Below are 82,680 nucleotides of genomic sequence, written 5' to 3'. Positions count from 1 at the left end.
CATCGTCGACGATCTCGATGCTGACATTGGTCAAAATCGGGAGACCCAGACCGTCGCTCAAACTGATGAGGAATCCATCTCTCTCCTCGCCTGCGGCGAGGTCGGTAATGGGCCTGGTCAGCGTGTAACTAAAACTGAAGGTGCCGGTGGAAGCGTCGAATCCTGTGATCCGAACCGTGCCAAAAGCCGCTTCGAACCCCCCGCCGATCAGGCTCGCAAGCGGGTGCTCCGGGTCGATCTGCAGGTCCAGGCCACCAACGCCCAGGCTCTTCAATTTATCCAGGCCGTCGGGGTCCCGAATCGTGAAGGTTCCATGCACCACATTGCTGCCATCGCCTTCGCTGGAGCCGCCAGGCAGGCCACGCTCGAACACCCGGACGACACCGCCCTCGGCATTGGGGAAATTGACTTCCACAGTTGGAACGTCATTTTGGCCGACGATGGTAATGGTCAGATTTGCGGAGCTCTGGTCGCCATTGCCGTCCTGGATGCTGTAGCCGAAGTCGATATTGACGGTTTCCCCTTCGCCCAGCCCTTCGACTGCCGGCGTACCGTTGGCCAGCTCAAAGTTGTAGCTGCCGTCGGGGTTCAGGGTCACCACACCATACGGGGTGCTCACCAGCAGGCTGCCGTTCGGACCGCTGGATGCGCCGGGGGCTTGCCAGGAAAGGAACTGCGTGGGCAGATCGGGGCCGACGTCATCGTTATCCAACACATTGCCCTGCACGCCTTCGCGGCCCTCTTCGACAGTCTGGGCATCATCTGCGGCGACCGGCACACCGTTGACCGGAGGTACGACGACCTCCGGCTCCTCTGCCGCGATGGCGACATCGGGATTAGGAAACTCTGGAACGGAGCCGATCGGGCCAGTAGGGAAGCCGATATTGGGATCGACCCTGCCTGCGGTCTCTCCCAGCAGCACGAAGGAGTGACCGCCACCGGCGTTACCGGAACCACCGCTACCCGAGCCCGGCCCTGCCGCCGTTGCTTCGGCGGCCTGGGTCGGGTCAACGCCCGCCTCGATGGCGGCCTGCAGCTTCTCGACGTCGGTGAGGTCCTGCTCGCTGGGTGTGGCGGCGGAATCGGCGGCGGCGGGTTGGGTGGCATCTGGGGTGCCGGCCAGCAAGCTGTTGTTCAGTGCCATGCTGCTCTCGCGGCCGAGCACCAGTTCCTGGCCGTTGGCCAAGGCCACTGCCACCGCGCCCTGGGCGCCCGTGACCAGTTGCTCGCCAGCGAATACCCGATCGCCTTCGGTGAGCAAGCGACGCGAACCATCCGCTGCCACTGCGAAGACTTCACCTACGACCTGCCGAACGACCCCGATTGATCCAGCCATGACTCCTTCCTCCCGCACCGCGTGCTGCCAGACGGGCAGCGCCGACACTAGTCAATGAGAGTCACAGCACGTCAAACCAGACATCGGTCCAATGAAGAAGCGTCAGAGAGAAGAGGCTCAAACCCGCACAAAACCACGCAATGTCAATAAAACGTCACGCAGTCCGACGTCGCCCTTCTCCGTCGGATTTACCCCGCCCTGAGTTTCTTGATATGTGCTTGACCACATTTGGCACCCGCAAGTGGGGCCTGAAAGCCCCAAAACATGCGATCTGCTGGCAAAAAGATGTCTTGGATTTCCGACGAGTGCATAAGAATTTTTCCTGATAAACCATGTGAAAAATTCTTCTTAGCCCCTTCGAAAGTTGTTCTTAGCTCTGATGTTACAAGCCTGAAACGGTTTGCCATGGATTTTCGCCAAATTTTCGGCACCAGGAAGCAAGAATCCAACATGGAGAACGACAAAAAATGCGCACTTTCACCCCCCTGTGGTCCAGCATCCTGCTTGCCATGACTGCCACGCAAATCCAGGCCATGACGCTCGCGGACGCAATCCAGAGCACTTTGGACAAGCACCCCGAGCTCCTCGCCAGCGCGCAGGATCGACTGGTTGCCGACGAAGAAGCGAAAGTCGCCAAAGGTGGGTACTTGCCGACCGTCGACCTGATAACCGGTGTAGGCCGGGAGCAGAGCGACAGCCCCTCCACACGAGCGCTCGGCGATCACAACAAGGAAACCCTGAATTTCCGTGATGCCGAACTGCGTCTGCGGCAAATGTTGTTCGATGGTTTCAACACACCCAACGAGGTGGATCGCACCAAGGCCGTGGTCAATTCACGCGCCTACTTCACCCTGGGTACCGCCGAAAGCCTGGCGCTGCGCACCGTCGAGGTGTACCTGGACGTGCTCAAGCGTCGTGAGATGGTGGCACTGGCCAAGAACAACCTGATGGCCCACGAGCGTATCCACGACCAGATCGGTCTGCGCAGCGAGCGCGGTGTGGGCAGCACCGCCGACTTCGACCAGGCCGAAGCGCGCCTGGCACTGGCCAAGAACAACCTTTACACCGAGGAAGTGAACCTGGCCGACGCCGAGGCCAGTTTCTACAGCGCCGTAGGCGTGCCGGCCGACGAACTGGTGACACCGGCCACCATCAAGGGTGAGATGCCTGCCGACCTCGTGGCCGCGCGCCAGGGCGTGATGGAAACCAACCCCCTGCTGAAATCGGCCCAGTCCGATGTGCAGGCCGCCGAGAGCCAGTACGAATCCGCCAAGGCGCCCTTCTACCCGCGCCTGGACGCCGAGCTGGCCACCACAGCTGACGACAACGTGCAAGGCGACGAGGGTCACTACAACACCTGGCGGGCCGGCGTGGTGATGAACTACAACCTGTTCAACGGCATGCGCGACAAGGCCCGGCTGCAAGCCGCTGCCCACCAAATCAACCAGTCCATGGACATCCGCAACAACGCACTGCGGGTGCTGAACGAAAACCTTGCCCTGGCCTGGAACGCCATGGAAAACGCCCGCAAGCAGACCCCCGAGGCACGCGCCTACGCCGACTACACGGCCCGCGTCCGCGAGGCTTACCAGCAGCAGTTCGGCCTCGGCCAGCGCACCCTGCTGGACCTGCTGGACAGCGAGAACGAGCTCTTCACCGCCAACCGCCGCTATGTGGAGGTGCGCTACACCGAAGAGTTCTCCATGTACCGGGTGATTTCGGCCATGGGTGACCTGCTGCGCCGCCAGAAAGTCGTAGTCCCGGCTGAAGCCGTCGCCCTCACCGAGGTGAAGAGCGAAGCCCAGTTGCCGGATATGAAGTGAACCCGTATGGGAGTCCAGGACCATGACCACCATGGAACGGACTGACAGTCCCAGAGATCCGCGACAGGGCCATGATGACCCGTTGCTCGACGGCCTGCTGATCCTGTGCCGGCTGCATGGTCGTGCCGCTAGCCGAGCCAGCCTGAGCAGCGGTCTGCCGTTGCCGGGCCAGCGCCTGTCCGCGGAACTGCTGCCTCGCGCGGCGGCGCGAGCCGGTTTGCAGGGGCGTCTGCTGCGCCGCGAACTGGACGCTATCTCGCCACTCAACCTGCCGCTGCTGCTGCTGCTCAAGGGCGGCCGCAGCGCGGTACTGACCCAGTTCGATGACAAGGGCCGCGCGCTGATCCTGCCCTGCGAAGCCGACGGCGGCGAGCAATGGGTGCCCCGCGACATACTGGCTCTGGAGTACAGCGGCCAGGCCCTGTTCGCTCGCCCGCGCCATGAACTGGAGGATGCCCACGCGCCGCTCGTGCCACGGGTAACCTCCTGGTTCCGCGACACCTTGCGGCTATCCCGCTGGCTCTATGCCGATGCCATGCTGGCAAGTCTGCTGATCAACCTGCTGGGCATGCTGGTGCCGCTGTTCGTGATGCAGACCTACGACCGCGTAGTCCCCAACCAGGCCACCTCGACGCTCTGGGTACTGACCATCGGCCTTATCATTGGCACTGGCTTCGACCTGCTGCTGCGGGTACTGCGCGCCAACCTCCTGGACAACGCCGGCAAGAAGACCGACGTGGTGCTTTCGGCGACGCTGTTCGAACGCATCATCGGCATGTCGATCAAGGCGCGGCCGGCCACCATCGGGGGCTTTGCCCAGAGCATCCACGACTTTCAGGGCCTGCGGGAATTTCTCACTGCGGTGACCCTCACCAGCCTGATCGACCTGCCCTTCTCGGTGCTGATGTTGTTGGTGATCGGCCTGCTCGGCGGTCCGCTCGTGGTGATTCCACTCCTCGCCTTCCCGCTCACCGCGCTCTTCGCCTGGATCATCCAGACGCGCCTGCGCGATACGGTGCAGCGCAGCCTGACCCTGGGCGCAGAACGCCAGGCGCTGCTGATCGAAACCCTCTCGGGCCTGGAAACCCTCAAGGCCTGCGGCGCCGAAAGCGAGCGCCAACATCGCTGGGAACACACCCACGGCGCCCTCACCCGGCTCGACAGCCATGCCCGCTTCCTCTCTGCCCTGGCCACCAATGGCACCCTGTTCATGCAGCAGTTCGCCGGCCTCGCAGTGATCGTTGCCGGGGTCTACAGCATCATCGCCGGCAACCTCAGCGTCGGTGCACTGGTGGCCTGCTACATGCTCAACAGCCGTGTGCTCTCGCCACTCGGGCAGATCGCCGGGTTGATAACCCGCTACCAGCAGGCGCGTCTGACCATGAAATCCACCGACGCCCTGATGACCCTGCCCCAGGAGCGCGAGGCCATCCAGCAGCCGCTGGAACACCAGGTGTTCAAGGGCAACCTGGACGTTTGTCAGGTGGAGTTCCGCTATCCGGGGCAGACCACCCCGGCGCTCAACAAGGTCAGCCTGCACCTGGCCGCCGGAGAACGCGTCGGCATCATCGGCCGCAGCGGCTCGGGCAAGAGTACCCTGGCGCGCCTGATTCTCGGTTTCTACGCGCCAGACGAAGGCCAACTGCTGCTGGATGGCATCGACCTCCGGCAGACCGACATCGGCGACCTGCGCCAGCAGATCGGCTACGTCAGTCACGACCTGCCGTTGCTGGCCGGCAGCCTGCGCGACAACCTGACCCTGGGCGCACGCTACGTCAGCGATGAGCGCATGCTCGAAGTCGCGGAAATGACCGGTGTCGGCGACCTCGCCCGCCAACACCCGCAAGGTTATGACCGGCCGGTGGGCGAGCGCGGCCAACTGCTTTCCAGCGGCCAGCGCCAGGCCGTGCTGCTGGCCCGCGCATTGCTGCTCGACCCGCCACTGCTGGTGCTCGACGAACCCACCAGCGCCATGGACAACAGCAGCGAAGAACAACTGCGGCAGCGCCTGGCGACCTGGTCGGCGGGCAAGACATTGATCCTCATTACCCATCGCAGCTCGATGCTGGCGCTTGTCGATCGCCTGGTGGTACTGGACAACGCCCAGGTGGTCGCCGACGGGCCCAAGGACACCGTCATCGACGCCCTGCGCAAAGGCCGCATCGGCCAGGGCAATGCCTGAGGAGACACGCCATGGCCAGCGCAGAGAATCCCACCCCCTACTTCGGTCGCCGCAACCGCGCCGATACCGCGTTCATGCCGGAAGTGGCCGGCGTCATGCTGGAAGACTCGCCACGGGCCACCCGCATCACGGTCTGGGTGGCTTGTACCCTGCTGCTAGTGGCGCTGATCTGGGCGCACTTCGCAGTGCTGGAGGAAGTGACCACCGGTGAAGGCAAGGCGATCCCCTCCAGCAAGGTGCAGGTGATCCAGAACCTGGAAGGCGGCATCGTCTCGGAAATCCTCGTGCGCGAGGGCCAGGTGGTGGAAAAGGGCGCCGTGCTGCTGCGTCTGGATGACACCCGCTTCCTCTCCAACAAGGGCGAAAGCGAGGCTGACAGGCTGGCCCTGACGGCCCGCGTCGAACGCCTTTCAGCCGAAGCCGAGGGCCGCGAACTGGCCCTGCCCGAAGAGATCATCCGTGAGGCGCCGCAACTGGCCGAGGACGAAACATCGCTGTACCGGGCTCGCGCCCAGCGCCTAGAAAGCGAGCAGCGCATTCTCAACGAACAGCTGAGGCAGAAGAAGCAAGAACTGGCCGAGTTTCGTTCCAAGAGCGGGCAGTACCGCTCCAGCCTGGGGCTGATCCAGCAGGAGCTGAACATGTCCCAGCCCCTGGTGAAGGCCGGCGCCATCTCTCAGGTGGAGATCCTCCGCCTGCAGCGAAGCGCCGTGGAAACCCGTGGCGAACTGGAGGCGACCAACCTGGCCATCCCTCGCGCCGAATCGGCCATGTCCGAGATCGAGCGGAAGATGGAGGAAAGCCAGCTGGCCTTTCGCTCCGACGCCTTCAAGGAGCTCAACGAGGTGCGCACCGAGCTGTCGAAAATAACCTCGACCGGCAAGGCCATCGACGACCGCGTCAGCCGCACCACCGTGGTGTCTCCGGTACGCGGGGTGATCAAGCAGCTCAAGGTGAACACCATCGGCGGCGTGGTGCAGCCCGGCAGCGACCTGGTGGAAGTGGTGCCGCTGGAAGACAGCCTGCTGATCGAAGCGCGCATCCGCCCGCAAGACGTGGCCTTCCTGCACCCCGGCCAGAAAGCCATGGTCAAGTTCACGGCCTATGACTACACCATCTACGGCGGCCTCAAGGCCGGACTGGAGCTGATCAGCGCCGACACCATCCAGGATGAAGAAGGCAAGAGCTACTACCTGATCCAGGTGCGTACCGAGAAAAACCACCTGGGCAAGGACGACCACCCATTGCTGATCATCCCCGGCATGGTCGCCACGGTGGACATCATCACCGGCCAGAAGACCGTGCTGGACTACCTGCTCAAGCCGGTGCTGAAAGCCCGGCAGGAAGCGATGCGCGAGCGGTAAGGCGATTCAGTCCCCCGGGCACTGTGGGGGCGATGTCAATCGCCAGGCAGGACGAAGTCCTGCCCCTTCGACGCCCTGCATTTCCCACTAGCCCTCACCCCCAACCCTCTCCCAAAGGGAGAGGGAGGTTGCTTGTGCGTCCTTTCGGATTTTATTCAACCATCCCCGTGATTCTTCCTGAAAGTCTCCTCCCCCATCGCCTCGATCTGCCCCTGGATCAACGCCTCGAAGGGCCGCAGCAGTTCATCGAAACGATTCGGCGCCTCGAGGATGTCGAGAGCGGCGACGATGGCTTCGAGGGTGGACAAGGCACCCGCCATGGGCGCCTTGCGCAGGCGGTAGCGGGAGGTCAGGCCAGCCGGCAGCGTGATTCGCGGCAGTGCTTCGAGTTCGGGGTTCAGGTAGAGCAACTTGCGCGCCTTGCGCCAGGTGCCGTCGGGCACCACCAGCAGAAGCGGCCGCGGATCGTCACCTGCCACCTCCGCCACAGGACGGGCGTCTTCGCCGGGGAACAATAGGCAGGCGCGAAACCGGGAATCGGCGAGTGTCTCGGCCAGATCGGTGAAGCGCTCGCCCACGCGCAACTCCGCATTCGCCAACCCCAGGGCAGCCAGGCGCGCGGTGTTCAGGGCGTGGCTCACCTCGCTGGGATGCTGCAAGAGCAGCACGCGGGTGCGGCTGGCCAGATGCGGAATCAGCGGGCAGAGGCAATGGGTTTCGGGGCGCTGGCAGCGCGGGCAGATCGGGCGGGGCATGAAGGGTCTCCTGAGAGGCGCATTCTGCCACAGGGTGTCCGGGCGACACGCTGGGGCGGCTACGCCACCCTTGGCGAACGAATTCGCCCCTACAAGGAACTCGCGGGGGAAGCCGCCAAACGCGATGCACATCCCAAGAATTCTGAGAGCGTCAGCGCAGGTTCAGTTGGGCCCGCAGCAGGTCACGGAAGGTGAGGATCAGCGGCTCCTTGGCCCGCCCCCGGCGAAGGATCATGGAGAATGGCGCCTGGTAGCCGAAGGTGGCCGGCAGCAAGACCCGCAGGCGATTCTGCTCGACCCAGGGTTGGGCATAGTGCTCGGGCAGGTAGCCGATGTAGGCACCAGACAGCACCAGGATCAGTTGCGCTTCCATGGATTCCACGGTCGCCGCGCTGTGCTTGAAACCGTGGCGCGCCAGTTCTGCCTGGCTCCAGTAGCCACGCCCCACCATGCGCTGTTGGGTGATGAGCTCGCCGGGAATGCGCCGCTCGTTGTACAGCGGGTGGCGCTCACTGCAATAGAGCCAGTGCTGTTCGCGGTAAAGCGGCTGGTAGACCAGGCCGTTCATCCGCGTGGAGAACGCGCCGATGGCCAGGTCCAGGCGGTTGTCGAGCACACCGAGTTGCAGATCGTAAGGGCTCATCACCGAGAGGTGCAGGTGCACCGCTGCGTGCTCCTGGCTGTAGGCGCCGATCACTTCGGCCAGCGGCAAAGCGGGATCACTCACCGTGGAGTCGAGCACGCCGAGGTTCAGCGTGCCGCGCAGCTCGCCCTTGAGGGACGCGGAGTAGCGCTCGAAGCTTTCCAGCTCGCCCAACAGACGCAGGGTTTCCTGGTAGTACAGCTCGCCTTTGCTGGTCAGGCTGAACCCACCACGCCCCCGGTGGCAGAGCGTCAGGCCGACCTGCCCTTCCAGCTGGCTCATGTAGGTGCTGATGGCCGAGGTGGAGAGGTTCAGTTCCTGCTGCGCGGCGGCGAAGCCCTGATTGCGGACCACGCTGGCGAAGATGCGCAGGAGTTTCAGATCGGGCATTGCGGTGGGCATGGGAGTACTCACGGTTCCAGGTGCGGTTGAACGATGTAGGGGCGAATGAATTCGCCCCTACAGGAAGCAAAGCCCTTGCCGGCTGGACGGCATCTTACCCGCTCCCGATAGTTTAGAAATCCTTGAAGTAATTATTTGCAGCCAGCGATTTGTCCGTGATGGCACTGTCACCAGAATCCGCCCACTACCTACAACCACAACAACCGTGAGGCCACCCCGTGGACAAGAAACTCCATCAGCCCCTGGGCGGCAATGAAATGCCCCGTTTCGGCGGCATCGCCACCATGATGCGCCTGCCCCACATTCAAACTCCCGCCGAACTCGACGCCCTGGATGCCGCTTTCGTAGGCGTTCCGCTGGACATCGGCACCTCCCTGCGTTCCGGCACCCGCTTCGGCCCCCGCGAAATCCGCGCCGAATCGGTGATGATCCGTCCGTACAACATGGCGACCGGCGCAGCGCCCTTCGATTCGCTGAACGTGGCCGACATCGGCGACGTGGCCATCAACACCTTCAACCTGCTGGAAGCCGTGCGCATCATCGAGCAGGAGTACGACCGCATCCTCGGCCACGGCATCGTCCCGCTGACCCTGGGCGGCGACCACACCATCACCCTGCCGATCCTGCGTGCCATCAACAAGGTGCACGGCAAGGTGGGCCTGGTGCACATCGACGCCCACGCCGACGTCAACGACCACATGTTCGGCGAGAAGATCGCCCACGGCACCACCTTCCGCCGCGCCGTGGAAGAAGGCCTGCTGGATTGCGACCGCGTGGTGCAGATCGGCCTGCGCGCCCAGGGGTATACCGCCGAAGACTTCAACTGGAGCCGCAAGCAGGGCTTCCGCGTGGTCCAGGCCGAAGAGTGCTGGCACAAGTCGCTGGCACCGCTGATGGCCGAAGTCCGCGAGAAAGTCGGCGGCGGCCCGGTTTACCTTTCCTTCGACATCGACGGCATCGACCCGGCCTGGGCGCCCGGTACCGGCACCCCGGAAATCGGCGGCCTGACCACCATCCAGGCGATGGAAATCATCCGTGGCTGCCAGGGCCTGGACGTCATCGGCGGCGACCTGGTCGAAGTCTCCCCGCCCTACGACACCACCGGCAACACTTCGCTGCTGGGCGCCAACCTGCTCTACGAAATGCTCTGCATCCTCCCCGGCGTAGAGCGTCGTTGAAGCCATGACCAAGCGGCCGCTTTTCCTGGAGGCCCCCCGCTCGCGGGTGGCCTCCTTCGCGGCAAACGATGGCCAAGCTTGCTTGGCTGCCCTCAGTCAAGACACCCGCCCAGCTCTGCGCACCTGCGACAAACTGCGGCCCCAAGGCCCCACGCTGGGACCCTGCGGGCAAGATGTCCCAAACGACCGTTCAGGTATCCCTGAAGCGGCGTAACAACGAAACAGCTCCACTTTATTGCGACTGCCTACAACAACAACCACTGCAATACGCCTTGAAGGAGTTAACGATGAGCAATCGTCCGCTGAAACTGTTTGCCCTCGCCGGTCTGTTCGCCGCCACCCTCAGCGGTGGCGCCATGGCCGCCGACGCCAAGCCCTCGTTCGTGAGTTCGGGAAGTTTCCAGGTCTGTTCCGATCCGACTTTCCCGCCGCTGGAGTTCTTCGAGAAAACCGGTGACCGCGAACCCAGCGGCTTCGACGCGGACCTGATCCGCGCGCTCGCCAAGCACTGGGGCGTGAAGCCACGTTTCATCGTTACCGAGTTCACCGGCCTGCTCCCGGGCCTGGATGCCAAGCGTTGCGACGCGGTCATCAGCGGCACCCTGATCACCCCGGAGCGCACCCAGAAGCTGAACGCCGTGGCCTACCTCGCCAGCGCCACCATCGTCTTTGGCAGCGGCAAGAGCGACCTCACACTGAACAGCCTGGACGACCTCTCCGGCAAGGTGGTGGCGGTGCAGTCCGGTACCCGCTACGTGACCATCATGGAAAAGCTCAATGCTGACCTGAAGGCCGCTGGCAAGGCCCCGGCCACCCTGCAGACCTATCCGAAAGGCAGTGACGTGGCCCAGCAGGTACTGGTTGGCCGCGCCGCCGCCGGCCTGTCCCAGGACACCGAGCTGGCCTACCGCGAACTGCAGACCCCTGGCCAGTTCAAGACCCTCTACGCCTTCCCCGAAAAAGACATCTTCGGCGCCTACATGCGTCCGAGCCCGGAAGACAAGAAAGCCGTCGAGGACGCCGTGTCGGCCCTGAAAGCCGACGGCACCCTCAAGTCCATCGCCGAGAAATGGAAGCTCGATCCAGCCAACCTGGAAACCGCCGCGCAGTAAGCAAGGCCAACGGCCTGCCCCTCTCCCGCTCGCGGGGGAGGGTGCAACGGCACGCTTCCATTCACGCAGGACACGTACATGAACTTCGATGTGACTGTCTTCTGGGACGCCCTGACGTCCTGGCACTTCTTCCAGGGCGCTTGCATCACCCTGGTGCTGGCCCTGGTGTCCCACTCGGTGGGCATCCTGATCTCCATTCCCTGCGCCCTGGCCCTGGACGGTCCGGCGAGCGTGTGGCGCAGCACGCTGCGCGGCGTACTCAGCGTATTTCGCGGTGCCCCGACATTGCTGCAACTGTTGTTCGTGTGGAACGCCTTGCCGCAGTTCTTCCCGGTGTTCCGTGAAGAATGGTTCACCCCCTTCATCGCTGCCTGGATCGCGCTCTCGCTCAACGAAGCCGCCTACCAGGTGGAGATCAACCGCGCCGCGCTGAAATCCGTGGACAAGGGCCAGTACGCCGCCGGCCACGCCCTGGGCCTGTCGCGCTGGCACACCTTCCGTTACGTCATCATGCCGCAGGCCGCGCGCATTGCCGTACCGCCGACCGCTAACGAATTCATCACGCTGCTGAAGATCACCTCACTGGCCTCGGTCATCTCGCTGCAGGAACTGATGGCGGTGACCTCGCAGACGGTCTCCACCACCTTCCAGTTCTCCGAGTACTACGCCGTCGCACTCGTTTACTACCTCGTCATGGTCTACACCCTGACCTGGATGCAAAGCGGACTCGAACGACGCCTCTCCTGGGACGCCCAGGGCAGTGCCAGCAGCAAATCCGTCGGCCTGGTGCAACGCACCCTGGCTCGCATGCGCCGTATCTGAGGACTCCGCCATGAACGAAATCATTCGTCTGCAGAACGTCGGCAAGCGCTATGAGGATTTCCAGGTGCTGCAGGGCATCGACCTGTCGGTGCGCCAGGGCGAGAAGATCGTCATCTGCGGCCCGTCGGGCTCCGGCAAGTCGACCCTGATCCGCTGCATCAACCGCCTCAATCCCCATGACAGCGGCACCATCATTGTCGAGAACCAGGACATTTCCACCAAGGCCGGCAGCGACCACGTGCGTCGCGAAGTGGGCATGGTGTTCCAGAACTTCAACCTGTTCCCCCACATGACGGTGCTCGAAAACTGCACGCTGGCGCCGATGAAGGTCCGTGGCATGTCGCGCAAGGAAGCCGAGGAACTGGCCCTGCGCTACCTCAACCGCGTGCACATCGGTTCCCAGGCGCACAAGAAGCCCGGCCAGCTCTCCGGCGGCCAGCAGCAGCGCGTGGCCATCGCCCGTGCGCTGTGCATGAACCCCAAGGTGATGCTGTTCGACGAGCCCACCTCGGCGCTTGACCCGGAAATGGTCGGCGAAGTGCTGGAAGTAATGACCGAGCTGGCCCAGGACGGCATGACCATGCTCTGCGTAACCCACGAAATGGGCTTCGCCCGCAAGGTGGCCGACCGCGTGGTGTTCATGGACGCCGGCCAGATCGTGGAAACCGCCACGCCCAGCGAGTTCTTCGACAACCCCCAGCATCCGCGTACCCGCGCATTCCTTTCGCAGATCCGCCACTGATGGACGCACAGAACGAAGCCATCCTGCGCCGTGACCTGGCGGCCGCCTACCGGCTGGCCGCCCTCTTCGGCTGGGACGACACCCTCTACACCCACTTTTCGGTGCGCCTGCCGGGCGTCGAGCCGCGGTTCCTGATCAACCCCTTCGGGCTGATGTTCGAGGAAATTCGCGCCAGCGACCTGATCGTGGTCGACATGCATGGCCGGGTGCTGGAAGGCAACGCCGACTACAACGTGGCGGGCTTCACCATTCACAGCGCCGTGCATATGGCCCGCGCCGATGCCCACTGCGTGATCCACACCCATACCCTGGCGGGGATGGCGGTGGCCGCGGCGGACAACGGCCTGGCACAGCTCAACCAGATCAGCGCCGAGTTCCATCAGCGGGTGGGTTACCACACCTACGAAGGCATCGCCCTGGACCTGGGTGAGCGCGAGCGGCTGGTGGCATCGCTGGGCGACAACATCGCTCTGATGCTGCGCCACCACGGCCTGCTCAGCGTCGGCGCCAGCGTCGCCGACGCCTTCTACGTCATGTACTACCTGAACAAGGCGTGCGAGATCCAGATCGCCGCCTCCACCCTGCGGGGCATCCGCGAGATGCCCAACGAGCTCAGCGTGCACGCCTGCGAGCAGTTCCAGGCGAGTGAATGGCAACGCCAGCTGGTCTGGGAAGCCTGGCTGAGAAAGCTCGAGCGGGAGTGCCCCGAATACAAGGAGTAGGGTCTGTAGGCATTTCGCCGCGGACGAATCGTCAACAGCCCCTGATACAAGCGGGATTGCTTGATAACGGCGCAGTGTGAAGCGTTGCGCGCCTTGCAACACCTGTCGCGGACTTGCGAACCGCGACAACAACAATAGTAAGAGAGACCTGAAATGGCTTTGGATATATTCGTAGTACTCCTATACGTCGCTGCCATGCTCACACTGGGCTGGTACGGCATGCGCCGCGCCAAGACCCGTGAAGACTACCTGGTGGCCGGTCGCAACCTGGGGCCGGGCTTCTACCTCGGCACCATGGCTGCCACCGTACTCGGCGGCGCCGCCACCATCGGCACCGTTCGCCTGGGTTACGTCCACGGCATTTCCGGTTTCTGGCTGTGCGCCAGCCTGGGCTTCGGCATCATGGGCATCAGCCTGTTCCTGGCCAAGCCGCTGCTCAAGCTGAAGATCTACACCGTGACCCAGGTGCTGGAGCGTCGCTACAACCCGACCGCCCGCCACGCCAGCGCAGCCATCATGCTGGTGTACGCCCTGATGATCGGCGCCACCTCCACCATCGCCATCGGCACCGTGATGCAGGTCCTGTTCGGCCTGCCGTTCTGGGTGTCCGTACTGATCGGCGGCGGCATCGTGGTCGCCTATTCGACCATCGGCGGCATGTGGTCCCTGACCCTGACCGACATCGTGCAGTTCATGATCATGACCGTGGGCCTGGTATTCATCCTGCTGCCGATGACCATGAGCGACGCGGGTGGCTGGGACGCCCTGGTGGCCAAACTGCCGGAGAGCTACTTCTCCCTGACCGCCATCGGCTGGGACACCATCATCACCTACTTCCTGATCTACTTCTTCGGCATCTTTATCGGCCAGGACATCTGGCAGCGCGTGTTCACCGCCCGCACCGAGACCGTGGCCAAGGTCGCCGGTACCGCCGCTGGCGTCTACTGCGTGCTCTACGGCCTGGCCGGCGCCCTGATCGGCATGGCCGCCAAAGTGCTTCTGCCTGACCTGGAAAACGTCAACAACGCCTTCGCCACCATCGTCGACACCACCCTGCCGGACGGTATCCGTGGCCTGGTCGTCGCCGCGGCCCTGGCCGCCCTGATGTCCACCGCAAGCGCTGGCCTGCTGGCCGCCTCCACCACCGCAGCCCAGGATCTCTGGCCGCTGCTGGGTGGCAGCGCCGACGACGAAGGCGATGCCCACAAGAACCGCCTCTTCACCCTGCTGCTGGGCGTCGTGGTACTGGGCATTGCCCTGGTGGTAAGCGACGTCATCAGCGCCCTGACCCTGGCGTACAACCTGCTGGTAGGCGGCATGCTCATCCCGCTGCTGGGTGCCATCTACTGGAAGCGCGCCAGCACCGCCGGCGCCATCGCCAGCATGGTCCTGGGCAGCATCACCGCCTGCGTCTTCATGTACACCGACGGCCTCGAAGCCAACACCCCGATCTACTACAGCCTGGCTGTAGGCGCGGTCAGCTTCGTGGTCATCAGCCTGCTGTCCCGCGGCTCGGCTGCAGCAGGCGAACTCGCCTGACATGCACTGCCGCCTTCCCCCGGAGGCGGCATTTCCCGCCCCGGTCCGGCCCTGCCGACCGGGGCTTTTTTTATTCGATTGCCACTCAGGGCGACCTACCCTTGTAGGGGCGAATTCATTCGCCAAGGGCGGCGAAGCTGCCCTTCGCGGTTGCAGGGCAGACCTGCGGTCTGCTTGGCGAATGAATTCGCCCCTACAGATTCAGCCCAAGGCAAACCAGGCACGGAGCACCCCATGAAAATCGTCAGCCGCGACCAGTGGTTCGACGTTGAGCACTGCTACGACGGCATCAGCCTGATCAGCGAGCCCTTCGTGCGACCCTTCTACCGCTGCAACCTCTGGCACGTACAGGGCCGCGACAAGGACCTGCTGATCGACTCCGGCTCGGGCCTGGTCAGCCTGCGCGAACAGTTGCCCTGGCTCACCCAGCGGCCGTTGCTGGCCGTGGCCAGTCACACGCACTTCGACCATATCGCCGGCCACCACGAGTTCCCCGAACGCCTGGTTCACCCGGCGGAAGCGGACATACTGGCTGCGCCCACCGGGGCCAATACCCTGTCGGCGGATTTCATCGGTGATGAGATGTTCGAAGCGCACCCGGACTGCCCGCTGTGCTACGCCGAATACCGCGTGAAAGCGGCGCCGGCGACGCGGCTGATCGATGAGGGCGATGTGCTGGACCTGGGGGATCGAGTGCTGGAGGTGCTGCATACCCCCGGACATTCACCCGGCGGCATCAGCCTGTGGGAATCGAAGACAGGCACACTCTTCAGCGGCGACATCATCTACGACGGCCCGCTGATCGATAACGCCTACCACTCAAATCTGGACGACTACGCAAAAAGCCTCGCACGGCTGCGCGACCTTCCGGTGCGCACCGTGCATGGCGGTCATTTCCCGAGCTTCTCGGGTGAGCGCCTGCGCGAGTTGGCGGACAACTGGCTCAGGGCTCACGAGTAAGCCGGTTACTCCCTCAGGCGGCGCTGCCCGGCGAGACGGCGCTGCTCTTCGCTACGGATTGGGATGGGTTGCAGGCGCGGTGCTTCGATCAGACCCAGCGCGACACCCAATTGCCACATCCACGCTTCTAGTCGTTTCTTCATGCTTGACCCCCTTTCCTGGGACTTTGGTCGGGTGGCCCGTGCTTCTTGAGCCACCCTTGTCTGGAGCTTAGTTGCTCCGGGCAAGATCCAAAATACGCTCGCTCGGAAATTTCCTACTGACCTGAATCAAACCGCTGAACGGTATTACGGAGTCGTCCTGCAGACGTGCATGACACCGATGATGGAGCAGTGGCCAGCGATCCTACTGCGCCTGGCGGCCGTCCTGCTGCAGGTCGATCCACGCGCGCAGATTGGCGCCGAGCATGCCCTTGCGCCACATCAGCCAGGTGGTGGTGCGATTGAACGGCGCGTCCAGTTGGTGAACCCGCACCTCGTCCCGCCCGGGCAGGCTTTCCAACATCGAACGCGGTACCAGGGCAATGCCGCCGCCGGCGATCACACAGGCCAGCATGCTGTGGTAGGACTCGATTTCCATGGGCGGCGCCATCGGCACCCGCGAGGCAACGAACCAGCCTTCCAGGCGGCGGCGATAGGAGCAGCTCTGGCGGAAGGCGTAGACCTCCAGCCCCGCCACATCCTGGGCCGACTTCACCGGCCCATGGGCGGCTTCGGTGATCAGCACCATCTCCTCTTCGAACATCGGCAGGCCGTCGAGCTCGGCGAACTCCACCGGACCGTCTACCAGGGCGGCATCCAGCCGACCACCGAGCAGACCTTCCAGCAGCTCGCCACTGGGTGCGGTCTGCACCTGCAGGTTCACCGCAGGCCAGGTGCGGTGGTAGCGCACCAGCATGGGTGGAAGGTGAATGGCGGCAGTGCTGAACATGGACCCGATCACGAAGTCCCCAGCCGGCTCACCGCCACGCAACGCCGCCTCGGCTTCCGCCTGCAGGGCGAACATGCGCTCGGCGTAACCCAACAGCACCTTGCCCGCCGGAGACAACGTCAGGCGCTGTCGTTCGCGCAGGAACAGCTCGACACCCAGGGCATCCTCGAGTTGGCGCAAGCGCGTCGAGAGGTTGGACGGGACCCGATGCATACGAGTGGCGGCGCGGGTGATGGAGCCTTCCTCGGCGACGGCCTGGAAGATGCGGAGTTGGCTGAGTTCCATGGCTAACCATTCAATAGAAGAGAACATATGCATTCATTTTTATTCGTTTTTAATGAACACATCCAGCCCCTAGCATGGAAATCCCGATGACCAGCACCGGAGAACTCCCATGCCTACGCTGATCCGACTATTCGCCTGCTTTCTGGCCCTGCTCGTCGCCATGGGTGTCGGCCGCTTTGCCCTCACCCCGCAACTCCCGCACTTGATTGCCGAAGGCCAGGTAAGCCTGACCGGCGCCGGCCTGGTGGCCGCCGCCAACTACCTGGGCTACCTGATCGGCGCACTGGATGCCTTCAATGTCAGGTCGCCGCGCCAGGCTCGTCTGCGCCTGGTGATCGGACTCTGGGCCACTGCGCTGCTGACCCTGGTCTCAGTGCCGGCGGAAGGCCTCTGGCCTCACGTCCTGCTGCGCTTCGCCCTGGGCGTCGCCAGCGCCTGGGTGCTGGTGGTGGTCACCGGTCTCAGCCAGCGCATTGCAGCGGACGCCAATCGGCCGCGCCTGGGCAGCCTGGTGTTCGCGGGCCCAGCCTTTGGCGTCATGCTGACCGGCCTGCTGGCCCTGGAGCTGAACCTGCAAGGCCAAGGCTCTGCCGCACTCTGGCTGGCTTTCGGCGCGCTGGCACTCGTATTGACCCTGCTGACCCAGCCACTGCTGCCCTCCCCACCGACGGCAGCGCCGCAGATGGAAACGCCGGCCCGCGCCCGGCCAAAAGCCTTCTACGCCTTGCTGGTTGCATACGGACTGGTGGGCTTGGGCTACATCATCCCAGCCACCTTCCTCTCGCAGATGGCAGCCGCACGCTTCCACGGACAATGGCAGGCAGACCTGTTCTGGCCGGCCTTCGGCCTGGCGGCAGCGTTGGGTGTAGTGCTGGTCAGCCTGCGTCGGCAGAGCCCCGGCGGCGCACGGCGCTGGATGGTGGTGGCACTCTGGCTGCAGGCGCTCGGCACCCTCGCCTGCACCCTGCCGGGCATGGCTGGACTGACCCTGGGCGTGATCCTCAGCGGCGGTCCCTTCCTTGCCGGCATGCAACTGGTGATGCAGTACGCACGGGAGCTGGACCCACACGGCCATTCGCGCAACGTCGGGCTGCTGACCGCCGCCTTCGCCCTTGGGCAGTTGCTCGGCCCGCTGCTGGCAGCGGTCAGCAGCCACCTCGACGGTAGCCTGCAACCGGCGCTCTATCTGGCCTGCGCGGGACTGGTATTGGCGGGGGGATTAATGGCTCGTCCGGGCGCCAACCCAGTAGGGGCGAATTCATTCGCCAAGCAGGCCAACGGCCTGCCCTGCCGGAACTGAATGGGGACCCGCCCCGTAGGATGCAGTGGAGCGCAGCGATACCCATCGATCCGCACTGATGGGTTTCGCTTCGCTCTAGCGGTACGTCGCCCGCACCATCCTACAAAGTGCCGGCGCTAGGTGCCGGTCTTGACCTTGGTCCAGGTGCGGGTCCGGATGCGCTCCAGCTTCGGCGGCAGCATTTCCACCGAGAACAGCCGGGCCTGCACCTCGGCCGGCGGGTAGACGTTGGGATTGTCGCGCAGCTCCGCCGAGATCAACTGATCCGCCGCCTGGTTGGGGTTGGCGTAGGCCACATGGTCAGAGATGGGCGCCACCACTTCCGGGCGCAGCAGGTAGTTGAGGAAGGCGTGGGCCTGCTCGACGTTCTGAGCATCCTTCGGAATGGCCAGCACATCGAACCAGGCGGCGGTGCCTTCCTTGGGAATGCGGTATTCCACCTTCACGCCGTTGCCGGCCTCACGTGCCCGCGCTGCCGCCTGCATCGCACCACCGGACCAGGCCAGCGCCACACAGACTTCGCCATTGGCCAGATCGGTAACGAACTTCGAGGAGCTGAAATAGCTGACGTGAGGCCGCAGCTTCGCCAGCAGCTCCTCGGCCTTCTTGTAGTCGTCCGGATTGTGGCTATTGGGCGGCAGGCCCAGATAGTGCAGCACTTCCGGGATCACCTCGGTGGGCGAATCGAGGAAAGCAACACCGCACTGCTTCAACTTGGCCAGGTTGTCGGGGTTGAAGATCAGCTCCCAGGAATCCACCGGGGCGTTTTCGCCCAGCACCGCCTTCACCTTGTCGACGTTGTAGGCGATGCCATTGGTGCCCCACATGTAGGGCATCACGTACTGGTTACCCGGGTCCTTGGCGGCCAGCACCTTGAGCAGCGCCGGGTTGAGGTTCTTCCAGTTGGGCAGCTTGCTCTTGTCCAACGGTTGGAACACCCCGGCCTTCATGTAGTTGGGCAGGAAGCTGTCACTGGGCACCACCAGGTCGTAGCCGGAATTGCCGGAAAGCAGCTTGGCCTCCAGCACTTCGTTGCTGTCGTAAACGTCGTACTGGGGCTTGATGCCGCTGTCGGCCTGGAAGTTCTTCAGGGTGTCCGGGCCGATGTAGTCGAACCAGTTGTAGATGCGTACCTGGGGCTCGGCGACGGCACTCAGCGAGGTGCCCAGCAGGGCCCCCGCCAGCAGGATGCACGCCTTCATTGCGCAGCTCCTTCAAAGCCTTGCAACACGTTCACCGCATTCACGCCGATGGCTTCCACCGCGTAGCCGCCTTCCATGATGAACAGGGTCGGCAGACCGAGGGCGGCGATGCGCTGGCCCATGCGGACGTAGTCGGGCGAATCCAGCTTGAACTTGGAGATGGGGTCGTCCTTGTAGGTATCCACGCCCAGGGAGATCACCAGCGCATCCGGCGCGTACGCGGCGATCTTCCGGCAAGCGTCGTCGAGTGCAGCGGACCAGCCTTCCCAGCCGGTGCCATGGGGCAGCGGGTAGTTGTGGTTGAAGCCGGTACCTTCACCTTCGCCGCGCTCATCGGCATGCCCCAGGTAGTAGGGGTACTCCACCAGCGGATCGCCGTGGATGGAAGCGAAGAGCACGTCGCTGCGATCGTAGAACAGCTCCTGGGTGCCGTTGCCGTGGTGATAGTCGACGTCGAGGATGGCCACCCGCTTGGCGCCCTGGTCGAGGAAGGCCTGGGTGACAATGGCGGCGTTGTTGAAGAAGCAGTAGCCGCCCATGAAGTCGCTGCCGGCGTGGTGGCCCGGCGGACGGCAGAGGGCGAAGGCGGTGTTGGCGCCCTGGCGCATTTGGTCCTGGGCGGTCAGCGCCACCTGGGCGGAGCTGTACACGGCCTGCCAGGTGCCGGCAGTGATGGGCGCCTCGGTGTCGAAGCAGTAGTGACCGAGTTGACCATGCAGCGCGGTGGGGATGGGGCCATCGCGGCGCAGGCGGCGCGCCGGGAAGGTGGTGGGGAGCATATCGCAGCTATGGCCTTCGGCGGCCCAGCGATCCCAGGCACCCTTGAGGAACTCCACATAAGCCGCGTCATGCACGCGCAGGACCGGCTCCAGGCCGAAGTCCTTCGGCTCGATCACTTCACCGATTTCCTGCTGGCGAACCCGCGCCAGCACGGTGTCCGCGCGGCTGGGCATTTCGAAACAGGGCTGGAGCTTGCCATCGACCAGTTCCGACTGGCCAAAGTGGAGACGGTGATCGTCGCTATAGACGGTCAGCATGGGGAGCACCTCATCGGTCTTGTTATTGATGGAGTGATTCTGTGGCTGGCAGGGGTATTTGAGCAGTGGCAGGGACGGCCAATAGGGGATCAAAATGGCCAACATATGTGGCCACAAAACAATCCAGGCTCATAGGATGGGTCGGGCGGCGCGCCGCGAGCTTGCGAAACCCATCGTTGGTGGTTAGGAGCCGCGTAGCGGCGTTGTAGGGGCGAATTCATTCGCCAAGCGGACCGAAGGTTCGCCCTGTCAGAATGTGAAGGGGGCAGCTGCGCCGCCCTTGGCGAATGAATTCGCCCCCACATGGACAAGCGACTCCCCTGCCGTCCTCAACCCCGGAAATGACTCGGCGGCTGGCCGCTCCAGCGCTGGAAGGCATGGCGCAGGCTGGCGGTTTCGCTGAAGCCGAGTTCTTCGGCGATGCGGTAGATGGGGATGTCGCCTTTCTGGAGCATTTCCTTGGCACGGGTGAAGCGCAGTTCATCGAGCAGCTGCTGGTAGCTGGTCTGCTGCTGGGCCAGGTGGCGGCGCAGGCTGCGCGAGGAGCAGTTCATCTGCCGCGCCAGCTCTTCCAGCCCTGGCGGGTCCTGCAAGCGGGCGGCAAGCAGACCTCGCACTCGCTCAAGCCAGGCGCGGCGGGCAGCGAACTCGACGTTCTGCCGGCGACACTGTTCGAGCATTTCCTTGTGTGTCACCGGGTCGGCCAAGGGTAGGCGCCGGGCCAGCCAGGCGGCGTCAAACCCGATGGCGCTGTGAGCCGCGCCGAAGGTAACCGGGCAGCCGAACCCTTTGGCGTAGGGCCGCGCCATGCCGCTGCTGCTCGGGTAGTCCAGCTGCACCGAGCGCAGCGGCAGGGGTTGGCCCAGTAGATCGGCGAAGATCACTTTCAGCGAGCCCAAGCACAGCTCGGTATTGAAGGCCCGCAGCGACTCCTCTTCGCCATAGCCGGTGGCAGTCAGCCAGACAGTATCGCCGTCCTGCTCCAGCGCCAGACGGAAGTAGGTGCCCAGCAGCACCGGGTAGTTCAAACCCACGCGCAGCGCTTCGCCGAAGGTGGGCGCTGAAAGCATCGCGTAACCGAGCAAACCGTAGGCGGAAATACGCGTGCGCAGGCCAAGGGTCAGGCCCAGGGCAACACGCGGCGCCAGGCGCACGGCGTTGGCGTAGACCTGCTGCTCCTGCTCGGGGTTGACCAGCTTTTGTAGCTCGACGAGATCCTGCTCGCTGATGCCGCTACCGGCCAGCACGTCGCAAGCGTCGATGCCCTCCTCCCGCAACAGCGCCACCGTCAGCGCCGACATGTGCAGGGAGTTGAGCCAGGTGGCGCGGGAGAAGATGTGCTCGACCATGGCCTTTACTGGATGGCCTCGGTGAGTTCCCGTTCCTGTCGCCGGTAGGGGAAGACGTCGATGACCTTGCCGGAGCGGATCGCATCCTGCAGGGACTTCCAGTACGCGGCTTCGTAGAGATCTCCATGCAGCTTGTTGAACAAACGGCGCTGGCCGATATCGGCGAAGAGGAAGCGCGGGAACTCCTCTGGGAACACATCGTTGGGGGCCACCGAGTACCAGGGCTCGGCGGACATTTCGTCTTCCGGGTAGCGCGGCGGCGGGATGACGCGGAAGTTCACCTCGGTGAGGTAGCAGATCTCGTCGTAGTCGTAGAACACCACGCGGCCATGGCGTGTGACACCGAAGTTCTTCAGCAACATGTCACCGGGGAAGATATTGGCCGCCGCCAACTGTTTGATCGCCAGCCCGTAGTCGTACAGCGCCTCGTGTACCTGGGCCTCGCTGGCGCTTTCCAGGTAGATGTTCAGCGGTGTCATGCGACGTTCGGTCCAGCAGTGGCGAATCAGCACTACATCGCCTTCGAGTGCCACGGTAGACGGCGCCACCTCCAGCAGCTCGGCCAGGCACTCCGGCTCGAACTTGGATTTGGGGAAACGGAAGTCAGCGAACTCCTGGGTGTCCGCCATGCGCCCTACCCGATCGACTGTTTTCACCAGCCGGTACTTCTCGATCACGGTGTTGCGGTCCACCGTCTTGGCGTGGGCGAAGCGGTCCTTGATGATCTTGAACACGGTGTTGAAGCCCGGCAGGGTGAACACGCTCATCACCATGCCGCGCACGCCGGGGGCCATGATGAAGCGGTCGTCGGTATTGGCCAGGTGGTTGATCAGCGCGCGATAGAACTCCGACTTGCCGTGCTTGTAGAAACCGATGGAGGTATACAGCTCGGCGATGTGCTTGCCCGGCAGGATGCGCTTGAGGAAGCCGACGAACTCGGCGGGTACTGCTACGTCCACCATGAAATAAGACCGGGTGAAGGAGAAGATGATCGACACTTCCGCTTCGTCGGTGATCATGGCGTCGGCCTGGATGCCACGGTCCTCGCGGTGCAACAGCGGAATCACCAGCGGCCACTGTTCGTCACGGGTGTAGATGCGGCCGACCAGGTAGGCGCCCTTGTTACGGAACAATGGCGCGGCGAACAGCTCGATGCGCATCTCCGGGTCCTTGCACACCCAGTCCGGCAGGTTCTCGCGCAGTTGGGTTTCAAGGCGTTTGAGATCGCCGACACGGTCGTCGAAGGGCACGTCGAAGCGGAAGTCATCCAGGATCGCCGAGAGCGCTGCGTGCAGCCGCCCTTCGGGACGGTAACTGCGGGTCTGGGGCGCACGTTCATGGGCGCGCAACGAAGGTCGGGTGGTATGGATGAACATGCAGCCATCACTGATCAGGTCATGGCTGAACAGGCTGCAAAACACCGAGTTGTACCAGGTCTCGGACAGTTCATCGTCGAGGCGCACATCGATCAGGCCGATATAGGCGCTCTTCACCAGAGGCCAGAGCTGTACGTCCAGCAACTCATCCATTGCATAGGCCGCGCGCAGTCGCTCGCTGGTTTCGCTGACCTTTACCTCATACAACGCAATCCGCTCGGCTGCCGCCTGCTGGGTGGCCTGCCACTGCGCCAGCTCAAAGCGGGCGCGCGCGCCGTCGGTGATCTGGCGGAAATGCTCACGGTAATCGTCGAAGCCTTCGAGGATCAGTCGGGCGATGCCTTCGGCCGGCCATTGCTGCGCCATGTGGGATGTCTCGGCTGCGGAACGGGAAAGGCGAGCTTAGCCAGAAAAAATTGCGGGTTGTAGGGGCCTCTCGCCTTTCTAGGATATCCCCCGCTCCCGCATGTAACCCTCCAGCATCTCGATGAATACCCGCACTTTGCGGGTACGTCGGCGATGGGCCAGGTAAAGGATATGGACCCAGGGGCCGAAGGCATCGGGCTCGAGAAGGTAATCGGGTAACAGCCGCACCAGCTCACCTCGCTCCAGGTACGGGGCGGCGCTCCATTGCGGGAGGAACTGCAGACCCTGGCCGCGCAGCGCGCACGCGAGCAGAAAGTCGTAGTTGTCGCTGGCCAGCCTGGGCGCAGGCTGTTGCAGGCGTATACGCTCCTCGCCCAGCCGCACCCACCAGAAGTGGCGGTTGAGCAGCGGGTGGCGGAATACCAGCCAATCGTGCTGCTCGTAATTTTCCAGGCTTACGTCCATTCCCTTGCGTTGCAGATAGGCCGGGCTGGCGCAGAGCAGGATGCGGTTCTCCGTCAACGGCCTGGCAATCAGTCCCGGCAAGTCCGTTGGCCCGTCGCGCAGGGCCAGGTCGTAGCCGCCGTCGATCAGGTCGACGAAGGCGTCGTTCAGGTCCACCTCCAGGCGCACCTGGGGGTGCTCGACCATGAAGCGACAGCAGACTTCGTTGAGAAAGGCCGGCCCGAACGACGGCGGCGCCGTGAGACGCAGGCTACCGCGCAGCTCGTGCTGCAACTGGTCCACCTCCTCTCCGGCCAGCTGCAACTGCATCAGCGCCTGCCGGGCGCCTTCCAGGTAGATGTGCCCGGCTTCCGTGAGCGCCATGCGTCGGGTGGTGCGCTCGAACAGACGGGTGCCCAGCTCGCTTTCCAGGTGCCCCACCGCCTTGGTCAGCGCGGAGGGTGTCTTGCCCAGCTGCTCGGCCGCACGGCTGAAACTGCCGTGCTCGGCGGTGGCCACGAACATGGTGAGCGCGCTGAGCTTGTCCATTGATCTATTCCGAATCGGCACAAAAGTTGTGCGAGAACATAGCATTCTGCCGCACGACCGGCTTGGTTAGGCTCACCGGTAGACCAACAAAAACCGGAAATCAACCGATGAAAACCTTTGCCCCTACCCTCCTGGCCGTTGCTCTGGCTTGTTCCTCAATGGAAAGCTTCGCGGCGGTCGACCTCATTCTGCATAACGCCAAGGTGTACACCGCCGAACCCGGCCAACCCTTGCAACAGGCCGTGGCAGTCGAGGACGGCAAAGTCCGCGCCGTCGGCAACAACGCCGAGGTGCTGCGACTGAAGGAATCCGGCACCCGGGTGATCGACCTCGACGGGAGGGTGCTGATGCCGGGCTTCGTCGACTCCCACTCCCACGCCGTGATGGGCGGGCTGGAACTCGCCGCGGCCAACGTCAACACGCAGCTCCTCCCCATGGCGGAGCTGGAGCAGCGACTGCGCGAGTGGCGCGACAACGGCAAAGCGCGCCATGGCGACATCCTCAGCGTCGGTGGCCTGCCCTCAGCCTACTGGAGCCAGGTTGCGGAATTCGAGCAGCGCTTCAATCAGGGCGAATGGGCGGATGAGCCCATCGTGTTCGTCGGCTGGGACCACCACACCGGCTGGGCCAACCAGGCCATGCTCAAGCGGGCCGGTATCAACGCCGAAACCGTGAAAGCCCTCAAGGGCGAACAGTTGGCCACCATCGGCCACCACGAAGACAAACGCCCCAACGGCTTCCTCGCCGATGCAGGGCTCGACCCGGTACTGGCGCAGTTCCCGCAGGCCACCGCCGAGCAATTGCTGGAAGCCGGCCGCGCCGCTCTGCGCTACAACCTCAGCCTGGGCATCACTGCCTGGATGGACCCGGCCGCCAACGCCGCACCGGGCGAGCCGCTGTTCGACTTCAAGCCCACCGCCCAGACCGTCGGCATCCTCCCGGTGTACAAGGCCATGGCCGAGAAAGGCGAGCTGACCGCCCATGTCGCCGCCCTGCTGGTGGCCCACCCCCGCAGTACCCCTGCCGACCTGGCAACGCTCGACCAGGTGCGCCAGCAGTTCCAGGGCCTGCCCAATCTGACGCTGCCGGGCATCAAGATCTTCGCCGACGGCGTGCCCGAATTCCCCGCGCAGACTGCCGCCTTACTGGAGCCCTACAAGAACTCGAAGAAGTACGGCGAGTTGCTGATCGACCCGGCGCATTTCGGTGAGCTGATCAGCGCGGCGGATAACCGCGGCTGGCTGGTGCATGTCCATGCCATCGGCGACCGCGCGGTGCGTGAAGCCCTCAATGGCATCGAGCAGGCGCGCAAAGACCGCCAGAGCGGCATCGCCCATTCGGTCACCCACCTGCAGATGGTCAACCCCAAGGAGTTCGCCCGCTTCAAGCGGCTGGATGTCATTGCCTCCATGCAGCTTTACTGGGCCAGCGCCGACGACTCCACCATGGACCTGGTGCAGCCCTATATCAGCGCCATGGCCTTCCAGTACCAGTACCCCGCCCGCTCTCTGCTGAAAAACGGCGCAACCATTTCCGGCGCCAGCGACTGGCCGGTGACCACGCCCGAACCCTGGAAGGCGATCTACCAGGCGGTCAGCCGCAAGGGGCCGAAAGGCGTGTTGAACCCCGACGAGGAAATCGACCGGGAAACCATGTTCCAGGCCTACACCCTCAACTCCGCCCGCACCATTGGCCTGGATAAGCAGATCGGCTCCCTCACCCCCGGCAAACAGGCCGACCTGATTCTGCTGGACCGCGACGTGTTCCAGGTGGAGCCCGAAGCCCTGCGTGACACCCGCGTGCTGAAAACCTGGTTCGCCGGCCGCGAAGTCTTCAGCGCCGACCTCTAACCACAAGAAAGTCCTTGCTCCGCGCCCAGCTCCCGCCTCCTGCGGGGCGCTGGCGGAGCAACTACGCCGCCCTTGGCGAATGAATTGGCTATGTCTGCATGACGTGCTGTAGGCAGCTGCATTGCCCGTAGGCGCTGGCTTGCCAGCGAATGGCGGCGTTTCGCTGGCAAGCCAGCTCCTACCAGGCTCTTGGCCGGATGGGAAATCGCTCGCAACAGCTAACGCAGACATAGCGAATGAATTCGCCCCCACAACAACGAGAGGCAATCCTTCACGCCAGCCCGCGCAGTTCCAGGTGGCGAGCCAGATAATCGATGAAGGCCAGCACCTTGCCCGTGGCGCGGCGGTGGCTGGGGTAGACGGCCAGGATCTGTGGGCCGAAGGCGTCCGGGTCAATTTCATAGTCGGCCATCAGGCGGACCAGTCGGCCGTCGGCGAAGTACGGCGCCCCGCTCCACAGTGGCGCATGGAACAGGCCCGCACCGGCCAGTGCGTTAGCCAGCAGCAGGTCGTAGTTGTCGCTTTCCAGGCGCGGTATTGCAGGCTGCAAGAGGCTGAGGCGCTGGCCGTCCTTCTCCACCCACCAGTAGGTCCGGCTCAGCGCCGCGTGGCGGTAGAGCAGCCAGTCGTGCTGGTCGAGGGTTTCCGGTGTGACCGGCAGGGGTTTGCGCGCGAGATAGGCCGGGCTGGCGCACAACGCCAGGCGATTGCGCCCGACCACTTTAGCGATCAACCCCGGCTGATCACCACGGCCTTCGCGCAGGGCCAGGTCATAGCCACTTTCCACCAGATCGACGAACGAGTCGCTGAGGTCCACCCTCAGGCGAATCTGCGGGTACTCGGCGAGGAAGCCGGCGCAGACGTCATCAAGAAAGGCCCGCCCGAAGGCCAGTGGCGCGGTGAGCCGCAGGCTGCCGTACAGGCCATGCTGCAACTGCCCCACTTCCTCGCCCACCTCATGCAGGCGCTGAAGTACCTGGCGCGCGGTTTCCAGGTAGACCCGGCCGGCCTCGGTCAACACCGTGCGTCGCGTGCTGCGCTCGAACAGCCGCACGCCCAGTTCATCTTCCAGATGGGTAACGGCCTTGGTCAGGGCCGAAGGGGTCTTGCCCATTTGCTCGGCAGCACGGCTGAAACCGCCGTGTTCCGCCGTGGCAACAAACATGTTGATAGCGCCGAGCTTATCCATGGTTTTTCCATTCAGGAAAAAGGGTTTTGCACGATTCGGGCGTTCTGCCAGCCCGGGCCAATCGCTAGTCTCGCTGCCAGATCAATAAAAACAAGGGGTTTACCAATGAAAGGTTTCACGCCCACCCTCCTGGCCGTGGCACTGGCTTTTTCCTCGACGGCGTCGATGGCAGCCGCCGACCTGGTGTTGCTCAACGGCAAGCTGTACACCGCCGACCCGTCCCAACCCGACGCGCAAGCCATGGCGGTGGCTGACGGCAAGGTCCTGAAAGTGGGCACCGACGCCGAGATCAAGGCCCTGGCCGACGCTTCCACCCAAATCATCGACCTGGCCGGCAAGCGTTTGCTGCCGGGCCTGGTGGACACCCATTCCCACGCCATCTTCGGCGGCCTGGAGATGATGTCCGCCAACATGGAAGACGAGGTGGTCGAGCTGGCCGAACTGGAGAAGCGCCTGCGCACCTGGCGCGACGACGGCAGCGCCCGCCAAGGTGATGTGCTGAACATCGCCGGCATGAGTTCAGCCTACTGGGGCAAGGCCGAGGAGCTACGCCAGGTATTCAACAACGGCGAATGGGCGAAGGTGCCGGTGGTGTTCAGTGGCAGCGACCACCACACCGGCTGGGCCAACCAGGCCATGCTGGACCGTGCCGGCATCGACGCAAAGCTGGTCGCCTCGCTGCCGGAAGCCGAGCGCGGCACCCTGGGCGTAGGCAAGGACGGCCAGCCCAACGGCTTTGCCGTGGACGCCGGCTGGGACCGCCTGGCTGCTGTGATACCAGCCGCCAGCGCCGAAGAGTTGATGCGCGCCGGTGAATCGGCGGTGAAGTTCAACAACAGCCAGGGCATTACCGCCTGGATGGACCCGGCTGCCAATGCAGCGCCGGGTGAGGCGGTATTCGCCCTCAAGCCCACGGAAAAGACGGTGGGTGTGTTGCCGGTGTACAAGGCCCTGGCCGACAAAGGCGCGCTGAACGCCCACGTCGCCGCACTGCTGGTGGCCAACCCGAAGAGCCGCCCCGCCGACCTCGAAACGCTGGACAAGGTGCGCCAGCAATTCCAGGGCATCCCCAACCTCAGCCTGCCGGGCATCAAGGTCTTCGCCGATGGCGTGCTGGAGTATCCAGCCCAGAGCGCGGCGCTGATCGACCCGTACAACAACTCACAAAAGCGCGGCGAACTGCTGATCGACCCGGCGCACTTCGGTGAGCTGGTGAGCGCAGCCGACGCCCGTGGCTGGCTGGTGCATATCCACGCCATCGGCGACCGTGCGGTGCGCGAGTCCCTCAATGGTATCGAACAGGCACGCAAGGACCGGCAGAGCGGCATCGCCCATTCCATCACCCACCTGCAACTGGTGAACCCCAAGGAATTCGCGCGCTTCAAGCCGCTTGACGTGACCGCCTCGATGCAGCTGCTCTGGGCCTCCGGCGACGACTACACACTGGACCTGGTCAAGCCCTACGTCAGCGCCTTTGCCTTCCGCTACCAGTACCCGGCCCACTCGCTGCTGAGCCAGGGCGCCACCATCGCTGGCGCCAGCGACTGGCCGGTGTCGTCGCCCAACCCGTGGCTGGCGATCTACCAGGCGGTCAGCCGTGATGGTCCGAAAGGCGTGCTCAATGCCGACGAGCGCATCGACCGGAGAACCATGCTCCAGGCCTATACCTTGAACGCCGCGCGCACCATCGGCCTGGACAAGCAGATCGGCTCCCTCACCCCCGGCAAGCAGGCCGACTTCATCATGCTCGACCGCGATGTGCTCAGCGTCCCCGACAAGGACCTGGCCGAAACTCGCGTCCTCAAGACCTGGTTCGCCGGTCGCGAAGTCTTCGACGCCGACCGCTAAGCACAAGAAACCTCCGCTCCACGCTCAGCTCCCGCCGCATGGCGGGGGCCGGGCGGAGCCTTGCCCGCATCTGCCATAACAACCACAACAACGGGACACCCCATGCGCCGCATCACGCTCCTCGCGCTGACCCTGGCCCCCCTCGCCTGCCAGGCCGTGCAACTGACCGACGATTTTGCCCTGCAGGTCGACCTGACCCTGGCCAGCGACTACCGCACCCGCGGCATTTCCCAGACGCAGAACGACCCCGCCGCCCAGGCCGGCGCCACCCTGCTCCACAGCAGCGGGCTGTACGCTGGCGCCTGGACTTCTAACGTGGACTTCGGCTTCGGCCTCAAGACTCGCCAGGAGGTGGACTACTACGTCGGCTGGTACTGGCAGGCCACGGACGACGTGAACCTGGACCTCGGCTACATCAAGTACAGCTACCCGAAGGAAAGCCAGTTCAACATGAGCGAGGCTTACGCCATCCTCGGCGCTTATGGCTTCCAGGCGGGTGCGTATTACTCCAACGACGCGTCCACCGTGTTCGGCGAAGATCAGGACTCTCTTTATACCTACGTCGGCTATCAGACCACCCTGCCGCTGGAAGTCGGCCTGGAACTGCGCTACGGCCGCGTGGACTTCAAGGACCCGATGTTCTGGTCCAACAATGGCACCAGCTCCGACGACTACCGCGAGTGGCAAGCCAAGCTGACGCGCGACTTCATCGGTGCCACCTGGGGCATCGCCTACGTGGACACCGACCTGTCCGAGTCCGAGTGCGCCAGCAACTACGGCTTCACCGATGTCTGCACGGCGACCTGGGTGGCCAGCGTGAGCAAGCGCTTCTGATAGCTCTTGTAGGGGCGAATTCATTCGCCATGCAGGTCGAAGACCTGCCCTGGAGGCATCCATGGGGCAGCTACGCTGCCCTTGGCGAATGAATTGGCTATGTCTGCATGACGTGCTGTAGGCAGCTGCATTGCCCGTAGGAGCTGGCTTGCCAGCGAATGGGGGGGTTTCGCTGGCAAGCCAGCTCCTACAAGGCTCTTGGCCAGAAGGTCAATCGCTCGCAACAGCTAACGCAGACATAGCGAATGAACTCGCCCTTACAAAAAGGCGATTCCGCCACAGCCAAACTGTTCCGCCAATTTGAAAGCAAGTTGTGGATTGCGCCGCCGTTCGCGGCGGCGCATCGTGCCGGCTCCACTGCCTGGAGCCCGCCATGAAACCCGCCGACCTCATCCGCCTGCTGGGCCTTGCCGCCATCTGGGGCGCCAGCTTCCTGTTCATCCGCATGCTGGTGCCGGACATCGGTGCGCTGCCAACGGCCTTCCTGCGGGTGCTGCTCTCGGCGATCGGCCTGGCGGTGATTCTTGCGGTGCTGCGCAGCAACTGGGACTTTCGCGGCAAGCTGAGCAAGACGCTGGTGATCGGCGTCGTCAGCTCCGGGGTTCCCGCCGCCATGTACGCCCTGGCGGCGCAGGTTCTGCCGGCCGGTTACTCCGCCATCTTCAATGCCACCACACCGCTGATGGGTGTGCTGATCGGCGCGCTGTTCTTCGCCGAGAAACTCACAGGCGCCAAGGCCGCCGGCGTGCTCATGGGCCTGGCCGGGGTGGCGGTGCTGACCCGCACCGGGCCGGTGGCCTTCGACGCTCAATTGCTCTGGGGCGCGGCAGCCTGCCTGGTGGCCACCACCTGCTATGGCTTCGCCGGCTTCATGACCAAGCGCTGGATCACCGAGGCCGGCGGCATGGACAGCGGCATGGTGGCCCTCGGCTGCCAGATCGGCGCCACACTCTGCCTGGTGCCGGCATTCGCCTGGGAAGCCCCGAGCATGCCACTGGAACCCCTGCTGCACCCCACAACCTGGCTGGCCCTGGCGGCGCTGGGCTTCGTCTGCACCTCGTTCGCCTACATTCTCTACTTCCGCCTGATCGCCAACGTAGGACCGGTGAAGACCATGACCGTGACCTTCCTGATCCCGCCGTTCGGCGTGTTCTGGGGCGTGCTGCTGCTCGATGAGTCGGTGTCGATGGCGCACCTGCAAGGCGGCGTACTCATCGCCCTGGCGCTGTGGCTGGTGCTCAAGCCGCAAACGGTGCCGGCTGCGGCGAAGTCGGCGGGGTGATTCGGAGGGCGAATCTCTGTAGGGGCGAATTCATTCGCCCCTACAAAAGAGCGCTCCCGTTCGGACCTATCGCCCCGTCTTCACCGCATTCCACACCCGCGTCCGCACGCGGTCGATCTTCTGCGGCATGGACTCCAGCGCGAAGAGGTTCTTCATCACGTCGGCCGGCGGGTAGATGGCCGGGTCGGCCTTGATCGCGGCCTCCACCAGCGGGTCGGCGGCCGCGTTGCCGTTGGCGTAGTGCACCGAGTTGCTGATGCCGGCCATCACATCCGGGCGCAGCAGGTAGTTGAGGAACGCATACCCGGCCGCTTCATCGGGCGCATCGGCAGGCATGGCGACCATGTCGAACCACATGGGCGAGCCTTCCTTCGGCGTCGAGTACTGGATGTTCACACCGTTGCCCGCTTCCTTGGCGCGGGTGGCCGCCTGCAGGATGTCGCCGGAGAAACCGACCGCCACGCAGATATCACCATTGGCCAGGTCGCTGATGTACTTCGAGGAATGGAAGTAGGTGATGTAGGGGCGCACCTTCATCAGTTCGGCTTGCGCCGTCTTGTAGTCCTCGGGTTTCTGGCTGTGGTGCGGCAGGCCCAGGTAGTTGAGGGTGATGGGCAGCAGCTCCGGGCCATTGTCGAGCACGGCAACGCCGCACTTGGCCAGCTTCTCCATGTTCTCCGGTTTGAAGAACAGGTCCCAGGAATGTACCGGAGCGTTATCGCCCAGCACCGCCTTCACCTTGTCGACGTTGTAGCCGATGCCGGTGCTGCCCCAGAGGTAAGGGAACCCGTACTGGTTGCCCGGGTCGTTCACTTCCAGCGCCTTGAGCAGCACCGGGTTGAGGTTCTTCCAGTTGGGTAGCTGGGCCTTGTCCAGCTTCTTCAGGGCACCGGCCTGGATCTGCTTGGCCATGAAGTGGTTGGACGGAACCACCACGTCATAGCCGGTTTTGCCGGTCATCAGTTTGCCGTCGAGGGTCTCGTTGCTGTCGTAGACGTCGTAGCTGGTCTGGATGCCGGTTTCCTTGCTGAAGTTGGCCACGGTGTCCGGGGCGATGTACTCGCTCCAGTTGTAGATCTTCACCGTATCGGCCGCCTGGGCGGCGGCGGACATGGCCAGCGTCAGAAGAAGGGGCGCGAAGGAACGTGTCATTGTCATTGTGTCCTGGCTACTTGTGGATCGAGACCCCGTCGTGCGGGGCTTCCAGCTTCGCCATCACCGCCACCGGTGACAATGCGGGACAAGTCCCAGCGTGCCCGCGAGGAAACCAGGGCATGGAAAGGAGATGGCCCACCCCGCATGCCGCAGGGGTGCTCCAAACGCCAGGAACCTCCGTAGGTTGTGGCAAAGCGGAGCGAAGCCCAACGCCAGTGGCACGGATGCCCATGTTGGGTTTCGCTGCGCTCAACGCCAACCTACTGGTGCAACTCTTGTTCGGTGAACAGACCGTCGAACAGCATGCTGGACAGGTAGCGCTCGCCCGAGTCCGGCAGGACGACGACGATGGTCTTGCCCTGCATTTCCGGGCGTTCTGCCAGGCGCGCGGCCACGGCCATCGCGGCGCCGGAAGAAATACCGCAGAGGATGCCTTCCTCACGCATCAGGCGCAGGGCCACGGCCTTGGCTTCGTCGTCGGTGCACTGCTCGACGCGATCGACCAGGGTCAGGTCGAGGTTCTTCGGCACGAAGCCGGCGCCGATGCCCTGGATCTTGTGCGGGCTGGGCTTAACCTCATCGCCGGCCAGGGTCTGGCTGATGACCGGGGACGACACCGGCTCCACCGCCACCGAGAGGATCGGTTTGCCGCAGGTTTGCTTGATATAGCGGGACACGCCGGTGATGGTGCCGCCGGTGCCAACGCCCGCTACCAGCACGTCCACGGCGCCATCGGTGTCGTTCCAGATTTCCGGGCCGGTGGTCTTCTCGTGGATCGCCGGGTTGGCCGGATTCTCGAACTGTTGCAGCAGCAGGTACTGCTCGGGATTGGACGCGGCCAGTTCATTGGCCTTCTCGATGGCGCCCTTCATGCCCTTGGCCGGCTCGGTGAGCACCAGTTCCGCACCCAGCGCCTTCAGCACCTTGCGCCGCTCCAGGCTCATGGAAGCCGGCATGGTGAGGATCAGCTTGTAGCCACGGGCGGCGGCGACGAAAGCCAGGCCGATGCCGGTGTTGCCGGAGGTGGGTTCCACCAGGGTCATGCCCGGCTTGAGTCGGCCGGAAGCCTCTGCATCCCAGATCATGCTGGCGCCGATGCGGCACTTCACCGAGTAAGCGGGGTTGCGGCCCTCGATCTTGGCGAGAATGGTCACACCGCGCGGCCCCAGGTGGTTGATACGCACCAGGGGGGTGTTGCCAATGGCTTGCGAGTTGTCGGCGAAGATACGGCTCATGGCGGAATCCTTGTCATGGCGGAAAAGTGCCCAAGCCTACGGCCCATCCTCAGGAGCGTCCAGCGCTCCCCGGGGGCGGTTCGAGGGCATTCCTGCCATTCAGTGACTGAATGAATCGTCTGCGTTCACAGTCGACTCGTGCGCGCGTTATAGTCAGCGTTTTCCCAAATACTGAACCGCCCGGTTTTCCAACCGGAGTCTCACGTCCGAGGATTCACTGATGAAGTTCGAAGGCACCCAGTCCTACGTCGCCACCGACGACCTCAAGCTCGCGGTGAATGCCGCCATCACCCTGCAGCGCCCGCTGCTGGTCAAGGGTGAACCGGGTACCGGCAAGACCATGCTGGCCGAGCAACTGGCCGCCTCCTTCGGCGCCAAACTGATCACCTGGCACATCAAGTCCACCACCAAGGCGCACCAGGGCCTGTACGAATACGACGCCGTCAGCCGCCTGCGCGATTCCCAGCTGGATTCCGACAAGGTCCACGACGTTCGCAACTACATCAAGAAAGGCAAGCTGTGGGAGGCGTTCGAATCCGAAGAGCGCGTCATCCTGTTGATCGACGAGATCGACAAGGCCGACATCGAGTTCCCCAACGACCTGCTGCAAGAACTCGACAAGATGGAGTTCTACGTTTACGAGACCAACGAAACCATCAAGGCCAAGCAGCGCCCGATCATCATCATCACGTCGAACAACGAGAAGGAACTGCCGGACGCCTTCCTGCGCCGCTGCTTCTTCCACTACATCGCCTTCCCCGACCGCGACACCCTGCAGAAGATCGTCGACGTGCACTACCCGAACATCAGCAACTCGCTGGTGGCCGAGGCGCTGGACGTGTTCTTCGACGTGCGCAAGGTGCCGGGCCTGAAGAAGAAGCCCTCCACCTCCGAACTGGTGGACTGGCTGAAGCTGCTAATGGCCGACAACATCGGCGAAGCCGTCCTGCGCGAGCGCGACCCCACCAAGGCCATCCCGCCGCTGGCGGGCGCCCTGGTGAAGAACGAGCAGGACGTGCAACTGCTGGAACGCCTGGCCTTCATGAGCCGCCGCGCCAGCCGCTAAGCGCCTGACCTCCCCTCTCCCCCTGGGAGAGGGGCCGGGGGTGAGGGAAGCCCCGCCAAAACAGGAGTTCCCCAGCCATGCACCACGGCAGTTGCCTGTGCGGCGCAGTGAAGTACGAGATCGACGCGCCCATCAAATCCGCCACCCATTGTCATTGCAGCCAGTGCCGCAAGGGCCACGGTGCGGCGTTCGGCACCTATGGCAACGTGCGCTGGAGCAGTTTTCGCTGGACGCAGGGTGAGGACGCCGTAGCGCGCTACCACTCCTCCCCCTGCGTGTCCCGGACCTTCTGCCGGCACTGCGGCTCGACCCTCCAGTGGTACAGCGAAAACGCCCACCCCGACTGGGTCTCCATCGCCCTGGGCACGCTGGATTCGCCGCTGGGTGAAATCCCGCAGAAGCACATATTCCCGGAATCCAAGGCCGACTGGTACGCCATCGCCGACGGCCTGCCCCAGGAGCCCCGCTCCTGAGGCTTCACAGATAAACAACGAGGGTGCAGCCATGCTGCTCAACCTGTTCAACGAAATGCGTGCAGCCAAGGTGCCGGTCTCGGTCCGCGAGCTGCTGGACCTGATCAACGCGTTGAAGCACAACGTGGTGTTCGCCGACATGGACGAGTTCTACTTCCTCGCCCGCACGGTGCTGGTCAAGGACGAGCGCCATTTCGACAAGTTCGACCGTGCCTTCAGCGCCTACTTCAAGGGCCTGGAAAAGCTCGACGACTACCTCCAGGCGCTGATTCCCGAGGAATGGCTGCGCAAGGAATTCGAACGCATGCTCACCGATGAAGAGCGTGCGCAGATCCAGTCCCTAGGCGGCCTGGACAAGCTGATCGAAGAGTTCAAGAAGCGCCTCGAAGAGCAAAAGGAACGCCACGCCGGCGGCAACAAGTGGATCGGCACCGGCGGCACCAGCCCCTTCGGCTCCGGCGGCTTCAACCCCGAAGGCATTCGCGTCGGCGATGCCGGCAAGCGCCAGGGCAAGGCCGTGAAGGTCTGGGACCAGCGCGAATACAAGAATCTCGATGACCAGGTGGAACTCGGCACCCGCAACATCAAGGTCGCCCTACGCCGCCTGCGCAAGTTCGCCCGTGAAGGCGCGGCGGAAGAACTGGACCTGGAAGGCACCATCGACCACACCGCGAAAGACGCCGGCCTGCTCAACATCCAGATGCGCCCGGAACGCCGCAACACCGTGAAGCTGCTGCTCCTGCTGGACATCGGCGGCTCCATGGACGCTCACGTGAAGGTCTGCGAAGAGCTGTTCTCGGCCTGCAAGACCGAGTTCAAGCACCTCGAATACTTCTACTTCCACAACTTCGTCTACGAATCCGTGTGGAAGAACAACCTGCGCCGCACCTCCGAACGCACCGCCACGATGGACCTGCTGCACAAGTACGGCCCGGACTACAAAGTGGTGTTCGTCGGCGACGCCGCCATGGCCCCCTACGAAATCACCCAGGCCGGCGGCAGCGTCGAACACTGGAACGAAGAACCGGGCTACGCCTGGATGAAACGCTTCATGGAAAAGTACAAGAAGCTCATCTGGATCAACCCCTACCCCAAAGACACCTGGAACTACACCGCCTCCACCAACATCGTCCGCGAGCTGATCAACGACCAGATGTACCCGCTGACACTGCGGGGCTTGGAAGACGGGATGAAGTTTCTGTCGAAATGAACAACGGGCCCTGCGGGGCCCGTTCTGCTTTGTTGCCAAAGCCGCTAGGCTTGGTCCGTATTCCTTCGAAACGAGTCGATCATGCACGACATCTCCCTGCAGGATGCCGCCGCGCCGGATGGCGTCTGCTATGGCTGCGGCGGTCGCAACCATCACGGTTTGCACATCAAGAGCCACTGGCACGAGGACGGCGTCCATGTCGTGGCCGAACATGTGCCGGATGCCAAGTACTGCGGCTGGCCGGACCTGGTTTACGGCGGGCTGATCGCCATGCTGGTGGACTGCCACTCCAACTGGACCGCCATGGCCTACCACTACCGCGCCGAGGGCCGCGAGCCCGGTAGCCTGCCGCGCATCGAGTGCGTCACCGGGAACCTCGGCATCAAGTTCATCAAGCCGACGCCCATGGGCGTGCCGCTGCTGCTGCGCGCCCGGCTGGAGGGCGAACTGGGCCGCAAGACCCGAGTGATCTGTGAGGTTTATGCAGGAGAGCTGCTGACCGCCGTCGGCGATTCCGTGTTCGTGCGGGTGGACACCGGGCAGCTGGCTGCGTCGGCCCACGGTCGCGAGTCTTGAGCAACGCGGGAGCCCAATTGACCAGTAGCCAGATGCCAATCACGGCAAGATCAAGCCACCCCGTTTCCCTACCCTGCCCCATTCACGGTCAATTCCGTCGCGGGGTTTGGCGCCACCCAGGCATCGATTCCGCTTAGCCATTGCGCAGCGGAAATCGCTGCAGGCGTTTCACCCTGGCGAGCTTGCGCGCCGTCTCAACGAATGGCGTGACGATCAGGCTGTAGATCGTCAGGTAGCGGTCGTGGTCCTTTTCCAGGGTGCCAAAGCGGATGTCCTCGGGCTTCGAGGTGGTGACGTAGAGCGTGCCGAACATCCAGTCCCAAATCGACAGGTTGGTGCCGAAGTTCTTGTTGAAGTGCTTGGGCGCATCACTGTGATGAATCTGGTGCTGGGCCGGACTGTTCAGCACATGCTCGACCACAGGCCCGAACGACAGCCACACATGGCTGTGCCGCAGGTTGGCCGCCAGGGCATTGCAGATGAACACCAGGTAGGTAACGCCAAACAATGTATAGCGGCTGATTTCCCCACCGCAGGCATACCAGAAGGTGCCGGCGTAAAGGCCCAGGAAGACGCCGGTGCTCAGCTTCTCGACGATCTTCTCCACGAAGTGCACCCGACTCGCCGTCGCCGGCACCAGCACGGGCGCCGAATGATGGACCTTGTGAAACGCCCAGAGCCAGCGGGAATGAAAGGCCCGGTGCGCCCAGTAGTGCACGAAGTCCTTCACCAGGAACACGCCCAACCCGTAGAGCAGCGAGAGCGAGAGGTTCTCACCCAGTCGCGGGCGCTCGCCCCAGAGGTTGGTGAAAAAGGCGATGTAGTCCCCCGACTTCAGAATGTACGGGTCGACCAGGGCGACAATGGGCACCACCAGCGCCACCTTGAGCACCGCCCGCACGAAGTAGTAGCGGTAATCCAGCAACGCCGACCTGTGGAAATACACCCGGCTGCCCCCGATGAACTGCCAGAACGAGCTCGCGCTGGTCAGCTCGCGATGCTTCCTGAATCGGAACAGCCCGTAAGCGATGCAATAGGAAATGCACAGGAACAACACGCCAAAGCGGCCATTCAGATCGAAAATGCCGGCGAACTGGGTGATTACGGGATCGATCGTCCACTTGGCCACGCGCTCATGGACGTACAAGAGAACATCCATGAATGGCTGGCCTCGACGGAAGGAAGCGCATTCTAGATCAAAACGGGAATCATCCGCTGCTGCATCACGCGATCAAATTGCATCCCAGCGGGCTGGAGGGAACGAGTGGGGCAAAAAGGGGACACCCATTAGCCGGTCCCCTTTTCTCCGGATCAAGCAGATGCGAGCAGAGGGCATCACCATCGACGATGGTATGCACGACGCCTGCTGAGTATTTTGCGGGACGGTTTGTGGCCCGCCTTATGGCGGGCCTTATTTCTGCGTGCGAGAGAGCTGCGCCCAGCTGACGGTGCTCGCTGGCCAGCTCACCTTGCGGCAGCCGGCCTGAGTCAGGGACGTTTGTGGAACTGGAGATAGGCGAGTCTCATGTCGCTTGCCCACCCGTCAATTACGGGCTGGATGTTCTTCACCGAAAGCACCGCTTCCTTGTTCTCCAAACTTTCGCCGGTGCCTTGGCGCACCACCTCCGCCAGGAGTTTGGAATTGCCGCCATCGAGGAACATCGCTTCGGTGGCGATTTCCACTTGCTGGTCCCGGGCGCCAATCGCTGTGGATGTCGCGGCGACGACAAGAGCGATGGGAATCACCTCGTAAGGTTTGAGCCCCTCGGTGGACGTCGAAACAGCGGTAATGGCCGGACGCACTATGACACTGTCGGCCGTGGGCGAGTCGCTGATCCTCACCACCGATCCGAGCTCTCGCCTCAGCGCCGCATCGTAGTACCGGGTGATGTCATCCAGCGTGGCCTGGGGTATCTGCGGGCTGGACTGGGGACGCGGGTAGAACTGGCTGGGCTCCAAATAAATGCTGCTATAGCGCGAGAGGTCGATGTCGGGATCTATCCAGCGGGCTACCTTCACCCCACTGGCGGACTCCTGCTCTTCCAACACCTGGTAGTTCGGAAGGAAACCCGAGTAATTGGCCGGCTCGACCATTGTGCTCGAGCATCCCCCCGTGGCCAGAAGTGCAGCGACCGTTACAGCAATCACGTTCGAACGCATGGTGAACCCCCGATGGAAAAATCTGAATGTCCGCCCTCCAGTTACCTGGAAAGCAGGATGCAAAGTGCGGAAAAGAGAATTGGACTCCTCGCTTCTGCTCCCGCTATCAGGTCGGGAGTCAGGGCGATCCCCGCCGTGGGGACAGGCTCAAGCGTAGTTGGCGCCATGCCGAGTTCCAGTGCGGATCACACGTTAATCAACGGCGACCACAGGATCACGAGTGCGGGCAGGACGCCGGTCTGGGTCTGGGTCGCCCCTGAAACCCGCGCGGCTCTGACGCCTTGCCTACACGTCTCTCGCGAAGCTGATAGAGCGAGGGTCTGCGATGGAACACGAGGAAAGAGGCACCCGGCAGCCAATACTCGAACCCGTCGACCGCATCACCGAAGTGATATTCGGACTGCTGATGGCAATGACCTTCATTGGATCGCAGAGCGTTGCCAGGGCAGGCCGTGAAGAGGCAAGAACCATGCTGATCGCGGCTTTCGGCTGCAACCTCGCATGGAGCCTGGCCGATGCCGTCATCTACCTGCTGCGTACCTGGACTGAACGCACTCGCAGTCGACAGATTCCGCCTGGGGACTGCTAGCGGCGTCCGAGGCTGGCCCGGTTCCCCTCCCCCGGCCGCTCACCCTGAAGCGGAGAGCGGCCGGTGGCGAGGCGCCCGTGTTTCAACCCCGCCAGGATAGCGATGGGCTGTTCGACGTCTGTTTCTGTCATCACCGGCTCGGAACGATCGACCTGAACAGCCCGGATTGCGAACCATGATGTGTCCACCTTGTCTCCGCACACCCGTCAGCCATGTCTCAGGTCCGTACACCCAAACTGATCATTACTCCTCCTCAATAAGGGCCTCCAATCGCCCGGACTTCACGGCCTTCACCAAGGCCGCATGATCCTGCTCCGTCTGATCGGCATAGACGAGGGAAAAGTCACCCAGTGCCTCATCGAAACTGTCGCCATTGCCCAGGTAACCCGTGATGGTCGCACTATCACCCGACTTGGCATGGGCGCGGGCCAAGGTAATGCCACAGATTCCGGCATAGCGTTTGAGCCGCGTGGCTGAAACCCCCTCGATAGGCACGGACATCTTCATGTCACGCATCTGCCGGACAAAGTAATCATGCCCACCCTGGCCTCGCGTCCAGCCCAGGAAAATGTCGCTGGAGGACTGCATGAGCCGCTGCCCCATCACAACGCGCTGCCCCTGGTTCGCGTACTGGCTTTTCCCCGCATAGGGTTCGAGAACCGAGCGACAGGATTCTTTGAACTGAAGAATCAGGGGATGGTTTTCTTCGGAGAAGAACAATCCGATGAAGCAGCGGGTGCCAACGCTGCCAATGCCCACGACTTTCATGGCTACGTCCACCAGGCGATAGCGATCCAGGAGAACGCGACGTTCGTCGGACAGCGTCGAACGGTAGTCCGCCATCGCACGGTGGGCCGTTTCCAGGAATCGTGGTGTGTCGACGTGGTACAGGATCGGGGGTTGATCGACGATGCGCGGCAGCCCGGCAACCTGCTCGGTAATCTTGGGAAAGACGTTTTCGACCACCCGCGCGCGGGCTTTATCGGCAAGTTGCTGGCGGCTCTTTTTCACCTTTTCATCGGGCGCCATCTCGATCAGGGTGTCCATGTCCAGGCGCGAGTACCAGACCTCCAGCGGGTTCTTACTGGAGTATTCGTGCAGGCTCTCCCGATAGGCGCGCACACAAGCCACCGCGGCTTCCCGTGCCTGGTCATCGGACAGCCCGTTATCGCGTCCGGCAACCGCAAAACTCACGGCGAGCCGTTTGATATCCCACTCCCAGGGGGCGGGAAGGGTTTCGTCGAAGTCGTTGAGGTCGAACACCAGGTTGCGCTCTGGCGTGGCGAACAGACCGAAATTCAAGAGGTGGCAGTCGCCGCAGGCCTGCACCTGCACGCCGATGTCGGGGGTTCTGGCCAGGTCATGGGCCATGAGCGCCGCCGAGCCCCGGAGGAAGGTAAAGGGGCTGCGGAGCATGCGTCCGTAGCGGATCGGCACCAGCTCCTGAAGCCGATCCTTGTTCGATTCTTCGAGTATCGCGATCGGGTCCCGTCGCTTGTCCTTTGTTGTCCAGGCGGCATGGCTGCTGCGCGGCACCCTGTCTCGCAGCAGCTTCCCGGCACTCAGTCGTTCCTCGCGAGAGCGGAATTGCGTTACGGCCGCTGCTGCCTTGGCCGAATTGCCCTTTGCCGTGCTGGTGGTTTTCTTGCTGGCTGCCATGATTGCGCCCCACCCTATCCCGCTCACAGTCATCGTCGGTTGGCCCTCGGACCCCGGCACGAACTCCGTGTTGGTCGCCCTCAATAATGATGAAAGATGAACTTTCAGCCTTATGCACACCCTCGGCCCGGATGTCCGCGTGGGCGGATGTTGCGGAGCGACGCTGAGGCTTGCGGGGCTGGGCTAACCTCTCAGGTTGTGGGCCATGATCGGACCGCCGATCCCCAGTCGAGGATGGTGAGAGTGACTCCGAACAAGACGATCCTTCTCATTTCCGCCGTGGTTGCGTCTTTGGCGCTGTCGGGTTGCGCGAGCATCGGCCCCGCGACCGTGACGATGGATCGCTTCGATTACAGTTCGGCCATAGCCGATTCCTGGAAGCAGCAAACCCTGCTCAACATCGTCAAGCTGCGCTACATGGACATGCCCGTGTTTGTCGACGTTGCCTCGATAGTCGCCGGTTACTCGCTGGAAACCGGAGGCAGCATTGGCGGCCAGATTTCCTCGGCCGATGCCATTCAGGGCAACAGCGTCGTGCTGGGCGCCAACGGCAAGTACACCGACCGCCCCACGATTACCTATGTGCCGATGACCGGTGAGAAGTTCCTGATCGGACTGCTGACCCCCATCGACCCAAAGAATATTTTCTCCTTGCTCCAGTCAGGCTATGCGGCGGACTTCATCCTCGGGCTGACGGTCGAGTCGCTCAATGGTGTCCGCAATCGCACGGCATTGGCAGGCACCGTGCGCGAAGCTGAACCGGAGTTCCTGCGTGCCCTGGCGCTGCTTCGCGATATCCAGGTCGCAGGCGCCGTGGGTTTGCGCGTGGAAGACGACAAAGCCACCGGAACGACCGCGCTGCTGATCATGCGGCGGGATGATGTAGAGCCGGAAATACTGGAAAAACAGAAGCAGCTCCGCCGCTTGCTGCACTTGCCGGAAGACAGTGAGCGGCTCGTGCTCAAGTACTCGCCGGCACGCGGCGAAGCGGGCGAACTGTCAGTCAACAGCCGTTCGATGCTGCAGATCATGACGGCCTTCTCCAGCTACATCGAAGCGCCCCAAGCGCATATCCAGGACGGGAGTGCCGTGCCGACCGTCGACACCGGTAGCGTGGAGAATCGCGCATCAGGGATTCTCATTCGCAGCGGCAAGGAAAAGCCCGAGCACGCCTACACGGCCGTGCGTTATCGCGATCACTGGTTCTGGATCGACGACAGCAATTGGCAGGCGAAGCGGGCACTGGCCGCCATCATGTTTTTCTTCACGCTGTCGGAGGCCAAGGGGAACGACAATCTGCCGCTGATCACCATTCCGGCGCAGTGATGGCGCGCCGGCATAGCCCCGCCCGCTTTCGCTGGCACAATCGGGACGATCTACACTGCACAGATCGCTGAGTCCCACCGCGGTCATGTTGCAGTCGAGGTGGTAGAAGACCGACGCTCCGCCTGCAGGACGGATGGACTTATGCCGAGAAGCGATCCCCCCACGACCGATAAGGCGACGCCCGCAACGAGTCCTGCCGCCCATGCGCCGGTTCACGGCTGGCGCGCGGCCTTTCCTCCAGCCCAGTGGCTCCCGGCCTACCGAGCGCAATGGCTTCGCAGTGACGTTATCGCGGGTGTGACCCTGGCGGCCTACGGCATTCCGGTTTCCCTCGCCTATGCCTTGCTCGCGGGTCTTCCGCCGCAGTACGGCATCTACTGCTATCTGGTCGGCGGCCTGTTCTATGCCCTGTTTGGCTCTTCTCGCCAGTTGGCCATCGGCCCCACATCTGCCATCTCGATGCTCATCGGCGTCACGGTTGCGGGCATGGCGGGGGGCGATCCGACACGTTGGGCCGACATAGCGGCGCTGACAGCGCTGGTCATCGCCGCCATGTGTACGCTGGCATGGCTGCTGCGCCTGAGCTCGCTGGTCAACTTCATCAGCGAGACCATTCTGCTGGGTTTCAAGGCCGGCGCAGCGCTGACCATTGCGATGACCCAGTTGCCCAAGCTGTTCGGGGTCAAGGGAGGCGGGGAAGACTTCTTCGAGCGCATCATTGTCCTGGCCGGCCAACTTCCCGATACCAACTTCGCTGTACTGATGTTCGGCCTGGTAGCCATCGCGGCGCTGATGCTCGGGGAAAGGTTTCTGCCGGGCCGCCCGGTGGCCTTGTTCGTGGTGGTGATTTCGATCATCGCCCTGTCGGCGACGCCGCTGAGCAGCCTTGGCTTCACGGTTGTCGGGGCTTTGCCGACCGGTTTTCCCGACTTCCATCTCCCGGAGCTGCGACTGCGGGACGTGGACGGGGTCATTCCCCTCGCGTTCGCTTGCATGCTGCTGGCCTATGTGGAAAGCGTTTCAGCAGCCCGAGCCCTGGCCCAGGCGCATGGCCAGGAAATTGATCCACGCCAGGAGCTGCTTGGCCTGGGTGCCGCGAATCTGGGTGCAGCCTTGTTCCAGGCCTATCCGGTGGCCGGCGGTCTGTCTCAATCGTCGGTAAATGACAAAGCCGGTGCCAAGTCGCCGCTGGCACTGGTCTTTGCCTCGATCACCATCGCCTTGTGCCTGATGTTCCTGACCGGCCTGCTGGCCAACCTGCCCAATGTGGTGCTTGCGGCCATCGTGCTGGTGGCCGTCAAAGGCTTGATCAACATCCGCGAGCTGCGCCACGTCTGGCGCTTGAGTCGCTTCGAATTCAGCGTGTCGATGGTGGCCTTCACCGCCGTGCTGCTGCTGGGGATTCTCAAGGGCGTGCTGCTGGCGGTACTGGTGTCGCTCCTGTTGTTGATCCATCGCGTCGCGCACCCCCACGTGGCGTTTCTCGGCCAGATCCCCGGCACTCGGAGCTATTCCGACATGATTCGCAACCCCGAAAACCTGGCCGTACCGGGCGTGTTGGTATTCCGCGTCGAAGCATCGTTGCTCTACTTTAACGTCGAGCACGTTCGCGATGTGCTCTGGCAGAAAATCCGCTCTACCCCCGACGCGTTGAAGCTGGTGGTCTGCGACATGTCCGCCTCCCCGCTCGTCGACTTGGCCGGCGTACGTATGCTCGAAACCTTGCACGGGGAACTGCAGACGCTGGGGATACGCTTGCGCCCCGTCGGGGCCCATGCGCAAGTACGGGACATACTGCGCGCCGAAGGGCTGGAGGAACGCTTCGGCAACTTCGGTCACACGGTTTCGGTGGCCGACGTCATCGACGAGTTCCAGGGCAAGGCTGTAGCTGGCGCATGATGCCCCGTCGCTGAAGGACGAGCCGAGCTGGAAGCGGAGAGGGGACCGGGTAATGCCTCCGGGGACGAAGGACGGCTGCTAGAGGCATTCCAGACATTGGCTGATGCATTGCGGCAGGAAGTGGGAACGGTGGAAACGTGATCGGCTGGCAGCGGATCGAGCTCAGCCGCAACACACGGATTCGAGACGTGCCACTCGCAGGATGTGGCGGGCGGCGCTCCGCTGGAGCGCAGCGATACCCATCAGCGATGGTCCGATAGAGCACCGCCAGTGCTCTCTACGCGCCAAACACGGGCCTGAAGAACGAGCGCTCGTAGCTGAGGATGCACCGGGTCTCTTCCGCGTACTTGAAGGCGGCGATGCATTCCGGGTCGTTCATCGATTGCTGCCGGTAGTGCTCGTAGTCCGCAAGACTGGGAAAGGAGAACATCGCGAGCGCGATGTTGTTCGCGCCTTCGGACGGCAGGAAGTAGCCGTGGTGCTGGCCGCCGAACTTTTCCACCAGCGGAATCCACAGCTTTCCGTAGTGCTCGAACTCACTGAGCTTGTACGGGTCCAGGACATATCTCAGGTAACAGGTGACCATTTCTTCCCTCTCTGGCAATGGATGGGCGGCATGAGCGTCACCGCCAATGCCGCTGCTGCACCTTCTTGCTGCGGACGATGCCAGCTGCGGCGCCGATGAGCAGGAGGAGGCTTTCCAGCAGCCACGCCAGCAGCAGGCCGCAGGCCAGGCCCCAGGCGATGGCCTCGGGTTTGAGCAGCAGTTGGTAGCTGTAGGCGGTGAGGGTTTCCTGGCGCAGCTCGGGGTTGGCCATGGTCAGTACATGCCAGGCGCGCTGGTACCAGGGGCCCTGCAGAGCGCGCCATTCACGTTGCATCAGGTCGTTGCGGGTGACGAGGAGGGCCACGCTGTCGGCGTCGCTGCGCATGACCGGGTCAGCGCTTGCGCGGTAGTGGGCGACCAGGGCGTCGAGGTCGCCCTCGAAGAAGCGCTGGGCGGTTTCACGGAAGCCCTTGAGGCCCTGCTCCGCTTCCAGCCGGTGGGCGTCGACGCGCTGGGCGTAGTCTTCGATAAACCCCGGCACCTGCACCCCGACCAGCAGGCCCAGGGTGAACAGGATCAGGCGCAGGTAGCTTCGCAACATTCCCTGTATCTCCTGTTGTCAGGCCCGGCCCTGGGTGACGATCTCGCCGCGGCGCCAGAGGATCCACTCGCCGGGCTGGAAGATGTTCCAGTTTTCGTTGTCGGTCAGCGGTTCGGTGGCAATCACCGTGACCACGTCGTTGGGGGTGGTTTCGGCCTGGAAGTCCACGGTCAGGTCGGCGTCCTTCAGGCGTGCTGGGCCGAAGGGCGCGCGACGGGTGATGTGGGCCAGCTTGGTGGAGCAGAAGCTGAACAGCCAGTCGCCGTCGCTGAGCAGGCAGTTGAACACGCCCTTCTGGCGAAATTCGAAGCAGGCCTGGATCAGCACCGGCAGGAGGATCTCCGCCATCACCGGTTCGGGAAAAGCGCCGCGCACGCGGTTGAGCAGGTTGCAGAAGGCCGCTTCGCTGTCGGTATCGCCCACCGGGCAGTAGAAGCCTCTGGGCGGCTCGAAGCCGGACAGTTGGCCGTTGTGCGCAAAGCACCAATTGCGGCCCCAGAGCTCGCGGACGAACGGATGGGTGTTGGACAGGCAGACCTTGCCGACGTTGGCCTGGCGAATGTGGCCGATGACGGTTTCGCTCTTGATCGGGTAACGCTGGACCAGGCGCGCCACCTCGGACTCGATGCTCGCGGCCGGGTCCTGGAACAGGCGCAGGCCGCGCCCTTCATAGAAGCCGATGCCCCAGCCGTCGCGGTGCGGGCCGGTGCCGCCGCCACGTTGCATCAGGCCGGTGAAGCTAAAAACGATATCGGTGGGGACGTTGGCGCTCATGCCGAGCAATTCGCACATGGTTCAGGACTCTGGCGTCAGGCGTTCTTGTAAGGGGGCGACTTCCCGCACCGGGAAGTGAAAGGGACGTTCCGGGCCGGGGTGGTCCATGCTGAACGTCCCGTGACCGGGCCGCAAGGCCCGGTGCATCAGAGGCGGGGTTCGATGCGCAGGCGGCGGTCGCCGTTCTGGTCGTAGCGGGTGTCCGCCTCGGGTTTGCTGTCACGCATGACTTCGCGCAGCGTCGGCTCTTCTTCAGCCTGCTGGGCTGCTTCGCGTTCGGCACGGCGGGCCTTGAGCTTGTTCTCGATGGGCCAGCGGATGCCGGCGTATACCAGGTACACGGCCAGCGCGATGATGCTGTACATGGTCAGATCGAGGGTAGCTTTCCAGGCGTTGTTGCCGACCTTGAACAGCACATCCAGCGCGGTGATGGCCACCGCCGGGGCGAACATGTCCTTGGCCGGGTCGACGATGGTGGGGGTCAGCAACAGCACGGCCATCAGCAGACGCAGCGGCTCACGCAGCCAGCGCCACATCCAGCCCGTGAGGCGGAACCAGACCAGCAGGCAGCCGAGCGCGGCCACTCCGTAGGCAGCCCAGGCGAGCAGGTAGTCGTTTTCAGTCATTGGCATCCGTGGCAAGGCTGGCAAAAGGGCGCTTATGATAAACGCTTTTCACGGTTCCGGCGCTCCTGCCGTCGCCGCCCCGCCTGCCTTCGAGAGTGCCCATGTCCCAAGCCCCCATCGCCCGCATCGAACCCGGTGACGACCCCTACCGCTGGCTGGAGGAGCGCGATGCGCCCGACGTGCTCGCCCACCTCGAGGCGGAAAACGCCTGGCTGGAAACCGTGCTGGCCGATCAGAAGGCGCTGCGCGAGACGCTGTTCCAGGAGATCAAGGGCCGCATCCGCGAAACCGACCTGTCCCTACCGGTGCCCTGGGGCCCCTGGCTCTACTACCAGCGCACCACCGCCGGTGACGAATACCCGCGCCACTACCGCTGCCCGCGCCCGGCCGACGGCTCCCTGACCCTGGACGACCTCGGCGAAGAACTGCTGCTGGACCCGAACGAGCTGGCCGCTGGCGGCTTCCTGTCCATTGGCGCCTTCAGCATCAGCCCCGACCACGCACGCCTGGCCTACAGCCTGGATACCAGCGGCGACGAGATCTACCAGTTGTTCGTCAAGGAACTGGCCACCGGAGAAATCACCGCCCTGCCCTTCGAGCACTGCGACGGCAGCATGACCTGGGCCAACGACAGCGCCACGCTGTTCTTTGGTGAACTGGACGACACCCATCGCCCGCACCGCCTCTACCGCACCCGCCTGGGCGAACCCGGCGCCGCTCTGGTATTCGAGGAAGGCGACGGACGCTTTTTCCTGCATTGCTACCGCGCCAGCTCCGAGCGCCAACTGATCCTTCTGCTCAACAGCAAGACCACCAGCGAAGCCTGGGTGCTGGATGCCGACACCCCTGAAGGTGCCTGGGCCTGCGTGGCCGAGCGCGAAGAAGAGCACGAGTACTACATCGACCACGGCAAGCTGGACGGCCAGTGGGCCTGGTTGATCCGCAGCAACCAGAGCGGCATCAACTTCGCGCTCTACCAGAGCACCGAAGCCGTGCCCGCTCGCGCCCGCTGGCAGACGCTGATCGCCCATGACGAGACGCGCATGCTGGAAGGCGTCAGCCTGAATGCCGGCGGCTTCGTCCTGAGCCTGCGCGAAGGGGGCCTGCCAATCATCCAGGTGCACCCGCAAGGCGCGGCGCCCTACCCGCTCCAGTTGCCGGATGCAGCCTACAGCCTCTACGTGCAGGACAGCCTGGAGTTCGACAGCCCGGTGGTCCGCCTGCGCTACGAGGCTCTCAACCGCCCGGCACAGGTGCGCCAACTGGAGCTGGCCACAGGCGCGCAGAAGGTGCTCAAGGAAACGCCGGTGGAAGGCCCCTTCGATGCGGACGCCTTTGTCAGCCAGCGTCTCTGGGCGACGGCGGCGGACGGTACGCGCATCCCCATCAGCCTGGTGGCGCACCGCGACACCCTGGGCAAGCCCGCCCCGCTCTACCTGTACGGCTACGGCGCCTATGGCGAGAGCCTCGATCCCTGGTTCTCCCATGCGCGGCTGAGCCTGCTGGAGCGCGGGTTCGTATTCGCCATCGCTCATGTGCGCGGCGGCGGTGAGCTGGGTGAGGCCTGGTACCGCGCCGGCAAGCTGGAACACAAGACCAACAGCTTCGGCGACTTCATCGCCTGCGCCGAGCACCTGATCGCCGAGGGCTACACCACCTCCGCGCAACTGGCCATCAGCGGCGGCAGCGCCGGGGGCTTGCTGATGGGGGCGGTGCTGAACCTGCGCCCAGAGCTGTTCGCCGCCGCCATCGCCGAAGTGCCGTTCGTGGATGTGCTGAACACCATGCAGAACCCCGACCTGCCGCTGACCGTGACCGAGTATGACGAATGGGGCGACCCGAACGAGCCGGAGGTGTTCGCGCGGATCAAGGGCTACGCGCCCTACGAGAACGTAAGCGCCCAAGCCTACCCGGCGATGCTGGTGGTGGCCGGCTACAACGACAGCCGCGTGCAGTACTGGGAAGCCGCAAAATGGGTGGCCCGCCTGCGTGCGACGAAGACCGACAGCAACCCGCTGCTGCTCAAGACCGACCTTGGCGCCGGCCATGGCGGCATGAGCGGCCGCTACCAGGCGCTGCGCGACGTGGCGCTGGAGTACGCCTTCCTGCTCAAGGTGCTGGGGCTGCCTCAGTAACGATCAGGGATTGCCGGTGCCGGTCCCGAGTCCCTTGGTGTTGCGCTCCAGTTGCTGCTCCAGCACCGGAATCGGCTGGTCGCGCTGCTCCAGGGATTCGCGCAGGCGCTGCTCCTGGTCCGGCCTTTTCATCATCTGCGGGCTGCCGCTCTGCGGCGCCGGACGAGTGATCGCACGCGGCGTCACCTGCGGATAAGGCTGCGGATTGACGGTGCCGGGCGAACCGGCCGGCGCCTGCAAGGGCGCACGCAGCAACGGTGGATTTTGCGCGGCCGCGCTGCCGGCGATCAGGGCCAGCGCCAGCAGCAACGACCTGTGCGAAAGCTTCATGGGCTGCCTCCGGTTCATACCTTGTCTGAGTCTAAACCCCGACGGCCGGCGCGGCGCCCCGTGCGACGGGATACCCGCGATCCGGCATGCCCGGACTAGACTTTTCACAGATCCAGACTCAGGAGCGCAACCAATGGGCACAGAGCGATCAGCACCGCCCGCGAGCAAGCTGGACAAACTGCTTGCCGACGAACGCAAGCGGCGCGAACACAGCTACCGGGAGCAGGCACTGAAGCTGTTTCCCTGGGTATGTGGCCGTTGTGGACGCGAGTTCAGCGGCAAGCGCCTGTCCGAACTTACGGTGCATCACCGCGATCACAATCATGACAACAACCCGCCGGACGGTTCGAACTGGGAGCTGCTCTGCCTCTACTGTCATGACAACGAGCACGCCCGCTACACCGACCAGCAGTGGCACAGCGAGGAAGAACCCGGCGCGCGGCAGGGTCCGCGCACCACCTACAAGGCGTTCGCCGACATCGGCAACCTGTTGAAGCGCGAGGAATAGCCCACCGGGCCGTTCGTCACCGAGTCCGCAAGGAGATCACGATGAAGATCCTGATGGTACTGACCTCCCACGACCAGTTGGGCAACACCGGCAAGAAGACCGGTTTCTGGCTGGAGGAGTTCGCCGCGCCCTATTTCGCCTTCCGCGATGCCGGCGCCGAGGTGGTGCTGGCCTCGCCCAGAGGCGGCCAGCCGCCGCTGGACCCGAAGAGCGACGACCCGGACGCCCAGACCGAGGCAACCCACAGGTTCCGCGAGGATGACGAGGCGCGCCGTGCACTGGCCAACACCCATATACTGGCCGGGCTGGTGCCGGGGGACTACGACGCCCTCTTCTACCCCGGTGGCCACGGCCCGCTGTGGGACCTGGTCGACGACCTGCACTCCATCGTTCTGGTCGAAAGCTTCTACGCCGCCGGCAAGCCGGTGGGCGCCGTGTGCCACGCCCCGGCGGTGCTGCTCAACGCCAAAGCCCCGGACGGCGCGCCGCTGGTGCAGGGCAATGCAGTGACCGGCTTTTCCAACTCCGAGGAAACCGCCGTGGGCCTGGCCGACGTGGTGCCCTTCCTGCTGGAAGATGCGCTGAAGGAGAACGGCGGCCATTACTCCAAGGTGGCGGACTGGCAGCCCCATGTGGTCACCGACGGCAACCTGATCACCGGGCAGAACCCGGCATCGTCCGAGCCGACGGCGGCAGCCATGCTGGAACTGTTGAGCGGGCGGCGGGGAGAGATGTAGGCCGACAGTGGGAAATTGATCCCTGTGGGGGCGAATTCGCCCCTACAGAAAACGCGCTGCAATCAACGCAACAGCTTGGTATCCAGCACGTCCGACGCGCCGCCCATGATGTTTTCGGTGATTTCGATGAAGTCCTTGGTGCTGGCCTTGTCCAGGCGCATCAGGCCTCGGGCGACGTCGTCCATGGAGCGCTGGCCGTCAGTGCGCAGGCGGATTTCCTTGTCCAGGTCCTGCAGCAGCAGCACGGCGCGGGCGGTGACGGCGCCGCTGGCCTGTTCGCCGCGCAGGCTGTCGACCTTCTTGCTCCACTGGCGCAGCTGCTTGCGAATGGCCTCGTAGCGATCGTCGCTCAGACCACCGGCACGGCGCAGCAGCTCGATGGCGTAGTACTCGGCCACCCCTTCGCTGATCCAGTCGCTCTTGTCGGTATCACTGATCCGGCTGAGCACATGCACCAGCTCATGCACCAGGGAACTGGTGCCGTTCTCGCTCACCAGCGGTCGCGCCGAGTGCATGAAGTAGGAGTTGGGGGCAGACAGGCCGCCTCGCCACATGGGGTCGTTGGCCCCGACGATCAGCAGCTTGCCCGGCTCGCGGGGAAAGACTTCCTGGGCATGGGGCCAGACAAAGGTCAGCAGGGTGAGGATGTCCATGCGCCGCATGCCCTCGCCCACCGGCGCACTGACGGTGACGTCGGTGGCCCCCAGGGTGGCACGGCGACTGCCCAGCTTGCCGGCCAGGATCCAGCCGGTGGGACGGTCGAACATGCGCTCGGGGTTGTCGATGCGGAAGCGGTTCTTTCCGACGCGTGGCCAGCCGGTTTCCACCGACTTCCACCCCTTGGGCATATCGATCTGCAGGCGCGCCACCAGTTCGATGCCATCCACCATGTCCAGGCGCGCCGCCGGCACCAGGTCATCGCCCCGCAGCAACGCCCAGTCGGGGGTCATACGGGCATCGAAACGACCATCGCCACGCGGGTGACTGACACGCACCTTGTAGCTCAGGCTGGCCTTGCCGTCGCCGGGCACCCAGGTGCCGTGTTGCGGGTCATCCTGGGTCCAGCTGCCGCTGGCCTTGAAGTCGCTGTAGTAACCCTTGTCGCCCAGGTCGAAACGCAGGCTGCGCACGCCGTCGCCTTTCTCCAGTACCAGGCTGACTTCGGCCTGGTCGCTCTCGGGTAGAAAGCGCACCTGATAGTCGAGATCGACCTTCTTCGCTGCCCACAGCGGGGCGCTCAGGGTCAGCAGGGCGGTGGACAGCAGGAGCTGGGAACGGGCGGACATCGAGGATGGTTTCCTTGGTGGGTGTGACAGTCAGTCCCTGAGACTCGAACGGCAGCGGTTTGATCCGTGACCCGCTTCAACCGGCGCGAAAAATCAGATACTCCTCCCAATCATCCTCGGCCACGCTGTTTTCACTGAGCATGCGTCCGGATTGGGAGATGCCGGCCTTGTGCACCGCTTCGGGGTCATTGCAGATCAGATGGTGCCAGGGCGGCAGGTCCTTGCCTTCGGCCACCAGGCGGTAACCGCAGGTGGGCGGCAACCAGCTGAACTGATCGGCCTGGGCCGGGGTGAGTTGGATGCAGTCGGCAACGAACTGGCGTCGATTGGCGTAGTCGGTGCAGCGGCAGGTCTTCAGATCCAGCAGCTTGCAGGCGATGCGCGTGTAATAGACGCTGCCGTCGTCCTCATCTTCCAGCTTCTGCAGGCAGCAAAGTCCGCAGCCATCGCAGAGCGATTCCCATTCTTCCTGATCGAGCTGATCGAGGGTCTTGCGCTTCCAGAAGGGTTCGACTTTGGCGGCCATGGCGTACGGGGGGTTATTTCGGGGGCGCGTAGTCTAGTCGGGTCCGGGGTGTCGGCCAAGCATAGCTGACCATTGGTTACAGCGCGGCGAACTCAGTAGCCTCGCTCGAAGCTGACTTGCCCCCTGAGCGGTTCCCCGGCGCGGTAGCGCCCCAGGTTGTCGACGAACAACCGTGCCATGGCGCTGGGCAGCGTTGGCGCCGAGCTGTGGCCCGTGACCAGCAGGTTGGGGGCGGTCCAGAACGGGTGCCAGGCGGGCAGCGGCTCTTCACGGCAGACATCGATCACGGCACCGGCCAGTTGCCCGGCCTGCAACGCCGCCACCAGGTCATGGTCCACCACTGCCACGCCGCGGCCGGCGTTGATGAACAGCGCGGTTGGGCGCATGCGCTCAAAAATCGCGGCATCGTAGATATCGCGGGTGGCCGGCGTGTCGGGCAGCAGGTTCACCACGCAGTCCGCCCACCCCACCTGTTCCGCCAGGGACTCCATGCCGAAGACCCGCTCGAAGGGCTCCAGTTGACGGGGCTCGCGGGCGATGCCGTGGAGTTCGACGCCGAAGGGTTCGAGGAAGCCCGCCACGCTCTGGCCGATATCACCACTGCCGACGATCAGCACCCGCTTCCCCACCAGACTGCTCGGCAGGCGATTATCCCAGCGCTTCTCGGCCTGGGCAGCAACCCGCGAGAGGGTTTGCCGCTGGTGTGCCAGCAGGTAAGTGAGTACGTACTCGGCCATGACCTGGCCGAAGATGCCGACTGCGCGGGTCAGTTGGTAGTCGTTGGGCAGGTCGGCCGCCAGCAGCGGCGTGATGCCGGCCCAGGTGGACTGCATCCACTCCGGCTTGCAGCCCTGGCGCAGCAGTTGCGCCAGCAAGTCCGGCTGGCCCAGCCAGATCGGGCATTCCCGCGCGGCCTCCAGCAGGCGCTCCGCCTCGCTGCCACCATGCAGCTGCAGGCCGGTTTCGCTTCGCAGCAGATCGGCGTAAAGCGCGAACTCCTCTTCGGCGATGAGGATTTTCATCAGAGGGGATCGTTCATCCGCAGCAGTTCTTCCGGCAGATGTTCGATGTATTCGTCCTGGACGGGCGGCATCTGCAGGTGGAACCCCTGCTTCTCGATGTTCTCCAGCACCTTGCCGATGTCTTCACGGGCCAGTTGGCGCTCAGGGGTGAGTACCAGGTCGAAGGCATGCTGCGGCGCACCGAAGGCGCTCAGCAGGGCTTCAGGCACACGGCTCAGGGCTTCGCGTTTGTCGACATAGAGGTACATCTCGTTCTTGCGCGGGCTTTTGAAGATGGAGCAGATACGTTTCATGGTCAGGCTCATGGGGCGAGCCGTGCCAGCGGGCACGGCGAAAGGGTTCATTGGCCGGCCGTGGCCAGGGTGTCCAGCAGGGCCTGGCCCATCAGCTCGCGGCGCCAGCCACGCAGCCCCTCGGGCAGGCTGTAGGGGCCGTCGGGGAAGCCGGTCTTGAGCAGGGCCTCCAGGTGCTTCTTGCGCAGCATCAATTCCGGTGCCATGCCCAGGCGTTCGGCTTCGGCCTGGCCAACGGCGCGCAGCTGTTTCAGCAGCGGCGAGGCTTCCGGCGGCAGCGGCTCAGGCAGCTTCTCGGGCCACTGCTCGGGCGGCGTTTCAGCGGCCTCGCGAATCAATTTAAGCAAGGTATTGCCGTCCTGGCGCACGGTACGCGGGTGCATGTCGTCGATTCGCGCCAGGGCCACGAGGTTGTCCGGCTGGAAGCGCGCCAGGGGCCAGAGGCTGTGCTCACGCAGGATGCGGTTGCGCGGGTGGTCACGCAGGCGCGCTTCGATCTCGCGCCAGGCGCAGAGTTCGCGCAGCACGGCGAGCTGGGCGCGAGTGAGTTTCCAGCCCAGCTTGGCCTCGCGGTAAAGCTCTTCGGGAATGACTTCGCGGCGCAGGTTGGCCACCAGCTCGGCGCCATCTTCCAGCACCCAGGCACGTTTCAGGTCGGTCAGGCGCGGCTCCAGGGCGGCGTAGAGCTCGGCCAGGTGCTGCACGTCTTCGGCGGCATAGCGCACTTGCATCTCGGTGAGCGGGCGCTGCAGCCAGTCGGAGCGGGTTTCGTCCTTGGGCAGCTCGATGCCGAGCACCGCCTGCACCAGGCGCGAATAGCCCATGGAATAGCCGATACCGAGATAACCGGCGGCCAGTTGGGTGTCCAGCAGCGGTTGCGGCAAGGCGCCGGTCAGGCGCATGAAGACTTCCAGGTCCTCGCTACAGGCATGCAGGACCTTGAGCACGGCGTGGTCTTCCAGCAGTTCGGCGAAGGGCGACCAGTCGCCGATCAGGAGCGGGTCGATCAGGTACGCTCGCTCACTGTCGCCGACCTGTACCAGGCCGGCCTTCGGGTAGAAGGTATCGACCCGCATGAACTCGGTGTCCAGGGCCACGAAGGGCAGACGCCGCCACTCGGCGCAGTGTTTGGCCAGCGAAGCGTCGTCGCGAATCCAGATAATGTCGATGGCCACAGGGCTCTCCTAGAATCAGTGGCGCGCAGTATATATCGCGCCGGGTCCTCGCTTCGCGCCTTGCATCGCTCCCGCCCCGTTGCGGCTGATTTGCGCGGGGCAGGCCAACGCCTAGGCCAGCTCGACACGCAGGCGTTGCAGCAGCGTTGCGGAACTGCGCTGCATGGGCAGGCGCAGCTCATCCACGATCAGCCCTTGCATGGCAAGCAGGCTTTTCACCGGGGCTGGATTGGGCTCGGCGAAGGCCAGGCGAATCAACGGCTGCAGTTTCTGGAAGATCACTCTGGCGGCTTCGAGTTCACCGTTGGCGATGCAATGGGCCATGCGCACGAACTCTTGCGGGTGGATATGAGCCGAAGCGGCAATCGCTCCATGACCGCCCATGCACAGGGTGTTGAAGATCTGCCCATCCTCCCCCGTCAGCACGTCCAGCTCGCCGTCAGCGATCAACGCCAGGGTGGTTTCCGGGTTGCCGCCGCAGTCCTTGATAGCCACCACTTTCGGGTGCCGGGCCAACTGCCGAAGGGTGTCCAGCTCCAGGCGCACGCCGGTGCGATAGGGAATGTCATAGAGGATTACCGGCACCGTCGAGGCTTCGGCAATGGCACCGAACCAGGCCAGCAGGCCGTCCTGGGACGGACGGATGTAGTAAGGCGCCGGCACCAGCACGCCGGCGATGGGACGGCGCTGCACCTCGCGTTGGAAGGCCAGCACTTCCGTCAGGTTGTTGCCTGCCACGCCCATCACCAGTTGGTCACCGGGCACCTCGTCAAGCAGCGCGTCCAGCACGGCCAGTTGCTCATCCTTGGACAGGGCCGCCGCCTCCCCCGTGGTGCCGCAGGCCACCAGGCCGGAAACGCCGGCGTCCAGCAGGTGCCGGGCCAGGCGGCGCAGGGCGGGAAAGTCGATGGAGCCTTCATTGAAGGGGGTTACCAGGGCAACCCAGATTCCAGAAAACACAGGCATTGCAGATCTCCTTTGGCTGACCGTCAGAGTCACCGTCGGAGGAATGCAGGGAGGGAGATTCGAGGAAGGATCGACCTACTTCGCGCCTACTGTCCTGTCAGCCCATCTGACGGGACAGCGCGCCCCGGTCAAATGAGCGACTGTTTCTTCGATTTGTCCGCGGCAACGCCAATAGCCGACACCTGGGCCGGGAGGTCCAGGGCAAGAACGGCGTTGGTGGCAATGGCGGGCATTGAAAGCTCGGTTGAATGCAGCGAAGGCACCGATACTGCGAAAGCCACCCGGCGCCTGTCAACTGCGGCCTGTCTAATGCCGCAACATTCAGCCCTGGCGCCGGGGGCGGACGACTGCTAAAAAGCCCGCGCGAAGAAGAACAAGGCTCCGACCACCCCCTCACCTGAATGGATACAAGAAGATGAAGAAGCTGCTGGGCATATTCGCCCTGCTGATCGTCGCGCTGACGGTCTATCTCGCCATCACGCCGTCTCCCATCGACCCGCTGGCCTGGGATGCACCGAAGGCGCCGGAAATGACCGGTGTGCTGGAGCCGAACGACACCCTGATGAAGGCCGAACTGGTCGCCCAGGGCCAGGTGCATGGCCCGGAAGACACTGCCGTCGACGGCCAGGGCCGCCTCTATGCCGGCCTGCATGACGGGCGCATCGTGCGCATCGCCGAGAATGGCCAGGTCGAGACCTTCGCCGAAACCGGCGGGCGGCCGCTGGGCATGGATTTCGACGCCACCGGCAACCTGATCGTCGGCGATGCCTACAAGGGCCTGCTGCGCATTGACCCGCAAGGAAAGATCACAGTGCTCGCCAGCGAGGCCGAGGGCGTGCCCTTCCGCTTTACCGACGACCTGGACATCGCCCAGGACGGCCGCATCTACTTCACTGACGCCTCGAGCAAGTTCCAGCAACCGGACTACCTGCTGGACCTGCTGGAAGCCCGCCCCCATGGCCGCCTGATGCGCTTCGACCCGGCCACCGGCAAGACCGAGGTGCTGCTCAAGGACCTCTACTTCGCCAACGGCGTGGCGCTGTCGGCCAACGAGGATTTCGTGCTGGTCAACGAGACCTACCGCTACCGCATCACCCGCTACTGGCTGAGCGGCGAGAAGGCCGGGGCCCACGACGTGTTCATCGACAACCTGCCGGGCCTGCCGGACAACCTGCAAGGTGACCACCAGGGCACCTTCTGGGTCGCACTGCCCTCCCCGCGCAAGGCCGATGCCGACTTCCTGCACACCCAGCCCTGGCTGAAGGCGCAGATCGCCAAGCTGCCGCGCATGTTCTGGCCCAAGCCGGTGCCCTACGGCCTGGTGCTGCAACTGAACGAGAAAGGCGAGATCGTCCACAGCCTGCACGACACCAGCGGCACCCACCTGCGCATGGTGACCTCGGTCAAGCCGGTGGGTGACTACCTCTACCTGGGCAGCCTGGACAATGACCGGATCGGGAAGTTGAAGTTTCGTTGAACACCGAGGCGAGCCTTGCACTGCTTGGCGAATGAAATGGCTATGTCGGCATTAATTGTTGCAAGCAGCTGCATTGCCCGTAGGAGCTGGCTTGCCAGCGAATGGCCCCGTTTCGCTGGCAAGCCAGCTCCTACAAGGTTCGCGCCGGGGGCGGGCATGAAGTCACCCCTCGCCCTTCAGGGAGAGGGGCCGGGGGAGAGGGCAGCCAGTCTCGGCTCCCATACCTCGGGGTTCGCTACGCTCAGCACCAACCTACGGCAGGACTGCGTCCTGCTTGGCGAATGAATTCGCCCCTACAAGGTTCGCGCCGGGGGCGGGCATGAAGTCGCCCCGACAGGATTCGTGGCGTCACCGGGCTCCCGCCCCAGCAACCCCTCCATCCGCGCGCGAGTCTCGGTCATCAGCTCACCGAGCCGCTCCGGGCCATACTGGCTGGCATCGATTGGCTCGCCCACATGCACGTCCACTTTTTGTCCGAGATTCAGGCGGAAGGTACGCGCCGGCAGCACGCGGTGGATGCCGCGGATGGACACGGGAATGATCACCGCGTCGGTATCCAGTGCCAGGTGGAAGCAGCCCTTCTTGAATTTCAACAGGCGACCATCAGCGGAGCGCGTGCCCTCTGGCGCGGCCCAGAGGACGATTCCGCTCTCCATCATGCGCCGGGCGGTGTCGAGGTCAGCCAGGGCCTGGCGGCGGTTGTGCCGGTCGATGGAAGGAAACTCCGCCGCACGCATGGCGGGGCCGAGGAAGGGGATGCGGAACAGCTCTTTCTTCGCCAGCATGCGGATCGAACCCGGCAGGGCGACGAAGCTGGCCGGAATGTCGTAGTGGCTGGAATGGCTGCAGAGAATCAGGTAACGGCGACCATCGTTGAAGTCGGGAATCGTCCCGTGCACCGACAGGTTCATACGTACCAGACGCAGCAGCAGGCGTGACATGGCGCGGGTATAGCGGTCCACGCAGGCGCGGTCGAGACGCCCCAGCGGCGCGCGCACCAGCACCAGACAGCAGTAGTAGAAAACCACCGACAAGGTCCCCAGGATCACGCCAAGACGGCGGACCAGCGAGGCACGTTCACTCAGTATTTGCAGGCTTGGCATCGAGCGCTCCCATCTTCTGCCCGCGCGACTTCATTCACGGGCGACTTTATGATGCCGATTGTCATCATTTCGACACACTTGGCCCACCAGCCTCCCGACCAAACGCATCCGCCACGGACCCAGCCCATGGACAAGAAAGACCTGCAGATCATCGCCCTCCTGCAGCAGGACGCCTCCATCTCACTCGCGGAACTGGCCGAGGCGGTAAACCTCTCTCCCACGCCCTGCTGGCGGCGCTTGCAGAAGCTGCGCGAGGACGGTGTGATCCAGAAGCAGGTGGCGCTTTGCGATGCTGAACGGCTCAAGCTCGGAGTCACCGTATTCGTCACCATCCGCACCAGCCGCCATAGCGACGACTGGACCCGCCAGTTCATCGAAGGCACCCGCGACATCCCCGAGATCGTCGAGATCTACCGCATGACCGGCGACGTGGACTATCTGCTGAAGATCGTGGTGCCCGACATCAAGGGCTATGACGCGGTGTACAAACGCCTGATCCGCGTTGCCGACCTGTCCGACGTCAGCTCCGGCTTCGCGATGGAAGTGATCAAGCACACCACGGCCCTGCCGCTCGGTCACCTGGAGCAAGCAGGCGACCCATGATTTCCGCACCACGACATCGAATAGAAAAATATTCCTACTTATCTCTAATTAAGTAGATTTTATTTCTACCTTAATGCCGATCCCAGCAAATCAAAGCAAAGAATTTCCCCGCGCCCATCGGTAATCTTTCCCCCACGCCAGTTGCCTCTCCTGACGGAAGGCACCGCCCCATCTCGTTAATCGGATTCAGAGGAAACACCCAGGTGGACGACCGCAAGCTGCATGTCGAAACGCTGCTGGCCCATGAAGGCCGCGAACGGGGCCGCGTCGGTGGCACCGTGAATACTCCGGTCTACCGCGCCTCCACGCTGCTCTTCCCTACCGTGGAAGCCCTGCACGCGCAAAATGGCACCCTCAATACCTATGGCCGCCACGGCAACCCCACCACCCGCTCCCTGGAGAGTGCCCTGGCCGAGCTGGAAGGTGCCTACGGCGCCATGCTCACCCCCAGCGGCCTGAGCGCCCTGACCACGGCCCTGCTGGCCACGCTCAAGCCTGGCGATCATCTGCTGATGACCGACTCGGTCTACGACCCGACCCGCGCCTTCTGCGACGAAACCCTGAAGCGTTTCGGCATCGAGACCACCTACTACGACCCGTTGATCGGCGGCGGCATCGTCGAACTGATGCGCCCCAACACCCGCGTGGTGTTCCTTGAGTCCCCGGGCTCGCTCACCTTCGAAGTGCAGGATGTGCCCAGCATCGCCGAAGTCGCCCATGCCCACGGTGCCCTGGTGATGCTCGACAACACCTGGGGCACGCCGGTGCATTTCGCCTCCTTCAAGCACGGCGTGGACATTTCCATACACGCCGCGACCAAGTACATCGTCGGTCACTCCGATGTGCTGATGGGCGTGATCATGACCACCGAAGCGCTGTTCCCACAGGTGCGTGGCTTCTACAAGCAGCTCGGCCTGTCAGTCAGTGCCGACGATGCCTACCTGGCCCTGCGCGGCCTGCGCACGCTTTCGACCCGCCTGGAGCGGCACCAGCGCAATGCAGAGCAGGTCGCCCAATGGCTGGCCGAGCAACCGGAAGTGGAACAGATCCTCTACCCCGCACTGCCCGGCGCCCCCGGCCATGAGTTGTGGAAGCGCGACTTCAGCGGCGCGTGCGGCCTATTTAGCGTGGTCCTCAAGGCAATGCCCGAGCAGGCTATCCGCGCCATGCTCGACAACATGCAACTGTTTGGCATGGGTTTCAGCTGGGGCGGTTTCGAAAGCCTGATCCTGCTGACCAACCCCAGCGCCCACCGCAGCGCCACCACCTGGAAGGCGAATGGCCCGCTGGTGCGCCTGCACATCGGCCTGGAGCATCCGGACGACCTGATCGCCGATCTCGACGCCGGCTTCCAGCGCCTGCGCAGCGCCTGCCGCTGACGCACGGGCGGCGCGGGCTCCGCGCCGCCGCCAATAACGCGCGACAGGCCATGCGGGCGTCCTTATGATGCTCGCCACAACAATGGTCACGACAAGGACCCCGCCATGTCGCTCGCGCAACTCATCAGCCCTGCCCAACTCAGTGCCCGCCAGGATGAACCGGGCCTGGTCATCCTTGACTGCCGTTTCTCCCTCGACGACTCGGTCTACGGACAGCGCAGCTACACCGAAAGCCACATTCCCAAGGCCCGCTTCGCCGACCTGGAGCGTGACCTCTCTGGCCCGGTGAGCAAGGGCGTGACCGGTCGCCATCCGCTGCCAGACGCTGCGGTACTCGCCGCGAGGCTGCGCGACTGGGGCGTCAATGCCGACAGCGCCATCGTGCTCTACGACGACGGCCCCGGCGCCTTTGCCGCCCGTGCCTGGTGGCTGCTGGCCTGGCTGGGCAAGCGCGATGGCGTATTCCTGCTGGATGGTGGCCTGAAGGCCTGGCGTGATGCCGGTCTGTCGCTGACTGCCGTGGAGCCGTCCGTGCAGCCGGGCAACTTTGCGGGCCAGCCCGACGACAGCCTGCTGATAGATGCCGACAGCCTCCAGCAACGCCTGGGCAATGTCAGCCTCACTCTGCTGGACGCCCGCGCCCTGCCGCGCTTCAAGGGCGAGGTGGAGCCCATCGACCCGGTAGCCGGCCATATCCCCGGCGCCCAATGCGCAGCCTTCACCGACAACCTCGGCGGCGATGGCCGCTTCCTTCCGGCCGAGGCGCTCAAGCAACGTTTCGCCGCGATGATCGGCGACCGCCCACTGGACGACCTGGTGGCCTACTGCGGTTCGGGCGTCACCGCCTGCCACAATCTTTTCGCCCTGAATCTTGCCGGTTACCCGCTGGCACAGCTCTACGCCGGCTCCTGGAGCGAGTGGATCACCAATCCCGCCCGCCCTATTGCCAAGGGCGAGTGAGACCGAAAAGCCAGCGGGCAATGGGCTTGGCGGCCTCGCCCTGCTGGCTGTTTTTTAATCACAGGCAGCTATATAGACAATAACCAGAAGCCTGAAACAGTTTAAAAACAGGCCTTTACAGCACAAATATCCCACTAGACTTCAAATCGAGCGGCTAACTCCGCTCCCGGTGGGGCCTTCCTTAGAACGATGAGAAGCTGCCAAAACGCCCCGGCCCCGCCGGCACCTTTCGCGAGGGCCATATGGGAATTGCCGCCTGCGATCTCCGCCAACATGTGATACGACCGACGCTGCTCTACCTGCAGCGCCCTTCCTCCACCGCCGAAAGCCTGCTGCTAGGCGCTGCCGCCTGCCAGTCCGCCCTCGGCGCGGCACTGGACGGAGGCACGGGGCGCGGCCTCTATTGCATCAGCGATGAGCGCCACCAGCAGCTCTGGGACCAGCACCTGGCCCGTGACCCGGACCTCGCCAGCCAGGTGCGCGGACTCGCCAGCCAGCACGCCTTCCTCGCTTCACCGCACCTGGAACTGACCGTCAACCTGCGCTACGCCACCGCCATCGCATGGATGCTGGTGGAGTCGAGCGTCCTGGTGCTCCCCGCCGCCGACGACCTGGTCGGCATGGCCATGATCTGGCGCCAGGTCTTCCAGCCCGATGGCAGCCCGCGGGACTTCATCGATGCCTGGCAACGTCATGTTGCCAATCTCAGCCAGGCTGCCTGATCACTGACCAACCAGTCAGGAACGAGCGTACAAGGCAATCTGCACGATCAGCGAAGATGCCATCGTTTTGCCTTTTGTTTGACAATCTTACAAGGATTTTCCTTACAGTCTTCCAGGCTGGAAAGCCCTTCTGAATCCTGTTAGCGTGCCGCCCTTTTGCACGATCGTTCAGGAGTTCACCGTGACCAGCAGAGTCCTCAAGACCGCCCTCGCCCTGGCCGTCAGCGCCGCTTCCAGCTACAGCCTGGCCGCTGGCTTCGCCCTCAACGAGCAAAGCGTCAGCGGCATGGGTACCGCCTTCGCCGGGCGCTCCTCCTCCGCCGATGACGCCACCACCGTTTATGGCAACCCCGCCGGCATGGCCCGTCTCAAGCGCGAGCAGGTCAGCGTCGGCGCCGCCGCGATCTTCGCCAAGACCGACATCGACGACGCCCGCAGCTCCTTCGGCGGCAGCAACGATGGCGACATGGTTCCCACCGTGGGCGTGCCGATGGGTTACTACGTCAAGCCGATCGATGACAAATGGGCCATCGGCTTCGGCATGTACGTGCCCTTCGGCCTGATCACCGATTACGAAACCGGCTTCGCCGGCCGTTACTACGGCGACAAGAGCGAAGTACGCGTAATCACCCTGCAGCCCACCATCAGCTACCGCATCAACGATCAGCTGTCCGTCGGCTTCGGCCCCACCATCAACCGCATCGACGGCGAACTGACTTCCGCCGTGCTCAACCCGCTGTCCATTGGCAGCAATGACGGCAAGGTGAAGGTCAAGGGCGACGACACCGCACTGGGCTTCAACGCCGGCGTGCTCTACGAACTGAACGCAAGCACCCGCTTCGGCCTGACCTACCACTCCAAGGTCGACTACAAGCTGCGCGGTGACACCACCATCTCCGGTAGCGGCCCCATCCTGGGCAGCTCCGCTGGCAAGTACGACGCTTCGCTGGAGCTGGAAACCCCAGAGTCCGTCGACTTCTCCATCACCCACGACCTGAACGACACCTGGACCCTCTTCGCCGGCAGCACCTGGACCCGCTGGAGCCGCCTGGAAGAGATCAAGGTGGAAAACAAGGGGGTTGGCGGCGTGCTCGGCCCATTCCTCGGCACCATCACCGAAGAACAGGACTGGCGCGACACCTGGTCCTATGCCGTCGGCGCCGCCTACAAGCTGAACCCGCAATGGACCCTGCGCGCCGGTCTGGCCTACGACCAGTCCCCAGCCCGCAACGAGCTGCGCTCGCCGCGCATCCCCACCGACGATCGCAAGATCTTCAGCCTGGGTGCCGCCTGGAGCCCCAACGACGATGTGACCGTCGACGTGGCCTACTCCTACCTGAAGGAAGACGACGCCAAGATCGATCAGACCAGCCCGATCAAGGGTTCATACAGCGCCACCTACAAGAACAGCGCCCATGGCCTGGGTGCGCAGCTGACCTATCGCTTCTGATCAGTCAGCGGCAAAAAAGAAAGCCCGGACAAGTCCGGGCTTTCTTCTATCTGTCATTCAGGGTTGGCTGGCCAGCGCCTGCTCCACGGCCTTCAGCAAATCCGGGTCATCCGGCTTGGTGAGGCTGGAAAAGTGGGCGATTACCTTGCCTTGGCGGTCCACCACGTACTTGTAGAAATTCCAGCGCGGCGCCTGCCCGGACTGGGCGATCAATTCCTTGTAGAGCGGCGTCGCCTCGTCGCCGGTCACGTGCTGTGGCTGCGTCATGGCGAAGGTCACGCCGTAGTTCACGTAGCAGACCTTGGCGGTTTCCTCAGTGCTGGCAGCTTCCTGTTTGAAGTCGTCCGAGGGCACGCCCAACACCTCCAGCCCCTGATCCTTGTAGCGCTTGTAGAGCGCCTCCAGGCCCTTGAACTGCGGAGTGAATCCACAATGGCTGGCGGTATTGACGATCACCAGGGGCTTGCCGGCGAAACGCTGGCAAAGGTCAAGCGTGTTCTTGGAGCGCAATTGCGGCAATTCATGCTGCAGCAACGAGGGACACTCGGCGGCCATGGCCTGGCCGCCGAACAGGGTGAGCAGTAGCAGAGGTAGGGCGGACAAAGCTTTCATGGTGGCCTCCGGCACGATCGGGCGATCTGTCTACGCTACTGCCAAGCGACCGGCCTAGCAATTGAATCCCAACTGCATCAAGGCCAGTCCACCCTGCTGCCAGCCCCACCAGACAAGGGCCAGCAGCAGGCCCAGCACCAGTGCTCCCAACGCCCAGCCCAGACGCTGGCTCATACGGCCCCGGCGGGCTGCAGACGCGCCACCGGTTGCTCCCGCACCGGCCAGTTCAGCACGGCGGCGAGCAGACTGAGGAAGATGGAAATCTGCCATACCAGTTCGTAACTGCCCGTGTGGTCATAAAGGTAGCCACCCAGCCAACCACCGAGGAAGGCGCCCAACTGGTGGAACAGGAAAACGATACCACCGAGCATGGACAGATTGCGCACGCCGAACAGGGTTGCGACGGTGCCGTTGGTCAGGGGCACGGTGGACAACCACAGCAGCCCCATGGCCATACCGAAGGCATAGGCACTCCAAATGGTCAGCGGCGAATAGACAAAGGCGACGATGACCACGCCGCGCAGCAGATAAAGTGCGGTCAACAGCCTGGGCTTGGCATGGCGGCCGCCCAGCCAGCCGGCGATGTAGGTGCCGAAAACGTTGAACAACCCCACCAGCGCCAGCACCGTGGTACCCACCGCAGCCGGCAGGTGCTGATCCACCAGGTAGGCCGGCAGATGCACGCCGATGAACACCACCTGGAAGCCACAGACGAAGAACCCCAGCGCCAGCAGCCAGAAGCCTGAGTGACCTGCCGCCTCACGCAGGGCATCGCCAAGGCTTTGTTCATGCGCCTGGGGCGGCGGCGGATTATCCTTGAGCAACCCCACCAGCGGCACGATCAGCGCAACCAGTAGACCCAGCGCCAGCAGTGCCGACGACCAGCCGAGCCAGCCGATCAGCCCGAGGGTGCCGGGAAGCATGGCGAACTGGCCGAAAGAGCCGGCGGCTGCGGCGATCCCCATGGCCATGCTGCGTTTTTCCATCGGCACAGCGCGGCCCACCACGCCGAGAATCACCGAGAAGGAGGTGCCCGACAGCCCGATGCCGATCAGCAGGCCGGCACTGAAGGACAGTGACAATGCCGAATCGGAGAACCCCATCAGCACCAGGCCAATGGCATACAGGACGCCACCGACGACCACGGTCTTTGCCGCGCCGAAGCGGTCGGCCAGAGCGCCGGTGAACGGTTGCGCCAGACCCCAGATGAGGTTCTGCAGGGCGATAGCGAACGCGAACACTTCCCTGCCCCAACCGAACTCGCTGCTCATGGGGGCCAGGAACAGGCCGAATCCGTGGCGAATGCCTAACGACAAGGCCAAGATCAGCGACGCCCCAAGGAGAACCCAGCCACTCGTACGCCATACCGATGTCATAGAAAAATCCTTTACGGGTAGATACCCGTTTTCCAGCGAAAATATCAGGCGATATGTTCCAGATCGTCCAGCAGCGCCATCAGTGCTGCCCGCTTCTCCGGCCCCATGCGTTGTCCCATGTCCTGTTGCGCACGCTCCCAGGCCCGCAAAGCCTGGTCGAGGCTGTTGCGGCCAGCCGGCGTCAGCGATACCAGCCGATTGCGCTGGTCCTCGCCGCCCTCCAGCAACACCAGCCCCTTGGCCTCCAGCACCTTGAGGTTGCGCCCCAGGGTGCTGCGGTCCAGCCCCATGGCTTCGGCCAGGCTGGTGATACTCGGCTGGTCGAGCCGCGCCAGGTTCTTCAACAGCGAGTACTGGGCGACATTCACCCCGACGCCGGCGAGGGCATCGTCATAGAGCCGGGTCACGTTACGGGTGGCGCGGCGCAGCTTGGTACAGAGGCATTGAGTCGGCAACATGGAGTACGTGTATATACCCGCATTCAAGGGAGCGTCAATCGAAATCCCCTGGGTACCGACGTGAGGTGGGACCGATCGCTAGAAAATCGGGATACGTCCTATACGGTGCTTCCCACAGAATCGAGCTTTTCCATAGACACGAGGAAGGCCATGGAAAGGCTCGAATTTGCCAGAAAACTCAGGACGCAGCAGACCGATGCCGAGAGCCTACTCTGGCGCCATCTGCGCAATCGCCAGTTATCGGGATTGAAGTTTCGACGACAGCAGCCCTTGGGGCCCTACTTCGCCGACTTCTTTTGCCATGAACACAAGCTCATCATCGAACTCGACGGCGGCCAACACCTGGAGAGCTCTGTCGACACCAGACGCGATGCCTGGCTTGCAGCAAGCGGGTTTCGCGTTTTGCGTTTCTGGAACCACGACGTGCTGCAACAGACGGACACAGTGCTGGAAGCAATCTGGTTTGCGGCTCAGGTGGCAGCGGCTCCTGCCAAGCCGCCCTCACCCCCGGCCCCTCTCCCAGAGGTAGAGGGGTGACACGGCTGAAACTACAGAGCGACAGGAAACTCACAGACGGCCTGTGAGCGCGATCAGTTCCCCTCTCTCTCAGGGAGAGGGGCTAGGGGTGAGGGGTGAGGGCGGGTCAGACGAGCACCGCAACCGCCACCAACACCACCACCTCCACCACTTCCACCAAAGCGCCCGCCGTATCCCCCGTCGTCCCACCCAGCCGCTGCATGAGCCGCCAGCGTATCCAGGCAAAGGCCACCAGTGCGACCGCCAGCGAAATCCAGGCGACCCAACCGAACACCGCCAGCACCGCCGCCTGAATCGCCAGCCACACCGGCATTTCCCGGCGCGGCAGGTGCTCTGCCAGCGCCTGGCCCAGCCCGCCGGCACGCACGTAGGGGGTGGTGAGGAAGAGCAAGGGCAGCAGCCCCCGTGCCAGCCAGGGCGTCAGCAGCAGCGGCAGGAGCTGACCCGCCTCGAGCAGCGCTACCAGCGCTGCGAATTTCAGCAACAGCAGCAGCACCAGCACCACCACGGCAATGGGTCCGCTGCGTGGGTCTTTCATGATCTCCAGGGTACGCTCGCGGTCCCCGTAGCCACCGACCCAGGCATCCGCCGTGTCGGCCAGGCCGTCCAGGTGCAGGCCGCCGGAGAGGCCCACCCAGAGGGCCAGCAGCAGTGCCGCCTGCAGCAACGCCGGGCGCCCCTCCAGGAGAAAGGCCGCGCCCAGCACCAGCAGGCCGAGCAACAACCCGACCATGGGATACCAGAGCAGCGACTGGCCCATCTGCCGGGGCTCGGGCATGCCCGGCAGACGCACCGGCAGGCGGGTGAGAAATTGCAGGGCGATCAGCAAGGGCGTCATGGCCGCTCCCGCAGACCGAGCTCATCGAAATCCAAGCGGAACAGCTCGCCATGGGCCACGTCCACCTGCATCAACTGGGCGCGCGGCAGCTGGCGGGCGCGAGCGGCCAGGAGGCGGATCACCCCGCCGTGGGTGACCAGCAGCACCCGCTGGCCGGCGTAACGCTGGTGCAGGCGCTCGGCAGCGACGAGCACCCGCGCCTCGAAGTCCAGCAGGGTTTCGCCTTCGGGCGGCGTGAAGCCGTAGGGATCGTTCCAGAACTTGCCCAGGCCTTCGGCATGGGTCTCCATCAACTCGGCGGCGCTACGCCCTTCCCACTGGCCGAAATGCAGTTCGCGCAAGTCCGCCTCGAACTGCAAAGGCAGCGCAAACCGCTCGGAGAGCTCGCGGGCGAAGGCCACGCAGCGTTGCAGCGGCGAGCTCACCAGCTGGTCCCAGGGTCCAGCACCGTCGATTCCTGCGCGCATCTGCGCCCAGCCAGCGTCGGTCAGAAGATCGTCCAGGCTGCCGCGAAAGCCGCCGCCGCGCTCGGTTTCGCCATGACGCAAAAGGTCGAGCTTCATGCGGGTCGGTCCGATACCGAAGCCTCGGCAAACGTGGCCATTCCGTCATGCAGATCGCACGCCAGGCGCAGCAACGGCAGGGCGATCGCCGCGCCGCTGCCTTCACCCAAGCGCAGCCCCAGGTCCAGCAGCGGCTGGGCTTCCAGCGCATCGAGTACGGCGATGTGGCCGGGCTCGGCGGAGCGGTGGGAGAACAACAGCCATTCGCGGCACGCGGGGTTCAGGCGTACGGCACTGAGCGCGGCCACGCTGCAGATGAAACCATCCACCAGTGCCGGCAGGCCCTGCTGGGCGCACGCGAGATAGGCGCCAGCCAGCGCCACCACTTCGAAGCCGCCAAGTCGACGCAGGGTTTCCTGCGGGCTGTCGCAGTGATCGCGGTGCAGGGCCAGGGCGTGCTCGATTACCTGGATCTTGTGCGCCACACCCTTGCCATCCAGTCCAGTACCAGGCCCCGCCAGCGCGGAGGCCGGCAGGCCCAACAAGGCACACGCCAAGACACTGGCAGTGGTCGTATTGCCGATGCCCATTTCGCCGCCGACATACAGGTCGGCGCCCGCTTCCAGGGCGCGCTCCACGCTGGCATGGCCGGCCTGCAGGGCGATCAGGCACTGGGCGGCGGTCATCGCCGGCTCTCGGGCGAAGTTCGCGGTGCCGGCTCCGACCTGCAAATGCAGCACGCCTGGCAGCGGCTCCAATGGCACGGCGGTGCCCAGATCCACCAGCTCCAGGGTGGCGCCGAGGCTCTTCGCCAGCACGCTGATGGCGGCCCCACCGCGGACGAAGTTGCGCAGCATCTCGCCGGTCACCGCCTGCGGGTAGGCAGATACGCCCTCCTCCACCACGCCATGGTCGCCGGCGAACACCGCGAACCAGGGGCGGTCGATGCACGGCCGCTCACGGCCCTGCTGGGAGGCAAGGGTAATGGCCAGGTCTTCCAGTTGGCCGAGCGCGCCACGCGGTTTGGTCAGTTGGTCCTGGCGGGCCTGGGCCTTGGCGCGGGCTACCGGGTCGAGCGGCTGGCAGGGTTTCAACCACCAATCGAGCGTCATAAGGGCTCTCCCTTCAGAATCATGGGCAGGCCAGCGACGGTGAAGATCACCCGTTCGCTGCGTTCGGCCAGGGCCTGGTGCAGCCAGCCGGCTTCGTCGACATAGCGACGGGTCAGCTCGCCCAGGGGCACGACGCCCAGACCGGTTTCATTACTCACCAGCAGCACGCGGCCCGGCAGCTCGGTGATGCAACCGAGCAGCGCTTCGCGCTCAGCATCGAGCCGCGCCGGATCGTCCAGCATCAGCAGGTTGGTCAGCCAGAGGGTCAGGCAATCCACCAGCAGGCAGGTGTCGGCAGCGGCGCTCTCGCGCAGTACGCGGGCCAGCCCCAGCGGCTCTTCCACCAGACCCCACTGGTCCGGGCGGCGGGCGCGGTGATGGGCGACCCGCGCGCTCATCTCACCGTCCAGCGGCTGGCTGGTGGCGACGTAGATGACCTTGAGACCGCTTTCAGCGGCGAGCTTCTCCGCCAGCCGGCTCTTGCCGGAGCGGGCACCGCCGAGGATGAGTTCAGGCATCGGTAAACCTCGTTGTTCGTGGGGCGTTCTGCCGTGGTTCGAGTGCATGCCCGTAGGAGCCAGCTCGCTGGCGAACCTTCGGCACACCCTTCGCCAGCAAGCTGGCTCCTACAGGGACAGCCCGCACAGTAACTGCAGCCTCCGCGTATCCAGGTGCTGCTCCACTTGGTCCGCCAGGCGCTCGATATCGCGTTCTCGCAGGGCGTGGTAGTCGACACGTTGCACCTCGGCGAGACCCGCCCAGCGCAGGATGGCGGCGCACGCCTCGGAGGATTCGAACAGGCCGTGCAGGTAGGTGCCCATGACCTGGCCATCGGCGCTATGGGCGCCATCGGTGCGGCCATCTTCCAGCGCGACGGCAGGACATTCCAGGCCCGCACCGGTGGTCACGCCAGCATGGATTTCGTAACCGCTTACCACTGCACCGTCCAATTGCAGACGGCCGCTGACATTACGTAGTTGCTTCTCGGGCTCAAGCACGGTGTCGATGTCCAGCAGGCCAAGGCCAGCGCTCTCCCCGGCGGGACCTTCCAGGCCGTGCGGATCGGCGATGGTGCGACCGAGCATCTGGTAGCCACCACAGATGCCCAGCACCTTGCCGCCGTAGCGCAGATGACGCTGCAGCGCCTGGTCCCAGCCGTGTTCACGCAGGCGCGCAAGGTCGGCGCGCACGCTCTTGGAGCCGGGCAGGATGATCAGGTCCGACGGCGGAATGGGTTGGCCCGGGCCGACGAAACTGAGTTGTACCTGCGGGTGCAGGCGCAGCGGGTCGAAGTCGGTGTGGTTGCTGATGCGCGGCAACACCGGCACCGCTACCCGCAGCAGTTCTCCGGCCTTGACTGCCTGGCGCTGGTCGATGGCGTCCTCGGCCTCCAGATGAAAGTCAGTGAGGTAGGGCAGCACGCCGAGCACCGGCTTGCCGGTGCGTTGCTCCAGCCAGTCGAGGCCCGGCTCAAGCAGGGCGATATCGCCCCGAAAACGGTTGATGACGAAGCCCTTCACCCGCGCCTGTTCACTGGGTGAGAGCAGCGCCAGGGTGCCCACCAGATGGGCGAAAACGCCGCCCCGATCGATATCGGCCACCAGGATCACCGGACAGTCCACTGCCTCGGCAAAGCCCATGTTGGCGATGTCGTTGGCGCGCAGGTTGATCTCTGCCGGGGAGCCGGCGCCCTCCACGAGCACCACCGGATACTGGCTGCCAAGGCGCTGGTGGGATTCCAGCACCGCGGCCATCGCGACCTTCTTGTAGTCGTGGTAGGCGGCGGCATTCATGCTGGTAACGGCGCGGCCATGGATGATCACCTGAGCGCCGATATCAGTGTTGGGCTTGAGCAGGACCGGGTTCATGTCGGTATGGGGTGCCAGGCCACATGCCTGAGCCTGCACGGCCTGGGCGCGGCCGATCTCGCCGCCATCGGCAGTCACCGCGCTGTTCAGGGCCATGTTCTGAGGTTTGAACGGCACCACCGCCACGCCCTGGCGCCTGAGCCAGCGGCAAATCGCCGTCACCAGAGTGCTCTTGCCGGCGTCGGAAGTGGTGCCCTGCACCATCAGGGTGGTCATGGTCGCTCCTTGGAATAGTCGATCAGTGCCCGCCGCAGTCGTTCCCAACCCACCTCGTCTGGCGGCAAGCCGAAGCGCAGGCTGGCCGGCGCGCTGAATAGCCGAGTGAGAATGCCGCGGGCGGCGAGAAATTCGTACAGGGCCGTTGCGTCATCACGGATCAGTCGCTGGAACAGTGCCGTGCCACCGGATGGCGGCAATCCGCAGTCGCTCAGCAGAGCGACCAGGCGCTGACCATCCCGCAGCAGCGATTGCCGCTGGCGAGCCTGCCCCGCTTCGTCCTGTAGCAACGCTTTGGCCAGGGCGCGTGCCGGGCCGCTCACCGCCCAGGGGCCGAGCCACTCGGAAAGACGATCCAGCAGTTGAGGCGCAGCCAGGACAAAGCCCAGACGGATGCCCGCCAGGCCGAAGAACTTGCCGAAGGAGCGCAGCACCACCAGCCCTGGCAAGGGGCAATGACGCGCCAGGCTTTGCTCCGGGGTGCAGTCCATGAAGGCTTCGTCCACCAGCAACCAACCACCTCGCTCTGCCAGACGCGCACGCCAGGCCAGCAGGGTGTGTGGCGCCAGTCGTTCTCCGGTGGGGTTGTTCGGGTTGACCACCAGCAGCACGTCGAATCGTTCCAGCTCGCGCTCGGCAGTGTCGGCGTCCAGTTCTTCCAGCTCATGGCCTTCGCGGCGCCAGGCGTGGGCGTGCTCGGCGTAGCAAGGCGAGATCACCCCGACCCGGCTGCGCTTGCGAAGTCGCGGCAGGGCCTGGATCGCCGCCTGGGAACCGGCAACGGGCAGCAGCGACTCGCAGCCGTAGTGGCGCCGGGCCGCGTGTTCCAGGCCGTCGTCCAGCTCGGGCAGGCGCACCCAGGCTGCCGCCGGGATAGCCGGCAATTCCCAGCCATAGGGCGCGATGCCAGTGGACAGGTCGAGCCAGTCGGCTTCGGCGATACCGTAACGCCGCGCGGCCGCACGCAGCCGTCCGCCATGTTCAAGCAAGGAGCCAGCCTCCGATGATCAGCGCCGCGAGCCAGAGCATCACGCCCTGGCGCACCAGGTCCATCGCACGACTGATGTCCTCAGCGCGAGCGGCCGGACCTTCGCCCAGTACCGGGCGTTCATGCAGTTCGCCGTGGTAGACCGCCGGGCCACCGAGGGCCACGCCCAGGGCGCCCGCACCAGCGGCCATCACCGGCCCGGCGTTGGGGCTGTCCCACTGGGGTGCTTGGCGGCGCCAGCAACGCAGGGCCAGGCCGGTTTTGCCGAGCACGGCGTAGGTCAGGGCCACCAGCCGGGCCGGGATGTAGTTGAGGACGTCGTCGATTCGCGCAGCGGCCCAGCCAAAGCGCTCGAAGCGCTCGTTGCGGTAACCCCACATGGCGTCCAGCGTGTTGGAAAGGCGGTATAGCACCACCCCGGGCGCACCCGCCACGGCGAACCAGAACAACGCAGCGAACACGGCGTCACTGCCGTTCTCCAGCACCGATTCGGTAGCGGCGCGGGCCACGGCCGCTTCGTCCAGCTCGCGGGTTTCGCGACTGACCATGTAGCCGACGCGCTTGCGTGCTTCCGGCAAGTCCCCCGCTTGCAGTGCGTTGGCCACCGGCTCTGCGTGCTCGTTGAGGCTGCGCAGGCCAATGGCGGCGTAGAGCGCAATGACGCCCACCAGCCAACCGATATAGGGCAGTTCCGAAAGCAGCCAGGCAGCGAAGGTCAGCGGCAGCACGGCGAGTACCCAGGCACTCACGCCATGGCTGCGCCAGCCACTGCCACCCGTGTTGAAGCGTTGCTCCAGGCGGTTGGCGAACCTGCCGAAAGCCACCAGCGGGTGCCAGCGCTTTGGCTCGCCGAACAGGGCATCCAGCGCCACGGCGCCGAGGGTGAGGAAACCCAGGCTCATGGGCGCTCCCCCCATTGGTTCTCGAACACCAGCTCGGCCAGCGGACGCGGCTGGGCCCAGCCTTCCAGCGCCAACATCGGCGCCGGGTAAAATTCGGTGACCGGCCCCAGGCAGAGCACCGCCATGGGTTTGCTGCCTGCAGGCATGCCGAGCAGGTCAGCCAGGGCAGCGGGATCGAACAGCGATACCCAGCCCATTCCCAGACCTTCTGCCCGGGCGGCCAGCCAGAGGTTCTGGATGGCGCAGGAGAGCGAGGCCAGGTCCATTTCCGGCAGGGTGCGGCGGCCAAACACATGGGCTTCACGGCCGTCCATCAAGGCAGCCACCAGCAGTTCGGCACAATCGCGGATGCCTTCTACCTTGAGTTTCATGAACTCGTCGGAGCGTTCACCCAGGGCTTCGGCGGTGCTTACCCGTTCGGCGTCCACCAGCGCGTGAATACCATCGCGCAGCCCTTGCGAGGTGATGCGGATAAAGCGCCAGGGCTGCATCAGCCCGACACTGGGCGCATGGTGCGCCGCCTCCAGCAGTCGAGCCAGCACCTCGGGCGCAACCTCACCGCCGCTGAAGTGGCGCATGTCGCGGCGTTCGGCAATTGCGCGGTAGACCGCTGCCCGTTCGTCAGGGCTGAAGGCATGCTCGCTCATGGTCGGAACAGCTCCACGGCCGCCCGTGGATTGGACGGCAGGTAGAAGTGAATGTAGGAGGCGGTCAGCCGGCCACTGCGGAACACTGCTTCGGCCACCGGTTTGTCGTTCGGGCACAGGCCACGCACCAGGGGTTCCTGCGGCGAATCCAGCAACGAATGGTGGAAGGTGTGGCCGCGCAGGCTGCCTTCCGGCAGTGGCGCTTCCTGAAGGGCCAGGGCCGCCAGGCGCTTCTGCAGGGTGGCGCGACCGGGCAACAGGCCGACCAGTTCAGCGGACTCGCCAGCCACGTCGGTCAGGGCTTCCAGCAGGTAGAGCATGCCGCCGCACTCGGCGAGGATCGGCCTGCCCGCTTCATGGTGGGCGCGGATGGCCTCGGCCATGGCGCGGTTGCCTTCCAGTTGGCGCAGGTGCAACTCGGGGTAGCCACCCGGCAGGTAGAGACTGTCCACCTCGGGCAGGTGCTCGTCCGCCAGCGGCGAGAAGAACACCAGCTCGGCCCCCACGCGCTGCAGCAGGTCCAGGTTGGCCTGATAGAGAAAGGCGAAGGAGGTATCCCGCGCCACGCCGATGCGCACACCGACAAGGCCGTCGCCCAGCGCCTGTGGCTCGGGGGCGCTGAAGTTCACCGCCGGGGGCAAGGCCACTTCCGCGCTGGCCGCCAGGGCGTCGGCGGCGGCGTCGAGGCGCGCATCCAGGTCGGCCAGTTCCTCGGCCTGCACCAACCCCAGGTGGCGGCTGGGCAACTCCACATCGGCGTTGCGCGGCAGGGAGCCGTACCAGCGTATCCAGTCCGGCAGGCTGTTGCGGATAAGGTCACTGTGGCGCTGGCTGCCAACCCGGTTGCCGAGCACGCCGGCAAAGGGCAGGCCGGGCTGGTAAGTGGCCAGCCCCACGGCAAGGGCACCGAACGTCTGGGCCATGGCGGCGCCATTGATCACACCCAGCACCGGCACGCCAAAGTGACGCGCCAGATCGGCCGCCGAGGGCGAGCCGTCGAACAGCCCCATCACACCCTCGATCAGGATCAGGTCGGCCTCCCCCGCGGCTTCCCAGAGCAAGCGGCGACTTTCCGCCTCGCCCACCATCCACAGGTCCAACTGATAGACCGGTGCGTCCGACGCGCGAGCGAGGATCATCGGGTCCAGAAAGTCCGGCCCGCACTTGAACACCCGCACCCGCTTGCCTTGTCGAGTGTGCAGGCGTGCGAGCGCGGCGGTGACGGTGGTCTTGCCCTGGCCGGACGCGGGCGCGGCGATCAGCAGGGCGGGACATTGTCTCCCCTCTCCCTCTGGGAGCGGGGTGAAGGATTTCCCGTCAGGCATGGGTGGTCCTCTCCCCGGTCCTCTCCCTGAAGGGAGAGGGGGTAAAAGCAGCGACGGTGCCCGACATCAGAACTCCACGCCCTTCTGGGCCTTTACGCCGGCCTTGAAGGCGTGTTTGACCAGGGTCATTTCGGTAACGGTATCTGCAGCGTCTACCAGCCCCTGGGGAGCGCCGCGACCGGTCGCGACCACGTGCTGGTGTTCGGGACGGGACTCGATGTCGCGCAGCACCTCGTTCAGTTCCAGGTAGCCGTGCTTGAGGGCGATGTTCAGCTCGTCCAGTACCACCAGCCCCACCTGCGGGTCGTCCAGCAGGCTGCGGGCAACGGTCCATGCGGCACGGGCCTTCTCGATATCGCGCTGGCGGTCCTGGGTGTCCCAGGTGTAGCCCTCGCCCATTACGTGGTAGCGGACCTCTTCGGGGAAGCGGCGGAAGAAGTTCTCTTCACCGGTGGACATACCGCCCTTGATGAACTGCACCACCCCCACCTTGAGGCCGTGCCCCAGGGCGCGGGCGACCATGCCAAAGGCCGAGCTGCTCTTGCCCTTGCCGTTGCCGGTGTGCACCAACAACAGGCCATATTCGTCCTGGGCCTGGGCGATCTTCTCGTCGACGACGGCCTTCTTGCGTTGCATGCGGGCCTTGTGGCGGGCATCGCGGTCGGTGGATTCGGTCATCAGATGTTCCTCGTCACAGAGCTTGGTAACGGACGGTGAAAAACACTGCCTGCCCCGGCTGGTTGAAGTCCAGCGCAGTTTCGTAATCAGCGTTCAGCAGGTTGGTCACCTTCGCCTGCAGGCGCCATTCCTCGGTCAGCCAGTATTCGCCACGCAGGTCGACGGTGGCGTAACCGGCCAGGCGATCGTCGTTTTCCACGTCATCGAAACGCCGCCCTTCTGCGTGCAGGGTCGCGCCGAGGCCGAAGCGTCCGATACGGCGATCCAGATCCAGGTTGAAGACCTCACGGGCGCGGCGCGGCAGTTCATTGCCGTGATTGGCGTCATGGGCGCGGTTCTCGGTGTCGAGAAGGGTCGCGTTGGCCTGCCAGTCCCAGCCCAGCCAATGGCTGCCCAGCACCAGCTCGACTCCATCAATGCGCGCCTTACCGATATTGTTGGGGCTGCCGTACAACCCCAGCCCGGAGTTCGCGTCATGCACGATCAGGTCATCGACATTGGTGCGGAAGGCGTTGGCGGACCAGCGTCCCCAGTCGTGTTCGCCGGTCACGCCAACCTCGAAGGTCTCGGAGGTTTCCGCGTCCAGATTCGGGTTGCCGTAGTCGGGGAAGTACAGCTCGTTGAAGCTCGGCGCCTTGAAGGCGGTGCCGTAGCTCAGACTCAAGCGCACCGCGTCGGTCAAGGCGTAGCCCCAGGCGGCGCTACCGGTGTCGTGAGTACCGAACTGCTCGTTGTCGTCGCGGCGCAGCGCCAACTGCCAGTCCTGGCGACCATGCTCGCCCAGGTACTGGGCGAACCAGCCCTTGTTCAACCGCGAATCCTTGGCGAACGTCGTGGAACCGCTGACTTCGTCCTGCTGCCAGTCATAGCCCAGGGTCAGCACATGGCCTTCGGCCAGGGTCAGGTCGTTCAGCCAGGACGCCGAGTTGCGCTGGGAGTCGAATTGCGATGAGAACAGACCGCCGGTTTCCTCGCGGGACAGGTCTTCGCTCCGGCCCGCCTGCAGGGTCACATCCCAAGGCTCCAGCGGGCTGAAGCGTGCGCGGCCGCCAATGAGCCGCTGTTCGTTGTCGGCATTGGCGTTCCAGCCGCCGCCTACGCTGTAAGGGCTCACCAGGTCGTAGTCGTTGTGGGCCTTGGTGCGCATCAGGGTGCCGTCGAGTTCCAGGCCATTGTCGAAGCGATAGCCGCCTCTCAGGCTGCCGGACAGATTGCGATAACCATCGGCGTCGGGTTCGTGATAGCTGCTGCGCGCATTGAGCGCGTCGATGCCGTCGGTGTCCTGGCTGCTAACGCCGAGGCTGTACCAGGCTTTGTCATCGCCACCGGAAACGCCGGCGCTGCCTTCATAGCTGTCGTGAGTGCCGTAGCCAGCGGAGAACCAAGGTTTGGCCCCTTCCTTGCCACCTTTGCGGGTGAAGATCTGGATCACGCCGCCAATGGCTTCGGAGCCATAAAGACTGGAGCGCGGCCCACGGACGACTTCGATGCGCTCGATCAGCTCGACAGGCAGGTCCTGGAAGGCCGTCAGCCCGGCGCTCACCGAGCCAACCTTGACGCCATCGATCAGCACCAACACGTGATCGGACTCTGTGCCGCGCATGAACAGCGTGGTGTTCTTGCCCGGCCCGCCGTTGTTGCTGAGGGTGACGCCCGGCACCTTTCGCAGCAGGTCGGGCACGGACTTTGCCTGGCTGCGCTCGATCTCTTCGCGGTCGATCACGGTGGTGGCAGCAAGACTGGCGCGCACCGGCTGCTCGCTGCGGATAGCGGTGACGACCTGCTCATCCAGCGTCAGGGGCGCTGCGGCCAGAAAAGGGGAAATGGACGTGCCGCCGAGCAGCGCAAGCGCCGCCGGCCTGATGAAAGGCTTGCGAATCAAGGTTGGATCTCCGTCGTGCCACCCGCGCGACATCTGTAGGGGGTACTGCATGCGGAAGGCTCCGCGATGCCCAGGTTGCGACAGGCCGGTCTCCGGGCTTGCGAGTGGAGCTGAGCTCCTGTGCCGCGCCTTCCCATGCGTGAGCACAGTGGCCGATTGCGACTTTTACTCGCCTACCGTTGCGGGGGCAGCGCCGGAATCTTCAACAGAATGGACCGGCTTCCCTGTTTCACCCCGTAGTTCAGAACCACGGGGCACCTGAGGCAGCGGCGAAGGTTAGAGGGTTGGCGGATGAGCGTCAAACCTGGCAGATCAACCAGAGTGGACATCGCCTTTCGCGTCCACCAACCCCTACCCTCGGCTCACGCCATGTTTGCCGCCGAGCGAAAACTCGCAAGACAAGCGGAAGCCAGGGGCGAATTTGCCGATTGCTACCAGTCTGTATTCGGACTATAAACGGCCCACCCCATTCATTCTCTCTGGGGCGCTTCATCCCGCCGGGATGCGTCGCCCGCACCACCTGGGAGTCGCTATGAAAATCCAGACCATCAGTTACCTGAAGCAGCATGCTGCCTCGCTGGACCTCAGCGAGCCCATGGTGATTACCCAGAACGGTGTGCCGGCCTATGTGGTCGAGTCCTACGCTGAGCGCCAGCGCCGTGACGAAGCGTTGGCGCTGATCAAGCTGTTGTCCTTCGCCGACCGCGATGCAGCCGAAGGCCGCTTGATCACGGGTGACACCCTGTTGGAACGCCTCAAGCAGCGCAGCCCCACTGCCCAGGGAACACCAGGAGATGCCCGGGATGAACAGGACGATTGAGATCGCCTATGCCTCGACAGCCGAAGAAAGCCTGATTGCCCAGATCCACCACCTCACGCCCTATCACGGCGTCGACGAAGCCCAGGCGCGGCTGATTGAGCTGGTCAGGCGCGCCGAGAAGCACTTGAAGTCACACCCGTTGGCCGCTCCGGTGTGCGAGCAAGCCGCCCTTCTGGGGATTCGCCACTACCGGGAGCTGCATATCGGCGAGTACCGCATCCTCTATCGCTACCTTGAGCCCGAGGCGCAGATGGTGGTGGCACTGTTCCTGCGCCAGCGGCAGAGCATCGAGGAGCAGCTCATCAATTATTGCCTGATGCGTTGAAGTCAATCGCGAGGCAAACCGCAGGTTGGTGCGGGCGGTACTCCGCTAGAGCGGTGCGAAACCCAACGCTTCATTGATGGGTTTCGCTTCGCTCAACCGCATCCTAAGTCCCGGACCCGTCTGCTAGCAGACACGCGCCATTCAATGCCTCGGATTGAAGCCGGCGGGTTTGCCCGCCAGCCAGTCGACGAAGGTGCGCAGGCGCTCGTCACCCAACAGGGTCTCCCGGCTGTTGTAGTTCAGGGCCAGCTCCTTTTCGCTGAACAGCTTGTGGATCTGGTTGTGGCAGGGCCTGCACACCCAGAGGGTGGCAGTGATGCGCTCGTTTTTCGCGTAGCGCTTTTGCACGTAGGGCTTGTCGTGCAGGGCCTTGGGAATCAGGTGATGACGGGTGAGCGCGGCAGCCCGGCCACACAATTCGCAGGCGTCGGGCTGGGGCGGCAGGCGGATCGGCTCGGGCATGCCCGTCAGCGCTTGCGGCAGAGCGTCAGGCCATCGCCCACGGGCAGCAGCGACAGGTCGATGCGCTCATCAGTCTTCAGGGCACGGTTCAGGGTCTGAATGGCGCGGGTGTCGACACTGTCCGGCTCGGTTTCCAGCACGCGACCGCTCCAGAGCACGTTATCGAAGAGGATCAGCCCGCCCTGGCGCACCAGGCGCAGGGCCTCCTCCAGATAGGCCGGATAGTTGGCCTTGTCGGCGTCAATGAAAATCAGGTCGAGGCTGCCGTCTTCGAGGCTCGCCAGGGTATCCAGTGCCGGCGCCAGACGCAATTCGATGCGCTCGGCCAGCCCCGCCTCCTGCCAATAGCGACGAGCGATGGCGTTGTAGTCGCCGGGCAGGTCGCAACAGATCATCCGGCCGTCAGCCGGCAACTCCGCGGCCATGCACAGGGCGCTGTAGCCGGTGAAGGTGCCCACTTCGAGGATACGGCGAGCGCCGGTGAGCTTGACCAGCAAGGCCATGAACTGGCCCTGCTCCGGGGCGATCTGCCAGCGCGCCATGGGCATGGCGGCGGTTTCGGCGCGCAGCCGCTGCAATAGCGGTGTGTCCCGTAGCGAAACATCGAGAAGGTAGCCGTAGAGGGCGTCGTCGAGGTTCAGCGTGCGGTTGGTCATGACAACCTCAGTGGGATTGGGCCAGGCGTGGATCGAAGATTACGCGCTTGGCGCTGAGATAGCTGCGTTGCCAGTAGCTGTTCGCCAGGCTGTCCAAACGCACCGTTCCGCCCGTGCGCGGCGCGTGAACGAAGCGCCCCTCGCCCACATAGATGCCAGCATGACTGACCTGCCCGCCGCCATTGGTGGCGAAGAACACCAGGTCGCCGCTTTGCAGGGCATTGAGGCTGATGCTGGGTGTACGCATGGAGATCAGTTCGCGCGTCGAGCGCGGCAGGGCGATGCCTGCGGCGTCACGGTAGACGTAGCCGATCAGGCCACTGCAGTCGAACCCACTGTCCGGGGTATTGCCGCCCCAGCGATAGGGCGTGCCCACCAGGCCCAAGGCGCGAAACAGCACGTCTTCGGCTACGGGCGAGAACGGCTGGGCAGGGCTGGTGACGGCAGGAGGAGAATAAGGCGGCGGTGACTTGCTCGCACAAGCGGTGAGCAGCGCAGCCAGGGTCATGATGGCGAGGCGGTTCAGTGCGAGCATGGCAAGTCAGTCCTGACTTGAGGAATGCACGCTAATTTGCTGATCTCACAGTGATATTGCAAGCGAAAGCTGCACGACCGGGCAGAAAAAAGCCGAGGCGGCCACTTGGGGCCGCCTCGGCTTGTCGTCTCGCGCCGGCCGGATCAGCGATGCGGCAGGTGGCGAGTCGGGGTATTCATGGCCAGGACGCGCTTGGCTTCCATGTAGCTGGCCTTCCAGTAGCGGTCGTCGAGGCTGTCGACGCGCACACCACCGCTGCGGCTGCTGCTGGAGTGGATGAAGCGGTCATCGCCGATGTAGATGCCGGCGTGACTGACGCGGCCACGGCCACGATTGTTGAAGAACACGATATCGCCGGGCTTCAGCTCGCTACGAGCGATCACCGGAGCATCCAGGTTGATCATTTCGCGAGTGGAACGCGGCAGCTGGATACCAGCCTCTTCCTTGAACAAGTAACCGACGAAACCGCTGCAATCGAAGCCGGTTTTCATAGAACGGCCACCGAAGCGATACGGAGTACCCACCAGCTCGAAACCGCGCTCCAGCAGGCCATCGGCCAGGGACGGCATCTGGTAGGGCTCGTCGTCGGTGAGGTTGGCAAGATCCAGGGCGGTGGGCCCACGATCCGCCAGCAGCGAATCGGGTGCGCCGTCGGCTACGGGAGCCTGGGCCAGGAATTGCGATTGCTGCTGCACATTGCCTGCGCAAGCGGCGAGAAACAGAGCGAAGGTGAGAGGCACGAGGGGTGCGAAGCGCTTCAGCATGGGCACGACCGTGTCGAATGGTTTCTGATGAAGGCGCGACTATGCCCTCTATCAAATCCATTTGCAAATTTAATCGCCCGAAATGTGACTCAGCAGTCCTTGCAGAACATCTAAGGCCTTTCCTCTGAGGTGGACATCGACGACGGGGCTGAGGTCGGTGAGCGCCGGATTGACTTCCACAGTGAAACCGCCTGCTTGGCGGGTGCGGATGACGGGCTCGATGATGTAAGGAAAGCTCGCCGTGGTTCCCACCGAGATCACCGCATCGAATCCCTTGCGTAGCTCGGCGTAGAGGCTGTCAATGGCGTGCTCTGGGAGCATTTCCTCGAACAGCACCACGGGCGGACGGAGAATACCACCACATTCATGGCATTTGGGAGGCATTTCTCCTGCCAGATGTCGGGCAAGGTCAGAACTTTCCGCCCCGCAGGACTGGCAGTAGAGCGGCGACAGCTCGCCATGTATCTCGATCAGCCGCTCCGGCGGCGAGCCCGCCTGGCGGTGGTAGCCATCGATGTTCTGGGTCAGCACCCAGCATTCAGGCTTGAGCCGCTGCAACTGGGCAATCGCTTCATGACCGGCGTTCGGCCGGGCGTCCAGGCAGGCGCAGCCGAGTTGGGCGAGGTACTTCCAGCAGAGCGCCGGGTTGCGCCGCAGCATCGGCCCGGAGAGTGCTTCCTCTATAGGCAACCCCTCTTCCGTGACGCCGTTGTAGAGCCCGCCCAATCCACGATAGGTGGGCAGCCCCGAATCAGCTGACAGCCCGGCCCCGGTGATCACCAGGATTCGCTGAGCCGCCTTGATGGCTGATGCCACGCGCTGGATATCCGACATGCTCCCCTCCTCTGCCGGCCGGCGCCGAGCGCCCGTCTCGGCTCAGTGATTGACGGTATGGGCCAGCATCACGGACAGCTGGCAGAGCGGGCGGCCGCTTTCGGCATGCCACTGGTTGAAAGCCGCCTGGACCTGGGCCAGGTCTTTCTGGCTGGTGGGCGCCTTGTCGATAATGTCCTGGGCCTTGAGGGCCGCGACCATGTCATCGGTCGGAATGAAGGTGTCCTTGCCGACCATACGCAGGAAGCGCGGCGCCGACATCCCGCCCAACTGATTGCCGTGCTTGGCCAGGTACTTCCACAGGCCGACGATGTCGGTCACCGGCCAGTCGGCGATCAAGGCGCCGAAGCTGC

The 82,680-nt window shown here is 64.2% G+C and carries 81 protein-coding genes, 1 pseudogene and 1 riboswitch (1 of these 83 cut by a window edge); of the genes and pseudogenes, 34 read left to right on the top strand and 48 right to left on the bottom strand.

The window, feature by feature from the left end; all coding sequences use genetic code 11:
• A partial coding sequence (locus tag AAHM40_RS09635; protein ID WP_342244429.1) for a retention module-containing protein occupies positions 1-1,336 on the bottom strand: 1,336 nt, incomplete at its 3' end.
• Between the two features lie 467 nt (positions 1,337-1,803).
• On the opposite strand from AAHM40_RS09635, the gene AAHM40_RS09630 reads away from it, so the two are divergent.
• The 3 genes from AAHM40_RS09630 to AAHM40_RS09620 are packed head-to-tail and all read left to right on the top strand — an operon-like array spanning position 1,804 to position 6,705.
• Positions 1,804-3,159, top strand: a complete 1,356-nt coding sequence (locus tag AAHM40_RS09630; RefSeq protein WP_342244428.1) for a TolC family outer membrane protein — start codon at positions 1,804-1,806, stop codon at positions 3,157-3,159.
• A 22-nt stretch (positions 3,160-3,181) separates the two neighbouring features.
• Complete coding sequence (locus tag AAHM40_RS09625) at positions 3,182-5,341, top strand: type I secretion system permease/ATPase (RefSeq protein WP_342244427.1); 2,160 nt, start codon at positions 3,182-3,184, stop codon at positions 5,339-5,341.
• Positions 5,342-5,352: 11 nt separating this feature from the next.
• Positions 5,353-6,705, top strand: coding sequence for an HlyD family type I secretion periplasmic adaptor subunit (locus AAHM40_RS09620; protein ID WP_342244426.1), 1,353 nt, complete (start codon positions 5,353-5,355; stop codon positions 6,703-6,705).
• Between the two features lie 155 nt (positions 6,706-6,860).
• On the opposite strand, the gene AAHM40_RS09615 is transcribed toward AAHM40_RS09620, so the two are convergent.
• Positions 6,861-7,460: a tRNA-uridine aminocarboxypropyltransferase gene (locus tag AAHM40_RS09615; RefSeq protein WP_342244425.1), complete on the bottom strand. Its 600-nt coding sequence runs from the start codon at positions 7,458-7,460 to the stop codon at positions 6,861-6,863.
• 151 nt (positions 7,461-7,611) lie between these two features.
• A complete protein-coding gene (locus AAHM40_RS09610; RefSeq protein ID WP_342244424.1) occupies positions 7,612-8,505 on the bottom strand; it encodes a LysR family transcriptional regulator in 894 nt (297 codons plus the stop codon).
• Between the two features lie 218 nt (positions 8,506-8,723).
• Between AAHM40_RS09610 and speB the strand changes: the two genes are divergently transcribed.
• The 7 genes from speB (at position 8,724) to AAHM40_RS09575 (ending at position 15,580) form a co-directional block, all read left to right on the top strand.
• Positions 8,724-9,683, top strand: a complete 960-nt coding sequence (gene speB / locus AAHM40_RS09605; RefSeq protein ID WP_342244423.1) for an agmatinase — start codon at positions 8,724-8,726, stop codon at positions 9,681-9,683.
• A 287-nt stretch (positions 9,684-9,970) separates the two neighbouring features.
• Positions 9,971-10,795 carry a transporter substrate-binding domain-containing protein gene (locus AAHM40_RS09600; protein ID WP_280283505.1) on the top strand — a complete coding sequence of 275 codons (825 nt, stop codon included), beginning with the start codon at positions 9,971-9,973 and terminating at the stop codon, positions 10,793-10,795.
• Between the two features lie 78 nt (positions 10,796-10,873).
• Positions 10,874-11,617, top strand: a complete 744-nt coding sequence (locus AAHM40_RS09595) for an amino acid ABC transporter permease (RefSeq protein ID WP_280283504.1) — start codon at positions 10,874-10,876, stop codon at positions 11,615-11,617.
• Positions 11,618-11,627: 10 nt separating this feature from the next.
• Positions 11,628-12,359, top strand: a complete 732-nt coding sequence (locus AAHM40_RS09590; protein ID WP_342244422.1) for an amino acid ABC transporter ATP-binding protein — start codon at positions 11,628-11,630, stop codon at positions 12,357-12,359.
• Entirely contained in the window at positions 12,359-13,081 is a 723-nt protein-coding gene (locus AAHM40_RS09585; protein ID WP_342244421.1) for a class II aldolase/adducin family protein, read from the top strand. Before AAHM40_RS09590 ends, AAHM40_RS09585 begins: the two co-directional genes overlap by 1 nt.
• A gap of 153 nt (positions 13,082-13,234) precedes the next feature.
• Entirely contained in the window at positions 13,235-14,620 is a 1,386-nt protein-coding gene (locus tag AAHM40_RS09580) for a sodium:solute symporter (protein ID WP_342244420.1), read from the top strand.
• A 234-nt stretch (positions 14,621-14,854) separates the two neighbouring features.
• A complete protein-coding gene (locus AAHM40_RS09575) occupies positions 14,855-15,580 on the top strand; it encodes an MBL fold metallo-hydrolase (RefSeq protein WP_342244419.1) in 726 nt (241 codons plus the stop codon).
• Positions 15,581-15,585: 5 nt separating this feature from the next.
• On the opposite strand, the gene AAHM40_RS09570 is transcribed toward AAHM40_RS09575, so the two are convergent.
• Positions 15,586-15,723, bottom strand: a complete 138-nt coding sequence (locus AAHM40_RS09570; RefSeq protein ID WP_342244418.1) for a PA1414 family protein — start codon at positions 15,721-15,723, stop codon at positions 15,586-15,588.
• A gap of 202 nt (positions 15,724-15,925) precedes the next feature.
• A complete protein-coding gene (ptrR, locus tag AAHM40_RS09565; protein WP_028630404.1) occupies positions 15,926-16,795 on the bottom strand; it encodes a putrescine utilization regulator PtrR in 870 nt (289 codons plus the stop codon).
• A gap of 109 nt (positions 16,796-16,904) precedes the next feature.
• Here ptrR and AAHM40_RS09560 point away from each other — a divergent pair, with 109 nt between their 5' ends.
• Positions 16,905-18,095: a YbfB/YjiJ family MFS transporter gene (locus AAHM40_RS09560; RefSeq protein ID WP_342244417.1), complete on the top strand. Its 1,191-nt coding sequence runs from the start codon at positions 16,905-16,907 to the stop codon at positions 18,093-18,095.
• A 116-nt stretch (positions 18,096-18,211) separates the two neighbouring features.
• Here the strand turns inward: AAHM40_RS09560 and AAHM40_RS09555 are convergent, their stop codons facing one another.
• The 5 genes from AAHM40_RS09555 to AAHM40_RS09535 form a co-directional block, all read right to left on the bottom strand.
• Complete coding sequence (locus tag AAHM40_RS09555; protein ID WP_342244416.1) at positions 18,212-19,297, bottom strand: extracellular solute-binding protein; 1,086 nt, start codon at positions 19,295-19,297, stop codon at positions 18,212-18,214.
• Positions 19,294-20,334: a histone deacetylase family protein gene (locus AAHM40_RS09550; RefSeq protein WP_342244415.1), complete on the bottom strand. Its 1,041-nt coding sequence runs from the start codon at positions 20,332-20,334 to the stop codon at positions 19,294-19,296. The genes AAHM40_RS09555 and AAHM40_RS09550 overlap by 4 nt, the downstream gene beginning before the upstream one ends.
• A 329-nt stretch (positions 20,335-20,663) precedes the next feature.
• Entirely contained in the window at positions 20,664-21,683 is a 1,020-nt protein-coding gene (locus AAHM40_RS09545) for an AraC family transcriptional regulator (RefSeq protein WP_342244414.1), read from the bottom strand.
• A gap of 5 nt (positions 21,684-21,688) precedes the next feature.
• On the bottom strand, positions 21,689-23,425 hold the full coding sequence (gene aceK, locus AAHM40_RS09540) for a bifunctional isocitrate dehydrogenase kinase/phosphatase (RefSeq protein WP_342244413.1): 1,737 nt from the start codon (positions 23,423-23,425) through the stop codon (positions 21,689-21,691).
• Between the two features lie 78 nt (positions 23,426-23,503).
• Positions 23,504-24,418 carry a LysR family transcriptional regulator gene (locus tag AAHM40_RS09535; protein ID WP_342244412.1) on the bottom strand — a complete coding sequence of 305 codons (915 nt, stop codon included), beginning with the start codon at positions 24,416-24,418 and terminating at the stop codon, positions 23,504-23,506.
• A 107-nt stretch (positions 24,419-24,525) separates the two neighbouring features.
• Here AAHM40_RS09535 and AAHM40_RS09530 point away from each other — a divergent pair, with 107 nt between their 5' ends.
• Positions 24,526-26,268 (top strand): amidohydrolase, encoded by a 1,743-nt coding sequence (locus AAHM40_RS09530; protein WP_342244411.1) that lies wholly within the window; start codon positions 24,526-24,528, stop codon positions 26,266-26,268.
• Between the two features lie 271 nt (positions 26,269-26,539).
• Here AAHM40_RS09530 and AAHM40_RS09525 read toward each other — a convergent pair whose 3' ends face one another.
• Positions 26,540-27,457, bottom strand: coding sequence for a LysR family transcriptional regulator (locus tag AAHM40_RS09525; RefSeq protein ID WP_342244410.1), 918 nt, complete (start codon positions 27,455-27,457; stop codon positions 26,540-26,542).
• A 105-nt stretch (positions 27,458-27,562) separates the two neighbouring features.
• On the opposite strand from AAHM40_RS09525, the gene AAHM40_RS09520 reads away from it, so the two are divergent.
• The 3 genes from AAHM40_RS09520 to AAHM40_RS09510 all read left to right on the top strand — a co-directional run bounded on the left by AAHM40_RS09520 (position 27,563) and on the right by AAHM40_RS09510 (position 31,421).
• On the top strand, positions 27,563-29,305 hold the full coding sequence (locus AAHM40_RS09520) for an amidohydrolase (protein ID WP_342244409.1): 1,743 nt from the start codon (positions 27,563-27,565) through the stop codon (positions 29,303-29,305).
• A 102-nt stretch (positions 29,306-29,407) separates the two neighbouring features.
• Positions 29,408-30,139: a TorF family putative porin gene (locus tag AAHM40_RS09515; protein WP_342244408.1), complete on the top strand. Its 732-nt coding sequence runs from the start codon at positions 29,408-29,410 to the stop codon at positions 30,137-30,139.
• 373 nt (positions 30,140-30,512) lie between these two features.
• On the top strand, positions 30,513-31,421 hold the full coding sequence (locus AAHM40_RS09510) for a DMT family transporter (RefSeq protein WP_342244407.1): 909 nt from the start codon (positions 30,513-30,515) through the stop codon (positions 31,419-31,421).
• A gap of 66 nt (positions 31,422-31,487) precedes the next feature.
• Here the strand turns inward: AAHM40_RS09510 and AAHM40_RS09505 are convergent, their stop codons facing one another.
• Together AAHM40_RS09505 and cysK are read right to left on the bottom strand one after the other, a co-directional pair.
• Complete coding sequence (locus AAHM40_RS09505) at positions 31,488-32,573, bottom strand: polyamine ABC transporter substrate-binding protein (protein WP_342244406.1); 1,086 nt, start codon at positions 32,571-32,573, stop codon at positions 31,488-31,490.
• A 263-nt stretch (positions 32,574-32,836) separates the two neighbouring features.
• Positions 32,837-33,811 carry a cysteine synthase A gene (gene cysK / locus AAHM40_RS09500; RefSeq protein ID WP_342244405.1) on the bottom strand — a complete coding sequence of 325 codons (975 nt, stop codon included), beginning with the start codon at positions 33,809-33,811 and terminating at the stop codon, positions 32,837-32,839.
• A 220-nt stretch (positions 33,812-34,031) separates the two neighbouring features.
• On the opposite strand from cysK, the gene AAHM40_RS09495 reads away from it, so the two are divergent.
• The 4 genes from AAHM40_RS09495 (at position 34,032) to AAHM40_RS09480 (ending at position 37,136) form a co-directional block, all read left to right on the top strand.
• On the top strand, positions 34,032-34,877 hold the full coding sequence (locus tag AAHM40_RS09495; protein ID WP_028629022.1) for an AAA family ATPase: 846 nt from the start codon (positions 34,032-34,034) through the stop codon (positions 34,875-34,877).
• Between the two features lie 77 nt (positions 34,878-34,954).
• The gene (locus tag AAHM40_RS09490; RefSeq protein ID WP_342244404.1) at positions 34,955-35,350 is read left to right on the top strand and encodes a GFA family protein; all 396 of its coding nucleotides are present in this window, start codon (positions 34,955-34,957) and stop codon (positions 35,348-35,350) included.
• Between the two features lie 31 nt (positions 35,351-35,381).
• Positions 35,382-36,560 (top strand): vWA domain-containing protein, encoded by a 1,179-nt coding sequence (locus AAHM40_RS09485; protein WP_028629021.1) that lies wholly within the window; start codon positions 35,382-35,384, stop codon positions 36,558-36,560.
• 81 nt (positions 36,561-36,641) lie between these two features.
• Positions 36,642-37,136 carry a PaaI family thioesterase gene (locus AAHM40_RS09480; protein WP_137820824.1) on the top strand — a complete coding sequence of 165 codons (495 nt, stop codon included), beginning with the start codon at positions 36,642-36,644 and terminating at the stop codon, positions 37,134-37,136.
• A gap of 133 nt (positions 37,137-37,269) precedes the next feature.
• Here the strand turns inward: AAHM40_RS09480 and AAHM40_RS09475 are convergent, their stop codons facing one another.
• Together AAHM40_RS09475 and AAHM40_RS09470 are read right to left on the bottom strand one after the other, a co-directional pair.
• Positions 37,270-38,295, bottom strand: coding sequence for a sterol desaturase family protein (locus tag AAHM40_RS09475; protein ID WP_342244403.1), 1,026 nt, complete (start codon positions 38,293-38,295; stop codon positions 37,270-37,272).
• Between the two features lie 329 nt (positions 38,296-38,624).
• Positions 38,625-39,296 carry a DUF3313 domain-containing protein gene (locus AAHM40_RS09470; RefSeq protein ID WP_342244402.1) on the bottom strand — a complete coding sequence of 224 codons (672 nt, stop codon included), beginning with the start codon at positions 39,294-39,296 and terminating at the stop codon, positions 38,625-38,627.
• A 325-nt stretch (positions 39,297-39,621) separates the two neighbouring features.
• On the opposite strand from AAHM40_RS09470, the pseudogene AAHM40_RS09465 reads away from it, so the two are divergent.
• Positions 39,622-39,867, top strand: a pseudogene (locus AAHM40_RS09465) (hypothetical protein); the annotation flags it as partial.
• Between the two features lie 261 nt (positions 39,868-40,128).
• Here the strand turns inward: AAHM40_RS09465 and AAHM40_RS09460 are convergent.
• The gene (locus AAHM40_RS09460; RefSeq protein ID WP_342244401.1) at positions 40,129-41,544 is read right to left on the bottom strand and encodes a DUF2252 domain-containing protein; all 1,416 of its coding nucleotides are present in this window, start codon (positions 41,542-41,544) and stop codon (positions 40,129-40,131) included.
• Positions 41,545-41,787: 243 nt separating this feature from the next.
• On the opposite strand from AAHM40_RS09460, the gene AAHM40_RS09455 reads away from it, so the two are divergent.
• Positions 41,788-42,870, top strand: a complete 1,083-nt coding sequence (locus AAHM40_RS09455) for a hypothetical protein (protein WP_342244400.1) — start codon at positions 41,788-41,790, stop codon at positions 42,868-42,870.
• A gap of 141 nt (positions 42,871-43,011) precedes the next feature.
• Positions 43,012-44,769 carry a SulP family inorganic anion transporter gene (locus AAHM40_RS09450; protein ID WP_342244399.1) on the top strand — a complete coding sequence of 586 codons (1,758 nt, stop codon included), beginning with the start codon at positions 43,012-43,014 and terminating at the stop codon, positions 44,767-44,769.
• 277 nt (positions 44,770-45,046) lie between these two features.
• Here the strand turns inward: AAHM40_RS09450 and AAHM40_RS09445 are convergent, their stop codons facing one another.
• From AAHM40_RS09445 to AAHM40_RS09430, 4 genes are all read right to left on the bottom strand, one after another.
• Positions 45,047-45,355 (bottom strand): NIPSNAP family protein, encoded by a 309-nt coding sequence (locus AAHM40_RS09445; protein ID WP_342244398.1) that lies wholly within the window; start codon positions 45,353-45,355, stop codon positions 45,047-45,049.
• 37 nt (positions 45,356-45,392) lie between these two features.
• A complete protein-coding gene (locus AAHM40_RS09440; RefSeq protein ID WP_342244397.1) occupies positions 45,393-45,917 on the bottom strand; it encodes a DUF2937 family protein in 525 nt (174 codons plus the stop codon).
• An 18-nt stretch (positions 45,918-45,935) separates the two neighbouring features.
• Entirely contained in the window at positions 45,936-46,709 is a 774-nt protein-coding gene (locus tag AAHM40_RS09435; RefSeq protein ID WP_342244396.1) for a class II glutamine amidotransferase, read from the bottom strand.
• Between the two features lie 128 nt (positions 46,710-46,837).
• A complete protein-coding gene (locus AAHM40_RS09430) occupies positions 46,838-47,317 on the bottom strand; it encodes an MFS transporter (RefSeq protein ID WP_342244395.1) in 480 nt (159 codons plus the stop codon).
• 95 nt (positions 47,318-47,412) lie between these two features.
• Between AAHM40_RS09430 and AAHM40_RS09425 the strand changes: the two genes are divergently transcribed.
• Positions 47,413-49,452, top strand: coding sequence for a S9 family peptidase (locus AAHM40_RS09425; RefSeq protein WP_342244394.1), 2,040 nt, complete (start codon positions 47,413-47,415; stop codon positions 49,450-49,452).
• Between the two features lie 3 nt (positions 49,453-49,455).
• Here AAHM40_RS09425 and AAHM40_RS09420 read toward each other — a convergent pair whose 3' ends face one another.
• The gene (locus tag AAHM40_RS09420; protein WP_280283470.1) at positions 49,456-49,782 is read right to left on the bottom strand and encodes a hypothetical protein; all 327 of its coding nucleotides are present in this window, start codon (positions 49,780-49,782) and stop codon (positions 49,456-49,458) included.
• A gap of 133 nt (positions 49,783-49,915) precedes the next feature.
• Between AAHM40_RS09420 and AAHM40_RS09415 the strand changes: the two genes are divergently transcribed.
• Entirely contained in the window at positions 49,916-50,290 is a 375-nt protein-coding gene (locus AAHM40_RS09415) for a YajD family HNH nuclease (protein ID WP_342244393.1), read from the top strand.
• 41 nt (positions 50,291-50,331) lie between these two features.
• Positions 50,332-51,027 (top strand): type 1 glutamine amidotransferase domain-containing protein, encoded by a 696-nt coding sequence (locus tag AAHM40_RS09410; protein ID WP_342244392.1) that lies wholly within the window; start codon positions 50,332-50,334, stop codon positions 51,025-51,027.
• 62 nt (positions 51,028-51,089) lie between these two features.
• Here the strand turns inward: AAHM40_RS09410 and AAHM40_RS09405 are convergent, their stop codons facing one another.
• From AAHM40_RS09405 to dapA, 6 genes are all read right to left on the bottom strand, one after another.
• Positions 51,090-52,313: a hypothetical protein gene (locus tag AAHM40_RS09405; protein WP_342244391.1), complete on the bottom strand. Its 1,224-nt coding sequence runs from the start codon at positions 52,311-52,313 to the stop codon at positions 51,090-51,092.
• A 76-nt stretch (positions 52,314-52,389) separates the two neighbouring features.
• Positions 52,390-52,839: a YcgN family cysteine cluster protein gene (locus tag AAHM40_RS09400; RefSeq protein ID WP_342244390.1), complete on the bottom strand. Its 450-nt coding sequence runs from the start codon at positions 52,837-52,839 to the stop codon at positions 52,390-52,392.
• 92 nt (positions 52,840-52,931) lie between these two features.
• Positions 52,932-53,861 carry a D-2-hydroxyacid dehydrogenase gene (locus tag AAHM40_RS09395; RefSeq protein WP_342244389.1) on the bottom strand — a complete coding sequence of 310 codons (930 nt, stop codon included), beginning with the start codon at positions 53,859-53,861 and terminating at the stop codon, positions 52,932-52,934.
• Positions 53,861-54,154, bottom strand: a complete 294-nt coding sequence (locus tag AAHM40_RS09390) for a YcgL domain-containing protein (RefSeq protein WP_342244388.1) — start codon at positions 54,152-54,154, stop codon at positions 53,861-53,863. The genes AAHM40_RS09395 and AAHM40_RS09390 overlap by 1 nt, the downstream gene beginning before the upstream one ends.
• Positions 54,155-54,201: 47 nt before the next feature.
• A complete protein-coding gene (gene rnd / locus AAHM40_RS09385) occupies positions 54,202-55,329 on the bottom strand; it encodes a ribonuclease D (RefSeq protein ID WP_342244387.1) in 1,128 nt (375 codons plus the stop codon).
• Between the two features lie 111 nt (positions 55,330-55,440).
• Entirely contained in the window at positions 55,441-56,295 is an 855-nt protein-coding gene (gene dapA, locus AAHM40_RS09380; protein WP_342244386.1) for a 4-hydroxy-tetrahydrodipicolinate synthase, read from the bottom strand.
• Positions 56,296-56,710: 415 nt separating this feature from the next.
• Here dapA and AAHM40_RS09375 point away from each other — a divergent pair, with 415 nt between their 5' ends.
• On the top strand, positions 56,711-57,772 hold the full coding sequence (locus AAHM40_RS09375; RefSeq protein ID WP_342244385.1) for an SMP-30/gluconolactonase/LRE family protein: 1,062 nt from the start codon (positions 56,711-56,713) through the stop codon (positions 57,770-57,772).
• Positions 57,773-58,065: 293 nt separating this feature from the next.
• Here the strand turns inward: AAHM40_RS09375 and AAHM40_RS09370 are convergent, their stop codons facing one another.
• Entirely contained in the window at positions 58,066-58,875 is an 810-nt protein-coding gene (locus AAHM40_RS09370; RefSeq protein ID WP_342244384.1) for a lysophospholipid acyltransferase family protein, read from the bottom strand.
• 126 nt (positions 58,876-59,001) lie between these two features.
• Between AAHM40_RS09370 and AAHM40_RS09365 the strand changes: the two genes are divergently transcribed.
• The 5 genes from AAHM40_RS09365 (at position 59,002) to AAHM40_RS09345 (ending at position 63,989) form a co-directional block, all read left to right on the top strand.
• Positions 59,002-59,478, top strand: coding sequence for an Lrp/AsnC family transcriptional regulator (locus tag AAHM40_RS09365; RefSeq protein ID WP_028628994.1), 477 nt, complete (start codon positions 59,002-59,004; stop codon positions 59,476-59,478).
• Between the two features lie 203 nt (positions 59,479-59,681).
• The gene (gene metC / locus AAHM40_RS09360; protein ID WP_342244383.1) at positions 59,682-60,857 is read left to right on the top strand and encodes a cystathionine beta-lyase; all 1,176 of its coding nucleotides are present in this window, start codon (positions 59,682-59,684) and stop codon (positions 60,855-60,857) included.
• Between the two features lie 105 nt (positions 60,858-60,962).
• Positions 60,963-61,817, top strand: coding sequence for a sulfurtransferase (locus AAHM40_RS09355; protein WP_342244382.1), 855 nt, complete (start codon positions 60,963-60,965; stop codon positions 61,815-61,817).
• Positions 61,818-62,059: 242 nt separating this feature from the next.
• Positions 62,060-62,539: a hypothetical protein gene (locus AAHM40_RS09350; protein ID WP_342244381.1), complete on the top strand. Its 480-nt coding sequence runs from the start codon at positions 62,060-62,062 to the stop codon at positions 62,537-62,539.
• Between the two features lie 181 nt (positions 62,540-62,720).
• Entirely contained in the window at positions 62,721-63,989 is a 1,269-nt protein-coding gene (locus tag AAHM40_RS09345) for an OmpP1/FadL family transporter (protein WP_342244380.1), read from the top strand.
• Between the two features lie 57 nt (positions 63,990-64,046).
• Here AAHM40_RS09345 and AAHM40_RS09340 read toward each other — a convergent pair whose 3' ends face one another.
• The 3 genes from AAHM40_RS09340 to AAHM40_RS09330 form a co-directional block, all read right to left on the bottom strand.
• Positions 64,047-64,601 (bottom strand): glutathione peroxidase, encoded by a 555-nt coding sequence (locus tag AAHM40_RS09340; RefSeq protein WP_342244379.1) that lies wholly within the window; start codon positions 64,599-64,601, stop codon positions 64,047-64,049.
• Positions 64,602-64,771: 170 nt separating this feature from the next.
• Positions 64,772-65,977 carry an MFS transporter gene (locus AAHM40_RS09335; protein ID WP_342244378.1) on the bottom strand — a complete coding sequence of 402 codons (1,206 nt, stop codon included), beginning with the start codon at positions 65,975-65,977 and terminating at the stop codon, positions 64,772-64,774.
• Positions 65,978-66,021: 44 nt separating this feature from the next.
• Entirely contained in the window at positions 66,022-66,435 is a 414-nt protein-coding gene (locus AAHM40_RS09330) for a MarR family winged helix-turn-helix transcriptional regulator (protein ID WP_342244377.1), read from the bottom strand.
• A gap of 150 nt (positions 66,436-66,585) precedes the next feature.
• On the opposite strand from AAHM40_RS09330, the gene AAHM40_RS09325 reads away from it, so the two are divergent.
• Positions 66,586-66,972 carry an endonuclease domain-containing protein gene (locus AAHM40_RS09325; RefSeq protein ID WP_342244376.1) on the top strand — a complete coding sequence of 129 codons (387 nt, stop codon included), beginning with the start codon at positions 66,586-66,588 and terminating at the stop codon, positions 66,970-66,972.
• A gap of 106 nt (positions 66,973-67,078) precedes the next feature.
• On the opposite strand, the gene AAHM40_RS09320 is transcribed toward AAHM40_RS09325, so the two are convergent.
• The 11 genes from AAHM40_RS09320 to btuB all read right to left on the bottom strand — a co-directional run bounded on the left by AAHM40_RS09320 (position 67,079) and on the right by btuB (position 77,964).
• Complete coding sequence (locus AAHM40_RS09320; RefSeq protein ID WP_342244375.1) at positions 67,079-67,810, bottom strand: adenosylcobinamide-GDP ribazoletransferase; 732 nt, start codon at positions 67,808-67,810, stop codon at positions 67,079-67,081.
• On the bottom strand, positions 67,807-68,373 hold the full coding sequence (gene cobC, locus AAHM40_RS09315) for an alpha-ribazole phosphatase family protein (RefSeq protein WP_342244374.1): 567 nt from the start codon (positions 68,371-68,373) through the stop codon (positions 67,807-67,809). The genes AAHM40_RS09320 and cobC overlap by 4 nt, the downstream gene beginning before the upstream one ends.
• Positions 68,370-69,425, bottom strand: coding sequence for a nicotinate-nucleotide--dimethylbenzimidazole phosphoribosyltransferase (gene cobT / locus AAHM40_RS09310; protein ID WP_342244373.1), 1,056 nt, complete (start codon positions 69,423-69,425; stop codon positions 68,370-68,372). Before cobT ends, cobC begins: the two co-directional genes overlap by 4 nt.
• Positions 69,422-69,943: a bifunctional adenosylcobinamide kinase/adenosylcobinamide-phosphate guanylyltransferase gene (gene cobU / locus AAHM40_RS09305; protein WP_342244372.1), complete on the bottom strand. Its 522-nt coding sequence runs from the start codon at positions 69,941-69,943 to the stop codon at positions 69,422-69,424. The genes cobT and cobU overlap by 4 nt, the downstream gene beginning before the upstream one ends.
• A gap of 108 nt (positions 69,944-70,051) precedes the next feature.
• Entirely contained in the window at positions 70,052-71,509 is a 1,458-nt protein-coding gene (locus tag AAHM40_RS09300; RefSeq protein ID WP_342244371.1) for a cobyric acid synthase, read from the bottom strand.
• A complete protein-coding gene (cobD, locus tag AAHM40_RS09295) occupies positions 71,506-72,498 on the bottom strand; it encodes a threonine-phosphate decarboxylase CobD (RefSeq protein ID WP_342244370.1) in 993 nt (330 codons plus the stop codon). Before cobD ends, AAHM40_RS09300 begins: the two co-directional genes overlap by 4 nt.
• Complete coding sequence (cbiB, locus tag AAHM40_RS09290; protein WP_342244369.1) at positions 72,491-73,399, bottom strand: adenosylcobinamide-phosphate synthase CbiB; 909 nt, start codon at positions 73,397-73,399, stop codon at positions 72,491-72,493. The genes cobD and cbiB overlap by 8 nt, the downstream gene beginning before the upstream one ends.
• Complete coding sequence (bluB, locus tag AAHM40_RS09285) at positions 73,396-74,046, bottom strand: 5,6-dimethylbenzimidazole synthase (protein ID WP_342244368.1); 651 nt, start codon at positions 74,044-74,046, stop codon at positions 73,396-73,398. The genes cbiB and bluB overlap by 4 nt, the downstream gene beginning before the upstream one ends.
• The gene (locus AAHM40_RS09280; RefSeq protein WP_342244367.1) at positions 74,043-75,371 is read right to left on the bottom strand and encodes a cobyrinate a,c-diamide synthase; all 1,329 of its coding nucleotides are present in this window, start codon (positions 75,369-75,371) and stop codon (positions 74,043-74,045) included. Before AAHM40_RS09280 ends, bluB begins: the two co-directional genes overlap by 4 nt.
• 66 nt (positions 75,372-75,437) lie before the next feature.
• Positions 75,438-76,049, bottom strand: coding sequence for a cob(I)yrinic acid a,c-diamide adenosyltransferase (cobO, locus tag AAHM40_RS09275; RefSeq protein ID WP_342244366.1), 612 nt, complete (start codon positions 76,047-76,049; stop codon positions 75,438-75,440).
• Positions 76,050-76,062: 13 nt separating this feature from the next.
• Complete coding sequence (btuB, locus tag AAHM40_RS09270; RefSeq protein ID WP_446731555.1) at positions 76,063-77,964, bottom strand: TonB-dependent vitamin B12 receptor; 1,902 nt, start codon at positions 77,962-77,964, stop codon at positions 76,063-76,065.
• A 33-nt stretch (positions 77,965-77,997) separates the two neighbouring features.
• Positions 77,998-78,208, bottom strand: a riboswitch (cobalamin riboswitch).
• A 255-nt stretch (positions 78,209-78,463) separates the two neighbouring features.
• Here btuB and AAHM40_RS09265 point away from each other — a divergent pair.
• Positions 78,464-78,751 carry a type II toxin-antitoxin system Phd/YefM family antitoxin gene (locus AAHM40_RS09265; RefSeq protein WP_342244365.1) on the top strand — a complete coding sequence of 96 codons (288 nt, stop codon included), beginning with the start codon at positions 78,464-78,466 and terminating at the stop codon, positions 78,749-78,751.
• Positions 78,735-79,076: a type II toxin-antitoxin system RelE/ParE family toxin gene (locus tag AAHM40_RS09260; RefSeq protein ID WP_342244364.1), complete on the top strand. Its 342-nt coding sequence runs from the start codon at positions 78,735-78,737 to the stop codon at positions 79,074-79,076. The genes AAHM40_RS09265 and AAHM40_RS09260 overlap by 17 nt, the downstream gene beginning before the upstream one ends.
• A 141-nt stretch (positions 79,077-79,217) precedes the next feature.
• Here the strand turns inward: AAHM40_RS09260 and AAHM40_RS09255 are convergent, their stop codons facing one another.
• From AAHM40_RS09255 to AAHM40_RS09230, 6 genes are all read right to left on the bottom strand, one after another.
• A complete protein-coding gene (locus tag AAHM40_RS09255) occupies positions 79,218-79,538 on the bottom strand; it encodes a hypothetical protein (protein ID WP_342244363.1) in 321 nt (106 codons plus the stop codon).
• A 5-nt stretch (positions 79,539-79,543) separates the two neighbouring features.
• Positions 79,544-80,194 carry an O-methyltransferase gene (locus tag AAHM40_RS09250; protein ID WP_342244362.1) on the bottom strand — a complete coding sequence of 217 codons (651 nt, stop codon included), beginning with the start codon at positions 80,192-80,194 and terminating at the stop codon, positions 79,544-79,546.
• A gap of 7 nt (positions 80,195-80,201) precedes the next feature.
• Complete coding sequence (locus AAHM40_RS09245) at positions 80,202-80,729, bottom strand: C40 family peptidase (protein WP_342244361.1); 528 nt, start codon at positions 80,727-80,729, stop codon at positions 80,202-80,204.
• Positions 80,730-80,872: 143 nt separating this feature from the next.
• The gene (locus AAHM40_RS09240) at positions 80,873-81,493 is read right to left on the bottom strand and encodes a C40 family peptidase (protein WP_342244360.1); all 621 of its coding nucleotides are present in this window, start codon (positions 81,491-81,493) and stop codon (positions 80,873-80,875) included.
• Positions 81,494-81,562: 69 nt separating this feature from the next.
• Positions 81,563-82,327, bottom strand: coding sequence for an NAD-dependent deacylase (locus AAHM40_RS09235; RefSeq protein ID WP_342244359.1), 765 nt, complete (start codon positions 82,325-82,327; stop codon positions 81,563-81,565).
• A gap of 42 nt (positions 82,328-82,369) precedes the next feature.
• Positions 82,370-82,680, bottom strand: partial view of a DNA-3-methyladenine glycosylase I gene (locus AAHM40_RS09230; protein ID WP_342244358.1) — the 3' end only. Its footprint extends 361 nt past the window's final position; the window shows 311 of its 672 coding nt (coding positions 362-672); its start codon lies beyond the right edge, outside the window; the stop codon is at positions 82,370-82,372.

The organism is Pseudomonas sp. OTU5201 (assembly GCF_038440135.1).
Taxonomy (GTDB): Bacteria; Pseudomonadota; Gammaproteobacteria; order Pseudomonadales; family Pseudomonadaceae; genus Metapseudomonas; species Metapseudomonas resinovorans.
This window is presented reverse-complemented; position numbering and strand designations above follow the sequence as displayed.

Bases quoted from the DNA above. Each gene is read 5' to 3' on its own strand.
- AAHM40_RS09630 (WP_342244428.1), top strand. From the start codon at position 1,804: ATGCGCACTTTCACCCCCCTGTGGTCCAGCATCCTGCTTGCCATGACT.
- AAHM40_RS09625 (WP_342244427.1), top strand. From the start codon at position 3,182: ATGACCACCATGGAACGGACTGACAGTCCCAGAGATCCGCGACAGGGC.
- AAHM40_RS09620 (WP_342244426.1), top strand. From the start codon at position 5,353: ATGGCCAGCGCAGAGAATCCCACCCCCTACTTCGGTCGCCGCAACCGC.
- AAHM40_RS09615 (WP_342244425.1), bottom strand. From the start codon at position 7,460: ATGCCCCGCCCGATCTGCCCGCGCTGCCAGCGCCCCGAAACCCATTGC.
- AAHM40_RS09610 (WP_342244424.1), bottom strand. From the start codon at position 8,505: ATGCCCACCGCAATGCCCGATCTGAAACTCCTGCGCATCTTCGCCAGC.
- AAHM40_RS09600 (WP_280283505.1), top strand. From the start codon at position 9,971: ATGAGCAATCGTCCGCTGAAACTGTTTGCCCTCGCCGGTCTGTTCGCC.
- AAHM40_RS09595 (WP_280283504.1), top strand. From the start codon at position 10,874: ATGAACTTCGATGTGACTGTCTTCTGGGACGCCCTGACGTCCTGGCAC.
- AAHM40_RS09590 (WP_342244422.1), top strand. From the start codon at position 11,628: ATGAACGAAATCATTCGTCTGCAGAACGTCGGCAAGCGCTATGAGGAT.
- AAHM40_RS09585 (WP_342244421.1), top strand. From the start codon at position 12,359: ATGGACGCACAGAACGAAGCCATCCTGCGCCGTGACCTGGCGGCCGCC.
- AAHM40_RS09580 (WP_342244420.1), top strand. From the start codon at position 13,235: ATGGCTTTGGATATATTCGTAGTACTCCTATACGTCGCTGCCATGCTC.
- AAHM40_RS09575 (WP_342244419.1), top strand. From the start codon at position 14,855: ATGAAAATCGTCAGCCGCGACCAGTGGTTCGACGTTGAGCACTGCTAC.
- AAHM40_RS09570 (WP_342244418.1), bottom strand. From the start codon at position 15,723: ATGAAGAAACGACTAGAAGCGTGGATGTGGCAATTGGGTGTCGCGCTG.
- ptrR (WP_028630404.1), bottom strand. From the start codon at position 16,795: ATGGAACTCAGCCAACTCCGCATCTTCCAGGCCGTCGCCGAGGAAGGC.
- AAHM40_RS09560 (WP_342244417.1), top strand. From the start codon at position 16,905: ATGCCTACGCTGATCCGACTATTCGCCTGCTTTCTGGCCCTGCTCGTC.
- AAHM40_RS09555 (WP_342244416.1), bottom strand. From the start codon at position 19,297: ATGAAGGCGTGCATCCTGCTGGCGGGGGCCCTGCTGGGCACCTCGCTG.
- AAHM40_RS09550 (WP_342244415.1), bottom strand. From the start codon at position 20,334: ATGCTGACCGTCTATAGCGACGATCACCGTCTCCACTTTGGCCAGTCG.
- AAHM40_RS09545 (WP_342244414.1), bottom strand. From the start codon at position 21,683: ATGGTCGAGCACATCTTCTCCCGCGCCACCTGGCTCAACTCCCTGCAC.
- aceK (WP_342244413.1), bottom strand. From the start codon at position 23,425: ATGGCGCAGCAATGGCCGGCCGAAGGCATCGCCCGACTGATCCTCGAA.
- AAHM40_RS09535 (WP_342244412.1), bottom strand. From the start codon at position 24,418: ATGGACAAGCTCAGCGCGCTCACCATGTTCGTGGCCACCGCCGAGCAC.
- AAHM40_RS09530 (WP_342244411.1), top strand. From the start codon at position 24,526: ATGAAAACCTTTGCCCCTACCCTCCTGGCCGTTGCTCTGGCTTGTTCC.
- AAHM40_RS09525 (WP_342244410.1), bottom strand. From the start codon at position 27,457: ATGGATAAGCTCGGCGCTATCAACATGTTTGTTGCCACGGCGGAACAC.
- AAHM40_RS09520 (WP_342244409.1), top strand. From the start codon at position 27,563: ATGAAAGGTTTCACGCCCACCCTCCTGGCCGTGGCACTGGCTTTTTCC.
- AAHM40_RS09515 (WP_342244408.1), top strand. From the start codon at position 29,408: ATGCGCCGCATCACGCTCCTCGCGCTGACCCTGGCCCCCCTCGCCTGC.
- AAHM40_RS09510 (WP_342244407.1), top strand. From the start codon at position 30,513: ATGAAACCCGCCGACCTCATCCGCCTGCTGGGCCTTGCCGCCATCTGG.
- AAHM40_RS09505 (WP_342244406.1), bottom strand. From the start codon at position 32,573: ATGACACGTTCCTTCGCGCCCCTTCTTCTGACGCTGGCCATGTCCGCC.
- cysK (WP_342244405.1), bottom strand. From the start codon at position 33,811: ATGAGCCGTATCTTCGCCGACAACTCGCAAGCCATTGGCAACACCCCC.
- AAHM40_RS09495 (WP_028629022.1), top strand. From the start codon at position 34,032: ATGAAGTTCGAAGGCACCCAGTCCTACGTCGCCACCGACGACCTCAAG.
- AAHM40_RS09490 (WP_342244404.1), top strand. From the start codon at position 34,955: ATGCACCACGGCAGTTGCCTGTGCGGCGCAGTGAAGTACGAGATCGAC.
- AAHM40_RS09485 (WP_028629021.1), top strand. From the start codon at position 35,382: ATGCTGCTCAACCTGTTCAACGAAATGCGTGCAGCCAAGGTGCCGGTC.
- AAHM40_RS09480 (WP_137820824.1), top strand. From the start codon at position 36,642: ATGCACGACATCTCCCTGCAGGATGCCGCCGCGCCGGATGGCGTCTGC.
- AAHM40_RS09475 (WP_342244403.1), bottom strand. From the start codon at position 38,295: ATGGATGTTCTCTTGTACGTCCATGAGCGCGTGGCCAAGTGGACGATC.
- AAHM40_RS09470 (WP_342244402.1), bottom strand. From the start codon at position 39,296: ATGCGTTCGAACGTGATTGCTGTAACGGTCGCTGCACTTCTGGCCACG.
- AAHM40_RS09460 (WP_342244401.1), bottom strand. From the start codon at position 41,544: ATGGCAGCCAGCAAGAAAACCACCAGCACGGCAAAGGGCAATTCGGCC.
- AAHM40_RS09450 (WP_342244399.1), top strand. From the start codon at position 43,012: ATGCCGAGAAGCGATCCCCCCACGACCGATAAGGCGACGCCCGCAACG.
- AAHM40_RS09445 (WP_342244398.1), bottom strand. From the start codon at position 45,355: ATGGTCACCTGTTACCTGAGATATGTCCTGGACCCGTACAAGCTCAGT.
- AAHM40_RS09440 (WP_342244397.1), bottom strand. From the start codon at position 45,917: ATGTTGCGAAGCTACCTGCGCCTGATCCTGTTCACCCTGGGCCTGCTG.
- AAHM40_RS09435 (WP_342244396.1), bottom strand. From the start codon at position 46,709: ATGTGCGAATTGCTCGGCATGAGCGCCAACGTCCCCACCGATATCGTT.
- AAHM40_RS09430 (WP_342244395.1), bottom strand. From the start codon at position 47,317: ATGACTGAAAACGACTACCTGCTCGCCTGGGCTGCCTACGGAGTGGCC.
- AAHM40_RS09420 (WP_280283470.1), bottom strand. From the start codon at position 49,782: ATGAAGCTTTCGCACAGGTCGTTGCTGCTGGCGCTGGCCCTGATCGCC.
- AAHM40_RS09415 (WP_342244393.1), top strand. From the start codon at position 49,916: ATGGGCACAGAGCGATCAGCACCGCCCGCGAGCAAGCTGGACAAACTG.
- AAHM40_RS09410 (WP_342244392.1), top strand. From the start codon at position 50,332: ATGAAGATCCTGATGGTACTGACCTCCCACGACCAGTTGGGCAACACC.
- AAHM40_RS09405 (WP_342244391.1), bottom strand. From the start codon at position 52,313: ATGTCCGCCCGTTCCCAGCTCCTGCTGTCCACCGCCCTGCTGACCCTG.
- AAHM40_RS09400 (WP_342244390.1), bottom strand. From the start codon at position 52,839: ATGGCCGCCAAAGTCGAACCCTTCTGGAAGCGCAAGACCCTCGATCAG.
- AAHM40_RS09395 (WP_342244389.1), bottom strand. From the start codon at position 53,861: ATGAAAATCCTCATCGCCGAAGAGGAGTTCGCGCTTTACGCCGATCTG.
- AAHM40_RS09390 (WP_342244388.1), bottom strand. From the start codon at position 54,154: ATGAAACGTATCTGCTCCATCTTCAAAAGCCCGCGCAAGAACGAGATG.
- dapA (WP_342244386.1), bottom strand. From the start codon at position 56,295: ATGCCTGTGTTTTCTGGAATCTGGGTTGCCCTGGTAACCCCCTTCAAT.
- AAHM40_RS09375 (WP_342244385.1), top strand. From the start codon at position 56,711: ATGAAGAAGCTGCTGGGCATATTCGCCCTGCTGATCGTCGCGCTGACG.
- AAHM40_RS09370 (WP_342244384.1), bottom strand. From the start codon at position 58,875: ATGCCAAGCCTGCAAATACTGAGTGAACGTGCCTCGCTGGTCCGCCGT.
- AAHM40_RS09365 (WP_028628994.1), top strand. From the start codon at position 59,002: ATGGACAAGAAAGACCTGCAGATCATCGCCCTCCTGCAGCAGGACGCC.
- AAHM40_RS09355 (WP_342244382.1), top strand. From the start codon at position 60,963: ATGTCGCTCGCGCAACTCATCAGCCCTGCCCAACTCAGTGCCCGCCAG.
- AAHM40_RS09350 (WP_342244381.1), top strand. From the start codon at position 62,060: ATGGGAATTGCCGCCTGCGATCTCCGCCAACATGTGATACGACCGACG.
- AAHM40_RS09340 (WP_342244379.1), bottom strand. From the start codon at position 64,601: ATGAAAGCTTTGTCCGCCCTACCTCTGCTACTGCTCACCCTGTTCGGC.
- AAHM40_RS09335 (WP_342244378.1), bottom strand. From the start codon at position 65,977: ATGACATCGGTATGGCGTACGAGTGGCTGGGTTCTCCTTGGGGCGTCG.
- AAHM40_RS09330 (WP_342244377.1), bottom strand. From the start codon at position 66,435: ATGTTGCCGACTCAATGCCTCTGTACCAAGCTGCGCCGCGCCACCCGT.
- AAHM40_RS09325 (WP_342244376.1), top strand. From the start codon at position 66,586: ATGGAAAGGCTCGAATTTGCCAGAAAACTCAGGACGCAGCAGACCGAT.
- AAHM40_RS09320 (WP_342244375.1), bottom strand. From the start codon at position 67,810: ATGACGCCCTTGCTGATCGCCCTGCAATTTCTCACCCGCCTGCCGGTG.
- cobC (WP_342244374.1), bottom strand. From the start codon at position 68,373: ATGAAGCTCGACCTTTTGCGTCATGGCGAAACCGAGCGCGGCGGCGGC.
- cobT (WP_342244373.1), bottom strand. From the start codon at position 69,425: ATGACGCTCGATTGGTGGTTGAAACCCTGCCAGCCGCTCGACCCGGTA.
- cobU (WP_342244372.1), bottom strand. From the start codon at position 69,943: ATGCCTGAACTCATCCTCGGCGGTGCCCGCTCCGGCAAGAGCCGGCTG.
- AAHM40_RS09300 (WP_342244371.1), bottom strand. From the start codon at position 71,509: ATGACCACCCTGATGGTGCAGGGCACCACTTCCGACGCCGGCAAGAGC.
- cbiB (WP_342244369.1), bottom strand. From the start codon at position 73,399: ATGAGCCTGGGTTTCCTCACCCTCGGCGCCGTGGCGCTGGATGCCCTG.
- bluB (WP_342244368.1), bottom strand. From the start codon at position 74,046: ATGAGCGAGCATGCCTTCAGCCCTGACGAACGGGCAGCGGTCTACCGC.
- AAHM40_RS09280 (WP_342244367.1), bottom strand. From the start codon at position 75,371: ATGCCTGACGGGAAATCCTTCACCCCGCTCCCAGAGGGAGAGGGGAGA.
- cobO (WP_342244366.1), bottom strand. From the start codon at position 76,049: ATGACCGAATCCACCGACCGCGATGCCCGCCACAAGGCCCGCATGCAA.
- btuB (WP_446731555.1), bottom strand. From the start codon at position 77,964: ATGTCGCGCGGGTGGCACGACGGAGATCCAACCTTGATTCGCAAGCCT.
- AAHM40_RS09265 (WP_342244365.1), top strand. From the start codon at position 78,464: ATGAAAATCCAGACCATCAGTTACCTGAAGCAGCATGCTGCCTCGCTG.
- AAHM40_RS09260 (WP_342244364.1), top strand. From the start codon at position 78,735: ATGAACAGGACGATTGAGATCGCCTATGCCTCGACAGCCGAAGAAAGC.
- AAHM40_RS09255 (WP_342244363.1), bottom strand. From the start codon at position 79,538: ATGCCCGAGCCGATCCGCCTGCCGCCCCAGCCCGACGCCTGCGAATTG.
- AAHM40_RS09250 (WP_342244362.1), bottom strand. From the start codon at position 80,194: ATGACCAACCGCACGCTGAACCTCGACGACGCCCTCTACGGCTACCTT.
- AAHM40_RS09245 (WP_342244361.1), bottom strand. From the start codon at position 80,729: ATGCTCGCACTGAACCGCCTCGCCATCATGACCCTGGCTGCGCTGCTC.
- AAHM40_RS09240 (WP_342244360.1), bottom strand. From the start codon at position 81,493: ATGCTGAAGCGCTTCGCACCCCTCGTGCCTCTCACCTTCGCTCTGTTT.
- AAHM40_RS09235 (WP_342244359.1), bottom strand. From the start codon at position 82,327: ATGTCGGATATCCAGCGCGTGGCATCAGCCATCAAGGCGGCTCAGCGA.